This is a genomic window from Streptomyces sp. NPDC046866 (assembly GCF_040704625.1).
Taxonomy (GTDB): Bacteria; Actinomycetota; Actinomycetes; order Streptomycetales; family Streptomycetaceae; genus Streptomyces.
In genome coordinates this window covers 56,081-169,657 of sequence record NZ_JBEYXN010000014.1, presented here as the reverse complement: position 1 = coordinate 169,657, position 113,577 = coordinate 56,081, and the positions used below count along the sequence as shown (strand labels likewise).

The 113,577-nt window shown below is 73.5% G+C and carries 100 protein-coding genes, 1 tRNA gene, 1 pseudogene and 1 riboswitch (2 of these 103 only partly in view); of the genes and pseudogenes, 37 read left to right on the top strand and 65 right to left on the bottom strand.

The genetic code is table 11. The annotated features are described in order from the left end of the window. Window positions 1-441: the 3' portion of a GntR family transcriptional regulator gene (locus tag AB0953_RS21415; RefSeq protein ID WP_366861088.1), read on the top strand. 336 nt of this gene lie to the left of the window's left edge; only the last 441 of its 777 coding nucleotides appear in the window; its start codon lies beyond the left edge, outside the window; the stop codon is at window positions 439-441. Between the two features lie 174 nt (window positions 442-615). Here the strand turns inward: AB0953_RS21415 and AB0953_RS21410 are convergent, their stop codons facing one another. From AB0953_RS21410 to AB0953_RS21400, 3 genes are all read right to left on the bottom strand, one after another. Continuing rightward, window positions 616-2,079, bottom strand: a complete 1,464-nt coding sequence (locus tag AB0953_RS21410) for a glutamate synthase subunit beta (protein WP_366861087.1) — start codon at window positions 2,077-2,079, stop codon at window positions 616-618. Further along, window positions 2,072-6,613: a glutamate synthase large subunit gene (gltB, locus tag AB0953_RS21405; protein WP_366861121.1), complete on the bottom strand. Its 4,542-nt coding sequence runs from the start codon at window positions 6,611-6,613 to the stop codon at window positions 2,072-2,074. The genes AB0953_RS21410 and gltB overlap by 8 nt, the downstream gene beginning before the upstream one ends. A 482-nt stretch (window positions 6,614-7,095) precedes the next feature. Then, complete coding sequence (locus tag AB0953_RS21400) at window positions 7,096-7,827, bottom strand: VIT1/CCC1 transporter family protein (RefSeq protein WP_366861086.1); 732 nt, start codon at window positions 7,825-7,827, stop codon at window positions 7,096-7,098. A 245-nt stretch (window positions 7,828-8,072) separates the two neighbouring features. Between AB0953_RS21400 and AB0953_RS21395 the strand changes: the two genes are divergently transcribed. The 7 genes and pseudogenes from AB0953_RS21395 to AB0953_RS21365 all read left to right on the top strand — a co-directional run bounded on the left by AB0953_RS21395 (window position 8,073) and on the right by AB0953_RS21365 (window position 16,840). After that, complete coding sequence (locus AB0953_RS21395; protein ID WP_366861085.1) at window positions 8,073-9,077, top strand: ADP-ribosylglycohydrolase family protein; 1,005 nt, start codon at window positions 8,073-8,075, stop codon at window positions 9,075-9,077. A gap of 668 nt (window positions 9,078-9,745) precedes the next feature. Next, a pseudogene (locus tag AB0953_RS21390) lies at window positions 9,746-10,858 on the top strand (ADP-ribosylglycohydrolase family protein); the annotation flags it as partial. Between the two features lie 7 nt (window positions 10,859-10,865). Then, entirely contained in the window at window positions 10,866-12,047 is a 1,182-nt protein-coding gene (locus tag AB0953_RS21385) for an ADP-ribosylglycohydrolase family protein (protein WP_366861084.1), read from the top strand. Window positions 12,048-12,541: 494 nt separating this feature from the next. Beyond that, a complete protein-coding gene (locus AB0953_RS21380) occupies window positions 12,542-13,897 on the top strand; it encodes an ADP-ribosylglycohydrolase family protein (protein ID WP_366861083.1) in 1,356 nt (451 codons plus the stop codon). Next, window positions 13,894-14,817 carry a ribokinase gene (gene rbsK / locus AB0953_RS21375; protein ID WP_366861082.1) on the top strand — a complete coding sequence of 308 codons (924 nt, stop codon included), beginning with the start codon at window positions 13,894-13,896 and terminating at the stop codon, window positions 14,815-14,817. The genes AB0953_RS21380 and rbsK overlap by 4 nt, the downstream gene beginning before the upstream one ends. Then, window positions 14,814-16,022, top strand: coding sequence for a CoA transferase (locus AB0953_RS21370; protein ID WP_366861081.1), 1,209 nt, complete (start codon window positions 14,814-14,816; stop codon window positions 16,020-16,022). The genes rbsK and AB0953_RS21370 overlap by 4 nt, the downstream gene beginning before the upstream one ends. Next, a complete protein-coding gene (locus AB0953_RS21365; protein WP_366861080.1) occupies window positions 16,019-16,840 on the top strand; it encodes a CoA ester lyase in 822 nt (273 codons plus the stop codon). Before AB0953_RS21370 ends, AB0953_RS21365 begins: the two co-directional genes overlap by 4 nt. Before the next feature lie 493 nt (window positions 16,841-17,333). On the opposite strand, the gene lgt is transcribed toward AB0953_RS21365, so the two are convergent. The 11 genes from lgt to hisI form a co-directional block, all read right to left on the bottom strand. Then, entirely contained in the window at window positions 17,334-18,377 is a 1,044-nt protein-coding gene (gene lgt / locus AB0953_RS21360; RefSeq protein WP_366861079.1) for a prolipoprotein diacylglyceryl transferase, read from the bottom strand. Between the two features lie 90 nt (window positions 18,378-18,467). Further along, complete coding sequence (locus AB0953_RS21355; RefSeq protein ID WP_366861078.1) at window positions 18,468-19,406, bottom strand: thioredoxin domain-containing protein; 939 nt, start codon at window positions 19,404-19,406, stop codon at window positions 18,468-18,470. A gap of 94 nt (window positions 19,407-19,500) precedes the next feature. Then, window positions 19,501-20,331, bottom strand: a complete 831-nt coding sequence (gene trpA, locus AB0953_RS21350) for a tryptophan synthase subunit alpha (protein WP_366861077.1) — start codon at window positions 20,329-20,331, stop codon at window positions 19,501-19,503. Then, window positions 20,328-21,605 carry a tryptophan synthase subunit beta gene (gene trpB, locus AB0953_RS21345; protein WP_366861076.1) on the bottom strand — a complete coding sequence of 426 codons (1,278 nt, stop codon included), beginning with the start codon at window positions 21,603-21,605 and terminating at the stop codon, window positions 20,328-20,330. The genes trpA and trpB overlap by 4 nt, the downstream gene beginning before the upstream one ends. A gap of 243 nt (window positions 21,606-21,848) precedes the next feature. Continuing rightward, complete coding sequence (locus AB0953_RS21340; RefSeq protein ID WP_366861075.1) at window positions 21,849-22,058, bottom strand: tryptophan synthase subunit(beta); 210 nt, start codon at window positions 22,056-22,058, stop codon at window positions 21,849-21,851. An 8-nt stretch (window positions 22,059-22,066) separates the two neighbouring features. Then, window positions 22,067-22,876 carry an indole-3-glycerol phosphate synthase TrpC gene (gene trpC, locus AB0953_RS21335; RefSeq protein ID WP_361918690.1) on the bottom strand — a complete coding sequence of 270 codons (810 nt, stop codon included), beginning with the start codon at window positions 22,874-22,876 and terminating at the stop codon, window positions 22,067-22,069. Between the two features lie 162 nt (window positions 22,877-23,038). Continuing rightward, a complete protein-coding gene (locus AB0953_RS21330) occupies window positions 23,039-23,608 on the bottom strand; it encodes a DUF2752 domain-containing protein (protein WP_366861074.1) in 570 nt (189 codons plus the stop codon). Window positions 23,609-23,684: 76 nt separating this feature from the next. Then, entirely contained in the window at window positions 23,685-23,924 is a 240-nt protein-coding gene (locus tag AB0953_RS21325) for an HGxxPAAW family protein (RefSeq protein WP_366861073.1), read from the bottom strand. A 106-nt stretch (window positions 23,925-24,030) separates the two neighbouring features. After that, window positions 24,031-24,723, bottom strand: a complete 693-nt coding sequence (locus AB0953_RS21320) for a TIGR02234 family membrane protein (protein WP_366861072.1) — start codon at window positions 24,721-24,723, stop codon at window positions 24,031-24,033. A 34-nt stretch (window positions 24,724-24,757) separates the two neighbouring features. After that, a complete protein-coding gene (locus tag AB0953_RS21315; protein WP_366861071.1) occupies window positions 24,758-26,245 on the bottom strand; it encodes an anthranilate synthase component I in 1,488 nt (495 codons plus the stop codon). 8 nt (window positions 26,246-26,253) lie between these two features. Continuing rightward, complete coding sequence (gene hisI, locus AB0953_RS21310) at window positions 26,254-26,628, bottom strand: phosphoribosyl-AMP cyclohydrolase (protein WP_366861070.1); 375 nt, start codon at window positions 26,626-26,628, stop codon at window positions 26,254-26,256. Between the two features lie 84 nt (window positions 26,629-26,712). Here hisI and AB0953_RS21305 point away from each other — a divergent pair, with 84 nt between their 5' ends. After that, on the top strand, window positions 26,713-27,345 hold the full coding sequence (locus AB0953_RS21305; protein ID WP_366861069.1) for a TIGR03085 family metal-binding protein: 633 nt from the start codon (window positions 26,713-26,715) through the stop codon (window positions 27,343-27,345). Window positions 27,346-27,559: 214 nt separating this feature from the next. On the opposite strand, the gene hisF is transcribed toward AB0953_RS21305, so the two are convergent. From hisF to hisD, 8 genes are read right to left on the bottom strand one after another with little or no spacing between them, the layout of a single operon-like run. Further along, the gene (gene hisF, locus AB0953_RS21300; RefSeq protein WP_366861068.1) at window positions 27,560-28,315 is read right to left on the bottom strand and encodes an imidazole glycerol phosphate synthase subunit HisF; all 756 of its coding nucleotides are present in this window, start codon (window positions 28,313-28,315) and stop codon (window positions 27,560-27,562) included. After that, window positions 28,315-28,716: a RidA family protein gene (locus AB0953_RS21295; protein WP_366861067.1), complete on the bottom strand. Its 402-nt coding sequence runs from the start codon at window positions 28,714-28,716 to the stop codon at window positions 28,315-28,317. Before AB0953_RS21295 ends, hisF begins: the two co-directional genes overlap by 1 nt. Beyond that, complete coding sequence (gene priA / locus AB0953_RS21290; RefSeq protein ID WP_366861066.1) at window positions 28,713-29,453, bottom strand: bifunctional 1-(5-phosphoribosyl)-5-((5-phosphoribosylamino)methylideneamino)imidazole-4-carboxamide isomerase/phosphoribosylanthranilate isomerase PriA; 741 nt, start codon at window positions 29,451-29,453, stop codon at window positions 28,713-28,715. Before priA ends, AB0953_RS21295 begins: the two co-directional genes overlap by 4 nt. Continuing rightward, the gene (hisH, locus tag AB0953_RS21285) at window positions 29,453-30,103 is read right to left on the bottom strand and encodes an imidazole glycerol phosphate synthase subunit HisH (protein ID WP_366861065.1); all 651 of its coding nucleotides are present in this window, start codon (window positions 30,101-30,103) and stop codon (window positions 29,453-29,455) included. The genes priA and hisH overlap by 1 nt, the downstream gene beginning before the upstream one ends. Next, complete coding sequence (locus tag AB0953_RS21280) at window positions 30,100-30,267, bottom strand: hypothetical protein (protein WP_366861064.1); 168 nt, start codon at window positions 30,265-30,267, stop codon at window positions 30,100-30,102. Before AB0953_RS21280 ends, hisH begins: the two co-directional genes overlap by 4 nt. Window positions 30,268-30,269: 2 nt before the next feature. Further along, complete coding sequence (hisB, locus tag AB0953_RS21275; protein WP_361918724.1) at window positions 30,270-30,869, bottom strand: imidazoleglycerol-phosphate dehydratase HisB; 600 nt, start codon at window positions 30,867-30,869, stop codon at window positions 30,270-30,272. Beyond that, window positions 30,866-31,996, bottom strand: a complete 1,131-nt coding sequence (locus tag AB0953_RS21270; RefSeq protein WP_366861063.1) for a histidinol-phosphate transaminase — start codon at window positions 31,994-31,996, stop codon at window positions 30,866-30,868. Before AB0953_RS21270 ends, hisB begins: the two co-directional genes overlap by 4 nt. Beyond that, the gene (hisD, locus tag AB0953_RS21265) at window positions 31,975-33,297 is read right to left on the bottom strand and encodes a histidinol dehydrogenase (protein WP_366861062.1); all 1,323 of its coding nucleotides are present in this window, start codon (window positions 33,295-33,297) and stop codon (window positions 31,975-31,977) included. The genes AB0953_RS21270 and hisD overlap by 22 nt, the downstream gene beginning before the upstream one ends. A 130-nt stretch (window positions 33,298-33,427) precedes the next feature. Between hisD and AB0953_RS21260 the strand changes: the two genes are divergently transcribed. From AB0953_RS21260 to ybaK, 3 genes are all read left to right on the top strand, one after another. Beyond that, on the top strand, window positions 33,428-35,038 hold the full coding sequence (locus AB0953_RS21260) for an oxidoreductase (protein ID WP_366861061.1): 1,611 nt from the start codon (window positions 33,428-33,430) through the stop codon (window positions 35,036-35,038). Between the two features lie 116 nt (window positions 35,039-35,154). After that, window positions 35,155-35,895: an LON peptidase substrate-binding domain-containing protein gene (locus tag AB0953_RS21255; RefSeq protein WP_366861060.1), complete on the top strand. Its 741-nt coding sequence runs from the start codon at window positions 35,155-35,157 to the stop codon at window positions 35,893-35,895. A gap of 17 nt (window positions 35,896-35,912) precedes the next feature. After that, window positions 35,913-36,425 carry a Cys-tRNA(Pro) deacylase gene (ybaK, locus tag AB0953_RS21250; protein ID WP_366861059.1) on the top strand — a complete coding sequence of 171 codons (513 nt, stop codon included), beginning with the start codon at window positions 35,913-35,915 and terminating at the stop codon, window positions 36,423-36,425. Window positions 36,426-36,680: 255 nt separating this feature from the next. On the opposite strand, the gene AB0953_RS21245 is transcribed toward ybaK, so the two are convergent. The 4 genes from AB0953_RS21245 to AB0953_RS21230 all read right to left on the bottom strand — a co-directional run bounded on the left by AB0953_RS21245 (window position 36,681) and on the right by AB0953_RS21230 (window position 40,560). Further along, window positions 36,681-37,349: a hypothetical protein gene (locus AB0953_RS21245; RefSeq protein WP_366861058.1), complete on the bottom strand. Its 669-nt coding sequence runs from the start codon at window positions 37,347-37,349 to the stop codon at window positions 36,681-36,683. Window positions 37,350-37,368: 19 nt separating this feature from the next. Next, complete coding sequence (locus AB0953_RS21240; protein WP_366861057.1) at window positions 37,369-38,151, bottom strand: ABC transporter permease; 783 nt, start codon at window positions 38,149-38,151, stop codon at window positions 37,369-37,371. Continuing rightward, complete coding sequence (locus tag AB0953_RS21235; RefSeq protein ID WP_366861120.1) at window positions 38,148-39,113, bottom strand: ABC transporter ATP-binding protein; 966 nt, start codon at window positions 39,111-39,113, stop codon at window positions 38,148-38,150. Before AB0953_RS21235 ends, AB0953_RS21240 begins: the two co-directional genes overlap by 4 nt. A 142-nt stretch (window positions 39,114-39,255) precedes the next feature. Further along, window positions 39,256-40,560 carry an NYN domain-containing protein gene (locus AB0953_RS21230; RefSeq protein WP_366861056.1) on the bottom strand — a complete coding sequence of 435 codons (1,305 nt, stop codon included), beginning with the start codon at window positions 40,558-40,560 and terminating at the stop codon, window positions 39,256-39,258. Window positions 40,561-40,758: 198 nt separating this feature from the next. Here AB0953_RS21230 and AB0953_RS21225 point away from each other — a divergent pair, with 198 nt between their 5' ends. Beyond that, window positions 40,759-40,926 (top strand): hypothetical protein, encoded by a 168-nt coding sequence (locus AB0953_RS21225; RefSeq protein ID WP_366861055.1) that lies wholly within the window; start codon window positions 40,759-40,761, stop codon window positions 40,924-40,926. Between the two features lie 84 nt (window positions 40,927-41,010). Here the strand turns inward: AB0953_RS21225 and dnaE are convergent, their stop codons facing one another. Further along, window positions 41,011-44,553: a DNA polymerase III subunit alpha gene (dnaE, locus tag AB0953_RS21220; RefSeq protein WP_366861054.1), complete on the bottom strand. Its 3,543-nt coding sequence runs from the start codon at window positions 44,551-44,553 to the stop codon at window positions 41,011-41,013. Between the two features lie 181 nt (window positions 44,554-44,734). Here dnaE and AB0953_RS21215 point away from each other — a divergent pair, with 181 nt between their 5' ends. From AB0953_RS21215 to AB0953_RS21195, 5 genes are all read left to right on the top strand, one after another. Beyond that, window positions 44,735-46,072, top strand: a complete 1,338-nt coding sequence (locus AB0953_RS21215; RefSeq protein ID WP_366861053.1) for a DUF2252 domain-containing protein — start codon at window positions 44,735-44,737, stop codon at window positions 46,070-46,072. Between the two features lie 62 nt (window positions 46,073-46,134). Beyond that, window positions 46,135-46,830, top strand: coding sequence for a hypothetical protein (locus AB0953_RS21210; RefSeq protein WP_366861052.1), 696 nt, complete (start codon window positions 46,135-46,137; stop codon window positions 46,828-46,830). Between the two features lie 72 nt (window positions 46,831-46,902). Continuing rightward, a complete protein-coding gene (locus tag AB0953_RS21205) occupies window positions 46,903-47,700 on the top strand; it encodes a thioredoxin domain-containing protein (RefSeq protein WP_366861051.1) in 798 nt (265 codons plus the stop codon). Window positions 47,701-47,800: 100 nt separating this feature from the next. After that, window positions 47,801-49,465: an alkaline phosphatase D family protein gene (locus AB0953_RS21200; RefSeq protein WP_366861050.1), complete on the top strand. Its 1,665-nt coding sequence runs from the start codon at window positions 47,801-47,803 to the stop codon at window positions 49,463-49,465. Window positions 49,466-49,707: 242 nt separating this feature from the next. Next, window positions 49,708-50,649, top strand: coding sequence for a zinc metalloprotease (locus AB0953_RS21195; protein WP_366861119.1), 942 nt, complete (start codon window positions 49,708-49,710; stop codon window positions 50,647-50,649). An 86-nt stretch (window positions 50,650-50,735) separates the two neighbouring features. On the opposite strand, the gene AB0953_RS21190 is transcribed toward AB0953_RS21195, so the two are convergent. Continuing rightward, on the bottom strand, window positions 50,736-51,314 hold the full coding sequence (locus AB0953_RS21190; RefSeq protein WP_366861049.1) for a dienelactone hydrolase family protein: 579 nt from the start codon (window positions 51,312-51,314) through the stop codon (window positions 50,736-50,738). Between the two features lie 42 nt (window positions 51,315-51,356). Between AB0953_RS21190 and AB0953_RS21185 the strand changes: the two genes are divergently transcribed. After that, window positions 51,357-52,421 (top strand): mechanosensitive ion channel domain-containing protein, encoded by a 1,065-nt coding sequence (locus AB0953_RS21185; protein ID WP_366861048.1) that lies wholly within the window; start codon window positions 51,357-51,359, stop codon window positions 52,419-52,421. Between the two features lie 8 nt (window positions 52,422-52,429). Here AB0953_RS21185 and AB0953_RS21180 read toward each other — a convergent pair whose 3' ends face one another. The 5 genes from AB0953_RS21180 to AB0953_RS21160 form a co-directional block, all read right to left on the bottom strand. After that, the gene (locus AB0953_RS21180) at window positions 52,430-54,022 is read right to left on the bottom strand and encodes a Na+/H+ antiporter (RefSeq protein ID WP_366861047.1); all 1,593 of its coding nucleotides are present in this window, start codon (window positions 54,020-54,022) and stop codon (window positions 52,430-52,432) included. 246 nt (window positions 54,023-54,268) lie between these two features. After that, window positions 54,269-54,739, bottom strand: coding sequence for a GNAT family N-acetyltransferase (locus tag AB0953_RS21175; protein ID WP_366861046.1), 471 nt, complete (start codon window positions 54,737-54,739; stop codon window positions 54,269-54,271). Window positions 54,740-54,743: 4 nt separating this feature from the next. After that, window positions 54,744-55,685: an RluA family pseudouridine synthase gene (locus tag AB0953_RS21170; RefSeq protein ID WP_366861045.1), complete on the bottom strand. Its 942-nt coding sequence runs from the start codon at window positions 55,683-55,685 to the stop codon at window positions 54,744-54,746. A gap of 75 nt (window positions 55,686-55,760) precedes the next feature. Next, entirely contained in the window at window positions 55,761-56,321 is a 561-nt protein-coding gene (gene lspA, locus AB0953_RS21165) for a signal peptidase II (protein ID WP_366861044.1), read from the bottom strand. A 136-nt stretch (window positions 56,322-56,457) separates the two neighbouring features. Further along, on the bottom strand, window positions 56,458-57,522 hold the full coding sequence (locus AB0953_RS21160; protein WP_366861043.1) for a TraR/DksA family transcriptional regulator: 1,065 nt from the start codon (window positions 57,520-57,522) through the stop codon (window positions 56,458-56,460). Between the two features lie 565 nt (window positions 57,523-58,087). Here AB0953_RS21160 and ileS point away from each other — a divergent pair. Continuing rightward, on the top strand, window positions 58,088-61,234 hold the full coding sequence (ileS, locus tag AB0953_RS21155; protein ID WP_366861042.1) for an isoleucine--tRNA ligase: 3,147 nt from the start codon (window positions 58,088-58,090) through the stop codon (window positions 61,232-61,234). Between the two features lie 64 nt (window positions 61,235-61,298). Here ileS and AB0953_RS21150 read toward each other — a convergent pair. The 17 genes from AB0953_RS21150 to rsmH all read right to left on the bottom strand — a co-directional run bounded on the left by AB0953_RS21150 (window position 61,299) and on the right by rsmH (window position 79,998). Beyond that, a tRNA-Ala gene (locus AB0953_RS21150) sits at window positions 61,299-61,371 on the bottom strand. Between the two features lie 139 nt (window positions 61,372-61,510). Next, the gene (locus AB0953_RS21145; protein ID WP_366861041.1) at window positions 61,511-62,704 is read right to left on the bottom strand and encodes a DivIVA domain-containing protein; all 1,194 of its coding nucleotides are present in this window, start codon (window positions 62,702-62,704) and stop codon (window positions 61,511-61,513) included. A gap of 82 nt (window positions 62,705-62,786) precedes the next feature. Then, window positions 62,787-63,083, bottom strand: a complete 297-nt coding sequence (locus tag AB0953_RS21140; RefSeq protein WP_030155988.1) for a YggT family protein — start codon at window positions 63,081-63,083, stop codon at window positions 62,787-62,789. A gap of 74 nt (window positions 63,084-63,157) precedes the next feature. Next, the gene (gene sepF, locus AB0953_RS21135) at window positions 63,158-63,766 is read right to left on the bottom strand and encodes a cell division protein SepF (protein ID WP_366861040.1); all 609 of its coding nucleotides are present in this window, start codon (window positions 63,764-63,766) and stop codon (window positions 63,158-63,160) included. A 151-nt stretch (window positions 63,767-63,917) separates the two neighbouring features. Continuing rightward, complete coding sequence (locus tag AB0953_RS21130; protein WP_366861039.1) at window positions 63,918-64,637, bottom strand: YggS family pyridoxal phosphate-dependent enzyme; 720 nt, start codon at window positions 64,635-64,637, stop codon at window positions 63,918-63,920. Window positions 64,638-64,640: 3 nt separating this feature from the next. Then, a complete protein-coding gene (gene pgeF / locus AB0953_RS21125; protein WP_366861038.1) occupies window positions 64,641-65,372 on the bottom strand; it encodes a peptidoglycan editing factor PgeF in 732 nt (243 codons plus the stop codon). Next, window positions 65,369-66,574, bottom strand: a complete 1,206-nt coding sequence (gene ftsZ / locus AB0953_RS21120; protein WP_366861037.1) for a cell division protein FtsZ — start codon at window positions 66,572-66,574, stop codon at window positions 65,369-65,371. Before ftsZ ends, pgeF begins: the two co-directional genes overlap by 4 nt. Before the next feature lie 280 nt (window positions 66,575-66,854). Further along, on the bottom strand, window positions 66,855-67,580 hold the full coding sequence (locus AB0953_RS21115) for an FtsQ-type POTRA domain-containing protein (protein WP_366861118.1): 726 nt from the start codon (window positions 67,578-67,580) through the stop codon (window positions 66,855-66,857). A 282-nt stretch (window positions 67,581-67,862) separates the two neighbouring features. Further along, window positions 67,863-68,957, bottom strand: coding sequence for an undecaprenyldiphospho-muramoylpentapeptide beta-N-acetylglucosaminyltransferase (murG, locus tag AB0953_RS21110; protein WP_366861036.1), 1,095 nt, complete (start codon window positions 68,955-68,957; stop codon window positions 67,863-67,865). Between the two features lie 6 nt (window positions 68,958-68,963). Further along, on the bottom strand, window positions 68,964-70,361 hold the full coding sequence (gene ftsW / locus AB0953_RS21105; protein ID WP_366861035.1) for a putative lipid II flippase FtsW: 1,398 nt from the start codon (window positions 70,359-70,361) through the stop codon (window positions 68,964-68,966). 64 nt (window positions 70,362-70,425) lie between these two features. Next, a complete protein-coding gene (gene murD, locus AB0953_RS21100) occupies window positions 70,426-71,865 on the bottom strand; it encodes a UDP-N-acetylmuramoyl-L-alanine--D-glutamate ligase (protein ID WP_366861034.1) in 1,440 nt (479 codons plus the stop codon). Then, a complete protein-coding gene (mraY, locus tag AB0953_RS21095; protein ID WP_361917858.1) occupies window positions 71,847-72,917 on the bottom strand; it encodes a phospho-N-acetylmuramoyl-pentapeptide-transferase in 1,071 nt (356 codons plus the stop codon). Before mraY ends, murD begins: the two co-directional genes overlap by 19 nt. Next, a complete protein-coding gene (gene murF, locus AB0953_RS21090) occupies window positions 72,914-74,338 on the bottom strand; it encodes a UDP-N-acetylmuramoyl-tripeptide--D-alanyl-D-alanine ligase (protein ID WP_366861033.1) in 1,425 nt (474 codons plus the stop codon). The genes mraY and murF overlap by 4 nt, the downstream gene beginning before the upstream one ends. Continuing rightward, window positions 74,335-76,068: a UDP-N-acetylmuramoyl-L-alanyl-D-glutamate--2,6-diaminopimelate ligase gene (locus tag AB0953_RS21085; RefSeq protein ID WP_366861032.1), complete on the bottom strand. Its 1,734-nt coding sequence runs from the start codon at window positions 76,066-76,068 to the stop codon at window positions 74,335-74,337. The genes murF and AB0953_RS21085 overlap by 4 nt, the downstream gene beginning before the upstream one ends. Before the next feature lie 37 nt (window positions 76,069-76,105). Beyond that, a complete protein-coding gene (locus AB0953_RS21080; RefSeq protein ID WP_366861031.1) occupies window positions 76,106-78,115 on the bottom strand; it encodes a penicillin-binding protein 2 in 2,010 nt (669 codons plus the stop codon). Window positions 78,116-78,484: 369 nt separating this feature from the next. After that, window positions 78,485-78,991 carry a hypothetical protein gene (locus AB0953_RS21075; protein WP_366861117.1) on the bottom strand — a complete coding sequence of 169 codons (507 nt, stop codon included), beginning with the start codon at window positions 78,989-78,991 and terminating at the stop codon, window positions 78,485-78,487. 47 nt (window positions 78,992-79,038) lie between these two features. Beyond that, window positions 79,039-79,998 (bottom strand): 16S rRNA (cytosine(1402)-N(4))-methyltransferase RsmH, encoded by a 960-nt coding sequence (gene rsmH, locus AB0953_RS21070; RefSeq protein ID WP_366861030.1) that lies wholly within the window; start codon window positions 79,996-79,998, stop codon window positions 79,039-79,041. A gap of 311 nt (window positions 79,999-80,309) precedes the next feature. On the opposite strand from rsmH, the gene AB0953_RS21065 reads away from it, so the two are divergent. The 4 genes from AB0953_RS21065 to AB0953_RS21050 all read left to right on the top strand — a co-directional run bounded on the left by AB0953_RS21065 (window position 80,310) and on the right by AB0953_RS21050 (window position 85,841). Then, window positions 80,310-80,861 (top strand): carbonic anhydrase, encoded by a 552-nt coding sequence (locus AB0953_RS21065; protein WP_366861029.1) that lies wholly within the window; start codon window positions 80,310-80,312, stop codon window positions 80,859-80,861. Between the two features lie 137 nt (window positions 80,862-80,998). Beyond that, complete coding sequence (locus AB0953_RS21060; RefSeq protein WP_366861028.1) at window positions 80,999-82,009, top strand: MoxR family ATPase; 1,011 nt, start codon at window positions 80,999-81,001, stop codon at window positions 82,007-82,009. Next, window positions 82,009-83,379, top strand: coding sequence for a DUF58 domain-containing protein (locus tag AB0953_RS21055; protein WP_366861027.1), 1,371 nt, complete (start codon window positions 82,009-82,011; stop codon window positions 83,377-83,379). Before AB0953_RS21060 ends, AB0953_RS21055 begins: the two co-directional genes overlap by 1 nt. Beyond that, window positions 83,376-85,841, top strand: a complete 2,466-nt coding sequence (locus AB0953_RS21050; RefSeq protein ID WP_366861026.1) for a transglutaminaseTgpA domain-containing protein — start codon at window positions 83,376-83,378, stop codon at window positions 85,839-85,841. The genes AB0953_RS21055 and AB0953_RS21050 overlap by 4 nt, the downstream gene beginning before the upstream one ends. A 791-nt stretch (window positions 85,842-86,632) precedes the next feature. Here AB0953_RS21050 and AB0953_RS21045 read toward each other — a convergent pair. The 3 genes from AB0953_RS21045 to AB0953_RS21035 are packed head-to-tail and all read right to left on the bottom strand — an operon-like array spanning window position 86,633 to window position 90,223. Then, the gene (locus AB0953_RS21045) at window positions 86,633-87,271 is read right to left on the bottom strand and encodes a TetR/AcrR family transcriptional regulator (protein ID WP_366861025.1); all 639 of its coding nucleotides are present in this window, start codon (window positions 87,269-87,271) and stop codon (window positions 86,633-86,635) included. 41 nt (window positions 87,272-87,312) lie between these two features. Continuing rightward, complete coding sequence (locus tag AB0953_RS21040) at window positions 87,313-89,403, bottom strand: YhgE/Pip domain-containing protein (protein ID WP_366861024.1); 2,091 nt, start codon at window positions 89,401-89,403, stop codon at window positions 87,313-87,315. Further along, window positions 89,375-90,223 carry an ATP-binding cassette domain-containing protein gene (locus AB0953_RS21035; RefSeq protein ID WP_366861023.1) on the bottom strand — a complete coding sequence of 283 codons (849 nt, stop codon included), beginning with the start codon at window positions 90,221-90,223 and terminating at the stop codon, window positions 89,375-89,377. The genes AB0953_RS21040 and AB0953_RS21035 overlap by 29 nt, the downstream gene beginning before the upstream one ends. Window positions 90,224-90,439: 216 nt before the next feature. On the opposite strand from AB0953_RS21035, the gene AB0953_RS21030 reads away from it, so the two are divergent. From AB0953_RS21030 to AB0953_RS21010, 5 genes are all read left to right on the top strand, one after another. After that, window positions 90,440-90,922: an SAV_6107 family HEPN domain-containing protein gene (locus AB0953_RS21030; RefSeq protein WP_366861022.1), complete on the top strand. Its 483-nt coding sequence runs from the start codon at window positions 90,440-90,442 to the stop codon at window positions 90,920-90,922. 73 nt (window positions 90,923-90,995) lie between these two features. Next, window positions 90,996-91,754: a methyltransferase domain-containing protein gene (locus AB0953_RS21025; protein ID WP_366861021.1), complete on the top strand. Its 759-nt coding sequence runs from the start codon at window positions 90,996-90,998 to the stop codon at window positions 91,752-91,754. Between the two features lie 323 nt (window positions 91,755-92,077). Beyond that, window positions 92,078-92,479: a DUF3040 domain-containing protein gene (locus AB0953_RS21020; RefSeq protein WP_366861020.1), complete on the top strand. Its 402-nt coding sequence runs from the start codon at window positions 92,078-92,080 to the stop codon at window positions 92,477-92,479. A gap of 144 nt (window positions 92,480-92,623) precedes the next feature. Beyond that, window positions 92,624-93,259: a DUF4126 domain-containing protein gene (locus AB0953_RS21015; RefSeq protein ID WP_366861019.1), complete on the top strand. Its 636-nt coding sequence runs from the start codon at window positions 92,624-92,626 to the stop codon at window positions 93,257-93,259. A 30-nt stretch (window positions 93,260-93,289) separates the two neighbouring features. Then, window positions 93,290-94,702, top strand: coding sequence for an NAD(P)/FAD-dependent oxidoreductase (locus AB0953_RS21010; protein WP_366861018.1), 1,413 nt, complete (start codon window positions 93,290-93,292; stop codon window positions 94,700-94,702). Between the two features lie 67 nt (window positions 94,703-94,769). Here AB0953_RS21010 and AB0953_RS21005 read toward each other — a convergent pair whose 3' ends face one another. The 5 genes from AB0953_RS21005 to AB0953_RS20985 form a co-directional block, all read right to left on the bottom strand. Continuing rightward, window positions 94,770-95,711: a hypothetical protein gene (locus AB0953_RS21005; RefSeq protein WP_366861017.1), complete on the bottom strand. Its 942-nt coding sequence runs from the start codon at window positions 95,709-95,711 to the stop codon at window positions 94,770-94,772. Window positions 95,712-95,752: 41 nt separating this feature from the next. Beyond that, the gene (gene metF, locus AB0953_RS21000; RefSeq protein ID WP_366861016.1) at window positions 95,753-96,670 is read right to left on the bottom strand and encodes a methylenetetrahydrofolate reductase [NAD(P)H]; all 918 of its coding nucleotides are present in this window, start codon (window positions 96,668-96,670) and stop codon (window positions 95,753-95,755) included. Between the two features lie 216 nt (window positions 96,671-96,886). Next, a complete protein-coding gene (gene thiE, locus AB0953_RS20995) occupies window positions 96,887-97,540 on the bottom strand; it encodes a thiamine phosphate synthase (RefSeq protein ID WP_366861015.1) in 654 nt (217 codons plus the stop codon). Window positions 97,541-97,633: 93 nt separating this feature from the next. Next, window positions 97,634-97,999, bottom strand: a complete 366-nt coding sequence (locus AB0953_RS20990) for an Rv2175c family DNA-binding protein (RefSeq protein WP_361919660.1) — start codon at window positions 97,997-97,999, stop codon at window positions 97,634-97,636. 149 nt (window positions 98,000-98,148) lie between these two features. Beyond that, complete coding sequence (locus AB0953_RS20985; RefSeq protein ID WP_366861014.1) at window positions 98,149-99,369, bottom strand: FAD-dependent oxidoreductase; 1,221 nt, start codon at window positions 99,367-99,369, stop codon at window positions 98,149-98,151. 118 nt (window positions 99,370-99,487) lie between these two features. Next, window positions 99,488-99,600, top strand: a riboswitch (TPP riboswitch). Between AB0953_RS20985 and thiO the strand changes: the two genes are divergently transcribed. The 6 genes from thiO (at window position 99,598) to AB0953_RS20955 (ending at window position 105,598) form a co-directional block, all read left to right on the top strand. After that, window positions 99,598-100,767 carry a glycine oxidase ThiO gene (gene thiO / locus AB0953_RS20980; protein ID WP_366861013.1) on the top strand — a complete coding sequence of 390 codons (1,170 nt, stop codon included), beginning with the start codon at window positions 99,598-99,600 and terminating at the stop codon, window positions 100,765-100,767. It overlaps the preceding riboswitch by 3 nt. Continuing rightward, complete coding sequence (thiS, locus tag AB0953_RS20975; RefSeq protein ID WP_366861012.1) at window positions 100,764-100,982, top strand: sulfur carrier protein ThiS; 219 nt, start codon at window positions 100,764-100,766, stop codon at window positions 100,980-100,982. Before thiO ends, thiS begins: the two co-directional genes overlap by 4 nt. Before the next feature lie 5 nt (window positions 100,983-100,987). Then, on the top strand, window positions 100,988-101,782 hold the full coding sequence (locus tag AB0953_RS20970) for a thiazole synthase (protein WP_366861011.1): 795 nt from the start codon (window positions 100,988-100,990) through the stop codon (window positions 101,780-101,782). Window positions 101,783-102,155: 373 nt separating this feature from the next. Beyond that, window positions 102,156-104,075 carry a Stk1 family PASTA domain-containing Ser/Thr kinase gene (gene pknB, locus AB0953_RS20965; protein ID WP_366861010.1) on the top strand — a complete coding sequence of 640 codons (1,920 nt, stop codon included), beginning with the start codon at window positions 102,156-102,158 and terminating at the stop codon, window positions 104,073-104,075. Window positions 104,076-104,078: 3 nt separating this feature from the next. After that, the gene (locus AB0953_RS20960; protein ID WP_366861009.1) at window positions 104,079-104,966 is read left to right on the top strand and encodes a deoxyribonuclease IV; all 888 of its coding nucleotides are present in this window, start codon (window positions 104,079-104,081) and stop codon (window positions 104,964-104,966) included. Window positions 104,967-105,046: 80 nt separating this feature from the next. Further along, window positions 105,047-105,598 carry a DUF4396 domain-containing protein gene (locus tag AB0953_RS20955; protein ID WP_366861008.1) on the top strand — a complete coding sequence of 184 codons (552 nt, stop codon included), beginning with the start codon at window positions 105,047-105,049 and terminating at the stop codon, window positions 105,596-105,598. Window positions 105,599-105,617: 19 nt separating this feature from the next. Here the strand turns inward: AB0953_RS20955 and AB0953_RS20950 are convergent, their stop codons facing one another. Next, window positions 105,618-106,250: a sulfite oxidase-like oxidoreductase gene (locus AB0953_RS20950; protein WP_366861007.1), complete on the bottom strand. Its 633-nt coding sequence runs from the start codon at window positions 106,248-106,250 to the stop codon at window positions 105,618-105,620. 172 nt (window positions 106,251-106,422) lie between these two features. On the opposite strand from AB0953_RS20950, the gene bfr reads away from it, so the two are divergent. After that, window positions 106,423-106,902 (top strand): bacterioferritin, encoded by a 480-nt coding sequence (gene bfr, locus AB0953_RS20945; protein WP_366861006.1) that lies wholly within the window; start codon window positions 106,423-106,425, stop codon window positions 106,900-106,902. Window positions 106,903-106,926: 24 nt separating this feature from the next. Here the strand turns inward: bfr and AB0953_RS20940 are convergent, their stop codons facing one another. Together AB0953_RS20940 and AB0953_RS20935 are read right to left on the bottom strand one after the other, a co-directional pair. Next, window positions 106,927-107,166, bottom strand: coding sequence for a (2Fe-2S)-binding protein (locus AB0953_RS20940; RefSeq protein ID WP_366861116.1), 240 nt, complete (start codon window positions 107,164-107,166; stop codon window positions 106,927-106,929). Window positions 107,167-107,348: 182 nt separating this feature from the next. Then, window positions 107,349-108,704, bottom strand: a complete 1,356-nt coding sequence (locus tag AB0953_RS20935; RefSeq protein WP_366861005.1) for a class II 3-deoxy-7-phosphoheptulonate synthase — start codon at window positions 108,702-108,704, stop codon at window positions 107,349-107,351. A 293-nt stretch (window positions 108,705-108,997) separates the two neighbouring features. Here AB0953_RS20935 and AB0953_RS20930 point away from each other — a divergent pair, with 293 nt between their 5' ends. After that, window positions 108,998-110,887, top strand: coding sequence for an anthranilate synthase family protein (locus tag AB0953_RS20930; RefSeq protein ID WP_366861004.1), 1,890 nt, complete (start codon window positions 108,998-109,000; stop codon window positions 110,885-110,887). Window positions 110,888-111,064: 177 nt separating this feature from the next. On the opposite strand, the gene AB0953_RS20925 is transcribed toward AB0953_RS20930, so the two are convergent. The 4 genes from AB0953_RS20925 to AB0953_RS20910 all read right to left on the bottom strand — a co-directional run. Then, entirely contained in the window at window positions 111,065-111,352 is a 288-nt protein-coding gene (locus tag AB0953_RS20925) for a hypothetical protein (RefSeq protein WP_366861003.1), read from the bottom strand. Between the two features lie 155 nt (window positions 111,353-111,507). Further along, entirely contained in the window at window positions 111,508-112,536 is a 1,029-nt protein-coding gene (locus AB0953_RS20920; protein WP_366861002.1) for a 6-phosphofructokinase, read from the bottom strand. A 175-nt stretch (window positions 112,537-112,711) separates the two neighbouring features. After that, window positions 112,712-113,356, bottom strand: coding sequence for a response regulator transcription factor (locus AB0953_RS20915; protein ID WP_366861115.1), 645 nt, complete (start codon window positions 113,354-113,356; stop codon window positions 112,712-112,714). A 35-nt stretch (window positions 113,357-113,391) separates the two neighbouring features. Next, window positions 113,392-113,577: the final stretch of a DUF5931 domain-containing protein gene (locus AB0953_RS20910; protein WP_366861001.1), read on the bottom strand. Its footprint extends 1,023 nt past the window's final position; only the last 186 of its 1,209 coding nucleotides appear in the window; its start codon lies beyond the right edge, outside the window — the gene reads right to left on this strand; it ends in the stop codon at window positions 113,392-113,394.

Genomic DNA, 113,577 nt, shown 5'->3' with positions numbered 1-113,577 from the left:
GCAGTGCGCACCGAGCTGCTCAGCGTCGACGAGGCCGGTGTCCAGGGCGACATCGCCGCCGCCCTCGGCCAGGAGAACGGCACGTCGGCCGTGGTGCGCCGGCAGCTGATCACCATCGAGGGGGAGTCGGCCGAACTCGTCTGCTCCTACTATCCGCTCGCCATCGCGCGTGGCACGGCACTCGCCGAGTTGCGGAAGATCCGGGGCGGCACCCCGACCCTGCTGACGGCGCTCGGCTTCCCACCGCGCACGAGCGTGGACCGCGTCTCCGCGCGCATCCCCACTCAGGCGGAGCACACCGCCCTGCGCCTGCCCGGCGATCTGCCGGTGCTGCGCACGCTGAGGACCGTGTACAGCGATCACCATCGGCCGGTCGAGGTCACCGTGATGGTGAAGGCGGGTCACTTGTACGAGCTCCAGTACGAGTTCCGGCCGGAGTAGAGACGGCCCTCGAACGCCACGGCGCCCGTCATCCCTGGTCGGGGACATGACGGGCGCCGTGTCGGATTTCCGCACGCCGTTGTACGGACCGTATGAGGGGTCCTCCGCACAGGGAGGGGGGTGTTGCGTTGGCCGGCCCCGCCCGCAGGGGAGCGGGGCCGGAGGGCGGGAGGGTCAGACCGTCAGAGCTCGGTCCGTCGGCTTGACCGGGTACGGGAGGGTGCTGGAGCCCGTGAGGTAGCGGTCCACGCCGCGGGCCGCGGAGCGGCCTTCGGCGATGGCCCACACGATCAGGGACTGGCCGCGGCCCGCGTCGCCGGCGACGAAGACGCCGTCGACGTTGGTCGCGTAGGAGGCGTCGCGGGCGATGTTGCCCCGCTCGTCCAGGTCCAGTCCGAACTGCTCGACCAGGCCGTTGGACTGGTCGGTGCCGGTGAAGCCCATCGCCAGGGTGACCAGCTGGGCCGGGATGACCCGCTCGGTGCCGGGCTTCTGGACCAGCTTGCCGTCCTCGAAGGCGACCTCGACCAGGTGCAGGGCCTGGACGTTGCCGTCCTCGTCGCCCTCGAAGCGGGTGGTGGAGACGGAGTAGACCCGCTCGCCGCCCTCCTCGTGGGCCGAGGTGACCTTGTACAGCATCGGGAAGGTCGGCCAGGGCTGCGAGACCGTGTTCCGCTCCTCGTTCGGGCGCGGCATGATCTCCAGCTGCGTGACCGACAGGGCGCCCTGGCGGTGGGCGGTGCCGACGCAGTCCGCGCCGGTGTCGCCGCCGCCGATGACGACGACGTGCTTGCCCTCGGCCGTGATCGGCGGGGCCACGAAGTCGCCCTCCTGGACCTTGTTCGCGAGGGGCAGGTACTCCATCGCGAAGTGGATGCCCTTCAGTTCACGGCCCGGGACCGGCAGGTCGCGCGAGACCGTGGCGCCGGCCGCGATGACGACCGCGTCGAACCGCTTGCGCAGGTCGCCGGCGGTGATGTCGCGGCCGACCTCGATGCCGGTGCGGAACTTGGTGCCCTCCGCGCGCATCTGCTCGATGCGGCGGTTGATGTGCACCTTCTCCATCTTGAACTCGGGGATGCCGTAGCGCAGCAGCCCGCCGATGCGGTCGGCGCGCTCGTACACGACCACGGTGTGGCCGGCCCGGGTCAGCTGCTGGGCCGCGGCGAGGCCGGCCGGGCCGGAGCCGATGACGGCGGCGGTCTTGCCGGAGAGGCGCTCGGGGGCCTGCGGGGCGACCGCGCCGTTGTCCCACGCCTTGTCGATGATCGAGACCTCGACGTTCTTGATGGTGACGGCCGGCTGGTTGATGCCGAGCACGCACGCCGACTCGCACGGGGCGGGGCACAGGCGGCCCGTGAACTCCGGGAAGTTGTTCGTGGCGTGCAGCCGCTCCGAGGCCGCGCTCCAGTCCTCGCGGTAGGCGTAGTCGTTCCACTCGGGGATCAGGTTCCCGAGCGGGCAGCCGTTGTGGCAGAACGGGATGCCGCAGTCCATGCAGCGCCCGGCCTGCTTGCTGATGATCGGCAGGAGGGAGCCGGGGACGTAGACCTCGTTCCAGTCCTTCAGCCGCTCGGACACGGGACGGGAACAGGCGGTCTCGCGCGGGGTGGTGAGGAAGCCCTTCGGGTCAGCCATGGGTCGCCGCCTCCATCATCTTCTCGTTGGTCTCGGACTCGGAGAGTCCGGCCAGCTCAGCGGCGTCCTTGGCGGCGAGCACTGCCTTGTACGTGGTCGGGATGATCTTGCTGAAGCGGGCCGCGGCGGCGTCCCAGTCAGCCAGGAGCTTCGCGGCCACGGTCGAGCCGGTCTCCTCCTCGTGGCGGCGCACCACATCGTGCAGCCACTGCTTGTCCGCGTCCGAGAGGGCCTCGACGGCCTCCAGGTTGCCGGTGTTGACGTTGTCCCGGTCGAGGTCGACGACGTACGCGACGCCGCCGGACATGCCCGCCGCGAAGTTGCGGCCGGTCTCGCCGAGGACGACGGCGGTGCCGCCGGTCATGTACTCGCAGCCGTGGTCGCCCACGCCCTCCGAGACGACCAGGGCGCCGGAGTTGCGGACGCAGAAGCGTTCGCCGGTGCGGCCGCGCAGGAACATCTCGCCGCCGGTGGCGCCGTAGCCGATGGTGTTGCCGGCGATGGTGGAGTACTCGGCGAGGTGGTCGGCGCCGCGGTCCGGGCGGACCACGACCCGGCCGCCGGAGAGGCCCTTGCCGACGTAGTCGTTGGCGTCGCCCTCCAGGCGGAGGGTGACGCCCTTGGGCAGGAAGGCGCCGAAGGACTGGCCGGCGCTGCCGGTGAAGGTCAGGTCGATGGTGTTGTCGGGCAGGCCCGCACCGCCGAACTTCTTGGTGACCTCGTGGCCGAGCATGGTGCCGACCGTGCGGTTGATGTTGCGGATGGCGACCCGGGCGCGGACCGGGCGGGCCTCCTCGGCGGTGGCGGCGGCCAGCGCGTCGGCGGCGAGCTCGATCAGCTCGTTGTCCAGGGCCTTCTCCAGGCCGTGGTCCTGCTCGACGAGCTGGTGGCGCACGGCGCCCTCGGGCAGGTCGGGCACGTGGAAGAGGGGCTCGAGGTCGAGGCCCTGGGCCTTCCAGTGGGTGACGGCCTTGGTGGTGTCGAGGAGCTCGGCGTGGCCGACGGCCTCCTCGATGGAGCGGAAGCCGAGCTCGGCGAGGAGCTCGCGGACCTCCTCCGCGATGAACTCGAAGAAGTTCACCACGAACTCGGGCTTGCCGGAGAAGCGCTCGCGCAGGACCGGGTTCTGGGTGGCGATGCCGACCGGGCAGGTGTCCAGGTGGCAGACGCGCATCATGACGCAGCCGGAGACGACGAGCGGGGCGGTCGCGAAACCGAACTCCTCGGCGCCGAGCAGCGCGGCGATGACCACGTCGCGGCCGGTCTTGAGCTGGCCGTCGGTCTGGACGACGATGCGGTCGCGCAGCCCGTTGAGCAGCAGGGTCTGCTGGGTCTCGGCGAGGCCGAGCTCCCAGGGGCCGCCCGCGTGCTTGAGCGAGGTGAGCGGGGAGGCGCCCGTACCGCCGTCGTGGCCGGAGATCAGGACGACGTCCGCGTGGGCCTTGGACACGCCGGCCGCGACCGTGCCGACGCCGACCTCGGACACGAGCTTCACGTGGATGCGCGCGGCCGGGTTGGCGTTCTTGAGGTCGTGGATCAGCTGGGCCAGGTCCTCGATGGAGTAGATGTCGTGGTGCGGCGGCGGGGAGATCAGGCCGACGCCGGGCGTCGAGTGACGCGTCTTGGCGACCCACGGGTAGACCTTGTGGCCGGGCAGCTGGCCGCCCTCGCCGGGCTTGGCGCCCTGGGCCATCTTGATCTGGATGTCGTCCGCGTTGACCAGGTACTCGCTGGTGACGCCGAAGCGGCCGGAGGCGACCTGCTTGATCGACGAGCGGCGCGCCGGGTCGTACAGGCGCTCGGGGTCCTCGCCGCCCTCACCGGTGTTGGACTTGCCGCCCAGCTGGTTCATGGCGATGGCGAGGGTCTCGTGCGCCTCCTGCGAGATGGAGCCGTACGACATGGCGCCGGTGGAGAAGCGCTTGACGATCTCGGAGACCGGCTCGACCTCGTCCACGGAGATGGAGGGGCGGTCGGACTTGAAGCCGAACAGGCCGCGGAGCGTCATCAGGCGCTCGGACTGCTCGTTCACCCGGTCGGTGTACTTCTTGAAGATGTCGTACCGGCGGTTGCGGGTGGCGTGCTGGAGGCGGAAGACCGTCTCCGGGTCGAACAGGTGCGGCTCGCCCTCGCGGCGCCACTGGTACTCGCCGCCGATGTCGAGCGCGCGGTGCGCGGGCGCGATGCCGGAGGCCGGGTAGGCCTTGGCGTGGCGGGCGGCGACCTCCTTGGCGATGACGTCCAGGCCGGCGCCGCCGATCTTGGTGGCGGTGCCCTGGAAGTACGTCTCGACGAACTCCTCGTCGAGGCCGATGGCCTCGAAGACCTGGGCGCCGCGGTAGGAGGCCACGGTGGAGATGCCCATCTTGGACATGACCTTCAGGACGCCCTTGCCGAGGGCGTGGATGAGGTTCCTGATGGCCTTCTCGGGCTCGATGCCCTCGATGAACGTGCCGTCGCGCAGCAGGTCCTCGACGGACTCCATGGCGAGGTACGGGTTGACCGCGGCGGCGCCGTAGCCGATGAGCAGGGCGACGTGGTGGACCTCGCGGACGTCGCCGGCCTCGACCAGCAGGCCCACCTGGGTGCGCTGCTTGGTGGCGATGAGGTGGTGGTGCACGGCGGCGGTGAGCAGCAGCGAGGGGATCGGGGCGTGCTCGGCGTCGGAGTGGCGGTCCGACAGGACGATCAGGCGGGCACCGGCCTCGATGGCGGCGTCGGCCTCGGCGCGGATGTCGGCGATCCGGGCGGCCAGCGCCTCGGCGCCGCCGGAGACCCGGTACAGGCCCGAGAGCGTGGCGGCCTTCATGCCGGGCATGTCGCCGTCGGCGTTGATGTGGATGAGCTTGGCGAGCTCGTCGTTGTCGATCACCGGGAAGGGGAGCGTGACGCTGCGGCAGGACGCGGCGTTGGGCTCCAGCAGGTTGCCCTGCGGGCCGAGGGAGGACAGCAGCGAGGTGACGAGCTCCTCGCGGATGGCGTCCAGCGGCGGGTTGGTGACCTGCGCGAAGAGCTGGGTGAAGTAGTCGAAGAGCAGCCGCGGGCGCTCCGAGAGGGCCGCGATGGGCGAGTCGGTGCCCATGGAGCCGATCGGCTCCGCTCCGGTGCGGGCCATCGGGGCGAGCAGGACGCGCAGCTCTTCCTCGGTGTAGCCGAAGGTCTGCTGGCGGCGGGTGACCGAGGCGTGGGTGTGGACGATGTGCTCGCGCTCGGGCAGGTCCGTCAGCTCGATCTCGCCGGACTCGAGCCACTCCCCGTACGGGGCGGCGGCCGCGAGCTCAGCCTTGATCTCGTCGTCCTCGATGATCCGCTTCTGGGCGGTGTCGACGAGGAACATCTTCCCGGGCTGGAGGCGGCCCTTGCGGACGACCTTGGCGGGGTCGATGTCGAGGACGCCGACCTCGGAGGAGAGCACGACGAGGCCGTCGTCGGTGACCCAGTAGCGGCCGGGGCGCAGGCCGTTGCGGTCGAGGACCGCGCCGACCTGGGTGCCGTCGGTGAAGGTGACGCAGGCCGGGCCGTCCCAGGGTTCCATCATCGTGGAGTGGTACTGGTAGAAGGCGCGGCGGGCCGGGTCCATGGAGGTGTGGTTCTCCCACGCCTCCGGGATCATCATCAGCACCGAGTGGGGCAGCGAGCGGCCGCCGAGGTGCAGGAGCTCGAGGACCTCGTCGAAGGAGGCCGAGTCGGAGGCGTCCGGGGTGCAGATCGGGAAGATGCGGTCCAGGGCGCCGGGCCCGAAGGCGTCGGTGACCAGCTGGGACTCGCGGGCGCGCATCCAGTTGCGGTTGCCCTTGACCGTGTTGATCTCACCGTTGTGCGCGACGAAGCGGTACGGGTGCGCCAGCGGCCAGGACGGGAAGGTGTTGGTGGAGAACCGCGAGTGGACCAGGGCGAGCGCCGAGGCGAAGCGGCGGTCGGAGAGGTCCGGGAAGAAGGGCTCCAGCTGGCCGGTGGTCAGCATGCCCTTGTAGACGATGGTGCGGGCGGACAGCGACGGGAAGTACACCCCGGCCTCGCGCTCGGCGCGCTTGCGCAGGACGAACGCCTTGCGGTCGAGGGCGATCCCCTCGCTCTCCCCGTCGGCCACGAACAGCTGCGAGAAGGCGGGCATGGTGGTGCGGGCGCCGTTGCCGAGCAGGTCCGGGGTGACCGGGACCTCGCGCCAGCCGAGGACCGTGAGGTTCTCCTCGGCGGCGATGGCCTCGATCTGCTCCACGGCGACGGCCTGTGCGGTACCGTCGGCGGGGAGGAAGGCGATGCCGACGGCGTACGCGCCGGCCGCGGGGAGCTCGAATCCGGCGGCCTCGCGCAGGAACGCGTCCGGAACCTGGGACAGGATGCCGGCGCCGTCGCCGGAGTCGGGCTCGGAGCCGGTGGCGCCTCGGTGCTCGAGGTTCCGCAGTACGGTCAGCGCCTGCTCCACGAGGGTGTGGGTCGCCTCGCCGGTGAGGTTCGCCACGAATCCGACGCCACAGGCGTCCTTCTCGTTGCGCGGGTCGTACAGGCCCTGCTGGGCGGGGCGACCGTCCATGGGCGACCAGGCAGTGGTGCTGGGGCCGGTCGCGGAGTGCGTGGATGCGGAACGCATCGGCTCTCCCGTCGTCGTCGTGGCATTGGTGCAAGCCGAGGGACGACGTTGGCCCTCTGCGAAATTTCGTGCAGGTTACATGATGACCGCTATCCCGCGAAGCGGATATTGCCGTTTCAGCATGCGGACACCGTGGGTGCTGCACGAGGCAGAAAGAAGGGACCTTCGGGGGCGGAGCAGGCAGTAGTCGGCGGTTCGGGGCGACGGGGCGGCTGATCCGGCTGATCGACGTGGTCCGTTGACCGGCTGGATCGGGGCGCACCGCGGAGCGAAGGGGCGAAGGGTCCCGGTGCGAGCAGCGGGCATCGTCGCCCGCTTCGCCCTCGTCTGATGCCCGGCGGACACGGGATCGAAACCGCCGGGTAACGGACATTGCTCCGGACTACTTATGTTGCGCGGTGCATAGTGTCTCATTCGGGGGGCGATCAGCCTATGGCTGCGCCGATCCAGGTTCCCAGGACGTACGTCACACCGGCGGCCGCACCGCCCAGCACGAGCTGGCGCAGGCCGCTGTACCACCAGGAGCGGGCCGTGACCCGGGAGACCACCGCGCCGCAGGCGAAGAGGCCGACGAGGGCGAGCAGCACCGCGGGCCACAGGGCGGTGGCGCCGAGCAGGTACGGCAGGACCGGCAGCAGCGCGCCCAGCGCGAAGGAGCCGAACGAGGAGGCGGCCGCGACCAGCGGCGACGGCAGGTCGTCGGGGTCGATGCCGAGCTCCTCGCGGGCGTGGATCTCCAGCGCCTGCTCGGGATCGCGGGAGAGCTGCATGGCGACCTCGCGGGCCAGGGCCGGCTCGACCCCGCGCGAGACGTAGAGCTCGGCGAGCTCCTCCATCTCGTCGACCGGGTGCTTGCGCAACTGCTGCCGCTCTATGTCGAGTTCGGCGAGGACCAGTTCGCGCTGCGAGGCGACGGAGGTGTACTCGCCCGCGGCCATCGAGAAGGCGCCGGCCGCGAGGCCCGCGAGCCCGGTGATGACGATGGTGTGGGGGGCGACGGCGCCGCCGGCGACGCCGGTCATCAGCGCGAGGTTGGAGACCAGGCCGTCCATCGCACCGAACACGGCCGGCCGCAGCCAGCCGCCGTTGACGTCGCGGTGGGTGTGGTTGTCGCGGTGGGCGGTGTGCAGCGGTGCTTCGATGTCGATGATGGACATGCGGCGTATCTCCCCTTATGCGCGTACGGGAGCCGTGAGGCGCTCCGCTCCCCCTGAACACCTCGAAATTACGCACGATTTCTGTTGCCCGCCAGCAAGGAAGGCCGTACTTACCTGGGCATTTGGGGGTCGGCGACCGGGTGACGAGGGGGCGGGCGGGGTGTTTCGCGGTGAGCGACAAACCGTCTGCCGTGGCACAAATCCCCCTAGGGGCCACGATGGCCCCACCACGATGGCTCCGTCACATGGAGAGGCGCGCCGTGGAGCTGACCGCTGCATGCAATCCGCAGGTCCTCCTGGAACGGTCCAGGGGCGCCCTGCTGGGCCTCGCCGTGGGCGACGCGCTGGGCGCTCCCGCGGAGAACATGAAGCCGTCGGAGATCCGGGCCCGCTGGGGCCGGATCGAGGGGTTCGTCGCGGACGATCCCGCCGGGACGGACGACACCGAGTACGCGATCTTCTCCGGGCTGCTGCTCGCCCGGCACGGGTCGGCGCTGAGCGTCTCGCACGTCGAGCGGGCCTGGCACCACTGGATCGCCGACCTGGACGTCGGGCCGTTCCGCGGCGCCGGGTTCTCGGAGCGGGGCACGCTGGAGAACCTGCGGCGGGGGCTCGCGGCGCCGATCTCGGCGCAGCACCGGCACGCGTGGTCGGACGGGCTGGCGATGCGGGCGGCCCCGTTCGGGGTGTTCGCGGCGGGCCGGCCGGCCGAGGCGGCGCGGCTCGTCGCCATCGACGGCAGCGTCAGCCACGACGGGGAGGGCATCTACGGCGGCCAGGCGGTCGCGGCCGGGGTGGCGGCGGCCATGGCGGGCGCCGGGCCGGCGTCGGTGGTCTCCGCCGCCCTCTCGGTCATCCCCTCGGACTCCTGGACCGCCCGCTCCCTGCGCCGGGCGGTCACCGCCGCCCCGCACGGCGAACGGGCGGTGCGCTCCGCGGTGGTGATCGGCGGCTACCCGTGGACCGACCTGGCCCCGGAGGCGGTCGGGCTGGCGTTCGGGGCGTTCGCGGCCTGCGGCGGGGAGTTCGCGGGCTCCGTCCTGACGGCCGTCAACATGGGGCGCGACGCGGACACCACGGCCGCGGTGGCGGGGGCGCTGGCCGGGGCCCTGTCCGGGGTCGCGGCGATCCCCGCCGACTGGGCCGCGGCGGTCGGGCCGGTGCGCGGCAGCTGCCTGCCGTCGATGCGGGGCCACCACGTCCTGGACGTGGCGGACCTCCTCACCCCGGAATCCGAGCCCGCCCGGTGACCGCCCCCAGGACGCCCCGGACGACGGAGCGCCCCGCCGACGGCACGGAGCCGATCGCTGCCGCGGCCCGGGGCGACGGCACGGCCCCGGCGGAACCGCGGACCACCGCACCCCCCGCCCCCGCCGGCGAACCCCCCGTGGACGGAACGCCCCACCCGCCGACGGCACCGGCACCCGGGGCGCGCGTGCACGGGCCGGGGGACCCGGAGGCCGAAGCCCCCGACCCGAGGCGAATCGTTGCCCCACCCGCTCCCACGGCGCCGGCCGGCGGCCGGGGGCGGCTTCCCCACCCCGTGCCGGCCGGCGCGGCGGACGGCTCGCCGGAGAACGACAGCGGGAGGGCGCACGCGGGGAGCTTCGCGCCCACGGACCCCGGCCCGCGCAGCGGGGAGGACGGGGCGGAGACAGGCGGGCAGGCCTGGGCGCCCGCCGAACCCGGCCCACGCGACCGGGAACACGGGGCCGAGGCTGGCGTACGGGCCGGGGCGGCTGCGGAGCACGGCCCACGCGACCGGGAGGACGGGGCGGAAACGGGCGGGCAGGCCTGGGCGCCCGCCGAACCCGGCCCACGCGATCGGGGGCACCCGGCGGAGCCGGGCGGGCGGGCCGGGGCGCCCGCGGGGCACAGCCCGCGCGACCGGGAGTCCGGAGCGGAGACGGGCGGGCGGCGGATCGAGGGGTTGCTGCTGGGGCTGGCGGCCGGGGACGCCGCCGGGTGGCCCGCGGCCCGGCACCGGGCCAGCCGCATGCCCGAGTGGACGCGCCGGCTGACCCGGGAGCTCGACACCTTCGCCGAGCAGAACGCCACCACCACCCTCCCTGTCCCGATCGCCCTCAACCAGCCGCCCGAGCCCCTGCTGCTCGGCCCCTCCGACGACGCCGAGTGGGCCGCCTTCGCCGCCGAGTCGGTGCTGACCGCGGCCGGGGTCCTGCTCAGCGACCTCAGCCGGTCGCGCCGGATGCGGGCCGCGATCGACCTGGCCTGGAACGCCCTGGCCAGCGAGGTCGCCGCCGCCGCCGAGCGGGCCCCCGAGGTCGAGTCGGCCGTGCTGCCGCTGCGCGCCCGGATCTCCGTACGGGCGGGCCTCGGCAACCTCGCCGCCGGGCTGCGCCCGCCCGCCACCGGCCACGACAACCCGCACTACTTCGACGACGCCGCCTGCGTTCGGGCCTGCGTCCTCGCCGTGGTCCACCCCGGCGACCCGGAGGCGGCCGCCGACCTCGCCGAGTTCGACGCCCGCTACACCCAGGACGGCGACGGCGTCCACGGCGCCCGCGCGATGGCCGCCGCCGTGGCCGCCGCCCTCGCGGGGGCCTGCGTCGACGCCGCCGTCGACGCCGCCCTCGAGCAGCTGCCGGCCGCCACCGAGATCGGCCGCAACGCCCGCCACGCCGTCAAGCTGGCCCGGACCCACACCGAGGGCGGCGGCGCCTTCGCCATCGTGCCCACCCTCGAGCACGAGATCGTCGACCACGTCTACAGCTACGGCATCGCCGCCGCCGAGACCGTCCCCGTGGCCCTCGCCCTGGCCACCGCCGCCCGCGGCCGGGCCGTCGACGCCGTCCCCGCGGCCGCCTGCCTGTCCCGCGTCGCGGACTCGGCCCCCGCGCTGGCCGGCGCGCTCACCGGCGCCCTCGGCGGCGGCGACTGCGTCCCCGCCGCCTGGCGCGAGGCCTGCCGCACCCTGTCCGGCTGCGCCCTGCCCCGCCTCGCCGGCACCGACCTCGTCGAACTCGCCGCACACCTGGCCCGTACGGAACTCACCTCACCCAAGGGATGATTCGGACATGACGCAGACGCAGGCGCCGACGCCCCGGCGGACGCCGACGCTCACACTGGAGGACCGGGCCGCCGGCTGCCTGGTCGGGGCCGCCGTCGGCGACGCGCTCGGCGGCCCGGTGGAAGGCTGGTCCCCGGAGCAGATCGCCGACCGCCACGGCGGCCGCGTCCGCGGCATCGTCGGCCCCTGGCACGCGGACTGGCGCACCGCCCGGCCCATCGCCCCGTACCACAAGGGCGACGGCCACGTCACCGACGACACCCTCATGACCCACGCCCTGGTCCGGGTCTACGAGACCGTGCGCGACCACCTCGACGCGTATGCGGTCGCCGACCACCTCGTCCCGGACCTGATGACCAATCCCCGCTGGATCCCGGAGCTGGAGGCCGAGGCGATCCCCCTGCAGCGGATCTTCCTCGCCGAGAAGTGGATCGTGGCCCGGCTGCACTACGCGCACGCCGACCCGCGCGAGGCGGGCAGCGGAAACATCGTCAACTGCGGTGCGGCGATGTACATGGCGCCGGTCGGCATCGTCAACGCGGGGAACCCGCGGGGCGCGTACGCGGAGGCGCTGGACGTCGCCGGCGCGCACCAGTCCTCGTACGGGCGGGAGGCGGCCGGCGTCCTCGCCGCGGCGGTGGCGGCCGCGTGCACGCCGGGGGCGACGGTGTCCTCGGTGGTGGACGCCGCCCTCGCCCTGGCCAAGGACGGCACGCGGGACGCGATCGAGGCGGTGTGCGACGTCGCTTCGCGGCACGGGGACTTCGAGTCGGCGCTGGGCCCGCTGCGGGAGGCCGTGGCCCCGTACGACTCGGTGGGCCCCGACTACCGCAGGCCCTCGCTGGGCGCCCGGCGCCCCTCGCGGCTGCACGCCGTCGAGGAGCTGCCGATCGCGCTCGGCATGCTGGTCGTCTCGGGCGGCGCGTACGAGGACGCGGTCCTCGGAGCGGTCAACTACGGGCGGGACTGCGACTCCACCGCCACCATGGCGGGGGCCGTCGCCGGAGCCCTGGCGGGCGCGGCCGCGGTCCCGGCCGACTGGGCCGCGCGGGTCGCCGAGGCCAGCCGCCTCGACCTGCACGCCCCGGCGGCGGCGCTGGCCGCGGTGGCCCGCGAGGTCCACGCCCGCGACCGCTCCCGCCGCCGCAGCCACGAGGCGGCCTTCGCGGCCCTGACGACCCCCCGATGACCGCCGCCGACCCGGGCGGACGGGCCCGCACCACGGCCCCGGAAGCCGTGCCCCGAGCGCTCTCCGGCAATCCCGCCCCCGACCGGCCCGCCCCCGCCGCGGCTGCCGGACCGGCCACGCCGGCGAGGCCGAAACGGCCCGGCCGTGCGGAGGCGCCCCGCACGGCACGACGCGCCGCGGAACCCGGCGGCCCGGGGGGCTCGGAGAGCGACCCGCCCGGGCGGGGATCCCCCCGGCCGCCGAGCACCCCGCCCCACGGCGCCGGGGCGGGCGGCGCGGGAGGACGCGCCACCGGCCGGGCCGTCGGGCCCCCGGCCCCCGAGCCGGGCGGCCCCGGGCCGGCATGCGCCGGGCCGGTCGGCCCGGGACCCGGGGACGCGGCGGCGGGCACCCGGCCGCAGGGGCGTGGTCCGCACGGGGGCCGCGCACGGCGGGGGCGCCCCGAGGGCGACCGCCCCTCGGGCGGCGGGGCGGGCGGGCTGCGGCTGACCTGGGTGCAGCCCGAGGTCCTGGTCGGCCATGAGCTGCGGCTCGCCGCGGAGGACGGGCGGGATGCCGCGGGGGTGGCGCGGGTCTGGTTCGGGGCCGGCGGTTCGGCCGCCCCGGCGCGGGCCGGGGCCGGGCCTGCGGCGCCCGGGCTGCGGGAGCTGGCCGGGCGGCTGCTGGCCGAGCTGGCCGAGCTGCCCGCGGAGCCGGCCCTGGCGGCGGCCGAGCCGGACTCCTGGGCGGCCGTCACCCGTACCTGGCCGGCCGGCCCGCCCCCGGCCGCCCCGCCGGAGCCGGACGGCCCCGCGCCCGGCGGCCTGCGGGCCCGGCTGGAGGCCGCCTGGACGGGCCGGGCCGTCGGCTGCGTCCTCGGCAAGCCGGTCGAGAAGCTGCCGCTGGAGGGGATCCGGGCGCTGGCCCGGGCCGCGGGCAACTGGCCGCTGGACGACTGGTTCACCGCGCGCGGCGTACCGCCCGCCCTGCTGGCCGCGTACCCGTGGAACCGCCGCTCCGCCGCGACCTCCCTCGCCGAGAACATCGACGGCGCGCCCGAGGACGACGACCTCGACTACCCGCTGCTGAACCTGCTGCTGCTCAGGCGCCACGGACGGGGCTTCGCCACCGCCGACGTCGCCCGGCTCTGGCTCGAGGAGCTGCCCGCCGGGCGGACCTTCACGGCCGAGCGCGCCGCCTACCGCAACCTGCTGCTGGGCCTGGAGCCCCCGGCCACCGCCGTGCACCACAACCCCTTCCGCGAGTGGATCGGCGCCCTCATCCGCGCCGACGTGCACGGCTGGACCAACCCCGGCGACCCCGCGGCCGCCGCCGCGCAGGCCCACCGCGACGCCGCCCTCACCCACACCCGCAACGGCCTCTACGCAGCCCTGTTCGCCGCCGCCGCGATCGCCGAGGCGGCCTCGGGCCGGGCCGACGTGCACACCGCCCTGCGCGCCGGGCTGGCCGTCGTACCGCCCGGCTCGCGCCTCGCCGAGGCCGTCCGCTTCGGGATCCGGGCCGCGCACGACGACGAGGCCGACTTCGACCGCGTCGTGGACCGCCTGCACGCGCGCTACGGTCACTACCACTGGGTCCATGCCGTCCCCAACACCGCCCTGATCGCCGCGGCCCTGACCCACGCCGACGGCGACTTCACCCGCTCCGTGTGCCGGGCCGTCTCCGGCGGCTGGGACACCGACTCCAACGGCGCGACCGCCGGCTCCCTGGCCGCGCTGGTCGCCGGCCGGGTCCCGGACCGCTGGCGCGCTCCGCTGAAGAACCGCCTGGCCACCTGCATCGCCGGCTTCGACGGCATCGGCTTCGACACCCTCGCCCAGCTCACCGCACAGGAGGCAGCACGCTCATGACGGCCATCGCCGTGCTCGGCAGTACGAACATGGACCTCGTCGCCTACGTCACCAAAGCCCCCCGCCTCGGGGAGACCGTCACCGGCCGCGCCTTCCGCACCGTCCCCGGCGGCAAGGGCGCCAACCAGGCCGTCGCCGCGGCCCGGTGCGGGGCCCGCGTGGTGATGATCGGCGCGGTCGGCGCCGACGAGTTCGGCGTTCGGCTGCGCTCCGCGCTGGCCTCGGCCGGGGTCGACACGGGCGGGCTGCGGACCGTGGAGGGGGCCAGCGGGACCGCGCACATCACGGTGGACGACGAGGGCGGCAACAGCATCGTGGTCATCCCCGGCGCGAACGCCCTGGTCACGGGGCTGGAGGCGGGCGACGAGGCCCGGATCGCCGAGGCCGGGTCCCTGCTGCTGCAACTGGAGGTGCCGCTGTCCGGGGTCACGGCGGCCGCGCGCGCGGCCCGGGCGCACGGCGTACGGACGGTGCTGACTCCCGCGCCGGCGCAGCCGCTGCCCGGCGGGCTGCTGGCCTCGGTGGACCTGCTGGTGCCCAACGAGCACGAGGCGGCGGCCCTGACGGGGCTGACCGACCCGCGGCAGGCCGCGGCGGCGCTGCTGGAGCAGGTCCCGGAGGTGGTGGTCACCCTGGGCGCGGCCGGGGCGCTGTACGCGGCGCGCGGGCACGAGCCGTACGCGGTGCCGGCGCCGCGGGTCCGGGCGGTGGACTCCACGGCGGCCGGGGACACGTTCGTCGGGGCGCTGGCGGTGGCGCTGGGCGAGGGCCGGCCGATGCGGGAGGCGCTGGGGTGGGCGGCCGCGGCGGCGTCGCTGTCGGTGCAGCGGCCGGGGGCGCAGGACTCGATGCCGGGGCGTCCGGAGACGGACGCGGCGTACGCGGCCTACGCCGCCGCGGCCGGGGCCGGATCCTCGTGAACCCGCCGCCGGAGGCCGCCCCCGGCCCGCTGCGGGGGCTGCGCGTGCTGGACCTCGCCACGCTGTTCGCCGGGCCGCTGGCCGCCACCCTGCTCGGGGACTTCGGGGCCGAGGTGGTCAAGGTGGAGCACCCCGGGCGCCCCGACCCCTCCCGCGGGCACGGCCCCGCCAAGGACGGGGTGGGGCTGTGGTGGAAGCTGCTCGGGCGGAACAAGCGGACGATGACCCTCGACCTGTCCACTCCGGGCGGGCGGGACACCCTGCTGCGGCTGGCCGCCACCGCCGACGTGATCGTCGAGAACTTCCGCCCCGGCACCCTGGAGCGGTGGGGCCTGGGCTGGCCCGAGCTGTCGTCGGCCAACCCCCGCCTCGTCCTGGCCCGCGTCACGGCCTTCGGCCAGCAGGGCCCCTACGCCCGCCGCCCCGGCTTCGGCACCCTCGCGGAGGCGATGAGCGGTTTCGCCGCGATCACCGGCGATCCGGACGGCCCGCCGACCCTGCCGCCGTTCGGGCTGGCCGACTCGATCGCGGCGCTGACCTGCGCGTACGCCGTGATGACCGCGCTCGCCGGCCGGGACCGGACCGGTCACGGCCAGGTGGTCGACCTGGCGATCATCGAGCCGATCCTGACCGTGCTGGGCCCGCACCCGCTCTGGTACGACCAGCTCGGCTACGTCCAGCCGCGCACCGGGAACCGCTCCACCAACAACGCCCCCCGCAACATCTACCGCAGCGCCGACGGCCGCTGGCTGGCGGTCTCCACCTCCGCGCAGTCCGTCGCGGAACGGGTCGTACGCCTGGTGGGCCGGCCGGAGCTGGCCGGCGAGCCGTGGTTCGCGAGCGGGGCGGGGCGGGCCGCGCACGCGGCCGTCCTCGACGAGGCGGTCGGCGGGTGGATCGGCCGGCACAAGGCCGAGGAGGTGGCCGCGGCCTTCGAGGAGGCCGAGGCGGCCGTGTCGCCGGTCTACGACGTACGGGACGTCATGGCCGATCCGCAGTTCGCGGCCCTGGACACCGTCACGGAGGTGCAGGACCCGGAGCTCGGCCCGCTCCGGATGCAGAACGTCCTGTTCCGCCTGTCCGGGACGCCGGGCGGGATCCGCTGGGCGGGCCGCCCGCACGGCGCCGACACCGACGCCGTCCTGACCGAGCTCGGCCTGACCGAGGCCGAGATCAGCGCGCTCCGGATGGAGGGGGCCCTGTGATCCTGACCTGGCTCTACGTGCCCGGCGACCGGCCCGGGGTGGTCGCCAAGGCCCTGCGGTCCGGGGCCGACGCGGTCATCGTCGACCTGGAGGACGCCGTGTCGGCCTCCCGCAAGGAGTACGCGCGGGCCGCCACCGCCGAGCTGCTCGGCGAACGGCCGCCCGTCCCCGTCCACGTCCGCGTCAACGCACTCGACTCCCCGTGGGGCGGGGCCGACCTCACCGCACTGACCGGGCTGCGGGGGCTGGCGGGGCTGCGGCTGCCGAAGATCACCGCCCCGGAGCAGATCGTCCAGGCGGCGGACCGCACCGGCGGGGTGGCCCTGCACGCCCTGCTGGAATCCGCGCTGGGGGTGGAGCGGGCGTACGACATCGCCCGCGCGCACCCGGCCCTGCGGGGGCTGTCCCTCGGCGAGGCCGACCTCCGCGCCGACCTGGGGATCACCGCGGAGGGCGGCCTCGACTGGCCGCGCGCGCGGGTGGTCGTCGCCGCCAGGGCGGCGGGCCTGGCGCCGCCGGCCCAGTCGGTCTACCCGGACATCCGGGACCTGGACGGCCTGGCCGCCTCCTGCGCCCGGGGCCGGGCGCTGGGCTTCCTGGGCCGGGCGGCGATCCACCCCCGGCAGCTGCCGGTGATCGAGCGGGCCTATCTCCCCGGCCCGGAGGAGGTCACCGCGGCGCAGGAGATCGTCGCGGCGGCCCGCCGCAGCCCGGGCGCGGTGGCCCTCCCGGACGGCCGCTTCGTCGACCCGGCCGTCCTGGCCGGCGCGGAACGGGTGGTGGCCCTGTCCCGCCGAGAATCCCCGATCCCCTCCTGACCCCCGGCCGGCGGCACCCGGCGGCCCCGAGGCCCTCGGGGCTCCGCCCCGAACCCCGCGCCTCAAACGCCGGCGAGGCTGACATGTCCCACCCCCGCTTCGCAAGCGGAACAAGCCCCGACACCTGAGCCCTGGGCCCGAGCAGAGCCCGCACCCCGCCCCAGCCGCGCTGCCTGGAGCTCCGCCCCCGCCTGCTGCGCCAGGGAGGCCGAGGCGGCCGACCCCCTGCTTCGACGGCGGAGGAGCCAGCCCCGCCAGCGGCCGGGGCGGCCTCCCAAGCCGACCGGCTACCGCCCACCCCTGGACCCCGGTCCCGCACACTCAGCCCCGCCGGCGTTTGAGGCGCGGGGCCGGGCTGAGCCCGGTGGTCGGCGGAGACGAGGGCCCGCAGGCCGCGGCCGAAAAAGCCCACCCCCCGCTTCCGAAGCGGGGGGTGGGCGGAGGCTGCCGGGCCCTGCCGCGGTGGCAGGGGGCGGGCGACGAGGCCGACGGGTCAGGCGTCGGTCGCGTCGGCCTTTGCGGCCGCGGTGTCGCCGCTCTTGGCACCCGGGACCTCGGCCTTCGAAGCCTCGGCCTTCGGGGCCTCGGCCGCGACGGCCGCGTCGGCCGCCGGCTCCGGCTTCGTGAGGCTGACCTCGGCAGCGGCCGGCTCGGCCTCGGCCGGGGTCGCGGGCGCGGCGTCGGCCTCGGCCCCGGTCGTCTGCGGGTCCGCGGCCGCGGGCCCCCGGTCCGGTTCGACCACCGCTTCGCGGCCCGGCCGGAGCTTCGCCGAGAGGATGAAGTAGACCACCGCCAGGACGAAGACCACGATGGCGGTCCACACGTTCAGGCGGACGCCGAGGATGTGGTGGGCCTCGTCGACCCGCATGTACTCGATCCAGCCGCGGCCCGCGCAGTACGCGGCCACGTACAGCGCGAACGCGCGCCCGTGCCCGAGCGTGAAGCGCCGGTCGGCCCACAGGACCAGCAGGGCCACGCCGATGCACCACAGCGACTCGTACAGGAACGTCGGGTGGTAGGTACCGGCGACCCGGTTCGGCCCCTCGCTGATCTCCAGCGCCCACGGCAGGTCGGTGGCCCGGCCGTAGAGCTCCTGGTTGAACCAGTTGCCCCAGCGGCCGCAGGCCTGGGCGAGGGCGATGCCGGGGGCCAGGGCGTCGGCCCAGGCCGGCAGCGGGATGCCGCGCAGGCGGCAGCCGATCCAGGCGCCGACCGCGCCCAGCGCGATCGCGCCCCAGATGCCGAGGCCGCCTTCCCAGATCTTGAAGGCGTCGACCCAGTTGCGGCCTTCGCCGAAGTACAGCTGGTAGTCGGTGATCACGTGGTAGAGGCGACCGCCGACCAGGCCGAACGGGACGGCCCACACGGCGATGTCCGCGACCGTGCCCGGCTTTCCGCCGCGCGCGATCCAGCGCTTGTTGCCGAGCCAGACGGCGACGAAGACGCCGATGATGATGCAGAACGCGTAGCCGCGCAGCGGGATCGGCCCGAGGTGGACCACGCCGGTCGACGGGCTGGGGATGTAGGCAAGGTTCATGGCAGGACCGACGCTACCCTGCCGGGCGGTACGGATCGCAACCCGCCCGGCAAGCCGCCATCAAATCGACACCTCCTCCCCCCGCCCGCCTCACTCTCCCGCGGCTCCCTTCGACGCCGAGGCGCCCGCGCGCGCCGCCCCCGTCGCCCCCGTCGCCGCCGCGGAGGGCTTCGTACGGGCTCCGGCCGGGGAGGCCGAGGGGGACGCGGACGGGGAAGGGGTCGCCGAGGGGCTGCCGCCCCTGGCCGCCGCCTCCACCGTTTCCTTCAGCTTCTGCGGGGTGATCGGGTGGGCCTGGTCGGCGAAGATGTCCTTGCCGTTCAGCAGGACGCTCGGGGTGCCCCGGAACTTCCCGGCGCGGAACGCCTCGTGCGACTTGGCCACCCAGCTGTCGTGCGTGCCCTTCTCGACGCAGGTGCGGAACTCCGGCGTGTCGAGCCCGGGCACCTTGGCGGCGAGCTCCAGCAGCTTGGCGTTCTTGCCGTAGGCGTCGTCCGTCTCCTCCGGCTGGTTCTGGAAGAGCAGGTCGTGGTACGCGGCGAACTTCCCGGCGTCCTGGGCGCAGGCGGCCGCATTGGCGCCGCGCAGTGAGCCGCTGCCGCCCATGTTCCCGTCGATGAGGGTGACCAGGTGGTAGTCGACCTTGAGCAGGCCCTTGGCCTCCAGCTCGTGGACGGTGTCCCGGTAGTTGGTCTCGAAGGACTTGCAGGCCGGGCAGCGGAAGTCCTCCCACACCGTCAGCGTGGACGCGGCCTCGCTGCGGCCCGTCTGGATGGCCAGGGCGTCCTTGCCGGTGGCCCCCGAGGGGGCGGTCACCGGTCCGCTCCCGGTGGTCTTGCCGCCCTTGCCGCTGTTGGCGGCGATCAGGCCGACCACGGCCGCCAGGCCGAGGACGCCGACCACCGCGCCCGCCACGACGAGCGTCCGCCGGCGCTTGTCCTTCTTCTTCTCCCGCTCGCGCTCCGCTTGGAGTCGTTCCCGGGCCGATCGTTTCGCTTGGCGGTTCGCACCGTCGTTCTTCTCGCTCACGGTCGGCCAAACGAAGCAGGGAGGCACTCGCGTGCCTCCCTGCTCCCAGATCCACCCGATCGGGTTACATAACCTTCCGGGGCTCCGGTCGGCGTCAGCTCCTGCGTACGCCTTCCGCAAGTTCGCCCGCCAGCGCCCGTACGGCGTCCAGCCCGGCCGGCAGGTCGGGGGCGTCCAGCAGCAGCTTCACGAACGCCGAGCCGACGATGACGCCGTCGGCGAAGCCGGCGACCTCCTTGGCCTGGGCGGCGTTGGAGACGCCGAGGCCCACGCAGACCGGCAGCTCGGTCGTGGTGCGGGTGCGGCGGACCAGCTCCTGGGCCTCGTGGCCGACCGACTCGCGGGTGCCGGTGACGCCCATGAGGGAGGCGGCGTAGACGAAGCCGGACCCGGCTGCGGTGATGGTGGCCAGGCGCTCGTCCTTGCTGCTGGGCGCGACGACGAAGACGGTCGCCAGGCCGTGCCGGTCGGCGTGCTCGCGCCACAGCGCGGACTCCTGGACCGGCAGGTCGGGCAGGATGCAGCCGGCGCCGCCCGCCTCTGCGAGCTCGGCGGCGAACCGCTCCACGCCGTAGCGGTCGATGGGGTTCCAGTACGTCATGACCAGCACGGGGGCGCCGGTCGCCTCGTGCGCCTCGCGCACGGTGCGCAGCACGTCGGCGATCTTGACCCCGCCGCGCAGGGCGATGTCGTCGGCGGTCTGGATGATCGCTCCGTCGAGGACGGGGTCACTGTGCGGGAGGCCGACCTCGACCACGTCCGCGCCGCCCTCGATGACGGCCTTGACGGCCTCGATGCCGCCGTCGACGGTGGGGAAGCCCGCGGGGAGGTAGGCGACGAGGGCGGCGCGGTCCTCGGACTTCGCCTTGGCGAGGGTGTCGCTCAGGAGCTGGATGCGCCCGGTCTTCTCACTGGTGTTGCTCACTTCGACTCCCCCTCGGCGTCGTTCTCGGTCGCGCTCGGCTGCTCCGCGTCGTACAGCCCGAAGTAGCGGGCGGCGGTGTCCATGTCCTTGTCGCCGCGGCCGGACAGGTTGACCACGATCAGCCCGTCCTTGCCGAGCTCGCGGCCCAGGTCGAGGGCGCCGGCGAGGGCGTGGGCGGACTCGATGGCCGGGATGATGCCCTCGGTGCGCGAGAGCAGGCGCAGGGCCTGCATGGCCGCGTCGTCGGTGACCGCGCGGTACTCGCCGCGGCCGGTGTCCTTGAGGAAGGAGTGCTCCGGGCCGATGCCCGGGTAGTCCAGGCCGGCCGAGATCGAGTACGGCTCGGTGATCTGGCCCTCGTCGTCCTGCAGGACGTAGCTGCGGGAGCCGTGCAGGATGCCCGGCTCGCCGGCGGTCAGCGTGGCCGCGTGCTCGCCGGTCTCGACGCCGTGCCCGGCGGGCTCGAAGCCGACCAGGCGGACCCCGGCGTCGGGGATGAAGGCGTGGAAGAGGCCGATGGCGTTGGAGCCGCCGCCGACGCAGGCCGCGACGGCGTCGGGCAGGCGTCCGGCGCGCTCGAGGATCTGGCGGCGGGCCTCGACGCCGATGACGCGGTGGAAGTCGCGGACCATGGCCGGGAAGGGGTGGGGGCCGGCGACGGTGCCGAAGAGGTAGTGGGTGCGGTCGACGTTGGCAACCCAGTCGCGGAAGGCCTCGTTGATGGCGTCCTTGAGGGTGCGCGAGCCGGACTTCACGGCGATGACCTCGGCGCCGAGCATGCGCATGCGGGCCACGTTGAGGGCCTGGCGCTGGGTGTCGATCTCGCCCATGTAGACGGTGCACTCGAGGCCGAAGAGGGCGCAGGCGGTGGCGGTGGCCACGCCGTGCTGGCCGGCTCCGGTCTCGGCGATCACGCGGGTCTTGCCCATGCGCTTGGTGAGCAGGGCCTGGCCCAGCACGTTGTTGATCTTGTGCGAGCCGGTGTGGTTGAGGTCCTCGCGCTTGAGGAAGATCCGGGCCCCGCCGGCGTGCTCGGCGAACCGCGGCACCTCGGTGAGGGCGCTGGGGCGGCCGGTGTAGTTGACCATCAGGTCGTTGAGCTCGGCCGCGAAGGCCGGGTCGGCCTTGGCCTTCTCGTACTCCACGGCGACCTCGTCCACGGCGGCGACGAGCGCCTCCGGGATGAACTTGCCGCCGAAGTCGCCGAAGTACCCCTCGGCGTTCGGAACCTGACCCTCCGGGTCCGGGATGAAGAATTCAGTGGCGCTGGACATGCCCAGTCACTCCTGTGGGATGCGTGTGCGGCGGGTGGTTTTCACCGTATTGCGCCGCCCGCCCGTGGCCCGCGCGCCGCACCCCGCCGACCGGACACGGAGTCCGGCGGGGAGGGTGGGGGCTCGTGGTGCGTGCGTACGGGGCGGGAAGGCCGCGCCGCCCCGGTCCGGTCGTTGTCCGGTCCCGGGCAGCAAGGGCCCTCGCGGAGGGGTCCCGCGGCGATCGGCCGCCGGGCCCGTCCGTTACGGCGCGCCTCCGGGGCGCCATCGCATGCCGTTGACCTGGCCGGGCTCCGAGCCGATCACGTACCGGACCCGCCGCCCGTGGACGCGCCGGGCCGGGGCGCGGCAGCCGCGGGGGCGGCAGCCGCGCGCCAGGGGCGCGTGCGCCGTCGGCACGCCGGCCGGGCCACTGCCCGGGCGGGTGCGGACGGAGGGGCGGTCACAGGCCATGGGTCGGGTCAGCTCCGTCCGTGGCGCAGGGCGGGGTGGGCGCCGGCGGCGACGAGGTCGGCCACGGCCGCCTTCGGGTCGCGTCCGGTCACCAGGGACTCGCCCACGAGGACGGCGTCGGCGCCCTCGTTCGCGTAGGCGATCAGGTCGTGCGGTCCGCGGATGCCGGACTCGGCGACCTTGACGATGTGGGCGGGGATCTCGCCGACGACGCGCTCGAAGGTGGAGCGGTCGACGGTGAGGTCCTTGAGGTTGCGTGCGTTCACGCCGATGATCTTGGCGCCGGCGGCCACCGCGCGCTCGATCTCCTCCTCGTCGTGGACCTCGACGAGCGGGGTGAGGCCGATGGACTCGGCCCGCTCGATGAGGGAGACGAGGGCCTCCTGGTCCAGCGCCGCCACGATCAGCAGCACGAGGTCGGCGCCGTAGGCCCGGGCCTCCCAGAGCTGGTACGAGGTGACGATGAAGTCCTTGCGCAGGATCGGGATGTCCACGCGGGCGCGGACGGCCTCCAGGTCGGCCAGCGATCCGCCGAAGCGGCGCTGCTCGGTGAGGACGGAGATCACCGCGGCACCGCCCGCCTCGTAGTCGGCGGCGAGCCCGGCCGGGTCGGCGATCGCGGCCAGCGCGCCCTTGGAGGGGCTGGAGCGCTTGACCTCGCAGATCACCTTGACGCCGTCGCCGCGCAGGGCCGCGACGCCGTCCTTGGCCTGGGGCGCCTTGGCGGCACGCTCCTTGAGCTCGTCGAGGCTCACGCGGGCCTGCCGTTCGGCAAGGTCTTCGCGGACCCCTTCGATGATCTCGTCGAGCACACTCACGCGAGCGGCCCCCTTCCGGGTCGATGACGGTCGGCCGCCTCGCAGACACGTACGACTGCAAGGTCGGCAATCAAATGGTATCCGCAGGAGGCGTTGCCCTCCGCACGCGGTTGACCGGCGTCCCATTACCTGGACATTCGGAATCTGGGCTTCATATAGGTCTCACGGGGCCAGCGCGGATCCGAAGGGAAGGTTGCGGACGACGCAGAACACCAGGGCGAGACCGCCCAGGGCCCACCAGTACGGCCCCTTCAGGGCAAAACGCGGCGTGGGGGCGCCCCGCCAGGCGGTGAGCAGCCACCGGGCCATGAAGCCGGCGAAGACGAAGTAGGCGACGACGGCCAGCGCATTCGCCCCGAGAGCGGTGATCAGATCGCCGTGGGCGAACGCGTGCGCACTGCGCAGGCCGCCGCATCCGGGACACAGGATTCCGGTGACGCGGAAAAGCGGGCACACCGGATAGTGGCCGGGTTCATTGGGGTCCACGGCGCCTACGTACGCAAATGCCGCGGCCGCTCCGGCCAGCGTGAGCACCGGGGCGGCCAGGCGGCGGGCCCGGGAGGCCGGGGCTGCCGCGGCGGGCCCGTGCGGGGCGGCGAAGGCGCCGGGAGGCGCGCCCGGGGGCCATCCGGGGGCATGGGGGGCGGGCACGGCCGGAGGGGCAGCGGGCGGCGGCACGGGTGCGGTGCGGGGGGTGCGGGAGGCGTCCACGCGCTGATTCTCTCCGGTCATGACGAAAGGCGCAGCCCGGCGGGCCGCGCCTCTCGCGTCGGTGTCCGCGGTGTCGGCTGGGCCGACGGCCGGGCACTCAGGCCTTGGCGGCGGCGATGGCCTTGGCGAGGTCCTCGTGGGCGGGCTTCGGGGCGCCCATGCCCGCGGCCTTCATCGCCATGCCCACGACACCACCGAGGGCGACGATGACGATGCCGGCCCAGAACCCGATCGGGTTCGCGAGCACCATGAACGCGCCGGAAACGCAGAAACCGATGAAGGCGATGATGACACCGGTCCAGGCGGCCGGGGTGTGTCCGTGGTTGCTGCCCGCCATGAGTTGCTCCTCATTTTTAACGTTTTAACGTTTTCACGTTCGCTCTGTCGCAAGTGCTGTGTCGCACGCTCGCTGCCCATTGTCCCGCACGAGGGCAGCACCGTGGTCAGCGGGTGGGGTCCTCGCCGCGGTCCAGGGCCTTCCAGAGGTCCTCGGGCCGGTCGGTGTCGACGGCTGCGGCGCGGCGGCCGCGGGAGGCGCCGTCGCGCTCGTAGCGGCCGCCCATCGCGGGCCAGCTGCTGCCGAACCTCAGGGCCAGCAGTCCGGCGGCCAGGATGAGCACGGCCCCCGCCGCGGTCACGTACGGCCATGCGGTGTGCGTCAGCGCGCCGACGCGGGCCGCGGTGTCCGCAGTGGCCCGGGCGGCCTGGGCGTCCAGCGCCTGCCGGTCGCCGGCGGCCAGGGCCGCGGAGACGGCCGCGCCCAGACCGCTCAGCGCGAGCAGGGCGGAGACCACCAGCCGGCCCCTGCCGCGCACGGCGAAGACCGCCACCAGGGCGGCCAGGCCCACGATGGCCAGGGCCGCCGGCAGCCCGGTGACGGCGCGCCCGTCCGCGGTCAGCGGGAGCGAGCCGCCGCCGACGGCGGCGGTGCCCCGGGCCCACACCCGGCCGGAGGCCAGGAGGACGACGGTGGCGCCGAGGGCGCCGAGCAGCAGGGCGGCGGCCACGCTGCGGCGGCCGCCGGCACCGCCGGGGGCCTGCGCGGCACCAGGGGCGTCCGCGGCGTTTGCGGCGTCCGCGGCGTCCTGTCCCGGGGCTTCGCCGGTGTCGTTTCGGGGTGGGGGTACGGCACTCACGTACCCCACTATCCCCTACGCCCCTGCGGGCCGGTCAGCGGGTCATCCGGTTGGCCGCCGCCACCGCGCGCAGCACCGCCGCGGCCTTGTTGCGGCACTCGTCGTCCTCCAGCTCGGGCACCGAGTCCGCGACCACGCCCGCGCCGGCCTGGACGTAGGCCGTGCCGTCGCGCAGCAGGGCCGTGCGGATGGCGATGGCGGTGTCGGAGTCCCCGGCGAAGTCCAGGTAGCCGACGCAGCCGCCGTACAGGCCGCGGCGCGAGGGCTCCAGCTCCTCGATGATCTGCATGGCCCGCGGCTTGGGCGCGCCCGACAGGGTCCCTGCGGGGAAGCAGGCGGTCAGCACGTCGAAGGCGGTGCGGCCCTCGGCGACCCGGCCGGTGACGGTGGAGACGATGTGCATCACGTGCGAGTACCGCTCGATGGACATGAAGTCGACCACCTCGACCGAGCCCGGCTCGCAGACCCGGCCGAGGTCGTTGCGGCCGAGGTCGACGAGCATCAGGTGCTCCGCGCGCTCCTTGGGGTCGGCCAGCAGCTCCTCGGCGAGGGCCTGGTCCTCCTGCGGGGTGGCCCCGCGGTGGCGGGTGCCCGCGATGGGGTGCACCATGGCCCGGCCGTCCTCGACCTTGACCAGGGCCTCGGGGCTGGAGCCGACGACGTCGAAGCCGTTCTCGAAGCGGAAGAGGTACATGTACGGGGACGGGTTGGTGGCCCGCAGCACCCGGTAGACGTCCAGCGCGGAGGCCTCGCAGGCCGTCTCGAACCGCTGCGAGGGCACCACCTGGAAGGCCTCGCCGGCCCGGATGCGCTCCTTGATGTCCTCGACGGCGGCCTGGTAGTCCGCACCGCCCCACAGCGCGGAGTACTGGGGCAGCTCGGAGGCCGGGAGCGGGGCCGGGGTGTACGGGGCGGGCCGCGCGAGGTCGGCCTCCATGGCGTCGAGCCGGGCGACGGCGTCGGCGTACGCCTCGTCGACCCCGGTGTCCAGGTCGTTGTGGTTGATCGCGTTGGCGATGAGCTGGACGGTGCCGTCCCAGTGGTCGAGGACCGCGAGGTCGGAGGTGAGCAGCATGGTCAGCTCGGGCAGCCGCAGGTCGTCGGAGCCGTGCTCGCCGATGCGCTCCAGGCGGCGCACGATGTCGTAGCCGAGGTAGCCGACCATGCCGCCGGTGAAGGGCGGCATGCCGGCGGCGAGGTCGCGCGGGGTGTGCAGGGCCTGCACGGTGGCGCGCAGCGCCTGGAGGGGGTCGCCGCCGGTGGGGACGCCGACCGGCGGGGTGCCGATCCAGTGGGCCTCGCCGTCGCGGACGGTGAGCGTGGCGTCGCTGCGGACGCCGACGAAGGAGTAGCGCGACCAGGAGCGGCCGTTCTCGGCGGACTCCAGCAGGAAGGTGCCCGGGCGCTCGGCGGCCAGCTTGCGGTAGAGGCCGACGGGGGTGTCGCCGTCGGCCAGCAGCTTGCGGCTCACCGGGATGACGCGGCGGTCGGCGGCGAGCTTGCGGAACTGTTCGAGATCCATGGGATGCGTCACCTGTCTGCCTGGTCGGCGGCCAGCGGGAGGACGTCGGCGTCGAAGCACGTACGGGCGCCGGTGTGGCAGGCGGCGCCGACCTGGTCGACCTTGACGAGCACGGTGTCGGCGTCGCAGTCGAGGGCGACGGACTTCACGTGCTGGACGTGGCCGGAAGTGTCCCCCTTCACCCAGTACTCCTGGCGGCTGCGCGACCAGTACGTGCAGCGGCCCGTGGTCAGGGTCCGGTGCAGCGCCTCGTCGTCCATCCATCCGAGCATGAGCACCTCACCGGTGTCGTACTGCTGGGCGATGGCCGGCACCAGGCCGTCGGGCGAGCGCTTGAGCCGGGCGGCGATGGCGGGGTCGAGTGCGGAGGTCATGCGGGCCATTGTGCCGCGCGGCGGCGGCCGGTACGGATCACCGTCCGCCTGATGAGCGGGCGCGCGGCGTGTTCCGGCCGTAGGCTTGCGCGCATGTCTACCCATGCGAAGCGTGAACGGCTGCTGCTGGCGGACCTGTTGGAGGCGGCCGGGCCGACGGCGCCGACCCTGTGCGAAGGCTGGCTGACCCGGGACCTGGCGGCCCACGTGGTGGTCCGCGAGCGGCGGCCGGACGCGGCGGGCGGCCTGCTGCTGGGCGTGCTGAAGGAGCGGCTGGACCGGGCGATGGCCGAGTACACGGCGAAGCCGTACGAGGAGCTGATCCAGCTGATCCGCACCGGGCCGCCGAAGCTGTCGGTGTACGCGCTGAAGCAGATCGACGAGGCCGCGAACGCGGTGGAGTTCTACGTGCACGCGGAGGACGTGCGCCGGGCCCAGCCGGACTGGGCGCCGCGGGGGCTGGATCCGGTGTTCTCGGACGCGCTGTGGGCGCGGCTGGAGAAGCTGGCCCGGCTGACGGGCCGCCGCTCGCCGGTGGGGCTGGTCCTGCGGCGCCCGAACGGTCAGACGGCCGTGGCCCACAAGGGGACGCCGGTGGTCACGGTGACCGGGGAGCCGGGTGAGCTGACGCTCTTCTGCTTCGGCCGCCAGTCCGCCGCCGAGGTCTCCCTGGACGGCGAGAAGGAGGCCGTCGCCCGCCTCACCACGGCCCAGCTGGGCATCTAGCCGCACGGCCGCGCCCGTGCCGGTTGCCGCTGCGCGGAGCGGTTCCCCTCCCCGCCCCTTCCCGAAACCGGGCTCCGCCCGGACCCGTTTGCGCTCAAACGCCGCGCGGGCTGGATTTTCCAGCCCCGCCGGCGTTTGAGGCGCGGGGTCCGGGGGCGGAGCCCCCGGTTTCGGGGCGGGGAGGGGGCGGTCCCGCGCAGCGGAACAGCGGCGGCTAGCGGACCGGGTGGCCGGCTGCGCGGAGGGTGGACTTGACCTCGGCGATGCGCAGGTCGCCGAAGTGGAACACCGAGGCGGCGAGCACCGCATCGGCCCCGGCGTCGATGGCCGGCGGGAAGTGGGCCAGCTCCCCCGCCCCGCCCGAGGCGATCACCGGCACGGTGACGTGCTTGCGCACCGCCGCGATCATCTCGGTGTCGTACCCGTCCTTGGTGCCGTCGGCGTCCATCGAGTTCAACAGGATCTCCCCGGCGCCGAGTTCGGCGGCCCGGTGGGCCCACTCGACGGCGTCGATCCCGGTGCCCCGGCGGCCGCCGTGCGTGGTGACCTCGAAGGAGCCGGTGTCGGTGCGGCGGGCGTCGACCGACAGGACGAGCACCTGGCGGCCGAAGCGCTCGGCGATCTCCCGGATCAGGTCGGGCCGGGCGATGGCGGCGGTGTTGACGCCGACCTTGTCCGCGCCCGCCCGCAGCAGCTTGTCCACGTCGTCCGCGGTGCGGACGCCGCCGCCCACGGTCAGCGGGATGAAGACCTGCTCGGCGGTGCGCCGCACCACGTCGTACGTGGTCTCGCGGTTCCCGGAGGAGGCGGTGATGTCGAGGAAGGTCAGCTCGTCGGCGCCCTCGGCGTCGTAGAGCTTGGCCATCTCGACGGGGTCTCCCGCGTCGCGCAGGTTCCGGAAGTTGACGCCCTTGACGACGCGGCCGTTGTCCACGTCCAGGCAGGGGATCACCCGTACGGCGAGTGACATCAGGACTCCCCTCGGAAGGCTTCGACCTCGACCTCGACGACCAGGCTGGGGTCGATGAAGCCGGACACGATGATCATGGAGGTGGCGGGGCGGACGGAGTCGAAGAGCTCCTTGTGGGCCCGGCCGACCTCCTCCACGTCCCGCGCGTGGGTGATGTACATGCGGGTGCGCACGATGTGCTCCGCGCCCAGGCCCGCCTGGCCCAGGGCGTCGATCGCGACGCGGAAGGCGTTCAGGGTCTGCTGGTACGGGCCGCCGGCCACGATCTTGCCGTCGACCACCGAGGTGCAGCCGGAGACGAGGACGAGCCCGTTCGGCAGCTCGACGGCGCGGGAGTAGCCCACGGCCTCCTCCCACGGGCCGCCGGAGGAGATGCGGCGGATGCCGTCGGTCCCGCTCATGCGTCCGCCACCACCCGCAGGGCTTCCTCCAGGGTGAAGGCCTCGGCGTACAGGGCCTTGCCGACGATCGCCCCCTCGACGCCCAGCGGCACCAGTGCGGCCAGCGCCCGCAGGTCGTCCAGCGAGGAGACGCCGCCCGAGGCGACGACCGGCCGGTCGGTGGCGGCGCAGACGTTCCGCAGCAGCTCCAGGTTGGGGCCGGTCAGCGTGCCGTCCTTGCCGATGTCGGTGACGACGTAGCGGGCGCAGCCCTCGGAGTCCAGGCGGGCGAGGGTCTCGTACAGGTCGCCGCCGTCGCTGGTCCAGCCGCGGCCCTTGAGGGTGGTGCCGCGCACGTCGAGCCCGATGGCGATCCTGTCGCCGTGCTCGGCGATGGCCTTGGCGGCCCACTCGGGGGTCTCCAGGGCGGCGGTGCCGAGGTTGACGCGGGTGCAGCCGGTGGCCAGGGCCGCGGCGAGCGTGGCGTCGTCGCGGATGCCGCCGGACAGCTCGACCTTGATGTCCATGGCGCCGGTGATCTCGGCGACCAGGGCGCGGTTGTCGCCGGTGCCGAAGGCGGCGTCGAGGTCCACCAGGTGCAGCCATTCGGCGCCTGCGGACTGCCAGGCGAGGGCCGCCTGGAGCGGGGAGCCGTAGGAGGTCTCGCTGCCGGAGACACCGTGGACGAGGCGTACCGCCTGGCCGTCGCGGACGTCGACCGCGGGGAGGAGTTCCAGCTTCGCTGCGGGCTCGGTCATCACAGGGTCTCGATCCAGTTGGTGAGGAGCTGGGCGCCGGCGTCGCCGGACTTCTCGGGGTGGAACTGGGTGGCCCACAGGGCCCCGTTCTCCACCGCGGCGACGAAGCGCCGGCCGTGCGTGGCCCAGGTGACCTTGGGGCCGGCGATCCTGGGGTTGGTGACCTCCAGGGTCCAGTCGTGCGCCGCGTAGGAGTGCACGAAGTAGAACCGGGCGTCGTCGTCCAGGCCGGCGAAGGCCTTGCTGTCGGCGGGGGCCTCCACGGTGTTCCAGCCCATGTGGGGGACGACGGGGGCCTTGAGGGGGCCGACGGTGCCGGGCCACTCGTCGAGGCCTTCGGTCTCCACGCCGTGCTCGATGCCGCGCTCGAAGAGGATCTGCATGCCGACGCAGATGCCCATCACGGGGCGGCCGCCGGAGAGGCGGCGGCCGATGATCCAGTCGCCGCGGACGGACTTCAGCCCCTGCATGCAGGCGGAGAAGGCGCCGACGCCGGGGACGAGGAGCCCGTCGGCGTCCATGGCCTTGTCGTAGTCGCGGGTGATCTCCACGTCGGCGCCGACGCGGGCGAGGGCGCGCTCGGCGGAGCGGACGTTTCCGAAGCCGTAGTCGAGGACGACGACCGATTTGGTGGGTCGGGATGCGCTCATTCCCAGATTCCTTCGATCCGCAGGACTCCGGCGGCCAGGCACATCGCGGAGCCGATGGCGAGCAGGACGACGACCGACTTGGGCATCTGCTGCTTCTGGAACGACCAGACGCCGCCGGCCAGGAACAGGCCGACGACGATCAGGACGGTGCTGAGGCCGGTCACGGCTAGAGGGCGCCCTTCGTGGAGGGGAGGATGCCGGCCGCGGCGGCGCGCGGGTCGAACTCGGACGCGTAGCGCAGCGCCCGGGCCAGCGCCTTGAACTGGCACTCCACGATGTGGTGGGCGTTGCGGCCGTACGGGACGTGGACGTGCAGGGCGATCTGGGCCTGCGCGACGAAGGACTCCAGGATGTGCCGGGTCATCGTCGTGTCGTACGCGCCGATCATGGGCGCCATGTTCTCGGGCTCGGTGTGCACGAGGTAGGGGCGGCCCGACAGGTCGACGGTCACCTGGGCGAGGGACTCGTCCAGCGGGACGGTGCAGTTGCCGAAGCGGTAGATGCCGACCTTGTCGCCGAGGGCCTGCTTGAAGGCGGCGCCGAGCGCGAGGGCGGTGTCCTCGATGGTGTGGTGGCTGTCGATGTGCAGGTCGCCGTCGGTCTTGACCGTGAGGTCGAACAGGCCGTGGCGGCCGAGCTGGTCGAGCATGTGGTCGTAGAAGCCGACGCCGGTGGAGACGTCGACCTGCCCGGTCCCGTCGAGGTTTATCTCGACGACGACGGAGGTCTCCTTCGTGGTCCGTTCGACCCGTCCGATGCGGCTCATGCGTGCTGCTCCTTCTTCAGTGCGCGAACCGCTTCCAGGAACGCGTCGTTCTCGGCCGGGGTGCCCGCGGTGACCCGCAGCCAGCCCGGCACGCCGTTGTCACGGACCAGGACACCCTGGTCGAGGATCTTCTGCCACGCGGTGTGGGAGTCGTCGAACCTGCCGAACTGGATGAAGTTCGCGTCCGACGCGGTGACCTCGTACCCGATCGCCCGCAGTTCGCCGACGAGGCGGTCCCGCTCGGCCTTGAGCTGCTCGACGTAGCCGAGCAGGGTGTCGGTGTGCTCCAGGGCCGCCAGCGCGGTGGCCTGGGTGACGGCCGACAGGTGGTACGGCAGGCGCACCAGCTGGACGGCGTCGACCACGGCCGGGTGCGCGGCGAGGTAGCCCAGGCGCAGTCCGGCGGCGCCGAAGGCCTTGGACATGGTCCGGGAGATCACCAGGTTCGGGCGGCCCTCGATGAGGGGCAGCAGGGAGTCGCGGTGGCTGAACTCGACGTACGCCTCGTCCACGACGACGAGTGAGGGCTTGGCCGCCTGCGCGGCCTCGTAGAGCGCGAGGACCGTCTCCGCCTCCACCGCGGTGCCCGTGGGGTTGTTGGGCGAGGTGATGAAGACGACGTCGGGTGCGTTCTCGGCGATGGCCTGCTCGGCCGCCGCCACGTCCAGGCTGAAGTCCTCGCGGCGCGGGCCGGAGATCCAGCCGGTGCCGGTGCCGCGGGCGATCAGGGCGTGCATCGAGTACGAGGGCTCGAAGCCGATCGCGGTGCGGCCGGGCCCGCCGAAGGTCTGCAGCAGCTGCTGGATGACCTCGTTGGAGCCGTTGGCGGCCCAGACGTTCTCCAGGGCGACCGGGTGCTTGCCGGTACGGGTGAGGTAGGCGGCGAGCGCGGTCCGCAGCTCGACCGCGTCCCGGTCCGGGTAGCGGTTGAGGGTGCGGGCGGCGTCGGCGACGCGCTCGGCGATGCGCCGCACCAGCTCCTCGGGGAGCTCGTAGGGGTTCTCGTTGGTGTTCAGCTGGACGGGCACGTCCAGCTGCGGGGCGCCGTACGGGGACTTGCCGCGCAGCTCGTCCCGGATGGGGAGGTCGTCCATGCCGATGGTGCTCACGTGACCGGGACCTTCCATCCGAAGCGCGCCTTCAGGGCCGCGCCGTGCGCCGGCAGGTCCTCCGCCTCGGCCAGCGTCACCACGTGGTGGGTGACCTCGGCGAGGGCGTCGCGCGTGTAGTCGACGATGTGGATCCCGCGCAGGAAGGACTGCACGGACAGGCCGGAGGAGTGGCAGGCGCAGCCGCCGGTGGGCAGGACGTGGTTCGACCCGGCGCAGTAGTCGCCGAGCGAGACCGGGGCCCACGGGCCGACGAAGATCGCGCCGGCGTTGCGGACGCGGGCGGCCCGGGCGGCGGCGTCGGCGGTCTGGATCTCCAGGTGCTCGGCGCCGTACGCGTCGACGACCTTCAGGCCGTCCTCCAGGCTGTCGACCAGCACGATCGCGGACTGCTTGCCGGCGAGGGCGGGCCTGATCCGGTCCTCGACGTGCTTGGTGGCGGCGACCTGTGGCTCCAGCTCCTTCTCGACGGCGGCCGCGAGCTCCTCGGAGTCGGTGACGAGGACCGCGGCGGCCAGCGGGTCGTGCTCGGCCTGGCTGATCAGGTCGGCGGCGACGTGCACCGGGTCGGCGGTGGAGTCCGCGAGGACGGCGATCTCGGTCGGGCCGGCCTCGGTGTCGATGCCGATCCTCCCGGTGAAGTAGCGCTTGGCCGCGGCGACCCAGATGTTGCCGGGGCCGGTGACCATGTTGACCGGCAGGCACTCGTCGGTGCCGTACGCGAACATCGCGACGGCCACGGCGCCGCCGGCCGCGTACACCTCGTCCACGCCGAGCAGCGCGCAGGCCGCGAGGATCGTCGGGTGCGGCAGGCCGCCGAACTCCGCCTGCGGCGGGGAGGCCAGCGCGATGGACTCCACGCCCGCCTCCTGGGCCGGCACGACGTTCATCACGACGGAGGACGGGTACACCGAGCGGCCGCCCGGCGCGTACAGGCCCACGCGCTCGACCGGAACCCACTTCTCGGTCACGGTGCCGCCGGGCACCACCTGGGTGGTGTGCTCGCTGCGGCGCTGGCTGCGGTGCACGGTCCGGGCGCGCCGGATCGACTCCTCCAGGGCGGCGCGGACGGCGGGGTCGAGCTCGTCGAGGGCCTTGGCCAGGGCCTCGGCGGGCACCCGCACCTTCTCCAGGGTGACCCCGTCGAACTTCTGCGCGTACTCGATCAGCGCCGCCGTGCCACGATGATGGACGTCCTCGCAGATGGGCCGCACCTTCTCCAGGGCGGCTTCCACGTCGAACTCGGCACGGGGCAGCAGGTCGCGCAGGGCGCCGCCCTCGGGGAGGGCGTTGCCGCGCAGGTCGATACGAGAGATCACCTCCCAATTCTCTCAGACCACCCGGCGGGGCCGTCCGCCCGTATCACTGGCTGATACACGCCCCGCACGTCACCGGCTGCGTCTAGCGTTCCCGGTGTTTCGTACACACATCTCAGCGGAGGGGGCCGCCATGACGGGGGCGTCGGGGGCGTCGCAGGGGGACGGGGAGCCGGCGGACCTCACCGCCGCCGAGCGGCGCATGTGGGAGGCCTTCCGCACCGGCAGCGTGTGCGACCTCAGCGCCCGCGCGGCCGACCACGACGATCCGCACAACGACCGGGTGTGGTCCGAGGGACGCAGCGTCCGGGCTCAGACCGTGGCCCTGCTGCTGCTCCACGGGCCGCCGCCGGTGCCGGGCCGGGTGGCCGCGCTGAAGCTGCGCGGCGTGCGGATCACCGGCCGCCTGGACCTGTCCGGCGGCACCGTGGTGCCGTACGTCGAACTCCAGTCCTGCCGCTTCGACAGCGAGGTCCAGCTGTCGGAGACCCGGTTCGTCACGCTGCGCCTGATCAATTGCGCGATCCCCCGGCTGGACGCCTCCCGGCTGCACACCGAGGGCGACCTGCACCTGCCGCGCTGCCGGGTCGCCCGCGGGATCCGGCTCACCGACGCGCAGATCGGCACCGACCTGCTGATCAGCCAGGCCGTGGTGCGGCGCGACAGCCGCGGGCGGGCCATCGCCGCGGACGGCCTGTCGGTCGCCCAGGACTTCCAGGGCGAGCTGCTGGAGGCGTACGGGGAGGTGAGCCTGCGCGGCGCGAAGGTCGGCGTGTCGATGAACCTGCGCGGGGCCCGGCTGCAGAACCCGGGCGGGCGGCGGGCGCTGAACGCCCCGCAGCTGACCGTCGAGCGCACCCTGTACCTGACCTCGATCGCCCTGGACTACGTGCTCGGCGACTCCGGCTCCTCCACTCCCCCCTACGGGCTCGGCCAGACCCCGACGCGCGGGCAGCGTGCCCGGCCCTTCGACTGCCGGGGCGGGCTGCGCCTGGACGACGGCCGCTTCGGCGACGCCGTCGACTTCTACGGGGCCCGGTTCACCCTCGGCGAGGAGCAGGAGGTGTCGCTGCGCCGGATCCAGACCCCGGAGCTGCGGTTCGTCGGCGAGCGGCCCGAGCCGGGGCGGGTGGTGCTGTCCGGGGCCAAGGTGGTCAAGCTGGTCGACACCTCCACCAGCTGGCCGGGGCAGGGCGGGGTGGCCATCGAGGGCTTCGTGTACGAGAACCTCGCCCCCCGCGGCCACTTCCCGCTGGCGCGGCGGCTGGCCTGGCTGGCGGCGGCGACCCCGGAGTACTCGCCGGAGCCGTACGAGCGGCTGGCGGCGGTGCTGCGGACCAGCGGGGAGGACGCGGACGCCCGCGAGGTGCTGCTGGCCAAGCAGCGCCGCCGGCGGGCGACGCTCCCGCCCGCGGCGAAGGCGTGGGGGTACCTGCAGGACTGGACGGTGGCGTACGGGTACCGGCCGGGCCGCGCCGCGCTGTGGATGGCGGTGCTGTGGGCGGCGGGGGCGCTGCTGTTCGCGCAGCACGACGCGCAGGCCATCAAGGCGGACGAGCACCCGGAGTGGAACCCCGCCCTGTACGCCCTGGACCTGCTGCTGCCGGTCATCGACCTCGGCCAGGAGGGCCAGTGGAGGATGGCGGGCTACTGGCAGTGGGGGGCGGCCGTCCTGGTCCTGCTGGGCTGGATCCTGGCGACGACGGTGGCGGCGGGGGCGACGCGGCTGCTGAGGCGGGGCTGACGGGCGCGCGGGGCCGCGACGGGGGCGTGGCGGGGCCGTGACGGGGGCCGACGGGGCGGGTGACGGGCAAGAACCGAGGTGACAGGGCCCGCCCTGCGGCCACTACCCTGTGCGTCGTGACCACCGTTCGCCTGCCCCTCTTCCCCCTGAACACGGTGCTGTTCCCCGGACTCGTGCTTCCGCTGAACGTCTTCGAGGAGCGTTATCGCGCCATGATGCGGGAGCTGCTGAAGACGGGCGAGGACGAACCGCGCCGCTTCGCGGTCGTCGCGATCCGCGACGGCCGGGAGGTCGCCCCCACCGCCCCCGGACTGCCCGACCAGACGGCACGGCCCGAGCGGGGCCCGGCCGCCGGCTTCGGCTCCGACCCGATCCAGGCCTTCCACCGCGTCGGCTGCATCGCCGACGCCGCGACGATCCGGGAACGGGAGGACGGCAGCTTCGAGGTCCTCGCCACCGGCACGACCCGGGTGCGGCTGCTGTCGGTGGACGCCTCGGGCCCGTTCCTGGTGGCCGAGCTGGAGGAGATCCCGGAGGACGCCGGGGACGGCGCGGGCGCGCTGGCCGAAGGAGTGCTGCGGGCCTTCCGCAACTACCAGAAGCGGCTGGCGGGGGCCCGGGAGCGGTCCCTGACCACGGGCGCGGACCTGCCGGACGAGCCGTCGGTGGTGTCGTACCTGGTGGCGGCCGCGGCCGTCCTGGACGTCCCGGCCAAACAGCGGCTGCTCCAGGCCCCGGACACGGCGACCCGGCTGGCGGAGGAGCTGAAGCTGCTCCGGTCGGAGGCGGCGGTGATCCGGCACCTGCCGTCGCTGCCGGCGGTGGATCTGACGCGGGCGCCGACGAGCCCGAACTGAGACGAGGGGGCGCAACGATGGCCAAGGCGGCCAAGGCCGGCAAGAACAGGAGCGGGGCGGGGGCGACGCCCGCGGTGGCCGCGCTGTCGGCGGCGGGGGTGGAGTTCGCCACGCACGCGTACGACCACGACCCGGCGCACCCCTCCTACGGCCAGGAGGCGGCGGAGGCGATGGGCGTGAGCCCGGACCAGGTCTTCAAGACGCTCGTCACGGACGTGGACGGCGTGCTGACGGTGGCCGTCGTACCGGTCTCCGGGAGCCTGGACCTGAAGGCGCTCGCGGCGGCGGTGGGGGCGAAGCGGGCCGTCATGGCGGACCCCGCCCTCGCCGAGCGGACGACGGGGTACGTGGTCGGGGGGATCTCCCCGCTCGGGCAGCGGAAGCGCCTGCGCACGGTTCTGGACGAGTCCGCCTCGGCCCACGCCACGATCTGCGTCTCGGCCGGCCGCCGGGGTCTGGAGGTCGAGCTGGCCCCCGGTGCCCTGGCCGCCCTCACGTCGGCCACCCTGGCCCCCATCGCCCGCCCGTAGCGACCACCGCTGCGCGGAGCCGTCCCCTCCCCGCCCCTTCCCGCTGTGCCGGATATGCGGCTCCGCCGCGCGGCGGGGCTCCGCCCCCGGACCCTCCCCCAGCGCCTCAAACGCCGGCGGGCTGGAAAATCCAGCCCGCGCGGCGTTTGAGCGCACCGGGCGCGAAGCGCCCGGAACCGGGTCCGAGCGGAGCCCGGTTTCGGGAAGGGGCGGGGTGGGGAAACGGCTCCGCGCAGCGGCAAGCCGCGGCGGCCGTCAGGGCTGCGGCGGCTCCGGGGCGGCCGGCGGCACCGGGCCGCCCCCGTGGACGTGGGGCGGCGGGTACGGCCCGTCCGGCGCCGCGGGGGCCGGGTCATGCGGGGCCCACAGGGCCGTCAGGGCCAGGTGGAGGGCCAGGGCCGCCATGGGCCAGCCCAGCAGGACCCCGTGGGCGAGGAGCTGGAGGGGGGCGTCGAACGGGACCCCCTTGCCGGCTTTCAGCGCGGCCGCGGCCACGTCCTGCGTCGGCCCCAGCCACAGGCCCGTCCGCCAGCCCAGCAGCGCGGCCAGGCAGGAGCCGGCCCCGAGGCCGACCACCTGCGGGACGCCGCCGCGGCGCCGCCACAGGAAGACCAGCGCCCCGCTCAGCAGCCCCAGTCCCACCGACAGCAGCAGGAACACCGCGTCGGCCCCGATCCGGGCCTCGCTCTCGGTGTTGCGCAGGAACACGGCCTCGCCGTTGGACACGTACTGCGCCCGCGGCGCGAGCCACACCCACAGCAGCCCGAGGAGCACCCCGGCCACCCCCACGACGAGGGTGATCGCGGCCCCGTCGCGGACGTCCCCGGCGGTGATGCGCCCGCCGGCGCCGTCGGGCGCACCGGCGGACGCCGGCTGCTGCGGCGGGGGTTCGAACGGGTTCGGCGTGGTCACGGCTTCGGTCACTCCCACATCGTGCCAGGTGTCAGCGGACCGCTGCCCGCCGGTACGCCCACGTCGCGACGGCCAGCGAGAGGACGCCGACCGCCCCGCACACCCCGAGGTCCAGGCAGACGGCCGCCCAGTCGGGGTGCGGGGCGAAGGTCCGCGCGAAGGCCTCCACCCCGTACGTGGAGGGGAGCAGGTCCCGCGCCCACACGATCGCGTCCGGCATCCGCTCGGGCGGCAGCACGCCCAGCAGCAGCGCGGCGGACATGCCCAGCTGCCCGGCGAGGGTGGCGAGCTCCTGCCGGGGCGCGAGCAGCCCGAGCGCCGCGCCCAGCCCGGCCAGGGCGGCCCCGGCCAGCGGCACCACCGCGCCCAGGATCCACAGTCCGCCCATCGGCAGCCCGAAGAGCAGGCACCCGAACACCGCCGTGACCAGCGTGCCCGGCAGGGTGAAGGAGGCGTACGCGGCGGCCGCGCCGAGCACCACCGAGGCGGGCGGCACGGGCAGCGTGGCGTAGTGGTCGAGTCCGCCGCTCGCCCGCAGCTGCCCGAAGTACTGGGCGAGCAGGTTCAGCGCGACGAAGGCGACCACCAGCACCGAGGAGCCGGCGACCACCGCCCGCGCCTCCGAGCCCCCGTCGACCACGCCCCGCATCAGGACCATGATCCCGACGGACTGGAAGGTGGCCACGAAGAGCAGCGGGATCCGCGCCACCCGGGCCCGGGACAGCTGCGCCCGGTACACGGCGGCCAGCGCCGGCAGCAGCCGGGCCCGCGGGGCCAGCACGCCGGGGGCCGTGGTCGGCAGCCCGGCGGTCACGCCTTCACCAGTCCCTTCGCGGTGCGCCCGCCCAGCGCGAGGTAGACGTCCTCCAGGCTCGGGGTCGCCAGCGTGAAGTCGTCGAGGGCGGCGAACGCGGGCCCGCCGGTGACGGCGCCCACGGCGGCCCGCGCCGCGTCGGGGTCGAGCCGCAGCACCCAGCGCCGGCCGGAGGCGGCGGCCGCGGCGGCCAGCGCCGCGACCTCGGGGACATCGAGCGGGGGCGCGCTGCGCCAGACCAGTTCGAGGCGGACCTCGCCGGAGACCTCGGCCTTCAGTCCGGCCGGGGTGTCGCAGGCGATGACCCTGCCCTGGTCGATGACGGCGACCCGGTCGAGGACGGTCTCGGCCTCGATCACGTTGTGGGTGACGAGCAGCACGGTGGTGCCGTGTTCGGCGCGGCGCCGGTCCACGGCGTCCCACACGGCCCGCCGGGCCACCGGGTCCATGCCGGTGGTGGGCTCGTCGAGCACCAGCACCGCCCGTTCGCCGACGAGCGCGGCGGCGAAGCAGGCGAGGCGCCGCTGGCCGCCGGAGAGCTTCTTCAGGGGCCGGCCGGCGAGGGGGGCCAGGCCGAGTTCGTCCAGGACGGCGTCGCGCGCGGCGCGGGCGGCCCGGGCGTCGAGTCCGCGCAGCCGCCCGGTGGTCTCGGCGGCGAGGGCCACGGTGAGCTCGTCGAGTGCGGTGGATTCCTGTCCGAGGTAGGCCAGGAGCCGGGAGGCCCGCTCGGGGTGGCGCACGAGGTCGTGGCCGAGCAGGGTGACGGAGCCGGAGTCGGGCCGCAGCAGCCCGGTCAGCTGCCGGACCAGGGTGGACTTGCCGGCTCCGTTGGGGCCGAGGAGGCCGAAGACCTCGCCGCGCAGGACGTCGAGGCAGATCCCGTCGCTGGCGCGGGTCTCGGGCAGGGCGGGGGCGCCGCGCCGGCCGCGCACGGCGGGATAGGTCTTGACCAGGTCACGCACCGTGCAGACCGGGGTCTCGGCCGCTGCCGCGCCGTCGGCCGCCGCCGCTGCCGGGGCGGCCGCTGCCGCGCTGCGGCTGCCCGGCGGTCTTGCTGGTGCTGTGCCCGTACTCACGAGGGAGCAGCCTACGCGGCTCGGGGCCCTAGTCGGCGGCCGGGGTCGCCGGGCTCCCCGGCACGGCGGCCGCCGCACCGGCGACGTGCTCGGCCGCGGCACGGACGTCGATCTCCCGCCAGAACCCGGCGCGGATGGCGTAGCGGTCGTGTTCGTCGATCTGGTCGTCCTTGTGGGCGAGCAGCCCGAACCGGGCGGCGTAGCGCAGCAGCTCCCCGTCGATGCGGTGCGGGATCCGCGGGTACATGGTGGCGAGCTTGTGCAGGTGGACGGGTTCGGGGAGGCGCTCCATCCAGCGGCGGGCGAAGACCTGGCCGACCTCGAAGGGGTCGCCGCCGACGGTGGTGATGTCCTCCTCGCGGTCGGCCCAGCGCTGTTCGGCGCTGGTGAGCTGGGCGAGGGTGGGCAGGGAGGCGGTCTCGGCGGGTTCGCCGAGGGGTCCGGGCCGGTCGATCCAGCCCTTGTCGGAGGACCAGCGCAGGGCGCTGGCCGGGGACGGGGCGGGGGCGTGCCCGGGCCCGGCCTGCTGGCCGGGCGCCCGCAGGGAGCCGGCGAGGTCCTTCGGCGTGGGGACGGTCTTGCCGCCGGCGGCGGGGGCGGGCACGGGGGCGGCGGCTCCGGCCTCGGGTGGGACGGGTGCGGCGGCGGGGGCGGCGGCTCCGGTGCCGCCGGCGCTGCGGGCGGCCTCGGCGAGGGCGGCCTCCGGCAGGGGGGCGGAGAGGATCGCGGCGATCTCGGGGCGGGGGGCGGGCGGCGGTGAGCAGAGCCCGGCGAGGTCCTTGGCGCGGACGGCGCCCGTGATCCAGGCCCGGTCCAGGACGCGGCGTTCGTCGGCCTCGGCGACGAGGTCCTCGGACTGGTTGTAGTCGCCGTCGGCGGCCTGGACGGCCCAGAGGTGGACCGCGACGCCGTGCTCCTTGGCGGACATCAGGCCGGGCAGCAGATCTCCGTCGCCGGTGACGAGGACCACGTCGGAGCAGGCCCGGTTGCGGGCGAGTTCGGTGAGCTCGGCGTGCATGGCGGCGTCGACCCCCTTCTGGGCCCAGCGCCCGTCGCTGCGGGTCAGGGCGCCCAGGCGGACGGTGACCCGGGGCATGACGCGGAGCCTGCGGTGCTCGGGCTGGGGCACCCGGTCGGGTGCGCCGTCGAACCAGTAGATGCGCAGCAGGGGCTGCGCGGTGTCGGCCTCGGCGCGCTCGCGCAGGCCCTGGATGAGGGCGGCGTGGTCGACGGTGATGCGGGAGCGGGAGGGCTCCCCCGCGAGAAGGCTGGCGGCGGCGCCCAGCAGATAGCCGGCGTCCACCAGGACGACGCAGCGGTCCACGCGTTCCACCTCTTCCGTGGGGGGGTGCTCGGGTTTTCCCCGAGTCTGCCCGACCGCAAGGGTGTTGACGGCCGGAACTCGATCATCGGCGTGGCGGAGTTCACGGTTGCGCCGACTACGCGCAGTAAAGATCCAAAATGCGTGGTTCGTGATGCTGTGTGAGTGTGAAGGCGGTCCTGGCCCCTAGACCCTCACGGAGGCTCCACCATGGCCAAGAACAAGAACCAGAAGACCCCCGCCAAGCAGCAGTCCCGCTCCGGCGCCCAGGACGCGTCGAGGAGCTCGGTGGATACGGCGCACGAGTCCTCGTCCTCCGCGCCGAGTCCCATGGACATGGCGCGCAAGGGCAAGCAGAAGCGCTTCGGCCACAACTGAGGCCGCGTACGAGGAAGGGCGCGCCCGGGGTTCCGGGCGCGCCCTTCCTCGCGCCCCGCGCGCGGCGGGGGTCGCGTGCCCGCGTCAGCCGGCCAGGCAGGACGGGCCGAGGAGGACCTTGAGGTCGCCGAAGAGGGCCGGGTCGGGCTGGACCCGGTGGCGGTCGAGGCGCAGCACGGTGGTGGTCCGCGGCCCCTGGAGCTTGATCCGGACCTCGGTGTTGCCCTTGTGGTGGCGCAGGATCTCGCCCAGCCGGGTGACCATCGGAGGGGTGACCTTGACGGTGGGGATGGTGAGGACGACGGGGGCGTTGGTGCCGGCGGAGGACAGGTCGGGGACCATCATCTCCATCGCGACGAGCCGGGGGACGTCCTCGCGCTTGTCGAGGCGGCCCTTGACGAAGACGACGGTGTCCTCGACCAGCTGGGTGGAGACGAGCTGGTAGGTGGCCGGGAAGAACATGCACTCGATGGAGCCGGCGAGGTCCTCGACGGTGGCGATGGCCCAGGCGTTGCCCTGCTTGGTCATCTTGCGCTGGAGGCCGGAGATGATGCCGCCGATGGTGACGACGGCGCCGTCGGCGTGCTCGCCGCCGGTGAGCTGGGAGATGCCGGCGTCGGTCTTGTCGGACAGGACGTGCTCGAGGCCGAAGAGCGGGTGGTCGGAGACGTACAGGCCGAGCATCTCGCGCTCCTGGGCGAGCAGGTAGGACTTCTCCCACTCGACATCGGAGAACTCCACGTCGAGGCCGAAGCCGGGCTCGTCGCCGCCGCCCTCGTCGCCCATGGAGCCGAAGAGGTCGAACTGGCCCTCGGCCTCCTTGCGCTTGACCGCCACGACGTTGTCGATCATCGACTCGTGGTGGGCGACCAGGCCCTTGCGGGTGTGGCCCATCTCGTCGAACGCGCCGGCCTTGATCAGCGACTCGATGGTGCGCTTGTTGCAGACGACGGCCTCGACCTTGTCCAGGAAGTCGGGGAAGGAGGAGAACTTCCCCTTGGCCTTCCTGGTCTTGATGATCGACTCGACGACGTTCTGGCCGACGTTGCGCACGGCGGTGAGGCCGAAGAGGATCACGTCGTCGCCCTGGGCGGCGAAGTTCGGCTCGGACTCGTTGACGTTCGGCGGGAGCACCTTGATGCCCATGCGCCGGCACTCGTTCAGGTAGATCGCGGACTTGTCCTTGTCGTCCTTGACCGAGGTGAGCAGGGCGGCCATGTACTCGGCCGGGTGGTTGGCCTTGAGGTAGGCGGTCCAGTACGAGACCAGGCCGTAGGCGGCGGAGTGGGCCTTGTTGAAGGCGTAGCCGGCGAAGGGGACCAGGACGTCCCACAGGGCCTGGATGGCCTCGTCGCTGTAGCCGTTCTTCCGGGCGCCCGCCTGGAAGATCGTGAAGTTCTTCGCCAGCTCCTCGGGCTTCTTCTTGCCCATGACGCGGCGCAGGATGTCGGCCTCGCCGAGCGAGTAGCCGGCGATGATCTGGGCGGCCTTCTGCACCTGCTCCTGGTAGACGATCAGGCCGTAGGTGACCGCGAGCACCTCTTCGAGGGGCTTTTCCAGCTCCGGGTGGATCGGGGTGATCTCCTGCTGCTTGTTCTTGCGCAGGGCGTAGTTCGTGTGCGAGTTCATGCCCATCGGGCCCGGCCGGTACAGGGCCGAGACGGCGGAGATGTCCTCGAAGTTGTCGGGCTTCATCAGGCGCAGCAGGGAGCGCATGGGGCCGCCGTCGAACTGGAAGACGCCGAGGGTGTCGCCGCGCTGGAGCAGCTCGAAGGTCGTGGGGTCGTCGAGCGGGAGGGCCAGGAGGTCGATGTCGATCCCCTTGTTGGCCTTCACCATCTTGACGGCGTCGTCCATGATCGTGAGGTTGCGCAGGCCGAGGAAGTCCATCTTCAGCAGGCCGAGCGACTCGCAGCTCGGGTAGTCCCACTGGGTGATGGTGACGCCGTCGGTGTGCCTCACCCAGACGGGGACGTGGTCCACGATCGGCTCGCTGGACATGATCACGCCGGCGGCGTGCACGCCCATCTGGCGGACCAGGCCCTCCACGCCGCGGGCGGTGTCGATGACCTTCTTCACGTCCGGCTCGTTCTCGTACATCGAGCGGATCTCGCCCGCCTCGCTGTAGCGCGGGTGGTTCGGGTCGAGGATGCCGGAGAGGGGGATGCCCTTGCCGAGGACGTCGGCGGGCATGGCCTTGGTGAGCCGGTCGCCCATGGCGTAGGGGTAGCCCAGGACGCGCGCGGAGTCCTTGATCGCGTTCTTGGCCTTGATGGTGCCGTAGGTGCCGATCATGGCGACCTTGTCGGCGCCGTACTTCTCGGTCACGTACCTGATCACCTCGACGCGCCGGCGCTCGTCGAAGTCGATGTCGACGTCGGGCATGGAGATGCGCTCGGGGTTGAGGAAGCGCTCGAAGATCAGGCCGTGCGGGATCGGGTCGAGGTCGGTGATGCCCATGGCGTAGGCGACGATCGAGCCGGCTGCGGAGCCTCGGCCGGGGCCGACGGCGATGCCCTGGTTCTTGGCCCACATGATGAAGTCGGCGACCACGAGGAAGTAGCCGGGGAAGCCCATCGAGATGATCGTGTCCATCTCGTACTCGACCTGCTTCATGCGGTCCTCGGGGATCCCCCCGGGGAAGCGGCGGTGCATGCCGCGCATGGTCTCCTCGCGGAACCAGGTGACCTCGGTGTAGCCCTCCGGGATGTCGAACTTCGGCATCAGGTTGCGGAAGGTGAACATGCCCTCGGTGTCGACCTGCTCCGCCACCAGCCGGGTGTTGGCGCAGCCCTCCTGCCAGGCGTCCGAGGAGTCGATGGCGTACATCTCCTCCGTGGACTTCAGGTAGTAGCCGGAGCCGTCGAAGCGGAAGCGGTCCGGGTCGGAGAGGTTCTTGCCGGTCTGGATGCACAGCAGGGCGTCGTGGGCGCCGGCCTCGTGCGCGTACGTGTAGTGGGAGTCGTTGGTCACCAGCGGCGGGATGCCGAGCTTCTTGCCGATCTCCAGCAGGCCGTCGCGGACGCGGCGCTCGATCTCGATGCCGTGGTCCATCAGCTCCAGGAAGTACCGGCCCTTGCCGAAGATGTCCTGGTAGTCCGAGGCCGCCTTCAGGGCCTCGTCGAACTGGCCGAGGCGCAGCCGCGTCTGCACCTCGCCCGAGGGGCAGCCGGTGGAGGCGATCAGGCCCTCGGACCACTGCGCGATGGTCTCCTTGTCCATGCGCGGCCACTTCGTCAGCCAGCCCTCGGCGTACGCGTCGGAGGACAGCCGGAAGAGGTTGTGCAGGCCGGTGTTGTTCGCCGCCCAGATCGTCTTGTGGGTGTAGCCGCCGGAGCCGGAGACGTCGTCGCGCTTCTGGTGCGGCTGGCCCCACAGGATGCGCCGCTTGTTGCGCCGGGACTCGGGGGCGACGTACGCCTCGATCCCGATGATCGGGGTGATCCCGGCCTTCTGCGCGGAATGGAAGAAATCGTACGCACCGTGCAGGTTGCCGTGGTCGGACATGGCGATGTGCGTCATGCCCATCTCGTTGCACGCGCTGAACATGTCCTTGAGCCGCGCGGCACCGTCCAGCAGGGAGTACTGGGTGTGGACGTGCAGGTGCGTGAACGGCGTCTTGGCCACGGCGCTGGTCTCCTGAGGGGCGGGTGGGGGGCGTGAGGGGGCAGCTTCGAATCCTACGTCCCGCGGCTGACACATACCGGGCACCGGACGGTACGGTCGGGCGTTGCAGAACCAGAGGGTCCGCTCCGGCGTCCAGTCGGTCGGAACCCGTACCAGCCCGTGCACCAGGAGGCACCCCGCCATGGCGGTCCCCGAGACGACGAACGAGCAGCGCGCCGAGCAGATACTCGACGTGTTCGACACCGCCTTCGGTGAGCTCCTCGCCGCCGATCCCTCGGCCTTCCAGGTCAAGTTCCGCAAGATGGCGGCGTCGGCCTTCGCCTTCTACCGCGGGACGGCCTGCCTCTTCTACGCCGATCTGGAGCGCGAGCGCCACGGCGGCCCCTACCTGGACGACCGGACCGGCCGGGTGTGGATCCACGGCGACCTGCACGCCGAGAACTTCGGCACGTACATGGACTCCAACGGCCGCCTGATCTTCAACGTCAACGACTTCGACGAGGCGTACGTGGGCCCCTTCACCTGGGACCTCAAGCGGTTCGCCGCCTCCGTCGCCCTCATCGGCTACTCCAAGGCGCTCGCCGACGAGCAGATCAGCGAGCTGGTGCGGGTCTACGCGGCCGCCTACCGGGAGCGGATCCGCGTCCTGGCCGCCGGCGCCAAGCACGCGGAGGTCCCCTCCTTCACCCTGGACACCTCCCGCGGCCCGCTGCTGGACGCCCTGCGCTCCGCCCGCGCCCGCACCCGCTTCTCCCTGCTGGACTCGATGACCGAGATCCGCGACCACGAGCGCCGCTTCGCCCCCGGCGGCGGCGCGATCGAGCTGGACGCGGCCACCCGGTACAAGGTGCTGGCCGCCTTCGACGGGTACCTGGAGACCCTGCCCGACGAGTCGCTGGTGCGCCCGGACTCCTACCGGGTCAAGGACGTGGTGGGCCGCCGCGGGGTCGGGATCGGCTCGGCCGGCCTGCCCTCGTACAACATCCTGCTGGAGGGCCACAGCGACGCCCTCGAGAACGACGTGGTGATCTACCTCAAGCAGGCGCAGACCCCGGCGGTCTCCCGGCACATCACCGACCGGGCGGTGCGCGACTACTTCCGCCACGAGGGGCACCGCACGGTGATCTCGCAGCGGGCGCTCCAGGCCCACGCCGACCCGTGGCTGGGCTGGACGGAGATCGAAGAGGGGGGACGCCGGGTCGGGCAGCTGGTGGCCGAGGTCTCCCCGTACGCGGTGGACCTGGACTGGTCGGACCTGGACGAACCGGAGGAGATCGCGGCCGTGGTGGCCGACCTGGGCCGGGCGACCGCGACCATGCACGCCGCGGCCGACGAGGCCGAGAGCGGGCACAGCCTGGTCCCGTTCTCCACGGAGCGCGCCATCGATGCCGCGATCGCCGCCGACGAGGAGGGCTTCGCCGAGCTCCTGGTGGACTTCGCGCACGCCTACGGGGCCCGGGCCCGCGCCGACCACCAGATCTTCGTGGACCTCTTCCGCAACGGCCGGATCCGGCCGTAGTCCCCCGCCCCCGCCGAACCCGGGGGCACGGATTCACAGGGAGTCATGGCACACTCGCGCCGATGGACATATCAGGGGCAGGCACCAGGGGGCTGAGGGCCGCGCTGTTCAGCGCGCTCGTCGTGCTGCTCTCGGCCGGCTCGCACGTCCTGATGTCGCGGGTTCCGCTGCCGCCGTCGACGGTGGGCGGGGCCTTCGCCGCCGTGTTCCTGATCGCGTACGCGCTGGCCGGGCGCGAGCGGGGCTTCGGCCCCATCGCCGCCCTGCTGGTGCCGCTGGAGCTGGCCGCCGACACCGTCTTCACCGCAGGCCAGCACGTCTGCTACGGGCCGGCCGGCGGCCCCGTCTCGGGTCCGCTGCGCGCGCTCGGCCTGGACGGGCTGTGCGGCGGCGCCCCGCTGGGCGGGCCGCTGGCCGAGGTGGCCGGCCCCGCCGGCGCCCCGGCCGCGCTGCTCGCCTCCCCCGGGCCGTGGACGCCCTGGCTGCTGCTCGGCGCGCACGTCTCCGTCGGGCTGCTGGCCGCGGCCTGGCTGCGCCACGGCGAACGGGCGCTGGGCCGGCTGCTGCGTGCGGCGGCCGCCCTCGCGTTCCGGCCACTGGCCCTGGCGGCCGCCTCGGCGGCCGCCGTGCCGGCCGCCCGGCGCCGGGGCCGCGGGCGCCGGCCCGACCCCGCGGGCCCGGCGGCCCGCACCCGCTTCCCCGCCCACTCCGTGGGGCGCAGGGGGCCGCCCGGGCGCGGCGCACTCGTGTGCGCCTGACCCCCGTACGGCACTTCCCCCTCTTTTCGACCCTGACGTTCTTCACGTCACACCACCCCACGGAGACCCACCATGAGTGCACGCAACAGCCAGGCGAACAAGGCGGCGGCCCGCGACCGGCTGCGGGCCGAGCGCGAGAAGCAGGCCAAGAAGGACAAGGTGCGCCGCCAGGTGATCGTGGCCGGCGCGGTCGTCTCGGCCCTCGCCCTGGCCGGCGGCATCGGCTACTGGGTCGTGCAGGCCAACCAGCCCGGCGAGTGGGAGAAGGCCGCCGACGCCGCTCTCGTCGCCCCGAAGAACACGGCGGGCGAGAACGGCACGACCGTCGTCATCGGCAAGGCCGACGCCAAGAAGACCCTGGAGCTGTACGAGGACGCGCGCTGCCCGATCTGCTCCCAGTTCGAGCAGACCGTCGGCCCGCAGGTGAAGAAGGACGTCGACGCCGGCAAGTACAAGCTGCAGTTCGTCGGCGCGACCTTCCTCGACAAGGCGTTCAACGGCAGCGGTTCGAAGAACGCGCTCAGCGCGCTCGGCGCGGCCCTGAACGTCAGCCCCGAGGCGTTCCTGGAGTACAAGGCGGCGCTGTACTCGAAGGAGAACCACCCCGACGAGCGCGACGACAAGTTCAGCAAGGACGACTACCTGTTGAAGGTCGCCGACGAGGTGCCGGCCCTCAAGGGCAACGCCGAGTTCAAGAAGGCCGTCGAGGACGGCACGTACAACCGCTGGGCGATCGAGATGTCCAAGCTCTTCGACAAGGCGGGCGTCAAGGGCACCCCGGCGCTGAAGATGGACGGCAAGCAGATAGAGATCGAGAAGATGACGCCGGAGTCCTTCACGGCCTCGGTCGACAAGGCCCTCGCGGGCTGACCCTCCATCCGGTACGGGCGGGCGAACTTCGAAAGTTCGCCCGCCCGTTGCTTGCACGGGGCTGTACCGGCGGTTATACCCGTCAGTAATATCATCGCCCGTGACCAGTCAACTCACCTCCCACACCGCGGCAACTCCCCGTCGCCGCACGGTCGTCAAGGCCGCTGCGGCCACCGCGGCCCTCACGCCCTTCGCGGCTGCCGCCCTGGGTGCCTCCAGCGCCTCGGCGGCCACGAACGGACCCGCCTTCCTGCACGGCGTCGCCTCCGGCGACCCGCTGCCCGACGGCATCCTGCTGTGGACCCGCATCACCCCGACCCCCGAGGCCGTGCCCGGCTCGGGCGCCGGCCCGGACGTCCGGGTCGGCTGGGAAGTCGCCGAGGACAAGGCCTTCTCCCGGATCGTCGCGAACGGCACCGTCACGGCGAGCGCCGCCGGCGACCACACCGTCAAGGCGGACGTGCGCGGACTGCAGCCGCAGACGCCCTACTTCTACCGGTTCACCGCCGAAGGCGCCGTCTCCCCGGTCGGGCGGACGCTGACCGCCCCCGGCCACGACGCACGGACCCCCGGGGTCCGCTTCGGCGTGGTCTCCTGCGCCAACTGGGAGTCGGGCTACTTCTCGCCCTACCGGCACCTGGCGGCGCGCACGGACCTGCACGCGGTGCTGCACCTGGGCGACTACATCTACGAGTACCAGAGCGGCGGCTACCCCGAGGCGAAGTACGTCGTACGCCCGCACGAGCCGAGGCACGAGATCACGACCCTCGCCGACTACCGGACCCGGCACGGGAAGTACAAGACGGACGCGGATCTCCAGGCGCTGCACGCCGCGCACCCGGTCATCGCCATCTGGGACGACCACGAGTTCGCCAACGACGCCTGGTCGGGCGGCGCGGAGAACCACACGCCGGGCGCGGAGGGGGACTGGGCGGTCCGCGCGGCCGCCGCCAAGCAGGCGTACTTCGAGTGGATGCCGGTGCGCACCTCCACCGCGGGCACCGTCTACCGGCGGCTGCGCTTCGGCACCCTGGCCGACCTGCACCTGCTCGACCTGCGCAGCTTCCGCTCCCAGCAGGTCAAGATCGGCAGCGGCTCCGTGGACGACCCGGAGCGCACCATCACCGGGCGCGCCCAGCTGGACTGGCTGAAGGCGGGCCTCGCGGGCTCGAACGCCACCTGGAAGCTGGTCGGCACCTCGGTGATGATCTCCCCGGTCGCCTTCGGGTCGCTGCCCGCACACCTGCTGGGGCCGCTCGCCAAGCTGCTCGGCCTGCCCGAGGGCGGCATCGCGATCAGCACGGACCAGTGGGACGGGTACACCGACGACCGCAAGGAGCTGCTGGGCCACCTGAAGGACCGGAACATCAAGAACACGGTGTTCCTGACGGGCGACATCCACATGGCGTGGGCCAACGAGGTCCCCCTCGACATGGCGACGTACCCGGGCTCGGGGACGGCCGCGACGGAGTTCGTGGTGACCTCGGTGACCTCGGACAACATCGACGACCTGCTGCACGTCCCGGCGCGCACCGCCTCGCTGGCCGCGGAAGCCGCCATCCGGGCCGCCAGCTGGCACGCCAAGTGGCTGGACATGGACTCGCACGGCTACGGCGTGCTCGACGTGACGGCCGAGCGCTCGCAGATGGACTACTACGTCGTCTCCGACAAGCGGAAGCAGGACGCCACCTCTTCCTGGGCCCGTTCGTACCGCACGCTGACCGGCAGCCAGAAGGTGGAGCGGAGCTGGGACCCGGTCCGCTGACCCTCCTGCGGAATCACTGACGGACCGTCAATTCTGTTGTTCCCGGGGGCTCCTGGTGCAGACCAGGAGCCCCGCGACACCCAGAAGCAACAAATCTTTTACCTCCAGGTCTTGCGGCATGCATGACATGGACACATAAGCTTCGCGCCAGCGTGAGGAAATCCCTCACCCCCCACCACGCTTCGCGAGGAGTCAACGTGCGCGCTGCTGCCCGCATATCCCCCAAGCTCCGCCGCCGCCTCATGGGCACGGCCGTCCTGGCCGGAACCCTGGCGTTCGCCGCGCTCACCGCCCCCACCACCGTGGCCGCGGCCAAGACCGGTGCCGAGTCCTGTGCCGACGCGCCGGCGGCCGCCGCCAACGCCCGCGTCGCCAAGCCCAAGGACGGGCACGCCGCCGAGCCCAACGAGGTGACGGACGCCCAGGTCAAGGCCATGGACGCCGACCTGACCAAGAAGCTCGCCCAGGTCGGCCCGCAGCGCCAGATGCGCGCCGCCGAGGTCACCGCCGCGACCACCATCCCGGTCTACGTCCACGTCATCACCAACGGCTCCCAGGGCCAGCTGACGTCGACGGACATCAACAACCAGATCGCCGTCCTCAACGCCGCCTACAGCGGCCAGGGCACCGGCAACGTCGACTCCGGCTTCCAGTTCTCCCTGGCCGGGACCGACTACACCGACAACGCGACCTGGTACACGGTCTCCGACGGCACCCAGGCCGAGAAGGACATGAAGACCGCGCTGCGCAAGGGCGGCAAGAACGCGCTCAACCTCTACACCGCCAACCTCGGCGGCGGCCTGCTCGGCTGGGCCACCTTCCCGAGCTCCTACGCCTCCGCCCCGAACATGGACGGCGTGGTCCTGCTCAACTCCTCGCTGCCGGGCGGCTCCGCCGCCAACTACAACGAGGGCGACACCGCCACCCACGAGGTCGGCCACTGGATGGGCCTCTACCACACCTTCCAGGGCGGCTGCTCGGGCAGCGGCGACTCCGTCGCCGACACCCCGGCCGAGAAGAGCGCGGCCTTCGAGTGCCCGACCGGCCGTGACTCCTGCACCACCAAGGCGGGCGTCGACCCGATCCACAACTTCATGGACTACACGTACGACTCGTGCATGTACCAGTTCACCGCGGGTCAGGTCGCCCGCATGAAGAGCATGTGGACCGCCTACCGCGCCTGATCACAGGCCGCGGCGCCGTGACGGCACCATGAGACGAGGGGCAGGGCACACCACGTGCCCTGCCCCTCCGTGCACCCGCGCCCGGCCTACAGGCTGTCCAGGAAGGCGAGCGCCGCCTTCCAGGCCTGCTCGGCGGCCTCCGCGTCGTAGTCCTCCAGCTCCGGATCGGTGAACAGGTGCCCGGCCCCCGGGTAGCGGTGCACCTCCACGTCCGCGCCCGCCCGCTGCATCCGCAGGTACCAGGCCGTCAGCCAGTCGTGCGACTCGAACGGGTCCGGGTCCGCGACGTGCAGCTGCACCGGCAGGTCGTCGACCGCCGCGTCCTCCTGGAGGTCGGCCGTGCCGTGCAGGAGCAGCAGCCCGCGCGCCTTCTCGTCGGCCAGCGCCAGGTGCTGGGCCAGCGACCCTCCGAAGGAGAAGCCCGCGTAGACCAGCCCCTCGTCGGAGTGGGGAGCGGCGGCCAGCACCGCGCGCTTGAGCAGCTCGTCCCGGCCGAGCTCGTCCCGGTACTCCATGCCCTCCTCGACCGTGTCGAAGGTGCGGCCCTCGAACAGATCCGGCACCTGCACCCGGTGCCCGGCCGCGCGCAGCCGGTCGGCCGCCGCGTGCACCGCGGGCCGCAGCCCGTACGTCGAATGGAAAAGCACGATGTTCATGCACCCCATCGTGCCAGTTTCCGGTCGCGCGTTCCGGTTACGTTCAACGGCATGGACTCGGACTCCGTTCTGCGCCCGCTCGCCGTGGCCGGCGGCGCGCTGGCCGTCACCGTGGCCGCCGGGTGGCTGCTGGACCTGCTGCTGGTCCGGGCGGACGCCCGGCACGGCGAGACGCCGCTGTGGGGACTGCTGCGCCGCTGCCGCCTGCCGTTCCAGGTGCTCCTGTGCGCGCTGCTGCTGCGCGGCTCGTACCGGCAGGCCCGGATCCTGCCCGAGCACTCCACCGCCGTGGGCCGCACCCTGGAGCTCGCCCTGATCGCCTCGGCGGCCTGGCTGCTGGTGCGCATCGCGACCGCGGTCGTGGACTCCGCGTACGCCCGCTTCGCCGAGCGGACCGCCGACGAGGCCCGTGTGCGCCGGGTCCGCACCCAGGTCACGCTGATCCACCGGGTCGTGACGGCGGTGGTCGTCGTGGTCGCGGTGGCGGCGATGCTGCTGACCTTCCCCGAGATGCGGGCCGTCGGGGCCTCGATGCTGGCCTCGGCGGGCCTCATCGGCATCGTCGCCGGCATCGCCGCGCAGTCCGCGCTGGGCAACCTCTTCGCCGGCCTGCAGATCGCCCTCGGCGACACCGTCCGCATCGGCGACACGGTCGTCGTGGACGGCGAGTGGGGCACCGTCGAGGAGATCACGCTGACCTTCCTGGTGGTCCGCACCTGGGACGAGCGCCGGATCACGATGCCGGTGTCGTATTTCACATCCAAGCCGTACGAAAACTGGTCCCGCGGCGGCGCGCAGATGACCGGCACCGTCTTCTGGCACCTGGACCACAGCGCCCCGGTGGAGCTCATGCGCGAGCAGCTCCACCGGATCCTTCAGCAGGTGCCCGCCTGGGACGGCCGCGCCGCGAGCCTGGCCGTGACGGACACCACACCGCACACCATCCAGGTCCGGGCGGTGGTCACCGCCCGGAACGCCTCCGACATCTGGACGGTGCGCTGCGCGGTCCGCGAGCGCCTGATCACCTGGCTGGTGGCCCACCACCCGTACGCGCTGCCCCGCATCGCGAGCTCCCCGGCCGCCGCGCCGCCGGCGGGTCCGGCGGCGGGACGCTAAGGCTGCTCTCAGGGGGTCCGCAGGCTGCGGACGTCCAGGTGCCGCAGCACCCGGTCCACGATCTCCGGATCGGCGCCCGGCTCGCTGCGCGCCGCCAGCACCTCGTGCCGGGCCGCCGACATCATCTCCTTCTGGATCCGCTGGATGTCGCGGAGGCGCTGCACCCGCTGCGCGTACGCCTCGCGCCGCTCCTCGTCCACCATCTCGGGGCTGATGCGGGCGCCCACGTCGTACGCACGCCGGTAGAGCTGCTCCATCAGGTCCTCCGGCAGCTCCTCCACCTGCTCGATCTCCTTCAGCCGCCGCTTCGCGGCCTTGGCGGCGCGCACCGCCAGCCGGCGCTCCATCTCCTGCTCGGCGTCGGTGTCCGGCTCCACGCCCAGCCGACGCACCAGCCAGGGCAGGGTCAGGCCCTGGCACACCAGCGTCGCCATGATCACGGCGAAGGCGATGAAGATGATCTCGTCCCGTGCCGGGAAGGGCGCGCCGCCGTCCACCCTGAGCGGGAGGGCCAGCGCGAGGGCGACCGAGGCCACCCCGCGCATCCCGGCCCACCACATCACCACGCTCTCGCGCCAGGAGTGCGGGATCTCCTCGTCCCGGTCACGGAGCCGGTGGAGCCGCTGGGCGAGCCAGCCGGCGGGCAGCAGCCACAGCAGGCGGACGCCCACGACCACGGCCACCACGGCGGCCGCCCAGCCGGCCATCTCCGCCTCGCGGCCGCGGGCGACCCCGAACACGTTGTGCAGTTCGAGCCCGGTCAGGCCGAAGGCCACACCGGTGACCAGGACGTCGACGACCTCCCAGAAGGTGTGCCCGGCCAGCCGGCCGAGGACGTCGTCGGCGTCGTTGGCGTACTCGGCGAGGAACAGGGCGGTCACCAGCACGGCGAGCACGCCCGAGCCGCGCAGCTCCTCGGCGACCACGTACGAGACGAAGGGCACGAGCAGCGTCAGGCCGATCTGGAGCGTGGCGTCGCCGAGCCGTCCCATGAGCGCGTTCGCCGCCCAGCCGAGGCCGACGCCGACGGCGAGCGCGACCACCGCGGACAGGACGAACTCGCCGAGCGCGTCGGGCCAGGAGAAGGTGCCGCTGACGGCGGCCGCGACGGCCACGTGGTACAGCACGATCGCGGTGACGTCGTTGAACAGGCCCTCGCCCTCCAGGATCGACACCATGCGGCGGGGCAGCCCGAGCGAACCGGCGACGGCCGTGGCCGCGATCGGGTCGGGCGGGGCCACCAGCGCACCGAGCGCCACGGCCGCGGCCACCGGCAGCCCCGGGACGACCGCGTGCGCGACGGCGGCGACGGCGGCCGTGGTGACGAAGACGAGGGCGACGGCGAGGAGCAGGATGGGCCGGAGGTTGGCGGCGAACTGCCGCCACGACGTGCGCTGCACGGAGGCGTACAGCAGCGGGGGCAGCACCAGCGGCAGGATGTACTCGGGCGGGACGTCGACGTTCGGCACCGCGGGCACCAGGGCGAGGGCGGCGCCGGCGATGGTCATCAGGACGGGCGCGGGCAGCCCGAGCCGGTCCCCGAGCGGCACGCTGACGACCGCCCCGAGGAGCAGCACGAACAGCAGGGCAAGCTGATCCACTCCCCCACCCTGCCAGGACGCTGCGCTGTGCCGCGCGGTGAAGCCGCCTCCCGCCGTCGTGTCGGGCCTCCGCTGCGCGGCACATCCAGCCCGCGCGGCGTTTGAGCGCACCGGGCGCGAAGCGCCCGGGTCTTCCAGCCCCGCCGGCGATTGAGGCGGACGGGGTCCGGGGCGGAGCCCCGGTTTCGGGAAGGGGCGGGGAGGGGAACGGCTCCGCGCAGCGGCAGCGCTACGGCAGCGGCAGCGTTAGGGGAGGGGGCGGCGCATCGCGCGGTGCGGGATGCCCGCTTCCACGAACTCGGGGCCGTACGGCTCGTAGCCGAGCCGCTCGTAGAAGCCGAGGGCGTGCGTCTGCGCGCCCAGGACCACGGACCGCAGGCCCAGCCGGCAGGCCTCCGCCTCGATGGCCCGGACCAGCGCGGCCCCGACGCCCAGCCCCCGCGCGGCCGCGGTCACCGCGAGCCGCCCGAGCGACCCCGCGGCCGGGTCGCCGGTCTTGCCGAGGGCGGTCGGCCCGTACAGCAGGCGGCCGGTGCCGAGCGCGGTCCCGTCGGCCGCCACGGCCAGCACGTGCACCGCGTCCGCGTCGTACGCGTCGTACTCGATCTCGGGCGGCACGGACTGCTCGACCACGAACACCTCGGTGCGCACCGCGAAGCAGGCCTCGACGTCCTGCTTCGAGACGGCGCGCCGGACGGTGAACGGGGCGGGCGTCACCCCGTCACTCGCTCTCCGCGCGGATCACGTCCAGCGCGTGCTGCAGGTCGGCCGGGTAGCTGCTCTCGAACTCCACCCACTGGCCGTCCGCCGGGTGCTCGAACCCGAGGCGGACCGCGTGCAGCCACTGGCGGGTCAGCTTCAGCCGCTTGGCGATGGTCGGGTCCGCCCCGTACGTGAGGTCGCCGACGCACGGGTGCCGGTGCGCCGACATGTGCACGCGGATCTGGTGCGTGCGGCCGGTCTCCAGCTTGATGTCCAGCAGCGAGGCGGCGCGGAAGGCCTCGATCAGGTCGTAGTGGGTGACCGACGGCTTGCCGTCCTGGGTCACGGCCCACTTGTAGTCCGCGTTGGGGTGCCGGCCGATCGGCGCGTCGATGGTGCCGCTCATCGGGTCCGGGTGGCCCTGGACCAGGGCGTGGTAGCGCTTGTCCACGACCCGCTCGCGGAACTGGTTCTTCAGGGAGGTGTAGGCGCGCTCGGACTTGGCCACGGCCATCAGGCCGGAGGTGCCCACGTCGAGGCGGTGCACGATGCCCTGGCGCTCGGCGGCGCCGGAGGTGGAGATCCGGTAGCCGGCCGCGGCGAGGCCGCCGATGACGGTGGTGCCGGTCCAGCCGGGGCTGGGGTGGGCGGCGACGCCGACCGGCTTCATGATGACGACGACGTCCTCGTCGTCGTGGATGATCTCCATGCCGGGCACCGGCTCGGCGACGACCTCGACCGCCCGCGGCGGTGCCGGCATCTCGACCTCGAGCCAGGCGCCGCCGTGCACCCGCTCGGACTTCCCGACGACACTGCCGTCGACCGAGACCTTGCCCGCGGCGGCGAGCTCGGCCGCCTTGGTCCGGGAAAAACCGAACATACGGGAGATGGCGGCGTCGACGCGCTCGCCTTCGAGGCCATCGGGAACGGGCAGGGTGCGGATCTCGGGAATCGTACTCACCCGTCGAGTATGCCGGACTCCGCGCGGGCCCGGTTCCGGCCGGGCCCCGCGCAGGCCCCTGACGGGAGCCGCGGATCAGTCCTTGTGGACCGTGCCGTCCGGGTCCAGGCCCTTGAACGAGAGCAGCACGATCAGGATGCCGCCGCAGACGATCGCGGAGTCGGCGAGGTTGAAGACGGCGAAGTGGGCGGGGGCGATGAAGTCGACGACGGCACCGCGGAAGACGCCCGGGGAGCGGAAGATCCGGTCGGTCAGGTTGCCCAGCGCACCGCCGAGCAGCAGGCCCAGCGCGATCGCCCAGGGCAGGCTGTACAGCTTGCGGGCCAGCCGGACGATCACCACGATCACGGTGGCCGCGATCAGCGTGAAGATGATGGTGAAGGCCTCGCCGAAGCCGAAGGCGGCGCCGGGATTGCGGATCGCCTCGAACTTCAGCAGGTCGCCGACGATCCTGATCGGCGGCTGGTGCTCCAGCTCGGCGACGACGACCATCTTGCTGCCGAGGTCGAGCAGGTAGGCGAGCACGGCCACCACCAGCAGCGCGGCGATCCGCCGGCGCCCCCGGGGCGCTGCGGACCCGGGCTGGGCTTCGTCCCCGACCTCCGGCGTACCGATGATGCGCTCCGCCTCTGTCACGTGAGTCCCTCGAACTAGCTCGAACCAGGTTTCCGACGGCACAGTCCTGCCAGGTTCCTGGACCCTGACGAGCACGAGAGTACGTCAGGGTCCGCCGTCGGCGCCGCCCGGGCCGGGCCTTTCGTGCGGTTGCCGCTCAGTGCCGCCGCTCCTGCTTCTGCTTGCAGTCCACGCACAGGGTGGCCCGCGGGAAGGCCTGCATCCTGGCCTTGCCGATGGGCCGGCCGCAGTTCTCGCACAGCCCGTAGGTGCCGGCGTCGAGCCGCTCCAGGGCCCGCTCGGTCTGTTCCAGCATCTCGCGGGCGTTGGCGGCGAGGGCGAGCTCGGACTCGCGGGTGATGTTCTTGGTCCCGGTGTCGGCCTGGTCGTCGCCCGCGCCATCCCCGGAATCGCGCATCAGCCCCGAGATCGCCTCGTCCGAGGCGTGCAGCTCCGCGCGCAGCCGCGTGACCTCGCCCATCAGCTCCGTCCGCGCCCCGGCGACCTCCTCGGGGGTCCACGGTTCCTCTCCTGGCCGTACGGCGAGCTCGCCGGGGGCCGCCGTGGCGGCGGTCACCCTCGTCTTGGGCAGCCCGCTGGTGGCGGCCGCAGCCGTCTTCCTCGCCGTGCCGGTGCTCTTCTTGGCAACCACTTTCAGGGCTCCCGTCTGTTGCGCGGCCTGCGCCGCCCCCTCGGCCCCGGCCGCCTTGGCCGTGGCCTTCCTCGCGGTCGTCGCGGCCGCCGTGCGGGCGCCGGCCGCCTTCCCGGCCGCCGCCTTGCCGGCCGTGGCTTCGGTGGTCGCGGCCTTGCCGGCCGCGCGCTTGGTGGTCGTGGGCTTGGTGGTCATGGGCTTGGTCGGGGTCCCGGTGGCCGCCGCCGTCGCGGTGGTCGTGGCCTTGCCGGCCGTCGTCCTCCCGGCTGCGGTCCTGGTGGCCGCCGCCTTCGTGGCCGCCTTCTTCGTGGTCGTGGTCTTCACGGCCGTGGAGTTCTTGGCCGTGGAGTCCTTGGCGGTGGAGTCCTTGGCCGCGGACTTCACGGCCGCCGGCTTCTTCGCCGTGGACTTCACGGGCGTCGCGTGCGCGGCCGCCGGCTTCTTCGCCGCCGCCGGGCTCCTCGCTGCGGCCTTCTCGGCCACCGTCTTCACGGCCGCCTTCCCGGCCTTCTCGGCGGCCTTCCCGGCGGCCTTCTCGGGAGGATTCCCGGCAGTCTTTTTCGCCACCATGGCCGCGGCCCCTTCACATACTGTGACCTTGCACGCGAATCGTGCCGGAACGATAAATCGGCTCCCGTCCCGCGGCAACGGGGCGCGCGTCCGTCGAGGCCAACCTGCATCCGTTGTGCCCAGCAGGGGGCCCGGTAATCCGCCCCATCCGTCCCACCCGCTCCCCCCGGCGGCGCAGCGGACCGTTCGGGTCAAGCCACCGCCCGCCCCGTACGCCGCCCCGCGCCCCGCCCGCGCCCCGCCGCCGCCGGGAAACCGGTCTGCCGGGGACGCCCCCGCCCCGTACACTGGGCCCAGCGAAAGGCATGGACGGGGACGAGTAGCGTCGGACGCAGCCGTGAGCGACCCGGGGACGGTGAGAGCCCGGGGGCGAGCGCGACGTGAAGGATCACCCCTGAGCCGCCGGAAGAACGCCCGCAGCGCGGGTCAGTAGAACCGGCTCGCACCCCAATGAGGGGGCCACCGGACCCGTCCGGCGGCCAAGGAGGGTGGTACCGCGGGAGCCGAGTGCTCTCGTCCCTCCGGACGGAGAGACGAAACCCGCCGGAGGAAGACGAAAAGCCTCATGACGAACCCGCCGCAGTACCGCCCGGTCCCCGCCCAGGTCGACCTGCCCGCGCTGGAGCACGCCGTCCTGGAGTTCTGGCAGGAGCACAAGACCTTCGCCAAGACCCTCGAGCAGTCCGAGGGCCGCCCCGAATGGGTCTTCTACGAGGGCCCGCCGACCGCGAACGGCATGCCCGGCGCGCACCACATCGAGGCCCGCGTCTTCAAGGACGTCTTCCCCCGCTTCCGCACCATGCGCGGCTACCACGTGGCCCGCAAGGCCGGCTGGGACTGCCACGGCCTGCCCGTCGAGCTCGCCGTCGAGAAGGAGCTCGGCTTCAACGGCAAGCAGGACATCGAGGCCTACGGCATCGCCGAGTTCAACGCGAAGTGCCGGGAGTCCGTGACCCGCCACACCGACGCGTTCACCGAGCTCACCACCCGCATGGGCTACTGGGTCGACCTGGACGAGGCGTACCGGACCATGGACCCGGAGTACGTGGAGTCGGTCTGGTGGTCCCTGAAGGAGATCTTCAACAAGGGCCTGCTGGTCCAGGACCACCGGGTCGCCCCGTGGTGCCCGCGCTGCGGCACCGGCCTGTCCGACCACGAGCTGGCCCAGGGCTACGAGACGGTCGTCGACCCGTCCGTCTTCGTCCGCTTCCCGCTGACCTCCGGCCCGCTCGCCGGCGAGGCGGCGCTCCTCGTCTGGACGACGACCCCGTGGACCCTGGTGTCCAACACGGCCGTCGCCGCCCACCCCGAGGTCACGTACGTGGTGGCCTCCAACGGGACCGAGAAGCTGGTCGTCGCGCAGCCGCTGCTGGAGAAGGCCCTCGGCGAGGGCTGGGAGGCCACGGGCCAGACCTTCACCGGCAAGGACATGGAGCGCTGGACCTACCGGCGCCCGTTCGAGCTGGTGCCCTTCGAGGCCCCCGCCCACTTCGTGGTCAACGCCGAGTACGTCACCACCGAGGACGGCACCGGCCTGGTCCACCAGGCCCCGGCCTTCGGCGCCGACGACCTCGCGGTCTGCCGCGCGTACGGCCTGCCGGTCGTGAACCCGGTCCGCCCCGACGGCACCTTCGCCGAGGACGTCCCGCTGGTCGGCGGCGTCTTCTTCAAGAAGGCCGACGAGAAGCTCACCGCCGACCTCGACGCCCGCGGCCTGCTCTTCAAGCACATCGCCTACGAGCACAGCTACCCGCACTGCTGGCGCTGCCACACCGCGCTGCTCTACTACGCGCAGCCGTCGTGGTACATCCGCACCACCGCCGTCAAGGACGCGATGCTGCGGGAGAACGAGAAGACCAACTGGTTCCCCGAGTCGGTCAAGCAGGGCCGCTTCGGCGACTGGCTGAACAACAACATCGACTGGGCGCTGTCCCGCAACCGCTACTGGGGCACCCCGCTGCCGATCTGGCGCTGCGAGGAGGGCCACCTGACCTGCATCGGCTCCCGTGCCGAGCTGTCGGAGCTGTCCGGGCAGGACCACTCGTCCCTGGACCCGCACCGCCCGTACATCGACGACGTCACCTTCCCGTGCACGGCCGAGGGCTGCGCGCACACGGCGGTCCGCGTCCCGGAGGTCATCGACGCCTGGTACGACTCGGGCTCGATGCCGTTCGCGCAGTGGGGCTACCCGTACAAGAACAAGGACGTCTTCGAGAAGCGCTACCCGGCGCAGTTCATCTCCGAGGCGATCGACCAGACCCGCGGGTGGTTCTACACCCTGATGGCGGTCGGCACCCTGGTCTTCGACAAGTCCTCGTACGAGAACGTGGTCTGCCTGGGCCACATCCTCGCCGAGGACGGCCGCAAGATGTCCAAGCACCTGGGCAACATCCTGCAGCCGATCCCGCTCATGGACCAGCACGGCGCCGACGCGGTGCGCTGGTTCATGGCGGCCGGCGGCTCCCCGTGGGCGGCGCGGCGCGTCGGCCACGGCACGATCCAGGAGGTCGTCCGCAAGACGCTCCTCACGTACTGGAACACGGTCGCCTTCCAGGCCCTGTACGCGCGCACCTCGGGCTGGGCGCCCTCGGCGGCCGACCCGGCGCCGGCCGAGCGCACCGTCCTGGACCGCTGGCTGCTCTCCGAGCTGCACGCGCTGACCTCCGAGGTCACCGAGGCGATGGAGGCGTACGACACGCAGCGCGCCGGCAAGCTGCTGTCCGCGTTCGTGGACGACCTGTCGAACTGGTACGTGCGCCGCTCGCGCCGCCGGTTCTGGCAGGGCGACAAGGCCGCCCTGCGCACGCTGCACGACGTGGTCGAGACGGTCACGCGGCTCATGGCGCCGCTGACGCCGTTCATCACCGAGCGGGTGTGGCAGGACATGATCGTCCCGGTCACCCCGGGCGCCCCCGAGTCGGTGCACCTGTCGAGCTGGCCGACGGCCGACGCGGCGGCGATCGACCCGGTGCTGTCGCAGCAGATGCAGCTGGTGCGGCGCCTGGTCGAGCTGGGCCGGGCCACGCGCGCCGAGTCCGGCGTCAAGACCCGCCAGCCGCTGTCGCGGGCCCTGGTCGGCGCGGCGGGCTTCGACGCCCTCACCCCCGACCTCCAGGCGCAGATCACGGAGGAGCTGAACGTCTCCTCCCTGGCCTCCCTCTCCGAGGTGGGCGGGTCGCTGGTGGACACCACCGCGAAGGCGAACTTCCGGGCGCTGGGCAAGCGGTTCGGCAAGGGCGTGCAGGACGTGGCCAAGGCCGTGGCCGCGGCGGACGCGGCGGCGCTGTCCCTGGCCCTGCGCTCCGGCGAGGCCACGGTGGAGGTGAACGGCGAGGCGGTGGTCCTGACCCCGGAGGAGGTCATCATCACCGAGACGCCGCGTGAGGGCTGGTCGGTGGCCTCGGACTCCGGTGCGACCGTCGCCCTGGACCTGGAGATCACCCCCGAGCTGCGGCTCGCCGGGCTGGCCCGTGACGCGATCCGCCTGATCCAGGAGGCCCGCAAGAACTCGGGCCTGGACGTCGCGGACCGGATCGCCCTCCGCTGGTCCTCGACGGACGCCGAGGTCACCACGGCCCTGACGGACCACGCGTCGCTGATCGCGGACGAGGTGCTGTCCACGGACTTCGCCTCGGGTGAGGCCGACGACACGTACGGGGCGCCGTTCACGGACGAGTCCCTGTCCCTGACGTTCCGCCTCCGCAAGGCGTAAGCGCTCGTACGGAAGCGGCGCCTCCCGGTTCGGGGGGCGCCGCTTCCTTTTGCGTTCACACGCAGGGAGCGGACCGGATTCGAACCGGCGTCCTCCCTCTTGCCGAGAAGGCGCGACGACCTCTGCGCTACCGCCCCGTGCGCCCGCCCACTCTACCGACCCCGCCCCTGGCGGGCCGCCGCTGCGCGGAGCGGCGGAGCCGTCGGGTACGGGAACGGGCCGGGCCCGGGTTCCGTGGAACCCGGGCCCGGCCCGTAGTGACTGCCGACGGCTACGTCAGTTGTCGTCCTCGTCGATCAGGAAGCCCCGCATGGGCGACGGCGCCTGCATCGGCTGCGGCGCAGCCGGCCGCACCGGAGCCATCGGCTGGGTCATCGCCGGGGACATCTGCTGCTGCCCGCCGTAGGAGGGCCCGCTCATCGGCGACGGACCGCCCATCGGCGAGGGGCTGCTCATCGGCGACGGACCGCCCATGGAGTGCCCCATCGCACCGGCCGGAGCCATCGACGGCGTCGGGGACGGCGGCAGCGCCGGACCGGCCGGGTTCCGCGGCGGGGCCAGGGAGTCGTCGGCCTGGGTCTCGAGCTGGCGCAGCTGCGACTCCAGGTAGGACTTCAGACGCGTACGGTACTCGCGCTCGAAGCCCCGCAGGTCCTCGACCTTGCGCTCCAGCGTGGCGCGCGCGGACTCCAGCGAGCCCATCGCGACGCGGTGCTTCTCCTGGGCGTCCCGCTCCAGCGCATCGGCCTTGGCGCGGGCGTCGCGCTCCAGGCCCTCGGCGCGGCTGCGCGCCTCGCCGACGATCTTGTTGGCCTCGGAGCGGGCCTCCGCGATCGCCTGGTCGGCGGTCTGCTGCGCCAGCGAGAGCACGCGGGCGGCGCTGTCGCCACCGGGGCCCTGCTGCGGGAGCTGCGGCTGCTGGGGCTGCATCGGCTGCATCTGCTGGCCCATGGGCTGCATCTGCTGGCCCATCGGCTGCATCTGCTGCCCCATGGGCTGCATCTGCTGGCCGAGCGGGTTCTGGCCGCCCATGGACTGCTGGCCCATCTGCTGCATCTGCTGACCCATGGGCTGCATGGGGCCGCCCATGGGGCCGGGGCCGCCGGGGCCCTGCGGGCCGGGGCCGCCGGGGCCGGCCGGAAGCTGCGGCTGGCCGCCCGGGAGCTGCGGCGGGCCCATCTGCGGCGGGCCCTGCTGGGCCGGCGGGCCGGATATGGCCGCGGGCACGGGGCCGCCGGGGCGCTGGTCCTGGGGTTCCGGCTTGCGCATGCCCTGCTGCTGCTGGTTCTGCGCGGCGGCACGGGTCGCTGCGGCCAGCTTGGCGCGCAGGTCCTCGTTCTCGCGCAGCAGGCGCGTCAGTTCGGCCTCGACCTCGTCGAGGAAGGCATCGACCTCGTCCTCGTCATAGCCTTCTCGGAGGCGGACGGTCGTGAACTGCTTGTTCCGCACGTCCTCGGGAGTCAGCGGCATGTCTTCTTCACCTCTACGTAGTCGTCGGCAGTCGGCAGGACCGTATCGGGACTGTCCCCGCGCCTGCGGGAATGCTCATCGTTCACACGCTTCTCGCAGCGGTGCTCACGAAACTGATGAGGATGTAAACGATGATCATCAGCACGAAGAAGGACAGGTCGAGTGCCACGCCCCCGAGACGCAACGGCGGGATAAAGCGCCGGAGAAGCTTGAGCGGCGGATCGGTCACAGTGTAGGTCGCCTCCAGGACGACCACCATCGCCTTGCCGGGTGTCCACGAACGTGCGAACTGGAAGACGTAGTCCATGACCAGCCGGAAGATCAACACGATGAGGAAGCACATCAGCGCGATGTAGACCACCTGCAGTGCGACGCCCATCCCGCGCTTCCCTCTCCCCTGCTCTCGCTCTGTTCCTGCTCTGTTTCCCGGTCCCCCGTGCCTGACGGATCGGTCTAGCTTTGGTTGAAGAACCCGCCCTCCGCGATGCGGGCCTTGTCCTCCGCCGTGACATCGACGTTAGCAGGCGAGAGCAGGAACACCTTCTGTGTCACGCGTTCAATGCTGCCGTGCAATCCGAACACGAGACCGGCGGCAAAGTCGACAAGTCGCTTCGCGTCGGTGTCGTCCATCTCCGTGAGGTTCATGATCACCGGGGTGCCCTCACGGAAGTGTTCCCCGATGGTACGGGCCTCGTTGTAGGTCCGGGGGTGCAGCGTCGTGATGCGGTACGGCTCCCGCTCGGAGACGACCTTGGGCATGATCACGGGGGCGTTCTTCTCCAGGTTCGTTCGTTCAGGTGTGATGGATGCCACGGGGGCGATTCGCGCAGGACGTCCGCTTTCCACCGGCAAGGGGGTGGGTTCCCGTTGCGCCGGGGGCTGTACGGCTCGTACCGGTTCGTCCGGTACGGGTGTTTGGTGCACGGGCTGCTGGCGCCGGCGGTCCCGCTCCGGTTCCGGCTCGGGTTCGAATTCGTCGTCCGGGTCGTACCCCGGGTTGTCGTACCGGTCGTCCTCCACGAGGCCGAGGTAGACCGCCATCTTGCGCATCGCGCCGGCCATTCTCCGAGTCCTCCGCTCTGTGGTGGATCGCCCTGTCGCAGGTGTGTCGCTGTGTCACCGAAGTCACCAACTGCCCGCGATCCACGCGGTCTGCCCGCCCATCAGCGGGAATGACCATATTTTCTGCTGTGGTCCGACTTTCTTCGCGACGTTACCCGAGCCGGGGTCTCGCGCCGAGTACCGCAGTGCCGACGCGTACATGTGTCGCACCGGCCGCAACGGCCTGCTCCAGGTCTGCGCTCATCCCGGCCGACACCATCGTGGCAGCCGGATGGTCCGCGCGCAGGCGGGATGACAATTCCATCAGCCGCTCGAAGGCGGCCCGTTCGCGTCCCGCGTACGGTCCGACCAGCGGAGCCACGGTCATCACTCCGTCCATCCGCAGTCCGGGCGCCGCGGCCACGAGGTCCGCGAGCTCGGTGAGCTGCTCCGGAGCGGCCCCGCCCCGGCTGCCCCGCCCGCCCGACTCCGCGTCGAGGGCGATCTGCACGAGGCAGCCGAGCTCGCGTCCGCTCTGCTCGGCGGCCGCCGAGAGCGCGGTGACCAGTCGGGGCCGGTCGACCGACTGCACCACGTGCGCGTATTGCGCAACGGAACGGACTTTGTTCGTCTGCAACTGGCCCACGAAGTGCCAGCGCAGCGGCAGTTCCGCGCAGGCCGCGGCCTTGGGGGCGGCGTCCTGGTCGCGATTTTCCGCAACATGACGGACGCCCAGCTCCGCCAGCAGTCGTACGTCGCTCGCGGGGTAGGTCTTGGTGACCACGATGAGCGTCACCTCTTCCCGCTTGCGCCCCGCGGCGGCACAGGCGGACGCGATGCGCTCCTCCACCCGGGCCAGGTTCTCCGCGAGCTCCGACTTACGATCCGTCATCACCTAGTCCAACCAGACATATCCGGCAAGCCGCCCGGTCACCCGGTCGCGGCGGTACGAGAAATGATCCCGCGACTCCAGTGTGCAGACCGGCGAGCGGTGCCGGTTCACCACCCCCAGCCCGGCGAGCTGGGCGTGCACCCCGGCGACGACGTCGACCGCAGGGGTTCCCCAGCTGGTTTCGGAACGGGCCTGCGGTACCACCGCCGCGACCTCGTCGCGCATCTCGGCCGGCACCTCGTAGCAGCGGCCGCAGACCGCCGGGCCGGTGCGGGCGATGATCCGCCCGGGCTCGGCCCCGAGGGCGACCATCGCCTCGACGGCGGCGGGCACGACTCCGGCGACCAGTCCCGGCCGCCCCGCGTGGGCGGCGCCGGCGACCCCGGCGACGGGGTCGGCCAGCAGCACCGGGGTGCAGTCGGCGGTGAGCACCGCAAGGGCGAGGCCCCGGCGGGCGGTCACCACCGCGTCCACCTCGGGGACGTCGGCGGCGGCGCCCCAGGGTCCGGGGACCACCGCCACGTCGCGGCCGTGGACCTGGTTCATCCAGACGACGCGGTCCGGTGCGATGCCCAGGGCTTCCGCCGCCAGTGCCCGGTTGGCCAGGACGGCGGTCGGGTCGTCCCCCACGGCGCCGCCGAGATTGAGCTCCTCGTACGGAACGGCGCTCACCCCGCCCCACCGGTCGGTGAAGGCGAAGTGGGCGCCGTTCTCGATGTGCTGCCCGAGTCTCACTTCAAGAAGTCCGGAACGTCCAGCTCCTCGGCCGGGCTGTCCTGGTAGGGCCGGGCCGTGGGGACCTGCGCCGGGGGCGCCGCCGTCTCGACGGGGGCCGGCTCGACCGGGGCCGGGGGCTCCTCACGAGGGGTGACCGTGCCCAGTCCGCCGAACGCGGGTCGCACCGGCTCGGCCGGGCGGACCGGGGCGGGCGCGGGCTCCTCGCGCTTGGTGGAGGCGGCGCCGATGACGTTGTCCCGGCGGGCCGGGGGCTGTCCGCCGTCGAAACCGGCCGCGATGACGGTGACGCGCACCTCGTCGCCGAGGGCGTCGTCGATGACGGCGCCGAAGATGATGTTCGCCTCGGGGTGGGCGGCCTCGCTGACCAGCTGGGCGGCCTCGTTGATCTCGAAGAGGCCGAGGTCGGAGCCGCCGGAGATGGAAAGCAGCACACCGCGGGCGCCGTCGATGGAGGCCTCCAGCAGCGGGGAGGAGATCGCCATCTCGGCGGCCGCGACCGCACGGTCGTCGCCGCGGGCGGAGCCGATGCCCATGAGGGCCGAGCCGGCCTCGGACATCACGGACTTGACGTCGGCGAAGTCGAGGTTGATCAGGCCCGGGGTGGTGATGAGGTCGGTGATGCCCTGGACGCCGGAGAGCAGGACCTGGTCGGCCGACTTGAAGGCGTCGAGCACCGAGACCTGGCGGTCCGAGATGGACAGCAGGCGGTCGTTGGGGATGACGATGAGGGTGTCGACCTCTTCGCGGAGCTCGGCGATGCCGTCCTCCGCCTGGTTGGCGCGTCGCCGGCCCTCGAAGGTGAACGGCCGGGTGACCACACCGATCGTCAGGGCGCCGAGGGAGCGCGCGATGTTGGCGACGACGGGGGCGCCGCCGGTGCCGGTGCCGCCGCCCTCGCCGGCGGTGACGAAGACCATGTCGGCCCCCTTGAGGACCTCCTCGATCTCCTCGCGGTGGTCCTCTGCCGCCTTGCGACCGACTGCCGGGTTGGCGCCGGCGCCGAGGCCCCGGGTGAGTTCACGGCCGACGTCGAGCTTGACGTCGGCGTCGCTCATCAACAGCGCCTGCGCGTCCGTGTTGATGGCGATGAACTCGACGCCCTTGAGACCGACCTCGATCATTCGGTTGATGGCATTGACACCACCGCCGCCGACACCGATGACCTTGATGACTGCGAGGTAGTTCTGCGGTGCTGCCACGTCGAAGGCCTCTCGCCTCGAGTTACGTGTCGCCGCCTCGCGGGCCTGCGGTGCGACGACTGATGCCGAAATGTGGGACGGTCCGAACGCGCCGACCCGAACCCTAACCCTGAAGTTTAGGGTTAAGTATGTGCCTGATCCCTGGACTCTTCCGAACAGGACACTAAGTCGACAAGTAGCGCGTGTTCAACGAACACGCCGAACCTCCCGTTTTTCTTTTCACCCTATGTGATCACCCGTATCGGTGGCCAACCAGGGTGCGTCGCTGTTCGACCCGACGTCAACTCCCGGACACCGCAGGGGCGGTGGGGACGCTCACGTCGAAGTGGGCTGCCTTGGGCGCCGCTTTCAGCAGGGCCGTCAGCGCGCGGCCCTTCGCCTCACCCTGCTCGCCGCTCCCCCACACCACGGTGCGCCGCCCGGTCAACTCCAGGACGACCGAGTCGTACGAGCCCACCCTGACCTGCACGGTCTCTCCCGCGACCGCCTCCGGGAGGTCCGCGGCGACGCCCACCGCCTCGTGCAGCAGCCGCTCCTCGTCGAAGCGGCGGCCGCTCGGCGACTGCGCCGCGCTCAATTCGAGGACGGGGACGCCGGCGGGTGCTTTCGCAACCGTGTCGAAGCGCACACCCGATGCGTCCACTTCCACGAAGTTGGCGCCCTTTTTGATGAGCAGGACGGGTTTGCGCTCCGTCACTTTCAGCCCGATTCCGTGCGGCCACGACCGCACGACATCGACCGAATCGACACGGGGCAGCCGGCTGCGCACCCGGCCCGCGATCTCGTCGGTGTCCACGCCCACGAGCGGGGACCCGACCGGCACGGCCGCGGCGGCCAGCACCTGTTCGGAGGTGAGGACCTGCGTGCCGCTCGCGGTGACCTTCTCGACCCGGAGCCAGGAGGAGCCGTACAGCACCCAGCCGATCCCGCCGACGAGGAGCGCCGCGGCGGCGAGCAGGACCAGCAGGCGGCCCCGGCGGCGCATCCGTCCGAGGAGGCGGAGCAGGCCGCGGGCCGGTCCGCCGGATCCCCCCGTCGCCCCGGACGCCTTCGGCGGCTTGGCCGCCCGAGGCCCGTTCGGCGCCTTGGACTGCTTGCTCTGCTTGGCCTGCTTGGCCTGCTTGGCCTGCTTCGACGGCTTCGCCGAGGCGGGGGACGTGGGCGGCTTCGGAGAGCCGGGGCCCCTGCCCGCGCGGGCAGGGCGGCCGGACCGGTCGGGGAAGGGTGCCCCGCGCCGTGTGGTCTTCGGTCCGGCCACTGCTGCCTCCTGCGTCCGTGCCTTCCCGCCTCAGCGGGCCCGGTGTGCCGCGATCGCCTCGTACACCATCGCGACCAGCAGCTCGTCGGCGTCCCGGCGGCCGAACTCGGCGGCCGCGCGGGACATCTCGTACAGGCGGTGCGGGTCTGCGAGCACCGGCAGGACGTTGCCGAGCACCCACTCGGGCGTCAGCTCCGCGTCGTCGACGAGCAGGCCGCCGCCGGCCTTGACCACCGGCTGGGCGTTGAGCCGCTGTTCGCCGTTGCCGATCGGCAGCGGGACGTACGCGGCCGGAAGCCCGACGGCGGAGAGTTCGGCGACGGTCATCGCGCCCGCGCGGCACAGCATCATGTCGGCGGCGGCGTACGCGAGGTCCATCCGGTCCACGTACGGTACCGGGACGTAGGGCGGCATCCCGGGCATGTTGTCCACGTGCGGCAGTTCGTTCTTCGGGCCGACCGCGTGGAGGATCTGCACGCCGGAGCGCTGGAGGGTCGGCGCGACCTGCTGGATGGTCTCGTTGAGGCGACGGGCGCCCTGTGAGCCGCCGGAGACCAGCAGGGTGGGCAGGTTGGGGTCCAGGCCGAACGCGGCGCGCGCCTCGGGGCGTACGGCGGCGCGGTCCAGCGTGGAGATCGTGCGGCGCAGCGGGATGCCGACGTAGCGGGCGCCGCGCAGCTTGCTGTCGGGCGTGGAGACCGCGACGGCGTGCGCGTAGCGGGAGCCGATCTTGTTGGCCAGGCCGGGGCGGGCGTTGGCCTCGTGGACGATGATCGGCACGCCGAGCCGCTTGGCCGCGAGGTAGCCGGGCAGGGCCACGTAGCCTCCGAAGCCGACGACGACGTCGGCCTTGGTGCGCTCCAGGATCTCCTCGGCCGCCTTGATGGTGCCGCGCAGCCGCCCCGGGACGGTGATGAGCTCGGGGGTGGGCTTGCGGGGCAGCGGGACGGCCGGGATCAGGCCCAGCTCATAGCCGCGCTCGGGCACCAGACGGGTCTCCAGCCCGCGCTCGGTGCCGAGGGCGGTGATGCCCACGGAAGGGTCCTGCCTGCGCAGGGCGTCCGCGAGGGCCAGCGCCGGCTCGATGTGGCCGGCGGTCCCCCCACCGGCGAGTACGACATGCACCGAAATTCACCGCTCTCCGGACGGACGCCTCGTGACGCGCCGTCTCATCGACTTCCATCTCTGCCCGGTCCGCTTCCAGCCCCTCTTCGGCTGGCGCATCGCGAGCGCCGCGCGCGCGGCCGGCTCCTCCCGCGCGAAGGCGATGAGCAGTCCGACCGCGAACATGGTCGGCAGCAGCGCGGACCCTCCGTACGAGAAGAGCGGGAGCGGGACACCGGCGATCGGCAGCAGGCCGAGCACCGCACCGATGTTGATCACGGCCTGGGCCGTGATCCAGGTGGTCACGCCTCCCGCGGCATAGCGTACGAAGGAGTCCTCCGTGCGTCCGGCCACGCGGATACCCGCATAGCCTAGAGCCGCGAACAGGGCGAGTACCGACAGCGTCCCCGCCAGTCCCAGTTCCTCCCCGGTGATGGCGAAGATGAAGTCGGTGTGCGCTTCGGGCAGTTGTCCCCATTTTTCCACACTGGCACCGAGACCGGAACCGAACCATCCGCCGGAAGCCAGAGCATAGATCCCGTGTACGGCCTGCCAGCACAGGTCGCCCGGGCCCGGATCGGTCGCGCCGATGCAGGCGAGCCGGTCCATCCGGTGCGGGCTGGTCCTGATGAGCAGTGCGACGATCACACCCGCGAAGCCGAGGACGCCGACGAACATCCGCGTCGGCGCCCCGGCCAGCCACAGCAGGCCGAACAGCACGGCCCCGAGGATGACCGCGGTGCCCATGTCGCCGCCCAGCATGATCAGCCCGAGCAGCAGGAAGGCCACCGGGACCAGCGGCACCAGCAGGTGCTTCCACTGGCTCAGCAGCTCCTTGTCGCCCTTGCGGGCCAGCAGGTCGGCGCCCCACAGGATCAGGGCCAGCTTGCCGAACTCGCTGGGCTGGAGCATGAACGGACCGCCGAGGGAGATCCAGTTCTGGTTGCCGTTGATCGACACCCCTATCCCGGGGACCTGCACCAGCACCATGAGGAACAGGGTTGCGGCCAGCACCGGGTAGGACAGCGCCCGGTGGAGCTTGACCGGCATCCGGGAGGCGGCGAGCAGCAGCCCGGTGCCGATCAGGGCGGCCAGGAACTGCTTTTTGAAGAAGTACGCGTCGCCCAGGCCGAGCTGGAGCGCCTTGATCATGGAAGCCGAGTAGACCATCACCAGGCCGAGCACGGTGATGAGCAGCGAGCTGCCGAAAATCAGGTAATAGGCCGTGAGGGGGCGGTCCCAGGCCCTGGCCAACTGCCGCTGCGTACGCCGCAGCCGGGCCAGCGGTCCGCCACCGGGGGGCCGCCGAAGGCCCAGGGCCGGCCGTCTGCGGCCCTGCGGCCGGACGGCCCCGGCGCCTTTCGCGGACCCCGCGGCCTTCCCGGCGGTCGGCCGCCGCCCGGGCAGCACCTGCTTGGCCGGCATCTGTGACCTTCCCCTCCACTCGTACGCTGCGAGCAGCCGGTCGGGGAGGAACCTCCTGCCTGACCTAGGCGCCCTCGGCGGCCAGTTCGCTCACCGCGTCCGCGAATGCGTCCCCGCGCTCGTTGTAGTTCGCGAACATGTCCATCGAGGCACAGGCGGGTGCCAGCAGAACCGTGTCGCCGGGTTCGGCGAGCAGGGCCGCTTCCCGGACCGCAGCGAGCATCGCCCCAGTGTCGGTCCGGTCGAGGTCGACGACCGGGACCTCGGGGGCGTGTCGCGCCAGTGCCTCGGCGATCAGCGCCCGGTCGGCGCCGATGAGCACCGCGCCGCGCATCCGCTTCGCCGACTTCTGCACCAGCTCGTCGAAGGTCGCGCCCTTGGCGAGGCCGCCCGCGATCCACACCACGGGCTCGTACGCGGCGAGGGAGGCCTCGGCGGCGTGCGTGTTCGTGGCCTTGGAGTCGTCGACGTACACGACCCCGCCGACCTCGTCCACGTACGCGACGCGGTGCGCGTCCGGACGGAAGTCGCGCAGCCCGTCGCGGACCGCGCGCGGCGCGACGCCGAAGGCGCGGGCCAGGGCCGCCGCGGCGAGCGCGTTGGCGATGTTGTGCGGGGCCGGCGGGTTGACGTCGGCGACCTCGGCGAGCTCCTGGGCGTTCCGCTGCCGGTTCTCGACGAAGGCACGGTCGACGAGGATGCCGTCGACGACGCCCAGCATGGAGGGGCCGGGGGCACCGAGGGTGAAGCCGATGGCGCGGCAGCCCTCCTCGACGTCGGCCTCCTCGACGAGGCGCTCGGTGGCCGGGTCGGCCGCGTTGTAGACGCAGGCGACGGTGTTGCCCTCGTAGATGCGGCCCTTGTCGGCGGCGTACGCCTCCATCGAGCCGTGCCAGTCGAGGTGGTCGGGGGCCAGGTTGAGCACGGCCGCCGAGTGGGCGCGCACCGAGGGCGCCCAGTGCAGCTGGTAGCTGGAGAGCTCGACGGCGAGGACGTCGTACTCCTCCTCGCCGAGGACCACGTCGATGATCGGGGTGCCGATGTTGCCGACGGCCGCGGTCCTGAGCCCCGCGGCCTTCAGGATCGACGCGAGCATCTGGGTCGTGGTGGTCTTGCCGTTGGTGCCGGTGACGGCGAGCCACTCGGCGGGCTTGCGGCCCGGCCGGGAGCCGCGCAGCTGCCAGGCGATCTCCACGTCCCCGACCACGTCGACGCCGGCCTTCGCGGCGGCCTCGAACAGCGGGCTGCCGGGCTTCCAGCCGGGCGAGGTGACGACCAGGTCGGTGCCCTCGGGGAGGGTCTCGGCGTCGCCGAGTCGGACGGAGATGCCCAGTTCGCCGAGTTCGGCGGCCTTGGCGCGGTGGCCCTCGCCGTCGCCGCCGTCGACCACGGTCACGGATGCGCCGAGGCCGGCCAGGGCGCGGGCGGCGCTGATGCCGCTCACGCCGAGACCGGCGACGGTGATGTTCTTGCCCTGCCAGGAGGTCACTTGTCGGCTGCCCATCCCGCGTAGAAGAGTCCGAGGCCCACGATCACGCACATGCCCTGGATGATCCAGAAGCGGACCACCACGAGGACTTCGGACCAGCCCTTGAGTTCGAAGTGGTGCTGCAGCGGAGCCATCCGGAAGACGCGCTTGCCGGTGAGCCGGAAGGAGCCGACCTGGATGACGACCGAGAGGGTGATGAGCACGAACAGGCCGCCGAGGAGGGCGATCAGGAACTCCGTGCGGGAGCAGATCGCGAGGCCGGCGAGCGCGCCGCCGAGGGCCAGCGAGCCGGTGTCACCCATGAAGATCTTGGCGGGCGAGGTGTTCCACCACAGGAAGCCGAAGCAGGCGCCCATGAGCGCGGACGCGACGATCGCGAGGTCCAGTGGGTCGCGCACCTCGAAGCACGCGTTGGGGTTGGTCAGGGTCTGCGCGTTGGCGCAGGACTCCTGGAACTGCCAGACGCCGATGAACGTGTAGGCGCCGAAGACCATCACGGCGGCGCCGGTGGCCAGGCCGTCGAGGCCGTCGGTCAGGTTCACGCCGTTGGACATGGCCAGGATCATGAACAGGGCCCAGACCACGAAGAGCACCGGGCCGATCGACCAGCCGAAGTCCGTGACGAAGGACAGCTTGGTGGAGGCCGGGGCGTTGCCGCGGGCGTCCTTGAACTGCAGCGCGAGCACGGCGAAGGCGATGCCGACGATCAGCTGGCCCGCCATCTTGGCCTTGGCCCGCAGGCCGAGCGAGCGCCGCTTGACGATCTTGATGTAGTCGTCCAGGTAGCCGACGAGGCCCATGCCCGCCATCAGGAACAGCACCAGCACGCCGGAGAACGTCGGCTGGCTGCCCGTGATCACCTTCGTCAGGGCGTACGCGATGAGCGTGGCCAGGATGAAGGAGATGCCGCCCATGGTGGGCGTGCCCTTCTTCCCGGCGTGGCCGCGCGGGCCGTCGTCACGGATGAACTGGCCGTAGCCCTTGCGGGCCAGCAGCTTGATCAGCAGCGGGGTGCCGACGACGGTCAGGAACATGCCGATGACACCGGCGAACAGGATCTGCCTCATCGGTCGGCACCCTCGCCCTCGCCGACCAGCAGCGCCTGAGCGACCCGCTCCAGGCCGATCGACCTGGAAGCCTTCACCAGCACGACGTCCCCCGGGCGCAGTTCACTGCGCAACAGGTCGATCGCCGCCTGCGCGTCGGACACGAGCACCGACTCCTCACCCCACGAACCCTCGTTGTAGGCGCCCAGTTGCAGCCAGGACGCTTCCCTGCCCCCGACTGCGACGAGCTTGCTCACGTTGAGCCGGACGGCAAGCCGTCCCACCGCGTCGTGCTCGGCCAGCGAGGCGTCTCCGAGCTCGGCCATGGGACCGAGCACCGCCCACGTGCGCCCCCCGTTCGCCCTGGCGGCGCCGCCCATGGCGGCCAGCGCACGCAGTGCGGCCCGCATGGACTCGGGGTTCGCGTTGTAGGCGTCGTTGACGACCGTAACGCCGTCCGCCCGCTCGGTGACCTCCATCCGCCACCGGGACAACGTGCCCGCCCCGGAGAGCGCGGTGGCGATCTCCTCGACGGACATGCCCAGCGTGTGGGCGACGGCGGCCGCTGCGAGCGCGTTCGACACGTGGTGCTCACCGTACAGGCGCAAGGTCACTTCGCCGCACCCGGTGGGTGTGTGAAGTGTGAAGGAGGGCTGTCCTGCGGGTGTCATCCGGACCTCGGTGGCCCGTACGTCGGCGTCCTCGGCCTCGCCGAAGAGCACCGTGCGGGCCTTGGTCCGGGCGGACATCGCCCGCACCAGGGGGTCGTCGGCGTTGAGGACGGCCACGCCTCCGTCGGCCTCGGCCGGCAGGGCCTCGACCAGCTCGCCCTTGGCCACGGCGATCTGCTCGCGGCCGCCGAACTCGCCGATGTGGGCGGTGCCGACGTTGAGGACGAGGCCGATGCGCGGCGGGGTCAGACCGGTGAGGTAGGCGATGTGGCCGATGCCGCGGGCGCCCATCTCCAGCACCAGGTGCCGGGTCTCCTCGGTGGCGCGCAGCGCGGTGAGCGGCAGGCCGATCTCGTTGTTGAGGGAGCCGGGCGTCCACACGGTGGGCGCGTGGGCCTGGAGCACCTGGGCGATGAGGTCCTTGGTGGAGGTCTTGCCGGCGGAGCCGGTCAGGGCCACCACGTCGGTGCCCAGGCGTTCGACGACGGCCCGGGCCAGGGCACCGAGGGCCCTCTCGACGTCGGCGACGACGATCGCGGGCACCCCGACCGGCCGGGCGGCGAGGACGGCCGCGGCGCCGGCGGCGACGGCGCGCTCGGCGTAGTCGTGGCCGTCGACGTGCTCGCCGGCGAAGGCGGCGAACAGGCTGCCGGGCTCCACCTGGCGGGAGTCGATGACGACGGGACCGGTGATCCGTACGGACGGATCCGGTATGTCGTGGGGCCGCCCGCCGGTGATGTCGGCGATCTCGGCGAGGGAGAGGGCGATCACTGGTTCACCTCGGCCTGGGGGACGCTTCGCTCGTGCGGCTGCGCGGTGCGCGCGGCCTGTGCCTCGATCGCGGCGCGGAGCACCGCGCGGTCGTCGAAGGGGCGCACGACACCGGCGGTGTCCTGGCCCTGTTCGTGGCCCTTGCCGGCCACCAGCACGGTGTCGCCGGGCTCGGCGCGGGCGACGGCCGCGGCGATGGCCGCGGCGCGGTCGGCGTCGACGAGGACCGTGCCGCGCTCCTCGGCGGGGACGGAGACGGCGCCCTCGAACATCGCGGCGAGGATCTTCAGCGGGTCCTCGGAGCGCGGGTTGTCGGAGGTCAGCACGGCGGTGTCGGCGAACCGGGCGGCGGCGGCGCCCATCGGGCCGCGCTTGGTGGTGTCGCGGTCGCCGCCGCAGCCGAGCACGATGTGCAGCCGGCCCGCGGTGACCTCCCGCAGGGCCCGCAGCACCGACTCCACGGCGTCGGTCTTGTGCGCGTAGTCCACGACGGCGAGGTACGGCTGCCCCGCGTCCACCCGCTCCAGCCGGCCCGGGACCCCGGGGACGGCGGCGACGCCGTCGGCGGCGGTCTGCGGGTCGAGGCCCGCGGCGGCCAGCGTCGCGATGGCGGCGACGGTGTTGGCCACGTTGAACGGGCCGGGCAGCGGGGCCCTGGCGCTCACGCGCTCCCCGTTCGGGCCGAGCACGGTCAGGGTGGAGTCCATGTGCCCGAAGACGACGTCCTCGGCGCGCCAGTCGGCGCCCGGGTCGCCGGCGGCGGAGAAGGTGACGACCGGGATCTCCGACTCCTTGGCGAGGCGGCGACCGTACTCGTCGTCGACGTTGACCACGCCCAGGCGGGCCCGGCGCTCGGTGAAGAGCTGGGCCTTGGCCTGGAAGTAGTCCTCCATGTCGGAGTGGAACTCCATGTGCTCCGGGCTCAGGTTGTTGAAGACGGCGACGTCGAAGACGCAGCCGTCGACCCGGCCGAGCACGAGGGCGTGGCTGGAGACCTCCATGGCGACGGCCTCGACGCCGCGTTCGCGCATGACCGCGAAGAGCGCCTGGAGGTCGGTGGCCTCGGGGGTGGTCCGCTCGGACTTGATGCGCTCGTCGCCGATGCGCATCTCGACCGTGCCGACGAGTCCGGTGCTGCGGCCCGCGCCGCGCAGTCCGCCCTCGACGAGGTACGCCGTGGTGGTCTTGCCGGAGGTGCCGGTGATGCCGATCTGGAGCAGCCCCTCGCCGGGACGGCCGTAGATCGCGGCGGCGAGCGCGCCCATCCGGCCTCGCGGGTCGGCGACGGCCAGGACCGGCAGCCCGGTCGCGGCGGCGCGCTCGGCGCCCGCCGGATCGGTCAGCACGGCCGCGGCGCCGAGGGCGGCCGCCTGGGCCGCGAAGTCGGCGCCGTGCATGCGGGCGCCCGGCAGGGCCGCGTACAGGTCGCCGGGGCGCACGGCACGGGAGTCGTGCGTGATGCCGGTGATCTGCGGCTGCGGCTGCTGCGCGGCGCCGGGGGCGTCGAGACCCAGCAGGGCCGCCAGCTCGCCGAGCGGGGTCGGCCGGGCGGTCGCGGGCCGGGGCGCTCCCGGCGGCGTTGCCGGGGCGTCTTTCTGGGTGGTTCTGGGCTGATCAGCGTGGGGCACGGCGGTGAGCGTACCCGGCGCGGCGGGCCGGTAGCCAAGCGAGGGCCCGGCCGGGGCGGCTTCGGCGGACTGGTTCCCGGGTTTCGGGGTGATCGTTGTCACTGATGGTGCCTCAGGCGGTTCGGGCCGGCGGGCCGGGTCACGGAGCGGGCTGCGGGCTGGGCTGCGGAGCGGTCGGGGGTGCGGCCGGCGGACCGGCGTCGTAGGTGACGGGGAGCCCGGCGGGGGCGCTTCCCGAAGGGGCGACCTGGAGGGTCTTCAGGGCGAACTCCATGACCTTCTTGTAGATGGGTCCGCAGATCTGGCCGCCGAAGTAGCTGCCCTTGGTGGGGTTCTGGATGGCGCAGTAGACGGTGATGCGGGGGTTGTCGGCAGGGGCGAAGCCGGCGAAGGAGGCGGTGTAGCCCTTGTAGCGGCCGGTGGCCGGATCCACCCGGTTGGAGGTGCCGGTCTTGCCGCCGACCCGGTAGCCGGGGATCTTCGCCTTGGTTCCGGTGCCCTCCTGGTCGTCGACCACCGATTCGAGCATCTCGGAGAGGGTGTGGGCGGTCTCCTTGCTGATCACGCGGGTCTGCTCGGGGGCGGGAGCCGGGGTGAAGCGGCCGTCGGGGCCCTTGGTGCCGCGCACCAGGGTCGGCTCGATCCGCACGCCGCCGTTGGCGATCGTCGAGTACACGGAGGCCGCCTGCATGGCGTTGAGGGACAGGCCCTGGCCGAAAGGAATCGTGTACTGCTGGGAGGTCGACCAGCTCTCGGGTCGGGCGAGCAGGCCCCGGGACTCGCCCGGGTAGTTCAGGCCGGTGGGCTGCCCGATGCCGAACCGGGTCAGGTAGGAGTACAGGACCCGGTTGGCCTCGGGCTGGGTGGCGCCGAGCTGGCCGGTGGCCAGGATGGTGCCGATGTTCGAGGACTTGGCGAGGACCCCGTTGAGGGTCAGGTACCAGGTCGGGTGGTCGACGTCGTCCTTGAACAGCCGGTCCCCGCGGTGGAGCCGGTTGGGGACCTCGACGTGGGTCTCGGGGGTGGCCTTCTTCTCCTCCAGGACCGCGGCCATCGAGATGACCTTGGCGGTGGAGCCGGGCTCGTAGACGTCCTGGAGCGCCGCGTTGCCCATGGCCGCGGAGCTCGCCTTCGAGAGGTCGTTCGGGTCGAAGCCGGGGGCGTTGGCCATGGCCAGCACCTCGCCGGTGCGGGTGTCCTGGACGATGACGTAGCCGCGGTCGGCCTCGGACTTCCTGACCTGCTCGGCGATGGCGCTCTGCGCCGCCCACTGGATGTCGCGGTCGATGGTCAGCTCGACGTCCTCGCCGGGCACGGCGGGCTTCTCGCTCGACCCGGCGGTGGGCACGCGGCGGCCGCCGGACTGGGCGTAGGTGATTTCGCCGTCCTTGCCGGAGAGCTTCTTGTCGAGGGCGGACTCCAGGCCGCCGGCGCCCCTGCCCTCGGCGTTGACGTAGCCCAGTATCCCGGCGGCGAGGTCCCCGTTCGGGTAGACGCGCTTGCTGCTGTCCTCGTTGAAGACGCCGGCCAGGACGTTGGCGCCGGGGCCGTTGGCCCGCTTGTCGGCGGCGGCCTTCTCCGCGAAGACCCGCTTGAGGTCCTTGATCTGGTTCCAGACCTGCGGGGTCTGGCGGCGCGCGAGGATCACGTAGCGGCTGTTCTTGGTGCGCAGCTTGCCGGCGAGCTCTCCGGCGTCCGTGCCGAGGATGGGCGCGAGGAGGGCGGCCGCCTGCTCGGGCGCGTCGGGGGCCTTGCTCTCCTGCGGGGTGAACATCTTCGGGTCCGCGGTGATGTCGTACGCGTCCACGCTGGTGGCCAGGGCGACGCCCTTGCGGTCGGTGATCTCGCCGCGCTCGGCGGCCAGGGTGTAGCTGGTGAACCGGTTCTCGGAGGCCTTGGCCGAGTACGCGGAGGCGTCGACGGCCTGCACTTGGAGCAGGCGTACGACGAAGGCCAGCATCACCAGCGTCAGGCCGACGCCGACCAGCCGCAGCCGGGGCTTGGGACTCCCGAGCCGGATCGTGTGCGGGGCCCGCGCCCCGCCGGACCGCCGCCCGGCATCGACCCGCGGCCGGTCGCCGCCCCGGGCATCGACCCGGGCCCGCTCCCCGCCGGGCCGGGGCACGCGCCGCCCGTCCCTGAACGTCACCGGCCCACCTCCCGGTCACCCACCGGCCCGCAGAACCGGACCCCGCCGTCGCCCGGGACACGGACCACCCCGGCCCCGCCGGCGATCGAGCCGCGGGGGCGGGGGCGGGGGCCCCGGAGCAACCCGGCTCCGCCGGCGATCGTGGCGCGAGGGCCGGCGCAGAGCCCCAACCCGGCCCCGCCGGCGACCGAGGCGCGGAGTCCGGGGCAGAGCACTGATCCGGCCCCGCCGACGACCGAGACGCGGGGTCCGGGGCGGAGCCCCGACCCAGCCCCGCCGGCGTTTGAGGCGCGGGGGCCGGGGCGGGGCCCGGGGGAGCGGTGAAGGGGCGGGGCGGGGGCACGTCCCGCAGGGGTCCGCGTCACGACGTCACCTTCCGGGGGCCGGGCTGGGCAGAGGGGCTCCCCCGGGACCGCTGCGATCGGCGCCCGGGGCGTTCGCGGGCGGGGCCGCCGCCCCGGAGGGCGGCACGACGGCCGGCGGCCCGGCGGGACTGGGCAGGGCCGCCGGGGCGGAGGCCGACGCCGACGGCGACGGCGACGGCGCAGCCACCGGCGCCTCGGCCGCCACCGCACTGCCGGACACCTGCCCGTCGGGCCCGATGAACACGGGGGATCCGCCCGGCACCATCCCCAGCTCCTGCGCCCGCCGCTGCAGCGCATCCGGCTGCGAGTAGGCGTCCACGTCCCGCTGGAGCGCCTGCTCCTCGTCGGTGAGCGCGGTGGTCTCCTTCTTCAGCCTGGCCAGCTGGAAGGAGCCCTGGTTCAGTGCCGAGTTCAGCAGGAGCAGGCTGATCAGGCCGCCGGCGAGCAGCGCGACGACCAGCAGGACGAACGGCGTGCGCGCCGCCTGCCCGGACCCGGAGGCCCCGCGCAGCCGCCCGGGCCCTCCCGCACCGCCGCCCCCCGCGCCCCCGGCCCTGCTCACAGGTCCGCCTCCCGGATGCGCTCGACCCCGCGGAAGCGGGCCGGCGCGGCCCGCCGGTTCTCGGCGATCTCCTCCTCGGTGGGCAGTTCCGCCCCGCGCGTGAGGAGCTTGAGCTTGGGCTGGTACTTCTCGGGCACCACCGGCAGCCCGGGCGGCGCGGTGGAGGCGGCGCCCGCGGCGAAGACCTGCTTGACGAGGCGGTCCTCCAGCGAGTGGTACGACAGCACCGCGATCCGGCCGCCGACGGCGATCCGGTCCACGGCCGCCGGAATCGCCCGCTCCAGGACCGACAGCTCGCCGTTGACCTCGATCCGCAGCGCCTGGAAGGTCCGCTTGGCCGGGTTGCCGCCGGTGCGCTTGGCGGCCTGCGGCAGGGCCTCGCGGATCAGCTCGACCAGCCGCGCGCTGTGGTCGAACGGCTCCTTCTCGCGCTCCCGCACGATCGCCGAGACGATCCGCTTGGCCTGCTTCTCCTCGCCGTACTGGCGCAGGATCCGTACGAGCTCGCCCGCCGGGTAGGTGTTGAGCACCTCGGCGGCGCTGATGCCGGTCGTCTGGTCCATGCGCATGTCCAGCGGCGCGTCCTGCGCGTACGCGAACCCGCGGTCGGCCTCGTCGAGCTGCATGGAGGAGACGCCGAGGTCGAAGAGGATCCCCTGGACGGACGGGATGCCTAGGCGGTCCAGTACGGCGGGCAGCTCGTCGTAGACGGCGTGGACGAGGGTGGCGCGGTCGCCGAAGCGCGCGAGCCGCTCGCCGGAGAGCCGCAGGGCCTCCTTGTCGCGGTCGAGGCCGATCAGGCGGGCCTCGGGGAATCGGGTCAGCAGGGCCTCGCTGTGGCCTCCGAGGCCGAGGGTGCAGTCGACGACGACGGCTCCCGGCTCCTGGAGCGCCGGGGCCAACAGGTCCAGGCACCGCTGGAGCATGACCGGGACATGTCGGGACTCGCTGGTCAAAGCGCCCTCTCAGATAACGGCGCGGCCGGCGGACGCCGCGCCGCACACGCGGAGTGTTACCAAGAGGCCGGGCGGCCGGTGGGGCCGCGGCTCCGGCCGGTTCGCGTCACTTTAGTGCAACGGTCTCCGCGGTCAACGAACCGCCCCGCGTGCCGTGCCTCCGCCTCACCCGGAACCCCCGAAAGCCGCGAATCACCCGGTCGGCCGCCCCCTGCTCACCCGTGTGGGTTAGCTCACAACAAGGCAGGTTGACGTTCTTTGTCCATCCTCTCTCCATACCTTCACCAGCGGTGACCACTACCGTCGTAGGCATGACGACCTCCGCATCCCTCCCCGCAGAATCCCCCGCCGAAGGATCCGCAGGCCGATCCGTCACCGACCGGCTGGTGGCGTCGAACCGCCAGTACGCCGAGCAGTTCCGGGACCCGGGCATGGACGCCCGTCCCGTCCTGCAGGTGGCGGTCGTGGCCTGCATGGACGCCCGCCTGGACCTCCACGCCGCCCTCGGCCTCGAGCTCGGTGACTGCCACACCATCCGCAACGCAGGCGGCGTGGTCACCGACGACACCATCCGCTCGCTCACCATCAGCCAGCGGGCCCTGGGCACGCGCGCGGTGATACTGATCCACCACACCGGCTGCGGCCTCGAGAGCCTGACCGAGGACTTCCGGCACGAGCTGGAGGACGAGGTCGGCCAGCGCCCGTCCTGGGCCGTCGAGGCCTTCCGCGACGTGGACCAGGACGTCCGCCAGTCCATGCAGCGGGTCCGGACCAACCCCTTCCTGCCCCACCGCGACGATGTGCGAGGCTTCGTCTTCGACGTGCACACCGGACTCCTGCGGGAGATCGATCCCGCCTCGTGAGTGACACAAGGCCGTAGGGCCGTCAAGAATGCGGGATGGCGCCGCCCGGAAAACCTTCCGGGCCGGCGTCCGTGTTGGGGTGGGCCGGTCATGCGCCAAGGACGTCGGCCCTGCCGGAAAGGGCCGAGGAGTACCAGGTGACGACGTATGACGACAGAGCGAGCCTCGCGGATCTGACGAGCACGGCCGAGCGGGTGCGGCACTCCGTCGAGAGCGTGATCGAGGGCAAGCCCGAGGTCGTGCGCATCGCGCTCACCGTGCTGCTCGCCGAGGGGCACCTGCTGATCGAGGACGTCCCCGGCGTCGGCAAGACCATGCTCGCCAAGACCCTCGCCAAGTCGATCGACTGCTCCGTGCAGCGCATCCAGTTCACCCCGGACCTGCTGCCGTCCGACATCACCGGCGTCAGCATCTACGACCAGCAGCGCCGCGAGTTCGAGTTCAAGCCCGGTGCGATCTTCGCCCAGATCGTCATCGGCGACGAGATCAACCGCGCCTCCCCCAAGACCCAGTCCGCGCTGCTGGAGTCGATGGAGGAGCGCCAGGTCACCGTCGACGGCACGACCTACGCCCTGCCGAGCCCGTTCATGGTGGTCGCCACCCAGAACCCGGTGGAGATGGAGGGCACCTACCCGCTGCCCGAGGCGCAGCGCGACCGCTTCATGGCCCGCGTCTCCGTCGGCTACCCGAGCCCCGACGCCGAGCTGCAGATGCTCGACGTCCACGGCGGGCTCTCCCCGCTCGACGACCTGCAGGCCGTCGCCCACGCCCACGACGTCGTCAAGCTCATAGACGCCGTGCGCGAGGTGTACGTCGCCGAGCCGGTCCGGCGCTACGTCGTCGACCTGGTCTCCGCGACCCGCAGCCACCCCGACCTGCGCCTGGGCGCCTCGCCGCGCGCGACCCTGCACCTGCTGCGCGCCGTGAAGGCCTCCGCCGCCCTGTCCGGCCGCGACTACGTGCTGCCCGACGACGTCCAGCAGCTGGCCGGCCCGGTGCTCGCGCACCGCCTGCTGCCCACCGCGCAGGCCCAGCTGAACCGCCGCACCGCCGAGCAGGTCGTCCGCGACATCGTGCAGCGCACCCCCGTACCGTCCGCGCACTCCCGCGGCGAGGTGCCGCCCGGCGCGGGCATCCGGGGCTTCTGATGGGCGCCGGTGCCCCGGGCGCCGGCGGCGAGGACACCGGCGGCGGCTTCGGCGGGCTGCGCGCCTCGCTGGCGGGTCTGACCACCCGCGGCCGGTCCTTCCTGGCCGCCGGGACCGCCGCCGGGCTGTGCGCGTACGTCCTGGGCCAGGACGAGCTGCTGCAGGTCGGGCTGCTGCTCGCCGTGCTGCCGCTGGTCTGCGTCCTCGCCCTGCACCGCACCCGCCACCGGGTGGCGGGCAGCCGCCGGCTGAGCCCGGCGCGGGTGGCCGCCGGCTCCGAGGCCCGGGTGCAGCTGCGCCTCGACAACGTCTCGCGGGTGCCCACGGGGCTGCTGATGCTCCAGGACCGCGTGCCGTACGTGCTCGGGCCCCGGCCCCGCTTCGTCCTGGACCGGGTCGAGCCCGGCGGGCGCCGCGAGGTGTCCTACCGGGTCCGCTCCGACCTGCGCGGCCGCTATCCGCTGGGCCCGCTCCAGCTGCGGCTGACCGACCCGTTCGGGCTGGTCGAGCTGACCCGCTCGTTCAGCACCCACGACCTGCTGACCGTCGTCCCGCGCACCGAGGAGCTGGCGCCGGTCCGGCTGGCCGGCGAGACCTCCGGCTACGGCGACGGCAGCCGCCGCGCCCTGGCCCTGTCCGGCGACGACGACGTGATCCCGCGCACCTACCGGCGCGGCGACGACCTGCGCCGGGTGCACTGGCGCTCCACCGCCCGCTACGGCGAGCTCATGGTCCGCCGCGAGGAGCAGCCGCAGCGCAGCCGGGCCACCGTGCTGCTGGACACCCGGGAGGCGGCCTTCGAGGGCGCCGGCCCGGACTCCGCCTTCGAGTGGGCCGTGTCCGCGGCCGCCTCCACCCTGCTCCACCTGCTCGAGCAGGGGTTCTCCACCCGGCTGCTGACCGATGCGGGGACCGCGGTGCCCGGCGACGGCAGCGGCTTCTCCTCCGGCGGGCAGGACTCCGCCGAGGCCGCCGGGCTGATGATGGACACCCTCGCCGTCGTCGGGCACTCCGACGGCGCCGGCCTCGCGCGCGCGTACGACGCGCTGCGCAGCGGCGGCGCGGGCCCCGGCGGCGGCTTCGGCGAGACCGGCGGGGACGGGCTGCTCATCGCCTTCTTCGGGGACCTGGACGACGTACAGACGGAACTGGCGGCCAAGATGCGCGGGCGCAGCGGGGCCGCGGTGGCCTTCGTACTGGATGCGGCGGTGTGGGCCGGGCGGCCCACCGCGGTGGAGGAGCGGCTGCACCGGCTGCGCGCGGCGGGCTGGACGGCCCTGGCCGTGCCGCCCGGAGCCGCCTTCGGGGAGCTGTGGCGGCAGGCCGGCAACGCCCCGCTGGGCTCGGGTGCCACCGGGGGCCGGGCATGAGCGGGCGGGCGCGCGTCACGCTGTTCGCGGTCCTGGCGACGCTGCTGACCTCCTGGTCGCTGGCCTCGCTGGTGGAGTCCGCGGGCTGGCTGCTGCAGGCGGCCCTGCTGCTGGCCGTACAGAGCGGCGTCGGCGCGGCGGGGCGGCGGATCCCGCTCGCCCGGCCCCTGACCGTCGCCGCCCAGGTCGTGGTCTCGCTGCTGGTGCTCGCCCTGCTGTTCGCGGGGAAGGGCGAGTCCACCGGGGACGGGCCGATGGCCTACCTGGTGGGCGACTTCGCCGCCCTGTTCCGGCGGGGCGTGCAGGACGTCGCCGAGTTCGCGATCCCGGCCCCGCTGACCGACGGCATCCGGCTGCTCCTGCTGTCCGGCGTCCTGCTGGTCGGACTCGTGGTGGACCTGCTGGCGGTGACGCTGAGGACGGCCGCCGCGGCCGGGCTGCCGCTGCTCGCGCTGTACTCGGTGGCCGCCGGGCTGTCCGCCGGCACCGGGGCCGGGGGCGCCTGGTTCGCCTTCCTGCTGGCCGGCGGAGGCTACCTGTTGCTGCTGCTGGCCGAGGGCCGCGACCGGCTGGCCCAGTGGGGCCGGGTCTTCGGCGGGGCGCCGCCCGGGCGGGTCTCGGCGTCCTCCGGGTACGGGGGCGGCGGCTCCGGCCAGGCGACCGCTCCCGTACGCACCGGGCGGCGCATCGGCGCGGTCGCGCTCGGCATCGCCCTCGTGGTGCCCGCGGCCCTGCCCCCGCTCGGCGGCGGGCTGCTGGCCGGGCGCGGCGAGGCCGCCGGCGGCGGCAGCGGGACCGGCGGGACGATCTCGGCGGTGAACCCGCTGGTCTCCCTCCAGGGCAGCCTGAACGCGCAGGACAACCGGGTGGTGCTGAAGTACCGCACGGACAGCCCGCAGCTCGGCGAGCAGTACCTGCGGATCCTGGCGCTGGACGAGTTCAACGGCGTCAAGTGGGAGGCCTCCGGGCGCGCCCTGACCGACGTGCCGGAGCAGCTGCCGGCGCCGCCGGGTCTGAGCGCGCAGGTCCGGCAAAGCGCCACCGAGGTGCGCACCAACATCTCGGCGGCCGACAGCTACGCGCAGCGCTACCTGCCGATGCCGTACCCGGCGACCGGCGTGGACATCCCCGGCAAGTGGCGGTTCGAGCCGGCCGGGCGGACCCTCGTCGGCGACCAGATCGGCAAGGACCGCTTCCAGAACGTCCAGGGCGCGGTGTACACGGTGCGCAGCCTGCTGCTGCGCCCGACGGCCGCCCAGCTCCAGGCGGCGCCCCCGGCGCGGCAGGAGGTCCGGGACGAGTACACGAAGCTGCCGGACAACCTGCCGCCGGTCGTCGCGGAGACGGCCCGCCAGGTGACGAAGGGCGCGAAGGACGACTACACGCGCGCGGTGCGGCTGCAGGACTGGTTCGCGGTCGGCGGCGGCTTCCGCTACGACACGAAGGTGGCCTCGGGCACGGGACCGCAGGCGATCGCCCGGTTCCTCGCCGACAAGGAGGGCTTCTGCGTCCACTTCGCGTTCTCGATGGCGGCGATGTCGCGCTCGCTCGGGATCCCGGCGCGGGTGGCGGTCGGCTTCACGCCGGGCGAGAAGCAGTCGGACGGCACGGTCGACGTGAGCATGCGGGACGCGCACGCCTGGCCGGAGCTGTACTTCGAGGGTGTGGGCTGGACCCGGTTCGAGCCGACGCCCCGCCAGGGCATCACGCGGCCGGACTACTCGCGCACCGAGCGGCCCGCGGCGCAGCCCTCCGCGCCGGCTCCGCTGCCGTCGCAGAGCTCGGCGGCGCCCTCCGCGGCACCGTCGAAGGCCGACGACTGCCCGCCGGAGCTGGCCCGCCTGGGCGAGTGCGGGACGAAGAACCCCCGGTCGAGCGCCGGAGCCGCCGACGACGGTGTGTCCGTCGGGGCGGTCCTCGCCTGGACGGGCGGCGTGCTGGCCCTGCTGGCGCTGCCGCTGCTGCCGCTGCTGTGGCGCTCGCGGCTCCGCTCCCGGCGCCTGGCGGCGGGCGCCGTCCTGCCGGCCTGGGAGGAGCTGGGCGACGCCGCCTGGGACGTGGGCCTCGCCCCCGACGGGGCGCTGTCCCCGCGGCGGGCCGCCGACCGGCTGGTGCTCCTCGGGCGGCTGGAGGAGGACGCCGCGGCTGCGGTGCACCGGGTCGCCGGTGCGGTGGAGCGGGTGCTGTACGCCCGGCCGGACGCCGCCGGGGAGGCGGCGTACGAGGGCCTGGCCGCCGACGTGCTGCTGGCCCGGGCGGCATTGCTGGCCGGCGCCGGCCGGGCCGGCCGCCTGCGCGCGCTGCTGCTGCCGCGGTCCGGGGTCCGGGTGCGGCGTGCGGCGGCGGCCCGCTGGTCGGCTGCCGCGGCGGCGGTGCGCGGGCGGGCGGCCGCGCTGGGTGCGCGGCTGCGGCCACTGGGCCAGAAGCTCCGGCCGAAGCTGCCACTGAAGAACCGCGGCTGACCACCCCGTCCGGCCCGCCGTCGCTTGACGCGCGGGGCCGGCCCATCGAGCCCCGCCGACGTGGCCTTTGAGGCACAGCACCCGCCCAACCAGCCCCGCCGGCGCTTGAGGCCCGGGGCCCGCCCCATCCAACCCCGCGGCGCTTGACGCGCGGAGGCCCACCCAACCCAGCCCGCCGGCGTTTGAGGCCCAGGGCCCGCCCATCCAACCCCGCCGGCGTTCGAGGCGCGAGGCCTGCCCCATACAGCCCCGCCGGCGTTTGAGGCGCGGGGTCTGGGGCGGAGCCCCAGGCGCGGGGCGCAGCCCCGCAGCGGGGGCCGGGGCCGCAGGCCCCGGTTTCGGGAAGGGGCGGGGAGGGGACAGGCCGCGCGCAGCGCCCACCCAGCCGCACCGCGCAGCCGGGCCGGGCCGCAGGGCCGGGGCCGAGCCGCAGGGCCGGGCCGCAGGGGCCGGATGGGAAAACGGCGGCGCGGCGAGGCTCGATCCCCCCGAGCCCCGCCGCGCCGGCGTTCCTGCATCACCGGGCCCCCCGGGTCCCCTGACCCCGTCCCGGTCGCGGCGCAGGCACCCGGTCCGCACCGGCCGCCCCGTGTCGGCGGTCCGGACCGGGTTCCCGTCCGTTGCCCCCAGTCTGGCGTCCGCGCAGGTGGGAGCCCATCCGCGCGGGTACTCATCCGGTGCCTGGGTACGCGTACTCATACTCGGGCCGGGCGGCGGGCCGGAAGCGGGCCCCACCAGTTGTACGCGCGCCCCGCGCCCCGCGGCACCGCCGATCGGGGGTCACCCACCCGTCAGCCGTTGCCGCTGACCCGTCCGCGCAGCAGCAGCGACAGCGCCGAGTGCACGTCGTCCAGCGAGCGCTCGCTCTGGAAGGACTGCCAGTCCAGGGCGGCCACCAGGACCATCCCCACCAGCGCCGCAGCAGTCAGCGGCACGTCGATCTCCGCGCTCAGCTCGCCGCGCTCCACGCCCTCGCGCAGCACGGTCTCCACGACGGCCACGGCCTCCTGACGAACCACCATGAGCGTGGACTGCCAGGTCCTGTTGGTCCGCCACAGCTCGGCGACGTACAGCTGCGTGAAGGCGGGGTAGCGGTCGATGAAGACCAGGCCCGCGCGGATCATCGCGTCGAGGGCCTCGACCCGGCTGCCGCCGCGCGCCTCGGTGGACTCCGCCGCCGCCCGCAGGGAGGCGGTGAGGAGGCCGACTCCGTGCCGCAGCAGCTCCTCGAAGAGCTCGTTCTTGCTCGCGAAGTTGTAGTAGACGGTGCCCTTCGCGACGCCCGCCCGCTCGGCGATCTCGTCGACCGTGGTGGCGGAGAAGCCCTGCTCGGCGATGAGCGTGACGGCTGCTTCGTAGAGCTTCTGGCGCGTCGCCTGCCGGCGGCCGCCGACGGCGCTCGTGCCGGCGCTGGTGCTGCTGCTTTCCATGGCGCTGATTCTCACAGGTGAACCGATCTGTCCGGGCCCGGTCACAGGCTCAGTTCGGGGTGGAGCCGGTCCATCGTCCACACCTGCTTGCCACGGGCGGCGAGCGCGGTCAGGGCGAGGGCGCCCGCGGTGAAGGCCGCCAGCACGGCGCAGCCCTGCCAGACCGGGGCCAGGTCGCCGCCGGTGATGAGGCGGCGCAGGCCCTCGACGATGTACGACATCGGCAGGTACGGGTGGATGGCGTTGAAGAAGCCGGGGCTGGTCTCCACGGGGTAGGTGCCGCCCGCCGAGGTGAGCTGGAGCATCAGGACGGCCAGGACCAGGATCCGGCCCGCGGCTCCGAACTTGGCGTTCAGCCACTGCACGATCGCAGCGAAGCAGCCGGTGACCAGGACCAGGAAGCCGATGGTCAGCGCCGGGCGGGCCATCTGCAGGCCGAGGCCCCAGTGCAGGACGGACATCAGGGCGCCCACCTGCAGCGACCCGAGCCCGGCGACGGGCAGCCAGCCGGCGAGGGCGATCCGCCAGGGCGAGGCGCCGGCGGCCAGGGCGCGCTTGTTCATCGGCGCGATCAGCATGTACGCGACCATCGCGCCGACCCAGAGGGACAGCGGGATGAAGTACGGGGCGAAGCCGGTGCCGTAGTTGGGCGCCTTGTGCAGGGACTGGTTGGCGAGCTTGACCGGGTCGGCCATGACCTGGGTGCGGGCGTCGCGCTGCTGCTGGTCGTAGTCCGGGATCTTGTCGACGCCCTGGTGCAGGCCGTCGGCGAGGGCGCCGTTGCCGTCGACGAGCTTGTAGAGGCCGCCGTCGAGGCTGTGGGCGCCGTCGCCGATCTTGGCGACGCCCCGGCCGATGGCGGCGGAGCCGTCGCCGGCCGAGCCGATGCCCGCGTGCAGCTTGGTCAGGCCCGCGGCGACCTTGTGGGCGCCGGAGTTGAGGGCGTTGGCCTTGGCCACGGCCGATTCGAGGTCCGTGGACAGGCCCGGGGCCGCGGAGGCGAGCTGGCGGGCCTGCTTCTCCAGGTCGGCGAGCTGCTTCTTCAGCGTGGCCAGGTCCCCGTTCGAGTCCTTGGCCAGGGCGTCGACGTCGCCGCTGAGCTCGGCGGCCTCGGCGGTGGCGTCCTTGATCTTCTTGAAGTCGGCGCAGGCCGCCGGGGAGGTCTTGGCCGCCGCGGCGCCGGTGCAGTTGCGGGTATAGGCGTCGGCGGCGAGGTTCGCGGCCGTCCTGGTGAGCTTGGCCGCCTGCGGGGCGCGCTTGGCAATGGTGTCGAGGTGCTTGCCGACGACCTGGGCGGTGTCCGCGACGAGCTCGGCGGTGTCCGCCACCTGCTGGGGGTTCTTCAGGTACGGGCGGGCCTTGTCGGCGGCGCCGTTGACCTTGTCGGCGACGGCCTGGGTGCCGGCGGCGACGGCGTTCGCGCCGGTCTCCAGCTGGTCCGCGCCGTCGTTGAGCGTCTGCAGCCCGCCGGTGAGCTCGCCGTTCTTCTCCACAGCGGTGTCCAGGGCATCGGCGATCTTCTTGGCGCCCTCCTGGGCGTCGCTCGCGCCGTTCTTGAGCTTGTCGGCGCCGTCGGCGGCCTCGGCGGTCTTGTCGTGAAGGTCGGAGAAGGAGACGAAGATCTTGTCGAGGAACTTGCGGGAGGCGTTGGTGGACGCCGCCGAGCGGACCTCGGAGAAGACGGTGCGGGAGATCGAGCCGACGATGTAGTTGTTCGCGTCGTTGGTGCGGACCTGGAGGGCGCCGGTGGTCGGGTCGGCGCCGGAGCTGGAGGCGATCCGCTCGCTGAAGTCGGCCGGCATGGTCAGGGAGAGGTAGTACGTCCCGTTCTCCAGGCCCTTGGCCGCTTCCTCGGCGCTCACCTCGTGCCAGTCGAAGGTCTTGCTGGAGTGCAGCTTCTTGGTGATCTCGGCGCCGGCGTCGAGGCGGTTGCCCTCGACGGTGGCGCCCTTGTCGGCGTTGACGAGCGCGACGGGCACCTTGTCGAGGCGGCTGTACGGGTCCCAGAAGGACCACAGGTAGAGGGCTCCGTAGAGCAGCGGCAGCAGGAGCAGCGCGACGAGGGCGGCCCGGGGCAGCTTCCCCCGCCCGAACCGCTTCAGCTCAAGCGCGGCCAGCTTCGGCGAGCGCATCGTCCGTCCCCTTCTCGTCGTCGGTGGCGTCTTCGGTGCTGTCGTCGGCGTCGGTGTCGGCGCCGGGGCTGTCGTCCGTCTCGTCGGCCGCGCCCTTGGCCCCGCCCGCCTTCCCGTCCCCGGGTGCGGCGTCCGTGCGGACGACCGTCACGTCCTCGGGGGCCTGGCTGCACACCGCGAGGACGGTGGTGCCCGCCGCCGCGATCGAGCGGAGCAGGTCCCAGGCCTCGGCGCGTTCGGCGTCCGAGAGCTTCAGGTCCAGGTCGTCCAGGGCCAGCAGGCGCGGGGAGCCCAGCAGGGCGATGGCCACGGACAGCCGGACCGCCTCCAGGCGGTCGAGGTCGCGGACGGAGGTGCGGGGTCCCTTGGGGAGGGTGTCCAGGTCCAGGCCCGCGGCGGCCAGGGCGGCGTCGATCCGGGCCTGGGTGGCGGTGCGGCGCTCGCCGCGCGGGCGCAGCAGGGCGCGGACGGGGCCCTCGTAGCGGCGCTGGAGCAGCGCGCCCTCGCGCAGCTGCTCGGCGACGGTCAGGGCCTGGTCGAGCTCGTTGACCCCGCAGACCGGGCCGAGGCCCGCGATCCGGCGGACCGCGGCCATCCGCTTCGGCAGGCGGTGCCCGGCGACCGCGGCGCGGCCCTCGGTGGGCTTCATGCGCCCGGTGAGGGCGAGGAGCAGGCAGGTCCGGCCGCTGCCGGAGGGGCCTTCGACGGCGATGAGCGAGCCGGGCGCGGCATCGATGTCCACGCCCCGGAACACCCAGCCGCGCGGGCCCTTCAGTCCGAAGTCCTCGGCCGTGACGGCCGCGCCGTGCGGGCTGTCCACGCGCCCCCCTTTCTTTTGAACTGACCGGTCAGTTCAAAACCTAGCACCCGGGGCCGCCGTGCGCGCGACGGGGGCCGCGCCGCCCCGCACGCCACCCGGCCCGACCGGCAAAACCGCAGGTAGGAGCGATTGTCAGTGGCGCACGTCACGATGGTCCGCGAGGCATGGAACACCGCGCCCCACGACTGAGCAGTACGCAACGACAGGAGGTTCGTCATGGCCACACCGTCCCCGTCCCCTGTCCACCCCGTCCCGCGCCGGTCGGCCGCACCGCCGGCCGCGCTCGACCTGCTCGCCAAGGCCCGCGCCGGCCTGGCCGAGGCCGCCCTGCTGCCCCGGCCCAACGAGCGCTACGCCACGGCGCACCTCGCCGCCCTGCGCGTCGCCGCCGCCGTGCTCGCCGCGCGGGGGCGCCCCGAGCCGGCGCACCCGCGGCGGCGGCCCCGCATCCGCAGCGCCTGGGAGGTGCTTCCGGAGCTCGCGCCGGAACTGGCCGAGTGGAGCTCCCTGTTCGCCTCGGGCGCCGAGCGCCGGGCCCGGGCCGAGGCCGGCATACGCGACGCGGCGAGCGCGGAGGACGCGGACTACCTCGTGCGCGCCGCGGCGGTGTTCCTCCGGCTGGTGGAGCGGATGCTCGCGCTCCAGCCGGTGGCGCAGCCCCTGCCCCAACCCCGCGCGGAGCGCCCGGACGCGGGATGAGCTGCACGGCTGTCGGAGGCAATAGGGTGGGGCACGCATCGCCCACTCTCAGCGCGCCGAGGAGCCATCAGCCGTGTCGGACACTTCCCGCCCCCGTGCCTCCCTCCGCACCGCCGTGGTGTGGGAGCTCCTCAAGGAGGCACTCGACCGCCGGGTGAAGGCGACCGGGCGGGACGTGCTGGACGTACTGGACACCGGCGGCGGCACGGGCAGGTTCGCCGTGCCGCTCGCGCGCCTGGGCCACCGGGTCACCGTGGTCGACCCCAGCCCCAACGCCCTGTTCGGGCTGGAGCGCCGGGTCGCCGAGGCCGGCGTCGCCGACCTGGTCCGCGGGGTGCAGGGCGATGCCCAGGGACTGCTCGACGTCGTCGACCGGGAGGCGTACGACATCGTGCTCTGCCACGGCGTGCTGGAGTACGTGGACGACCCGGCCGAGGGTGCGGCCAACGCCGTGGCGGCGCTGCGCCCCGGCGGCACGCTCAGCCTGCTGGCGGCGGGCCTGGGCGGAGCGGTGCTGGCCCGCGCCCTGGCCGGCCACTTCACCGAGGCCCGCGCGGCGCTCACCGACCCGGCCGGCCGCTGGGGCGAGGGCGACCCGGTCCCGCGGCGGTTCACCGCCGAGCAGCTCACCGAGCTGGTCGCCGGGACCGGCCTGGAGGTCGGTGCGGTGCACGGCGTCCGCGTCTTCGCCGACCTCGTCCCGGGCGTCCTGGTGGACACCGAACCGGGGGCCGGCGAGGCCCTGCTGCGCCTGGAGGAGGCCGCCGCCGAGCTGCCCGCCTTCCACGCGATCGCCACCCAGCTGCACGTCCTGGGCGAGAAGCACGCCTGAGCCGCGCCCGATCGGCGCCCGCCCCTCCTGCGGGTGGAGTCGCTCCGGTCCCGGCGGACAGCCTCCGCCGCGGAGTTCTCCGCCGTATGATCGGAACTGCCACCGGCATGGCCGACGGATCAGTGGGGAATAAGCGCCTCAGTGACCGCGCCTGGCGGCGGTACGGTTTTGCTCAGTGCTTTTTGATTGTGGGGCAGCGCCCTTCCCGGCAGCGCATTTCCAACCTGGCGTGGAGGGCGGGTATCACGGGGGCGATTCCCCGCCTATCCTGAAGGGGACCCCTGGTCGCTACCCCCCGCGACCGACGGATGAGGAGGACTCCCGTGCCGCTCTCGGAGCACGAGCAGCGAATGCTCGAGCAGATGGAGCGAGCGCTGTACGCCGAAGATCCCAAGTTCGCGACAGCGCTTGAGGGAAGCGGACTGCGTACGTACACCCGGCGACGGGTCTACCAGGCAGTCGCAGGCATTGTGGTGGGTATCGCGCTCCTCATGACCGGTGTGATCGTCCCGAACGTACTCTGGGTCAGCGTGGTGGGTTTCCTCGTCATGCTGGGCTGTACGGTCCTCGTGGTCACCGGTTGGCGCAAGGCGCCCAAGCCTGGCGAGCACCCCGTCTCCGGCATGGCAGGCGGTGCGGCCCACGGCCGCAACCGGCAGCGGCGGTCGATGATGACCCGCATCGAGGAGCGGTGGCAGCGCCGCCGCGACGAGCAGGGGCAGTAGGCCCCCGACAGACACGGGTGAGGGGGCGGCTGCCGCACGGCGGCCGCCCCCTCACTGCACCGCCCCTCCCTGCACTGCCCCCGCCCGCCGTTCGGTTCTCCCGGAGTGCCTGCCGGACGGGCCGCGCTGCGGCATGATGGCGGCGTGAGTGTGCTTCCCCTGGTCTTCACCAGCGGCTGGGCCAGCGGGATCAACGCCTACGCCGTGGTCCTCCTGCTCGGCGTCTTCGGCGCGACCGGGCTGACCGACGAGGTCCCCGCCTCCCTCCAGCGCACCGACGTGCTCGTCGTGGCAGGGGTGCTCTTCCTCTGCGAGGCCGTCGCCGACAAGATCCCCTACGTGGACTCCGCCTGGGACTCGGTCCACACCGTGATCCGGCCCGTCGCCGGAGCCGTCGTCGGCGCCCTGCTGGCCGGGCAGAGCGGCTCGCTCCCCGACCTCGCCGCCGGGGCGATCGGCGGATCGACCGCCCTGGCCAGCCATGCCGTCAAGGCCGGCACCCGCATGGCCGTCAACACCTCGCCCGAGCCGTTCAGCAACATCGCCCTCAGCACCGCCGAGGACCTCGGCGTCGCAGGGATCGTCACCTTCGCCCTGTTCCACCCCGGCGCCGCCGCGATCATCGCCGCCGTGCTGCTGGCGGCCGGCCTCGCGGTCCTGGTCTTCGTGTGGACCCGGATCCGCCTCTTCCGACGCCGCCGGGCCCAGCGCCGCGAGGAGAAACGCCTCGCCGCCGGGGCCCGCGCGGGCGCCGGCCCGGCCGCGGGCCCGCCCGGCTGACCCCTGCCGCCGCTCGATAGGGTCTGCCGCATGGCACGAATTGCGGTGATCGGCGCCGGCATGGGCGCAATGGCCACGGCGGCCCGGCTGGCCGTGGCGGGGCACCAGGTGACGGTGTACGAGCAGGGTCCGACGTACGGCGGCGCGGTCGGCCGGTACGAGCGCGACGGCTTCGTCTTCGACACGGGACCGGGACTGCTGCACCTGCCCGCCGTCTACCGCGACCTGTTCGTCAAGACCGGCAAACGGCCCCTGGAGGACTGCGTCGACCTCGTCCAGGCCGACCCGGCCGTCCGGCACGTCCTCCCCGACGGCACCGCGGTCACCCTCCCGGGCACCTCCCGGGGCGGCGCCGCCGCCGCCCTCGACCGGGCCTTCGGCGCCGGCTCCGGCGACCGCTGGAACGAGGTGCTGAACCGGGCCCGCGACGCCTGGGACGCCACCCGCCGCCCCCTGCTGGAGGAGCCGCTGCGGCCCGACTGGCAGGTTCTCGGCCGCGACCCGTACCCGGCCGTGCGCCGGAGCGGCCTGCTGCGCCGCCGCCCACCGACCCTCGCCGAGATCGCCGGGCGCGAACTGGGCGGGCCGCTCGGCGAACTGCTGGCCGCCCGCGTCGAGGCGTACGGGATCGACCCGGCCGGCGCCCCCGCCGCCGCGGCCGTGCTGCCGTACATGGAGCAGACCTTCGGCAGCTGGTACGTGCGCGGCGGGATGCGGGCCCTGGCCACCGCCGTGTACGAGCGCTGCCTGGAGCGGAAGGTCTCCTTCTCCTTCGACACCCCGGTACGGGGGGTGCTCGAGCGCGGGGGCCGGGCGGCCGGGCTGGTGCTCGCCGACGGCACCGAGGCCGAGGCGGACCACGTCGTCTGCGCGGCCGACCCCCGGCGGCTCGGAGTCCCGCTCCCGCCGGACGGCGTGCCGGCGCGCGGAACCGGTGTGCGCAGCCGGTGCACCCTGCTGCTCGCCCTGCGCGGCGCCCGCCCCGAGGACGCCGTCCACCGCACCCTCGTCCACTCCCCCGGCGGGCTCCTCACCGTCCTGCGGCCCGACGACCCGGGCACCCGCCCCGACGCCGCACACGAGGCGCTGACGGTGAGCCTGGCGTGCGGGCCCGAGGGGCCGGCCCCGGACCGGGTCGACGGGCTGCTGGACCTGGCCGCACGGGCCGTGCCGGAGCTGCGCGAGCGGCTGCTGTGGTGCGAGGTGCGCACCCCGGCCGACATCGAGGCGGCCACCGGCGCGGCGGGCGGCGCGGTGCCCCCGCCGGCGCTCGCCGGAGCCGGCGGCCGGCTGCTCTACCCGGGCAACTCCACCGCCCTGCCCGGGCTCTACCTCGCGGGCGGCTGGGCCCACCCCGGCGGCGGGCTCGCCCACGCCGGGATGACCGGGGCGCTGGTGGCCGGACTGATCGTGGAGGGCGCGGGCTTCCGCGGCTCGCAGTGACGCGCCGCAGCCCCTGCCCGCGGTGCTTGCGGGCAGGGGCTGCGGCGGCCGGTGCGGGAGCCGGGGCTCAGTAGCGGTACTGCTCGTACTCGCCGGTGCCCTGGTAGGGGTACTGCTGGGGCTGCTGCGGCTGCTGGGGGTAGGCGCCGCTCTGGTCGTCCCCGGGGTAGGGCTGGGCGACGTCCCGCTGCTGCGGCACCCACACCCCGCCGGGCGGGGTGTCCATGGAGTACTGCTCCTGCGCGGCCGCGCCCGCCGCGGCGTACGGGTCGCCTGCGTACGGGGTGTAGTCGTACGGCTGCTGCGGGATGACACCGCCGCCGGTGCCGATGTACGGGTCCGAGTAGGCGGCGTAGACCTGCTGGTCGCCGCCGGTCGCGTAGCCGCCGGAGTAGTCGTAGCCGCCGCCCGGGGTGTTCGGGTCCTGGTAGGCGGCGTATCCGTGGGCGTCCTGCTCGGCCGTGGTGAACGGCGAGGCGAAGGGGGCCGTCTGCGCCGCGTCGGCGGCGGGCGCGAAACTCTGTATCCCGTAGGTGCCGGTCTCGTCGGGCAGCGGCTCCGGGCGGTAGACCTCGGCCGCGTCGTCGTCCGCCGCGTCCGCGTCCGCGGCGGCGCCGTCGCCGTACTCCAGCGCGGTCACCTCGAGCGAGGGCTCGGGGCGCGGGCCGCCCGCCCGGCGGCGGCGCGACCCGCTGCCGGCCTGGTCCTTGGCGGCGGAACCCTTCCTGCCCGCCTTGCCCTTGCCCTTGCCCTTGCCGCGGCGGATCGCCCAGCCGGCCTCGAAGCCCTTGCGGAAGGAGAGCGTCACCAGCGTCTGCCCCACGGCGAAGGCTGCCGCGCCGACCGCGATGACCAGCACCGACGGCAACACCACTCCGGCGACCACGCCGAGGAACCCGGCGAACGCGAGCAGCCGCCAGCGCAGCCGGGCCTTGTACTGCATCAGGACCTCGGCAAGCAGCCACAGCGCGACGAAGCCGAACGCGATGTAGAGGACCGTCATTCCCATGCGTGGCACCCCTCGGTACGGCCGCCCGCGGGAACGGCCGATCAGGCCCGCTGGTGCAGGCCCAGATTCTCGTAGATCTCGAGAGTCGCCGTGGAGTTGTTCAGCGTGATGAAGTGCAGCCCCGGGACACCCTCGGACAGCAGCCGCGCGCAGAACTCCGTGGCGAACTCGATCCCCATGGAGCGTACAGCGGCCGGATCGTCCTTGACGGCGAGCATGCGCTCTTTCACGGCCTCCGGGAAGACGGCGTTGCTGAGTTGGGGCAGCCGGTCGAGCTGCTTGACGGCCACAACAGGCATGACCTCAGGGATGATCGGCGTCTCGCAGCCGGCCTTCTCGACGCTGTCGCGCAGCCGCAGATAATTCTCGGGATCGAAAAACATCTGGGTGATCGCATAGTCGGCGCCTGCGCGGCACTTGTCCACGAAGTGCCGGATGTCCGTGTCCCAGTCCTCCGAGCGCGGGTGCATCTCGGGGAACGCGGCCACGCCCACGCAGAAGTCGCCGGACTCCTTGAGCAGGCGGACCAGGTCGGCCGCGTAGTGCACGCCTTCGGGGTGCGCGACCCACGGACCCATGGGGTTGCCCGGCGGGTCGCCGCGCACGGCGAGCATGTTGCGGATGCCGGCGTCGGCGAACTGGCCGATGACGTTGCGCAGCTCGGCGATCGAGTGGTCGACGGCGGTCAGGTGCGCGACGGGCGTCAGGGTGGTGTCCGCGGCGATCTGCTGGGTGGCCTTCACGGTGCCGCCGCGGGTGGAGCCGCCGGCCCCGTACGTCACGGAGACGAAACTCGGGCCCACCGCCTCGATGCGGCGCAGCGCGTTCCAGAGGTTGCGCTCGCCGGTCTCGGTCTTGGGCGCCCAGAACTCGAAGGAGTACGAGGGGTCCCCGGACGCGAGAAGGTCGCGGACCGTGCGTGCACGGTCCGTTCGGGTGGAAGCGGTTCCAAGGGCCATACGGGCAGGTTAGACGCGCGTCCGCGGACACCGAAGCCGCGTCCACTCCTTGGACATGTTTTTGGACACCCCCGGGCCGGAGCCGGGGCGGCCGTGCCGGAGGGCGCCGGGGCCGGAGGGCGCCGGGGCCGGGGCCGGAGGGCGCCGGGGCCGGGGCCGGAGGGCGCCGGGGCCGGGGCCGGAGGGCGCCGGGGCCGGGGCCGGACGGGGCGGGGACTAGGCGAGGCGGTCCCGGACGCGCTTGGCCAGGTCGGCCGCGGCGGCGCCGGGGTCGGAGGCCTCGGTGAGGGCGCGGACCACGACGATGCGGGTGGCGCCGGCGTCGAGGACCTCGTCGAGGTTGCCGGCGTCGATCCCGCCGATGGCGAACCAGGGGCGGTCCTGCTGCAGGGAGGCCGCGTAGCGGACGAGGTCCAGGCCGGGGGCGTGGCGGCCCGGCTTGGTGGGGGTGGGCCAGCAGGGGCCGGTGCAGAAGTAGTCCACGCCGGGCTCGGCGGCCGCGGCGGCGACCTCGGACTCGGCGTGGCAGGAGCGGCCGATCAGGACGCCCCCGCCCAGGATCGCGCGGGCGGCGGGCACGGGGATGTCGCCCTGGCCCAGGTGCAGGACGTCGGAGCCGATGGCGTGGGCGACGTCGGCCCGGTCGTTGACGGCGAGGAGCCTGCCGTGGCGGCGGGCGGCCTCGGCGAAGACCTGGAGGTGCTCCAGCTCCTCGCCGGCCTCCATCCCCTTGTCGCGGAGCTGGACGATGTCCACCCCGCCGGCCAGGACGGCGTCGAGGAACTCCGGGAGGTCCCCCTGCCGCTTGCGGGCGTCCGTGCACAGGTAGAGCCGGGCGTCGGACAGCTGGGCGTTCGCGTGCGCGGACATGGGGGTCCCCCTCGTGGGCACGGCGCCGGGCCGCCGCGGTGGGCGGCGGCTCCGGGCGCCGCGGATGGATCGGATGGGCTCAGGCGTCGGGCGTCAGAGGGCGAGCGCCTGGGCGCGGCGCTTCACCTCCGTGCCGCGATTCTCGCTCAGCGCCTGCACCGGGGTGCCGGGCAGGGTCGGGTCCGCGGTGAAGAGCCACTCCAGCATCTCCTCGTCGGAGAAGCCGTCGTCGCGCAGGACGGTCAGCAGGCCGGGCAGGCCCTTGACCAGCTTGTCGCCCGCGATGAAGGCGGCGGGCACCTGCAGGGCGCGGTTCTCACCGCGGCGTACGGCGATCAGCTGACCTTCCTTGACCAGCTGGCGGACCCGGGTCACTTCGATGTCGAGCATCTCGGCGATGTCGGGCAGGTACAGCCAGGCGGGGACAAGGGCATCGATCTTTGCGTCAATCTCGGTCACGGCACAAGCCTGCCACCTCCCGCCGCCGCCCGGCACCCGAGCCACCCCATCCGGGTCCGCCCCGGCTCCGCCGACCGCCCGGCACGGGCGCCCGGCAGTGCGGCCCCGCCGGCGCCCGGGGCGCCGGGTGCGGGGTCCGGGGTCCGGGGTCAGGCCGCTGCGGACTTCACGGGGGTGGACGGGTCGGCCAGTTTGGCGGGATCGACCAGGGTGCCGGTTTCGATCAGGCGGCGGGCCTGGGCCAGGTCGCGGGGGCGGCCCACGGCGAGCACCGCCACCAGCGACCCGGCCCGGAGCCAGCACACCGTCCAGGCGGATTCCCCCGGATCCCCCCGCCAGAGCAGCGTGTCCGCCGCCGCGTGGTGCCCCGCGTACTGGACGAAGCGGCCGAACTGCTCCGACCAGAAGTACGGCACCGGGTCGTACGTCTGCGCGGGGCCCCCGGCCAGGATGTTCGCCGCGACCACCCGCGGCCCCTGCAGCGCGTTGTCCCAGTGGTGCACCAGCAGCCGCGCCCCGTACCGCCCGGACGGGAAGGACGCGCAGTCGCCGACCGCGTACACCCCCGGCAGGGAGGTCCGCAGGAAGGCGTCGGCCGTGACCGAGCCGTCGGGCCCGAGCTCGACGCCGGAGCCGGCCAGCCACCGGGTGGCGGGCCGGGCGCCGATCCCGACGACCACGGCCCCGGCCGGCAGCTCGCGGCCGTCCGCGAGCAGGACCCGCCCGGACTCGACCGAGGCCACCTGGGCCGAGGTCAGCAGGGCGGCGCCGATCTCCTCGTACCAGGCGGCCATCGGCGCGGCGACCTCCGCCGGGAGGGCCCCGGCCAGCACCCGGTCCGCCGCCTCGACCACGGTCACCGCGCAGCCGGCCTCCCGCGCCGCGGTGGCGAACTCCGCGCCGATCCACCCGGCGCCGACGACCACGGTCGCCGGGGACTGCGCCAGCACCGGCCGCAGCCGCGCCGCGTCGTCCAGGGTGCGCAGCAGGTGGACGCCGGGGACGCCCTCCGCGCCCGGCAGGGTCAGCGGTTCGGCCCCGGTCGCCAGGACCAGGACCCCGTACGGGACCGGCCCCGCCTCGGTGTCCAGCTCGCGGTCGGCGGCCCGCAGCCCCGTGACCTCGACGCCGAGCCGCAGCTCGATGCCGAGGCCCTCGAAGTCCACGTCGAAGGCGGAGTCCTCGGCCTTGCCGAGGAGCAGCGCCTTGGACAGCGGGGGCCGGTCGTACGGCTGGTGGGGCTCGGCGCCCAGCAGGGTCACGGGGCCGGTCCAGCCCTGCTCGCGGAGGGCGACCGCGGTCTGCACTCCGGCCATTCCGGCGCCGACGATGACGACGCCGTTCTCAGTCTGTTCCGTCTGCTCGCTCACGTCCACCAGCCTAGTCAACTGACGATCAGTCAGGAACCTGGCGCCGCGGGACACGGGCCCGCCGCCCGGCATCCGGCGCACTCCCCCTCCCCCGAGGCGAGCGGCTAGGGTGGCCACCGTTACCCATCGCGGGAGTCCGGGCGCACCGGGCTGAGAGGGAGGCTGACCGGCCTCCGACCGTACGAACCTGATCCGGGTCATGCCGGCGAAGGGAGGGGCTGGACGCCCATGCACTCATCTCGGAAGGGATCCGACGTCCTCGTCATCGGGGGCGGGATCATCGGCCTGGTCACCGCCTGGCGGGCGGCCCGCCGCGGGCTGCGCACCGCGCTCGCGGACCCCGCCCCCGGCGGCGGCGCCGCCCGGGTCGCGGCGGGCATGCTCGCCGCCGTCACCGAGCTGCACTACGGCGAGGAGACCCTGCTGGGCCTCAACCTCGCCTCCGCCGCCCGCTACCCCCAATTCGCCGCCGAGCTGGCCGACGCCAGCGGCGGCATGGACATCGGCTACCGCGCCTGCGGCACCCTCGCCGTGGCCCTGGACGCCGACGACCGGCTCCACCTGCGCGAGCTGCACGCCCTGCAGCGCCGCTGCGGCCTGGAGTCCGAGTGGCTCACCGGCCGCGAGTGCCGCCGCCTGGAGCCGATGCTCGCCCCGGGGGTGCGCGGCGGGCTGCGCGTGGACGGCGACCACCAGGTCGACCCGCGCCGGCTGGCCGATGCGCTGCTGGCCGCCTGCGAGAGGGCCGGCGTGGAGATCCGCCGGGCCGGTGCCGCACGGCTGCTGGTCACCGCCGACCGGGCCGTCGGCGCGGCCCTCGACGACGGCACCGAGCTGTACGCGGACCAGGTCGTGCTGGCCGCGGGCTCGCTCAGCGGCCGGCTGGCCGGCGTACCGCAGGAGGCGCTGCCGCCCGTACGGCCGGTGAAGGGGCAGGTGCTGCGGCTGACGGTGCCGGCGGCGTACGCGCCGTTCCTGTCGCGGACGGTACGGGCGGTCGTGCGCGGCAGCCACGTCTACCTGGTGCCGCGGGAGAACGGCGAGCTCGTCGTCGGCGCCACCAGCGAGGAACTCGGCTGGGACACCACGGTCACGGCCGGCGGGGTGTACGAACTCCTGCGGGACGCCCACGAATTGGTGCCCGGCATCACCGAACTGCCGCTGACCGAGACCCTGGCCGGGCTGCGGCCCGGGTCCCCCGACAACGCCCCGCTGCTCGGGCCGACCGCGCTGCCCGGGCTGCACCTGGCCACCGGGCACTACCGCAACGGGGTGCTGCTGACCCCGCTCACCGGCGACGCGCTCGCCGACCTGCTCACCACGGGCACGCTGCCGGAGATCGCCCGCCCGTTCAGCCCGCTCCGCTTCTCCGCCGCACGTCAGGAGTCGTACGCATGAACCTCCCCGCCTCCGCCTCCGTCTCCGTCAACGGCGAGCCGCGCGAGATCGCGGCCGGCACCACGCTCGCCTCGGTGGTCGCCACCCTCACGACGGCGCCGTCCGGCGTCGCGGCCGCCCTCAACGAGACCGTGGTGCCGCGCGGGCAGTGGCCGCTGACCGCGGTCCGCGACGGCGACCGGATCGAGATCCTCACCGCGGTCCAGGGAGGCTGAGCACGATGGCCGACGACACGTTCGAACTGGGCGGCCGGAGCTTCTCCTCCCGCCTGATCATGGGTACCGGCGGGGCGCCGAGCCTGGAGATCCTGGAACACGCCCTGATCGCCTCCGGGACCGAGCTCACCACGGTCGCGATGCGGCGCCTCGACCCGACCGTGCAGGGCTCGGTGCTGTCCCTGCTGGACCGGCTCGGCATCGCGGTCCTGCCGAACACCGCCGGGTGCTACACGGCGGGCGAGGCCGTGCTGACGGCCCGGCTGGCGCGGGAGGCGCTCGGCACCGACTGGATCAAGCTGGAGGTCATCGCGGACGAGCGGACGCTGCTGCCGGACGGGGAGGAGCTGCTGAACGCCGCCGAGACGCTGGTGGACGACGGGTTCACGGTGCTGCCGTACACGAACGACGATCCCGTGCTCGCGCGGAAGCTGGAGGATGCGGGCTGCGCGGCGATCATGCCGCTGGGGTCGCCGATCGGGTCCGGGATGGGGATCCGCAATCCGCACAACTTCGAGTTGATCGTGGAGCGGGCCGGTGTCCCGGTCATCCTGGACGCGGGGGCCGGCACGGCCTCGGACGCCGCCCTCGCCATGGAGCTGGGCTGCGGCGGGGTGATGCTGGCCTCGGCGGTGACGCGGGCCCAGGCCCCCGCCCTGATGGCCGCGGCCATGCGGGATGCGGTGTCGGCGGGGCGCCTCGCCTTCCGTGCGGGCCGCATCCCCCAGCGCCGCTTCGCGGAACCGTCCTCCCCGATGGAGGGCCGCCCGGCCCTCGACCCGGAACGCCCGGCCTTCTGACGGCCCCGCCGACGCTGCCGCTGCGCGGAGCGCTCCCCTCCCCGCCCCTTCCCGAAACCGGGCTCCTCCCGGACCCGATTGCGCTCAAACGCCGCGCGGGCTGAAATTCAGCCCCGCCGGCGTTTGAGGCGCTGGGGGTACCCCCAGCGGTAGCTGGGGGAGGGTTTGGGGGCGGAGCCCCGCCCCGCGGCGGAGCCGCATATCCGGCACAGCGGGAAGGGGCGGGGAGGGGACGGCTCCGCGCACCGGAACAGCAGCAGCGGCAGCGGCAGCGGCAGCGGCAGCGGCCAACCGCGGGGCGGGACGTCACAGGTGCGCTGCAAGGTGGGCTCCGGCGGCCGCCCCCCACAGGCACCGCTCGTAGAATCGCCGGGTGGACACGACCCTGGATGACCCCCTCGTCGGGCAGACGATCGACGGCCGCTACCGCATCGACGCCCGCATCGCGGCCGGCGGCATGGCCACGGTCTACCGGGCCCTGGACACCCGCCTGGACCGCATCCTCGCCCTGAAGGTGATGCACCCGGCGCTCGCCGCCGACGCCGCCTTCGTCGACCGCTTCATCCGCGAGGCGAAGTCCGTGGCCCGCCTCGCGCACCCCAACGTGGTCGCCGTCTTCGACCAGGGCACCGACGGCCCGTACAGCTACCTCGCCATGGAGTACGTCTCCGGCTGCACCCTGCGCGACGTGCTGCGCGAGCGCGGCGCCCTCCAGCCCCGCGCGGCGCTGGACATCCTGGAGCCGGTCCTCGCCGCCCTCGGCGCAGCGCACCGCGCCGGGTTCGTGCACCGCGACATGAAGCCCGAGAACGTGCTGATAGGCGACGACGGCCGGGTCAAGGTGGCCGACTTCGGGCTGGTCCGCTCCGTGGACACCGTCACCAGCACCACCGGCGCCGTCCTCGGCACCGTCTCCTACCTGGCCCCCGAGCAGATCGAGGACGGCATCGCCGACACCCGCGCGGACGTCTACGCCTGCGGCGTCGTGCTGTACGAGATGCTGACCGGGGAGAAGCCGCACACCGGCGGCACCCCCGCCCAGGTGCTCTACCGGCACCTCCACGAGGACGTCCCGCCCCCGTCGGCGGCCGTCCCGGGGCTGCCCGCCGGCCTGGACGCCCTGGTGGCGCAGGCCGCCGCGCGCGATCCGGAGCTGCGGCCCCACGATGCCGCCGCCCTCCTCGGCCTGGCCCTGGAGGCCCGGGCGCAGCTGAGCGACGCCGAGCTGAACGCCGTACCGCCGCAGGCGCGGGCCGGGGAGCGGTCCGCCGCCGAGGACCGCACCAGCGTGATCCCGCGGCCCGTGGCCGTCGACCGGCAGCCGGCGGAGCACACCTCGCGGCTGGTGCTGCCGCCCGTGTCCGTGGACTCCGACGAACCCGTGCCCGCCCCGGCCGCGGTGCGCTCGCGCCGCGGCCCGCTGCTGGTCCTCGCGGCGCTGCTGCTGATCCTCGGGGTCGGCGCGGGCGTCTGGTACATCAACTCCGGCCAGTTCACCAAGGTCCCGAACCTGCTCGGCAAGACCGAGGAGCAGGCCCGGTCCGAGCTGTCGGCCGCCGGCCTCGGCGTGAAGCGGGTCGACCGGAAGTTCAGCGACGCCTTCGAGCGCGGGACCGTGATGAACAGCGACCCGCAGGGCGGCAAGCGCATCCGGGGCAACGGCGAGGTGGTGCTCACCGTCTCCCGTGGCCCCGAGGTCGTGATGGTGCCCGACGTGAAGAACCGGGCGCTGGACGAGGCGAAGGCGGAGCTCACCAAGAGCGGCCTGGCGCCCGGGATCGTCACGCAGGCGTTCAGCCAGGACGTCCCGCAGGGCTCGGTGATATCCACCGATCCGCCGGGCGGCACCCGCCGGGCGCCGGAGTCGGCGGTCGCGATCACCGTCAGCAAGGGCCGCCCGGTGCAGGTGCCGAACGTGGTCGGCAAGCCCCTCGACCAGGCCCAGGCGGCGCTGCAGTTCCTCGGCCTGACCGTGCAGACGGCGCCCGAGCAGGTCAGTTCCCCCGCCCCGGCGGGTACGGTCGCCAACCAGTCGGTCAGCGCCGGCGCCCAGGCCGCGGCCGGCGACACGGTGGTGCTGACGGTCTCCAAGGGGCCCCGCCTGATCCCGGTGCCGAACGTGGTCGGGCAGGAGGCGGACCTGGCCCGCAAGACGCTGGAGGCCGCCGGGTTCAAGGTGAGGGTGGAGAAGCCCTTCCTGTCGTTCGGCAACACCGTGGACGCCCAGTCGGTTCCGGGCGGGCAGACCGCCCCCGAGGGCAGCACGATCGTCGTCCGGGTCAAGGGGCTGTAGGGCGTGGCAGACGGGCAGGAGACGCGGGCTGCTGCGCGCAATCCGGTCGGCGGGCACGTACCCGTCGCCGGCGGCCTCGCCACGGTGGGGCTGTCGTACGCCCGGGAGCTGGGGGCCGAGGCCGTCCAGGTCTTCGTGGCCAACCCGCGCGGCTGGGCCACCCCGGTCGGCAACCCGGCGCAGGACGAGCTGTTCCGCGCGGGCTGTGCGGCCGGGTCGATCCCGGCCTACGTGCACGCGCCGTACCTGATCAACTTCGGGTCGCACACCGAGGCGACGGTGGAGAAGTCGGTGGAGTCGCTGCGGCACTCGTTGCGCCGCGCCCGCGAGATCGGCGCACTCGGGGTGGTCGTGCACACCGGCTCGGCGACCGGCGGTCGGCCGCGCGAGGCGGCGTACGCGCAGGTCAGGCAGTTCATGCTGCCGCTGCTGGACGAGCTGACGCACGAGGACGACCCCTTCCTGCTGCTGGAGTCGACGGCCGGGCAGGGCTCCTCGCTGTGCTCGCGGACCTGGGACTTCGGCCCGTACTTCGACGCCCTCGACCACCACCCGAAGCTCGGCATCTGCCTGGACACCTGCCACGTCTTCGCCGCCGGGCACGACCTGGCGGAGCCGGGCGGGGCCAAGCAGACGCTGGACCTGCTGGTGGACACGGTGGGCGAGGGCCGGCTGAAGCTGATCCACGCCAACGACTCCAAGGAGGGCGTGGGTGCGCACAAGGACCGGCACGCCAACATCGGCCGGGGGCACATCGGCCGGGACGCCTTCGCCGAGCTGTTCTCCCACCCCGCGACGGAGGGCGTCCCGCTGATCATCGAGACGCCGGGCGGCACGGAGGGGCACAAGGCGGACGTGGACCTGCTGAAGGAGCTGCGCGCGTTCCACTGACCTTCCTTGAGGAATACCCCTGGGGGGTATACGGTTCTGCTGTCGGCAGGACCGCTGCCAGGCGTTCCCAGGGGGTTGCGATGAACGACGTTCACGAGCACCACGAGCACCACGAGCACCAGCACCACGAGCACCACCACGGTCACGGCGGGCATGCCAGCCACGACGGCCCCGGCGGTCACGACGGCCGCGGCAAGGCGAGCTGGGGCATGGCCGCCCGGGCCACGCTGCACTGCCTGACCGGCTGCGCCATCGGCGAGGTCCTCGGCATGGTCATCGGCACCGCGCTGGGCTGGGGCAACACCGCGACGATGGTCCTCGCGATCGCCCTCGCGTTCCTCTTCGGCTACGGGCTCACCCTGCGCGGCATCCTCGCCGCCGGGGTGGACCTGCGCTCGGCCGTCCGGGTGGCGCTGGCCGCCGACACCCTGTCGATCGCCGTCATGGAGCTGGTCGACAACGGCGTGATCCTGGTCTGGCCGGGCGCGATGGACGCCCACCTGTCGGAGGCGCTGTTCTGGATCGCGCTCGCGATCTCGCTCGCGCTGGCCTTCGTCGTGACGACCCCGGTCAACAAGTGGATGATCGGCCGGGGCAAGGGGCACGCGGTGGTCCACCGGTACCACCACTGACGGAACCGCCCCGGGCCGGCTACAGCTCGGGGCCCTCCCCCGGCTCCTCCTGGTAGGAGTAGCGCTGCTCGCGCCAGGGATCGCCGATGTTGTGGTAGCCGCGCTCCTCCCAGAAGCCGCGGCGGTCGGCCGTCATGTACTCGATGCCGCGGACCCACTTGGGGCCCTTCCAGGCGTACAGGTGCGGGACCACCAGGCGCACCGGGAACCCGTGCTCGGCGGTGAGCAGCTCACCGCCCATGTGGGTGGCGAAGAGGGTGCGCTCGGAGGCGAAGTCGGCCAGCCGCAGGTTGGAGCTGAAGCCGTACTCGGCCCACACCATGACGTGCGTGGCCTCGGGGGCCGGCGGCGCCAGCGCGAGGACCTCGCGGGCGAGCACCCCGCCCCATTCGGCGCCGACCATGCTGAACTTCGTCACGCAGTGGAGGTCGGCCACGACCGTCCGGAACGGCAGGGCCGTGAACTCCTCGTGGTTCCAGCAGTGCTTCTCGCCGTCCGCGGTGGCGCCGAAGACGCGGAACTCCCAGCGGTCCGGCTTGAACTTGGGCACGGGCCCGTAGTGGGTGACCGGCCAGCCCCGCTGAAGCCGCTGCCCCGGTGGAAGCTCCGGCTGCTCTGCTCCCGGAGATTCCCGGCTTTCCGGCTGACCCATGACTCCATGGTGACAGACGCGGACGGGTGGTCATGACCAGCCGCGGGTCGATTCGGGCATGTCACGGCAACTCCCACTAAGGAGGCACTTACTGGACGGCCCCCTGCGGCGGTGCGAGGATGCGCGCACCACCACGTCACATGGCTGACATTGCCTGGAAGGAGCCTCTGCGATGCAGGGCGACCCCGAGGTCCTCGAGTTCCTGAACGAGCAGCTGACCGGCGAGCTCACGGCGATCAACCAGTACTGGCTCCACTACCGGATCCAGGACAACAAGGGTTGGACCAAGCTCGCCGCCTACACGCGCGCCGAGTCCATCGACGAGATGAAGCACGCGGACAGACTCACCGAGCGCATCCTGATGCTGGACGGGCTCCCGAACTACCAGCGGCTGTTCCACGTGCGGGTGGGCCAGACCCTGACCGAGATGTTCCAGGCCGACCGCCAGGTGGAGGTGGAGGCGATCGACCGCCTCAAGCGCGGGATCGAGGTGATGCGCGGCAAGAACGACATCACGTCGGCGCGCCTGTTCGAGGACATCCTGGCGGACGAGGAGCACCACATCGACTACCTCGACACCCAGCTGGAGCTGATCGAGACCCTCGGCGAGCAGCTGTACATCGCGCAGCTGATCGAGCAGCCGGAGAGCTGAGGCCGGGGCGGCGGCGGAGCCGCTCTACGCAGCCTCGGCGAGCTGCGGGGCGGGGGCGAGCACGGCCGCCGCATCGCCCTTCTCCAGCAGCTCGCGGCGCGGGCAGGCCCCGCGGCCGAGGAGGCCCTGGATGGTGCGGACGCAGGAGCCGCAGTCGGTGCCGGCCTTGGTGGCGGAGGCGATCTGGCGGGGGGTGCAGGCCCCGGCCGCCGCGTGCTCCTTGACCTGCTGGTCGGTGATGCCGAAGCAGGAGCAGACGTACACGCGGTTCACCTCCGTCAGGAATGGTTTCTGCAGCCATCCCCTATTCGGTGAGGCTTACCTAACCGTACCCAAAGCGGCCATGGCCGAAAAGCCCCGGCAACGGCAGTGGGGCGCGGATCACATCGATCCGCGCCCCACCGTCATCGGGTGCTCACGGGCAGGCGCCGGGGCCCGCCGTTCGGCTACTGGTCCCGGTACATCTCGGCGACGAGGAAGGCCAGGTCCAGGGACTGGCTGCGGTTGAGCCGCGGGTCGCAGGCCGTCTCGTAGCGCTGGTGCAGGTCGTCGACGAAGATCTCGTCGCCGCCGCCCACGCACTCGGTGACGTCGTCGCCCGTGAGCTCGACGTGGATGCCGCCCGGGTGGGTGCCCAGCGCCTTGTGCACCTCGAAGAAGCCCTTGACCTCGTCGAGCACGTCGTCGAAGCGGCGCGTCTTGTGGCCGGAGGCCGCCTCGAAGGTGTTGCCGTGCATCGGGTCGGTGACCCAGGCGACGGTGGCGCCCGAGGCCGTGACCTTCTCGACGAGCTCGGGGAGCTTGTCGCGGACCTTGTCGGCGCCCATGCGGACGACGAAGGTCAGCCGGCCCGGCTCGCGCTCGGGGTCGAGGCGGTCGATGTACGTCAGCGCCTCGTCCACCGTGGTGGTGGGGCCGAGCTTGATGCCGACCGGGTTGGCGATCTGCGAGCAGAACTCGATGTGCGCGTGGTCCAGCTGGCGGGTGCGCTCACCGATCCAGACCATGTGGCCGGAGGTGTCGTACAGCTTGCCGGTGCGCGAGTCCGTGCGGGTCAGCGCGCCCTCGTAGTCCAGCAGCAGCGCCTCGTGCGAGGAGTAGAACTCCACCGCCTTGAACTCGGCCGGGTCGGTGCCGCAGGCCTTCATGAAGTTCAGCGCGTTGTCGATCTCCCGCGCGAGCTGCTCGTAGCGCTGCCCGGACGGGGAGGACTTCACGAAGTCCTGGTTCCAGGCGTGCACCTGGCGCAGGTCGGCGTAGCCGCCGGTGGTGAAGGCGCGCACCAGGTTCAGCGTGGACGCCGACGCGTGGTACATGCGCTTGAGGCGCTCGGGGTCGGGGACGCGGGCCTCTTCGGTGAAGTCGAAGCCGTTGACGGAGTCGCCGCGGTAGGTCGGCAGGGTCACGCCGTCGCGGGTCTCGGTGTCCTTGGAGCGCGGCTTGGAGTACTGGCCCGCGATGCGGCCGACCTTGACGACCGGCACGGAGGCCGCGTACGTCAGGACGGCGCTCATCTGGAGCAGCGTCTTCAGCTTCGCGCGGATGTGGTCGGCGGACACGGCGTCGAAGGCCTCGGCGCAGTCGCCGCCCTGCAGCAGGAACGCCTCGCCCTTGGCGACGGCTCCCAGACGGGCGCGCAGCTGGTCGCACTCACCCGCGAAAACGAGCGGAGGATACGACTCGAGGTCCGCGACGACAGCGCGCAGGGCCTCGGCATCGGGGTACGAAGGCTGCTGCGCCGCGGGAAGGTCTCGCCAGGTCGCCTTGGTGGCGGGGGCGTGGGTTTCAGCGTTCACGGTCACCCCATACACATTACGGCGTCACACCTCGCGTCCGGCCTGAGGACCACTACGTGAGACAGACGATCTCTCGTACCGTGCCGTGGCCCGTGTTGCCCGCCGGCCGCCCCCCACGGTGGGTTAGGGTTCACCCCATGTACGCACGCACCGGCCAGAACTGGTGGTGGACCGCTCCCGGCGGCCCACTTCGTCTGCGTACCCACTGAGACCAGCGACGCGAAGGCCGCCCCGAGGGGCGGCCTTCGGTGCTTTCCGGGCCCGGCCGCTCCTCCCGCCCGGAAGGACGACCACCACCCATGAACAGCCGCCTGCTCGACCTGCTCCGCCCCGACGGCCCGGCGTTCGCGCTGCTGCGCCGGCGCACGCCCGGCCGCGACCACGACACCGTCGAGGTGCTGCTCGGGGCGGTGCACGAGGCCGAGCTCCTCGCCGACCTGCCCGTGCGCGAGCTGCCCACCCTCGCCCTGGTGCCGTTCCGGCAGATCCGCGAGCGCGGCTTCGACGCCCGCGACGACGGCACCCCGCTGAGCGTGCTGGCCGCCGAGGAGGCGTACGAGGTCCCGCTCGCCGAGGCCCTCTCCGTGCTGCCCGCCCACGAGGTGCGGGTCGAGGGCGGCGGCTTCGACGTGCCCGACGAGGCGTACGCGGCCACCGTGCGGCGGGTCGTCGAGGACGAGATCGGCCGCGGCGAGGGCGCGAACTTCGTCATCCGCCGCACCTACCGGGGCCGGATCGACGGCTTCGGGCGGGCCGACGCGCTCGCACTCTTCCGGCGGCTGCTGGTCGGCGAGCGGGGCGCGTACTGGACGTACGTGGTCCACACCGGCGCCCGGACCCTGGTCGGGGCCAGCCCCGAGGTGCACGTGCGGATGTCCGGCGCGACGGTCGTGATGAACCCGATCAGCGGGACCTACCGCTACCCGGCCGGCGGCCCCACGGCCGAGTCGCTCCTGGCCTTCCTCGGCGACCGCAAGGAGACCGAGGAGCTGTCGATGGTGGTCGACGAGGAGCTCAAGATGATGTGCACGGTCGGCGACCGGGGCGGGGTCGTCGTCGGACCCCGGCTGAAGGAGATGGCGCACCTCGCGCACACCGAGTACGAGCTGCGCGGCCGGTCCTCGCTGGACGTGCGCGAGGTGCTGCGGGAGACGATGTTCGCCGCGACCGTGACCGGCTCGCCCGTGCAGAACGCCTGCCGGGTGATCGAGCGGTACGAGGCCGGCGGCCGGGGCTACTACGCCGGGGCCCTGGCCCTGCTGGGCCGGGACGCGTCCGGGGCGCAGACCCTGGACTCGCCCATCCTGATCCGCACCGCCGACATCGCCGCGGACGGCACGCTGCGGGTGCCGGTCGGGGCCACCCTGGTCCGGCACTCCGACCCGGCGGGCGAGGTCGCCGAGACCCACGCCAAGGCGGCCGGGGTGCTGGCGGCGCTCGGGGTGCGCCCGGCGGCCCCGCGGCCCGCCTTCGAGGGGGCGCGGCTGGCGGAGGATCCGCGGGTCCGGGCGGCCCTGGCCGCGCGGCGGCGCGACCTCGCCCCGTTCTGGCTGCGGATGCAGGAGCAGGCGCCCGTTGCGGCCGGGCACTGCCTGGTGGTGGACGGCGAGGACACCTTCACCGCCATGCTGGCCCACGTGCTGCGCGCCGCCGGGCTGGAGGTGACCGTACGGCGCTACGACGAGCCGGGGCTGCGGGAGGCCGCCCTCGCGCACCCGGGGCCGGTCGTGCTCGGCCCGGGGCCGGGGAATCCGGCCGAGGCGGGGGAACCGAAGATGCGGCTGCTGCGCGGGCTGGCGCGGGAGCTGCTGGCCCGGCACCGGGGCGGGCTGCTCGGGGTGTGCCTGGGGCACGAGCTGATCGCCGCCGAGCTGGGGCTGCCGCTGGTGCGCAAGGCCGAGCCGGCGCAGGGGGCGCAGGTGGAGATCGACCTGTTCGGCGCCCGCGAGGTGGTCGGCTTCTACAACACGTACACGGCGGCCTGCGACGCGCAGGCCGAGGCGGAGCTGGCCGCGCACGGGGTGGAGGTCGCGCGCGACCCGGCCACGGGCGAGGTCCACGCCGTCCGCTGCGCGGCGCGCGGCTTCGCGGGCGTCCAGTTCCACCCGGAGTCGGTCCTGACCCTCCGCGGCGCCCACCTCCTGTCGGACCTCCTCCGCTCCGTCACCCCGACGGGCCGCCCGGCGTAGCCACGCAGACGGCAACCCGGCATCTGCGGCCCCCGCCGCCCCGCCTGAAACGGGGGCCCAGGCGCTCCGCCCCGAACCCCGCGCCTCAAACGCCGGCGGGGCTGAGATGCCCGGACCCCGGCTGCGAAGAACCGGCGGGGCCGGGGCTGCCGGGGCTCCCCGGCGGGACTGGACTCGCTAGAGCGGGTGGGACGGCTCCCGGCGGCGCGTGCGGAGGTTTCGGGCGAGGCGCCAGGCCATCACCGGGCCCGCCACGACCATGACGTAGAGGAACAGGTCGAGCCAGCCGAAGGCGAGCGCGGTGCAGGCCGGCACGCCCACCACGCGGTCGGCGAAGGCCAGCCAGCGGTCGGTGCGCTCCCCCGGTTCCGCGCGCAGGACGCGGCGCAGTTCCCCGGCGGAGACCACCAACTGGACCAGGGCGAGGGCGAGCAGCAGCCAGCGGGCTGCGACGGGTACGTCCACGGGCGAACTGTAGGGGGTCGCCCCGCCCGGCCGGTACTGCCGTCCGGCATCCGTGACGGGCCCGCGACCCCCCGCAGCCGGCGGGCCTTCGCGGGGCGGCGGACCACGGGTCGTCCGGCCTCGCGGCGACCCGTGGTCCGCGCCCCGCGGCGCGGTCAGCCGAAGAAGACCTCGGCCTCCTGGTACAGCGCCGGGTCCACCGTCTTCAGCTTCGCCGTGGCGTCGGCGATCGGCACGCGCACGATGTCCGTGCCCTTCAGGGCGACCATCTTCCCGAAGTCGCCGTCGTGCACGGCGTCGATGGCGTGCAGCCCGAACCGGGTCGCGAGCCAGCGGTCGAAGGCGCTCGGGGTGCCGCCGCGCTGGATGTGGCCGAGCACCGTGGTGCGGGCCTCCTTGCCGGTCCGGCCCTCGATCTCCTTGGCCAGCCACTCGCCCACGCCCGACAGCCGGACGTGGCCGAAGGAGTCGGTGGTGGCGTCCTTGAGGACCATGTCGCCGTCCTTGGGCATGGCCCCTTCGGCGACCACCACGATCGGCGCGTAGCTCGCCTTGAACCGGGAGGTGACCCAGGCGCACACCTGGTCCACGTCGAAGCGCCGCTCGGGGATGAGGATGACGTTCGCCCCGCCCGCGAGGCCCGAGTGCAGGGCGATCCAGCCGGCGTGGCGGCCCATCACCTCGACGACCAGGACGCGCATGTGGGACTCGGCCGTGGTGTGCAGCCGGTCGATGGCCTCGGTGGCGATGCCCACGGCCGTGTCGAAGCCGAAGGTGTAGTCGGTGGCCGACAGGTCGTTGTCGATGGTCTTCGGCACGCCGACGCAGGGGATGCCGTACTCCCCGTACAGCCGGGCGGCGACGCCGAGGGTGTCCTCGCCGCCGATCGCGATGAGCGCCTCGACCTCCGTCTTGGCGAGGTTGTCCTTGATCTGCCGGACCCCGTGGTCGCGCTTGAAGGGGTTGGTGCGCGAGGAGCCGAGGATCGTTCCGCCGCGCGGCAGGATGCCGCGGACGGCCGGGATGCCGAGGGGGACGGTGTCGCCCTCGACCGCGCCGCGCCAGCCGTCCTTGAAGCCGACGAACTCGCAGCCGTACTCCTGGACGCCCTTGCGGACGACGGCCCGGATCACCGCGTTGAGTCCGGGGCAGTCTCCCCCGCCGGTGAGCACTCCGACCTTCATGGAATCTCCCTTCGCCACAGGGCCCCCTGGGCCCGCATGACGGCCACGCTAGTGGTGACTCAGGTCACACCGGGGCGCCGGAACGGGTCAATTCCGGTGGAATCACGAGGCGTTGCGTCCCCCCGTTCACTCGTACGAGGACGTAAGTACGACGTACGGCACCGCTTGCGCCCGGCTACGCCTCGTCGAGCCCGCGCTCTATCGCATAGCGGACGAGCTCGACCCGGTTGTGCAGCTGGAGCTTGCCGAGGGTGTTCTGCACGTGGTTCTGCACGGTGCGGTGGGAGATGACCAGCCGCTCCGCGATCTGCTTGTACGACAGCCCCTTGGCCACGAGCCGCAGCACCTCCGTCTCCCGGTCGGTCAGCTGAGGGGCCTTCGGCTCGTCGGGGGCGGCGGGCACCGGGTCGGCGGCCAGCCGCCGGTACTCGCCGAGCACCAGCCCGGCCAGGCCCGGGGTGAACACCGGGTCCCCGGCCGCGGTGCGGCGGACGGCGTCGATCAGCTCCTGGGCCCCCGCGGACTTCATCAGGTAGCCCGTGGCCCCGGACTTGACCGCCTCCAGCACGTCGGCGTGCTCGCCGCTGGCGGACAGGACCAGCACGCGCAGGGCGGGGTTGGCGCCGACGAGCTCCTTGCAGACCTGCACCCCGGGCATGCCGGGCAGGTTGAGGTCGAGGACCAGCACGTGCGGGGCGGCGGCACGGGCCCGGCGCACGGCCTCGGGGCCGTCTCCGGCGGTGGCGACCACGTCGAAGCCGGCGGCGGCCAGGTCGCGGGCGACCGCGTCCCGCCACATCGGGTGGTCGTCGACGACCATCACCTTGATGTCGGCGTGCGCCTCGTGCTGCTGGTTCACTGGGTCCTCCCCCTGGGTACTTTCAGTTCCACTTCGGTGCCCTGCCCGGGGACGGACACCAGCTCGGCGCTGCCGCCGAGGTCGCGCAGCCGGCCCCGGATGGACAGCGCCACGCCCATCCGGCCCTCGCCCTCGGCCTGGTCGAGACGGCCGGCCGGGATGCCGGGGCCGTCGTCGCGTAC

Bases quoted from the DNA above. Each gene is read 5' to 3' on its own strand.
- AB0953_RS21160 (WP_366861043.1), bottom strand. From the start codon at position 57,522: ATGGTGGCGAAAAAGACTGCCGGGAATCCTCCCGAGAAGGCCGCCGGG.
- ftsW (WP_366861035.1), bottom strand. From the start codon at position 70,361: ATGCCGGCCAAGCAGGTGCTGCCCGGGCGGCGGCCGACCGCCGGGAAG.
- AB0953_RS20970 (WP_366861011.1), top strand. From the start codon at position 100,988: ATGGCCGACGACACGTTCGAACTGGGCGGCCGGAGCTTCTCCTCCCGC.
- AB0953_RS21215 (WP_366861053.1), top strand. From the start codon at position 44,735: ATGGCGGTCCCCGAGACGACGAACGAGCAGCGCGCCGAGCAGATACTC.
- hisI (WP_366861070.1), bottom strand. From the start codon at position 26,628: ATGGCCCGCATGACCTCCGCACTCGACCCCGCCATCGCCGCCCGGCTC.
- AB0953_RS21295 (WP_366861067.1), bottom strand. From the start codon at position 28,716: ATGAGCGGGACCGACGGCATCCGCCGCATCTCCTCCGGCGGCCCGTGG.
- AB0953_RS21210 (WP_366861052.1), top strand. From the start codon at position 46,135: ATGGACATATCAGGGGCAGGCACCAGGGGGCTGAGGGCCGCGCTGTTC.
- AB0953_RS21225 (WP_366861055.1), top strand. From the start codon at position 40,759: ATGGCCAAGAACAAGAACCAGAAGACCCCCGCCAAGCAGCAGTCCCGC.
- AB0953_RS21305 (WP_366861069.1), top strand. From the start codon at position 26,713: ATGTCTACCCATGCGAAGCGTGAACGGCTGCTGCTGGCGGACCTGTTG.
- AB0953_RS21205 (WP_366861051.1), top strand. From the start codon at position 46,903: ATGAGTGCACGCAACAGCCAGGCGAACAAGGCGGCGGCCCGCGACCGG.
- ybaK (WP_366861059.1), top strand. From the start codon at position 35,913: ATGGCCAAGGCGGCCAAGGCCGGCAAGAACAGGAGCGGGGCGGGGGCG.
- AB0953_RS20955 (WP_366861008.1), top strand. From the start codon at position 105,047: ATGAACGACGTTCACGAGCACCACGAGCACCACGAGCACCAGCACCAC.
- ileS (WP_366861042.1), top strand. From the start codon at position 58,088: ATGACGAACCCGCCGCAGTACCGCCCGGTCCCCGCCCAGGTCGACCTG.
- bfr (WP_366861006.1), top strand. From the start codon at position 106,423: ATGCAGGGCGACCCCGAGGTCCTCGAGTTCCTGAACGAGCAGCTGACC.
- AB0953_RS21270 (WP_366861063.1), bottom strand. From the start codon at position 31,996: ATGGAAGGTCCCGGTCACGTGAGCACCATCGGCATGGACGACCTCCCC.
- thiO (WP_366861013.1), top strand. From the start codon at position 99,598: ATGCACTCATCTCGGAAGGGATCCGACGTCCTCGTCATCGGGGGCGGG.
- thiE (WP_366861015.1), bottom strand. From the start codon at position 97,540: ATGTCCGCGCACGCGAACGCCCAGCTGTCCGACGCCCGGCTCTACCTG.
- AB0953_RS21140 (WP_030155988.1), bottom strand. From the start codon at position 63,083: ATGGGCGTCGCACTGCAGGTGGTCTACATCGCGCTGATGTGCTTCCTC.
- AB0953_RS21190 (WP_366861049.1), bottom strand. From the start codon at position 51,314: ATGGGGTGCATGAACATCGTGCTTTTCCATTCGACGTACGGGCTGCGG.
- AB0953_RS21340 (WP_366861075.1), bottom strand. From the start codon at position 22,058: ATGGCCTGTGACCGCCCCTCCGTCCGCACCCGCCCGGGCAGTGGCCCG.
- AB0953_RS21395 (WP_366861085.1), top strand. From the start codon at position 8,073: ATGGAGAGGCGCGCCGTGGAGCTGACCGCTGCATGCAATCCGCAGGTC.
- AB0953_RS21030 (WP_366861022.1), top strand. From the start codon at position 90,440: ATGGCCACACCGTCCCCGTCCCCTGTCCACCCCGTCCCGCGCCGGTCG.
- AB0953_RS21050 (WP_366861026.1), top strand. From the start codon at position 83,376: ATGAGCGGGCGGGCGCGCGTCACGCTGTTCGCGGTCCTGGCGACGCTG.
- AB0953_RS21260 (WP_366861061.1), top strand. From the start codon at position 33,428: ATGACGGGGGCGTCGGGGGCGTCGCAGGGGGACGGGGAGCCGGCGGAC.
- AB0953_RS21040 (WP_366861024.1), bottom strand. From the start codon at position 89,403: ATGCGCTCGCCGAAGCTGGCCGCGCTTGAGCTGAAGCGGTTCGGGCGG.
- AB0953_RS21130 (WP_366861039.1), bottom strand. From the start codon at position 64,637: ATGACGGATCGTAAGTCGGAGCTCGCGGAGAACCTGGCCCGGGTGGAG.
- gltB (WP_366861121.1), bottom strand. From the start codon at position 6,613: ATGGACGGTCGCCCCGCCCAGCAGGGCCTGTACGACCCGCGCAACGAG.
- AB0953_RS21045 (WP_366861025.1), bottom strand. From the start codon at position 87,271: ATGGAAAGCAGCAGCACCAGCGCCGGCACGAGCGCCGTCGGCGGCCGC.
- AB0953_RS21410 (WP_366861087.1), bottom strand. From the start codon at position 2,079: ATGGCTGACCCGAAGGGCTTCCTCACCACCCCGCGCGAGACCGCCTGT.
- metF (WP_366861016.1), bottom strand. From the start codon at position 96,670: ATGGCCCTTGGAACCGCTTCCACCCGAACGGACCGTGCACGCACGGTC.
- lgt (WP_366861079.1), bottom strand. From the start codon at position 18,377: ATGAACCTTGCCTACATCCCCAGCCCGTCGACCGGCGTGGTCCACCTC.
- priA (WP_366861066.1), bottom strand. From the start codon at position 29,453: ATGACCGAGCCCGCAGCGAAGCTGGAACTCCTCCCCGCGGTCGACGTC.
- AB0953_RS21400 (WP_366861086.1), bottom strand. From the start codon at position 7,827: ATGTCCATCATCGACATCGAAGCACCGCTGCACACCGCCCACCGCGAC.
- AB0953_RS21065 (WP_366861029.1), top strand. From the start codon at position 80,310: ATGACGACCTCCGCATCCCTCCCCGCAGAATCCCCCGCCGAAGGATCC.
- hisF (WP_366861068.1), bottom strand. From the start codon at position 28,315: ATGTCACTCGCCGTACGGGTGATCCCCTGCCTGGACGTGGACAACGGC.
- AB0953_RS21005 (WP_366861017.1), bottom strand. From the start codon at position 95,711: ATGGGAATGACGGTCCTCTACATCGCGTTCGGCTTCGTCGCGCTGTGG.
- mraY (WP_361917858.1), bottom strand. From the start codon at position 72,917: ATGAGGCAGATCCTGTTCGCCGGTGTCATCGGCATGTTCCTGACCGTC.
- hisB (WP_361918724.1), bottom strand. From the start codon at position 30,869: ATGAGCCGCATCGGACGGGTCGAACGGACCACGAAGGAGACCTCCGTC.
- AB0953_RS21055 (WP_366861027.1), top strand. From the start codon at position 82,009: ATGGGCGCCGGTGCCCCGGGCGCCGGCGGCGAGGACACCGGCGGCGGC.
- AB0953_RS21185 (WP_366861048.1), top strand. From the start codon at position 51,357: ATGGACTCGGACTCCGTTCTGCGCCCGCTCGCCGTGGCCGGCGGCGCG.
- AB0953_RS21325 (WP_366861073.1), bottom strand. From the start codon at position 23,924: ATGGCGGGCAGCAACCACGGACACACCCCGGCCGCCTGGACCGGTGTC.
- trpB (WP_366861076.1), bottom strand. From the start codon at position 21,605: ATGTCCAGCGCCACTGAATTCTTCATCCCGGACCCGGAGGGTCAGGTT.
- sepF (WP_366861040.1), bottom strand. From the start codon at position 63,766: ATGGCCGGCGCGATGCGCAAGATGGCGGTCTACCTCGGCCTCGTGGAG.
- thiS (WP_366861012.1), top strand. From the start codon at position 100,764: ATGAACCTCCCCGCCTCCGCCTCCGTCTCCGTCAACGGCGAGCCGCGC.
- AB0953_RS20950 (WP_366861007.1), bottom strand. From the start codon at position 106,250: ATGGGTCAGCCGGAAAGCCGGGAATCTCCGGGAGCAGAGCAGCCGGAG.
- AB0953_RS21330 (WP_366861074.1), bottom strand. From the start codon at position 23,608: ATGACCGGAGAGAATCAGCGCGTGGACGCCTCCCGCACCCCCCGCACC.
- AB0953_RS20915 (WP_366861115.1), bottom strand. From the start codon at position 113,356: ATGGTCGTCGACGACCACCCGATGTGGCGGGACGCGGTCGCCCGCGAC.
- AB0953_RS20930 (WP_366861004.1), top strand. From the start codon at position 108,998: ATGAACAGCCGCCTGCTCGACCTGCTCCGCCCCGACGGCCCGGCGTTC.
- hisH (WP_366861065.1), bottom strand. From the start codon at position 30,103: ATGAGCGCATCCCGACCCACCAAATCGGTCGTCGTCCTCGACTACGGC.
- AB0953_RS21145 (WP_366861041.1), bottom strand. From the start codon at position 62,704: ATGCCGCTGACTCCCGAGGACGTGCGGAACAAGCAGTTCACGACCGTC.
- AB0953_RS20920 (WP_366861002.1), bottom strand. From the start codon at position 112,536: ATGAAGGTCGGAGTGCTCACCGGCGGGGGAGACTGCCCCGGACTCAAC.
- AB0953_RS21195 (WP_366861119.1), top strand. From the start codon at position 49,708: ATGGGCACGGCCGTCCTGGCCGGAACCCTGGCGTTCGCCGCGCTCACC.
- AB0953_RS21010 (WP_366861018.1), top strand. From the start codon at position 93,290: ATGGCACGAATTGCGGTGATCGGCGCCGGCATGGGCGCAATGGCCACG.
- murD (WP_366861034.1), bottom strand. From the start codon at position 71,865: ATGGGCAGCCGACAAGTGACCTCCTGGCAGGGCAAGAACATCACCGTC.
- rbsK (WP_366861082.1), top strand. From the start codon at position 13,894: ATGACGGCCATCGCCGTGCTCGGCAGTACGAACATGGACCTCGTCGCC.
- AB0953_RS21385 (WP_366861084.1), top strand. From the start codon at position 10,866: ATGACGCAGACGCAGGCGCCGACGCCCCGGCGGACGCCGACGCTCACA.
- AB0953_RS21315 (WP_366861071.1), bottom strand. From the start codon at position 26,245: ATGGATCTCGAACAGTTCCGCAAGCTCGCCGCCGACCGCCGCGTCATC.